The organism is Sorangiineae bacterium MSr11954, from assembly GCA_037157815.1.
In the GTDB taxonomy this organism is placed as follows: Bacteria; Myxococcota_A; Polyangia; order Polyangiales; family Polyangiaceae; genus Pendulispora; species Pendulispora albinea.
In genome coordinates, this window is record CP089984.1 from 6,012,201 (window position 1) to 6,127,543 (window position 115,343).

Below are 115,343 nucleotides of genomic sequence, written 5' to 3' on the forward strand. Positions count from 1 at the left end.
CCCGCCCTCGGGCAGGGCCCGCCCGAGCCAAATGGTGCTGTAGCCGCCGAGCGTGCCCACCTCGAGGATCCTTCGCGCCGAGACCAGCCGCGCGAGCAGCTGCAGGAGCTTGCCTTGGGCCGGCGAAACGGCGATCGCCGGCAGGCCCGCCGCGTGGCTCGCGCGAAGGGTCGCCTCCAGCGCCGCGTCGGACGGCAGCAAGGCGTCCGTAATGTACTGATCGACGGCGGCCCATAGCTTTTCGGACATGTTCTCCGTTCCTCTCTCTCGTTTGTCTCGTTTGTCTCGTTTGTCTCGTTCGTCGTTCGCGTCGGTCGCTTCGAATCGGGGTGATCCCGAGGTTGTCGAGCTTGTCGGGTCGGCCCTCGTTTTATCTGCTTTTCCCCGGTAGGCGGCGGCGGAAACGTAGGGCGGCGGCGCAGCGATGGCCATCCGGTGTCCTCGGCTCTATGACGAGGTGATGCACCCCAACGTCATCGACGATCCCCGAGCGATCGAGGACCTTTTGGCGCGCACGCACCGCATCGCCGTGCTCGGCATCAAGACGGAGGCCCAGCCCGAACAGCCCGCGTTCAACGTCCCCCGGTTCCTCGTGGAGTCGGGCTACGACGTCGTACCCGTCCCCGTTTATTACCCGAAGGTCACCACCATCCTGGGACGCCCCGTGTACCGGAAGGTCGCCGACGTGCCAGGCCCCATCGATATGGTCGACGTCTTCCGGCGCCCCGAAGATCTCATGCCGCACTTGGAGGATCTTCTCGCGGCCAAGCCCGCGAGCGTCTGGCTCCAACAAGGCATCCACGACGACGTCTTCGCCGAGCGCCTCGCCGAACGCGGTATCCTGGTGGTCCAGGACCGCTGCATCATGACCGAGTTGAGACTTCGCGCGGCCCTTCGCCGTCGTGCGCTTCGTGAAGACGCATCGCGCTAGGGCGCGTCCCTGCGGCATATCGCGCCGATGTCAAAAAGATACTCTCAGCTGATGCATGCTCGTCATGACGCACGTCCGATACCGGACGATTTGGCGCAATCCGTTTCTATTTTTGGCCGAAATAGTTCGCCTTCGTCGAACGTCTCACCTTTGGCCGTCCTAGGACCCGGGGTTCGCGGCCCAATCCGAAGAGCGGCCCAAGCGTGCTCAACGAATTGTGACGTTCCGGGTTCAGTGCGAAAGTTTGATTCACTCTGTTCAGCATTTGAGCGTTCGCGACGATGACGTGTTAGCGTAATCCTGTCTTTTTCCCGTACGATCCCTCCGAGGGATCCTTCACACGTAGAACACCACGAACACCATCACACGAAGAACACGAAGCGCACCGCGCGCAGTGGAGAGGCGGCATGGGGGAGCCCAACCGGGCCAGTAACATGGTACTTCCGACAATCGGACGTTACCGCATCATCGCCCAGCTTGGAGCGGGCGGCATGGCCGAGGTCTATCTGGCCGTCATGATGGGGCAACGTGGCTTCAACAAGCTCGTCGTCTTGAAGGTGCCCCGCAGCAATGTCGCGGCCAACCCCGGTTTGCTCGCCATGTTCATCGACGAGGCGCGTGTGGCCGCGCGTCTCAATCATCCGAATGTCGTCCAGACGTACGAGGTCGTTCGCGAAGAAGAGCGCGACATCATCGTCATGGAGTACTTGGACGGCTACCCCCTGAGCAAAATCATCGGCCAGGGGCGAAAGCTCGGCACCCCCCTGCCCTTGTGGATGCACTACGAGGTGCTCATCCACGCCATGACGGGCCTGCACTACGCCCACGAGGCCAAGGACTTCGACGGCTCCCCGCTGAACCTCGTGCACCGCGACATCTCGCCGCACAACATCTTCGTCACCTTCGATCGCCAGGTCAAAATTTTGGACTTCGGCATCGCCAAGGCGCGCACGTCGACCCATCAGACCGAGGTGGGCACCTTCAAGGGCAAGGTGCGGTACATGCCGCCCGAGCAGCTCACGGGCAACTCCATCGATCGGCGCTCGGATATTTTTGCGCTGGGCGTGGCCATTTGGGAGGCCGCCGTGGGCGAGCCCCTCTGGCGCGGCAAGAGCGACATCGAGGTGATGGGCGCCACCTTGGCGGGCGAGGTCCCCATGCCGAGGGACGTGCGACCCGACGTTCCCGAGGCCATCGACGCCATCTGCCGCAAGGCCATGGCGCACCGGAAAGAAGACCGGTACCCGAGCTGTCTCGAGCTGCAGGCCGATCTCGAGGCATATCTCGCCTCGCTCACCGGCACGAAGGGCCTCAAGCCCATCGTCGGCTACATGCAAATGCTCTTCGCCGAGCCGCGCGCCGAGCGGCAGACGCTCATCGACAAGCAGCTCGCCAAGGCCGAGCTGCTCGGCACCGGCGAGTTCGCGACCCTCGGGGCCTCCAGTGGCACCTCGCCTGGCGCATCGATCCCGCTGATTTCCACGGTGGCGCGCGACGCCAGCGATCCGCAGATGCCGGTGGGGCCCTCGCTCTACCCGGATCTGGCGTCGTCCTCGGGCGCCACCATGAGCCGCTCGCGCGTGGTCTTGCAGCAGGGAAAGCCGAACCGAATGTTCGCTTTCCTCTTCTTGGGCGTGCTCCTGTTCGCGGGGCTCGTGGGCGTATGGCTCGTCGCGCTTCGCAAGCCCGAGCCCGTGGCCGACAATGGCACCAAGCCGGTCGCGGCGGGCGTCCAAGAGGCCCCCACCAAGAGCGCCATGGAGGCCATGACCCAGGAGCCCTCGGCGCAAAAGGTCACCATCTTCGTTCGCGGGGAGCCGAGCAGCGCCAAGCTGTTTTTGGACGATAGCCCCACCCCGCTGGAGACCAACGCGCGCGCCGTATCGCTCACCCGCAACTCGGTGCACACCGTGCGCGGCGAGGCCAAAGGCTATGTGACCAGGGCGGTGACCGTCACCCTCGACGCCGACAAAGAGGTGCTGGTCATCCTCGAAAAAGAGAAGCCCGACACGCCCTGGCGCCCGCCGCCGCAACCCGCACGAGGCGGCAAGACCTTGGCGGCCCCCGCGCCCAAAGAGACGGCCGCCGTCGAACCGCGCCCCTCGACGACCGAGCCCAATGGCTATCTGACGATCGACACCTATCCGTGGACCCTCGTCTCCGAAAATGGAAAGAGCCTGGGCCAGACCCCCATCGTGCGCCTCCCGCTTCCGCCCGGCGACCATGTGCTGGTGCTCGAAAATCCAGAGCAGGGCTTGAAACAGACGTACCCGGTCACCATCAAAAGCAACGAAACGCTCAATCGACGTCTCGGCTTGAAATAGCGGATGCCCCCACGTCACGCCCGCGCGCTCGCGGCGCCGTCCTCCCCGATGGCGCGGGCAAGGGCCGCGATGGCCGCGCTCACCGCGCTCCAGGTCCTGCTCGCGCTCCTCACGGGCTGCGCCGACGACGCCGCACCAACCGCGGGCCGCGGCGATCTGGGTTTGCCCAGCGCCGACGCGGGTGACGCGGGTGACGCACGTGATGCAAGCGATGTGGATCCGAACGGCACGGGGCCCGAGGGTGGTCCCGGTGCTCCGAACGTCCCGCCCATCGTGCCCGAGGACGACGACGAATTTGCCATCGTCGATGTGGCGCCAGCCACCATGGACATCCCCACATCGCCCAACGACGGCGATCTGTGGCCCTCGTGTTGGTCCGACGACGATGCACTCTACGCGGCGTGCGGCGATGGACGCGGCTTCGATCCGCACCGGCCGAAGGCCGACATCGTGATGAACCGCATCACCGGCTCGCCGCTCGATCCCTCGCCCCATATGACGGGCGCGTGGCTCGGGGCATCGGATCAGATCACGCAGCTGCATACGTCCGGTCCCTTCTATCGCAAGCCGACGGGGATGGCGTGTCTCGACGGCGACATCTTCGTCGCAGTTCAAAGCCTGAGCAGGGTCGACTATGCGCGCGCCCCCGCGGCCACCCTCGTCCGATCGCGCGATCACGGCGCCACGTGGATGGAAGCACCGTCGGTGCCGATGTTCGACGATCACGTCTTCACGACGATGATGTTCCTCGACTTCGGTAAGAACGGGGAACACGCCATCGACGACCAGCTGTACGTATACGGTCTCGACAACAACTGGCGCTTCTCCCACAGCGTGCCCAGCCCCACACGGTTGTACCTTGCACGCGTTCCGAGGGACGCCATCCTGATGCGCGAGCGCTGGGAGTTCTTCACCGGCATCGGACCGAGCGGCCCCATGTTCGAACGGTCCATCGGCGCGCGAAAGCCCGTGCTGATCGACGAGTCGCGGGCGTACGCCGTTCTCGCCGATGGTTCGCGTCAGCCCGGGATGACCAAGATCGCGCAAGGGAGCATCGTCTACGATGCGCCCTTGCAACGGTACGTGTACGCGTCGTGGACCGAGTGGACCTTCGAGCTGTACATCGCGCCCGCGCCGTGGGGTCCGTGGAAGAAGCTCGCCACCTTCGACTTCGGCATGGCGCCCTGGACGGAGAGCAAGCACGGAGGCTACGCCACGACCCTTCCGTCCAAGTTCATCTCCGCCGACGGGCGAACGCTCCACATGCAAGCCAATTCCTGGAGCGCCGGCATCGACCGCAACCGCTTTTCCCTCCGCCCGATGCGGCTGGTCCCGCGCTCGAGGCTCCCTGCGACCAATGTCAAAGGGACGACCGCGCTTGCCAGGACCGGTCTCGGGGTCACGCCCATGGCGCGCGCCATCCACCAAGGCACCCTGGCGCAGATGAACGATGGCATCGCCTCGGGGCAAAGCGAAGATAGCGCCACAGGCGAAGCAAGGGTGCTCGACCATTGGGGCTATACCTTCGAAGCCCGATACCGGATGAACAAAGTCGTTTACACCACGGGGATCATCGGCGCCGACGGGGGTTGGTTCGACAACCTGGCCGTGCAAGTCCGGGTCGATGGAAAGTGGGTAAATGCGACTGGCCTTAATGTCCTACCGCGTTATCCCGCCAATCCGACCACGCCTTCGCACGCGACATATACGCTCACGTTCGACCCGCTCGAGGGCGACGGCGTGCGAATCATCGGAAAACCCGGCGGATCGAGGGTGTATACATCGATTTCCGAGATGGCCGTCGGCTACGAGTGAGCTCGAAACACGCGAAACACGTACAAACGGCGACGAACGCGAATCCGACGCGGTGCGCATTCCAATGCGTCGCAGCTGGAGCGGCTCATCAAAATCCGAAAGAACCCGAAAGGCGCGAAAAAAGCTCGCGCGAACCTTTATGAGCCCGAGCGAGCCCAAATGTGACCATCCGAGATGGCGGCCCAAGCAGGGTTATCGGATCCTGCGATCCTAGCCCTTGGTCGGTTGGTCCCGCGGCCGGCGGTCCTTATTTCTACTGCGTGCAGTTTCCTTCGCAGAACTGCACGAAGCGCGAACATTTGACGCCCTCGACACGCAACTTGAAGTTATCGGGATCGATGGCGGTCAGGGACACGGGCACCTGAAAGTTGCCCGCACCCGTGGTCAGGTGGGTGCAGCCGATCATCACCGCATTTCCATCGTTCCCAAATCCGATGATGGCCACGGCACGCTGGCCAAACGGCACCGGGGGTATCTTGGCGCTGCTCGGGGAGCGCAAAACATCGCAGGTGGACGAGGAGGAGCTCTCCGCGATTGGGGCCACGGGCCACGTGCCTGCGGCCGAAACGCGTTTGGCCACCAGCTCATGACAGAGATTTGGTAAATTGGTCGCGTCGAAGACGTAGGTGGTCATCTTTTGGGTGACCATGGCCGCCTGCGCGGACGGGAAATTCACCGTCAAGTTTCCCTGCTCGGGTGGATCGTCTTTTGCGCTGCATCCTGCGGCGGAAATCACGAAAACAACAGAAACGGCGGCCACCACAAGTGTAGGCACGATGAAGGAAACGAGGGAAGAAGTCACTCGCACGGCGCTCACCTCTTTGCAAAAGCTACCACGAGCTTTTACCTATCATCGCTGAAACTTGCAGCGAGGCCCACCTTTTGAGAGACTCGGTGCAAGGATGTGTCGACTCGGTACGCCCAGACTCGAGGGGACGAGGGGCGGAGCTTCGCGCAAGCGTGGCTGTCATCCCGGTGCGGAAGGTTCGGAACGACCATGAAGTGCTTATCGATCCCAAGAAAATTCAGGACCAGGACTTTCGCCATTTTGCTCACGTGCGCCGCGCAGATCGCGGCCCCCGTGACCTTTGCGCAGACGTCGGTCAGCGCCAGCAACAGCGTCGACGACGAACTCGCCGAGGCGGAGAAGCTGGTCGCCAACGTCGACTTCGAAGGCGCCATTCCGGTGCTCGAGCGCATCGCCAAACGAAACGGGCTCTCGCACGAGCAGCTCGTTCGCGTTTACAAGAACCTCGCGACCGCCCACGCCGTGGTAGGCCACGCCGGCCCCTCCCGCGACTACTTCGTGAAGCTGATCGGGATCGATCCGGACTTCAAGATCGACCAGAACATGAGCCCTCGGGTCAAGGCGCCCTACTTCGAGGCGCGGGGCTCGTGGAGCGCGCAGTCGATCCGGCCCGGCATCGAGGCCACCGCCAATGTTCACCGAGGCACCGACAGCCGCATCGTGGTCACCCTCCGCGATCCCACGCGGATGGCGAGCAAGGTGGTGGTCGGATACCACTGGGAGGGCAGCGATCCGTTCATCGTCAAGTCGTCGGCCGCGGCCCCCACGACCACGGTGGTCGTGCCGCCCTCCTCCAACGACAAAGCGTCGTACCTCGAGATTTACGCGCAAGGCTTGGACGCCAACGACGGGGTGCTCTTCGAGAGCGGCAGCGCGACGAAGCCCATCGTCATCGAGGCCCCGGCGGCGACGGCGGCGGGCCCTGGCCAGGGGAACGGGGAGAAGGACCGATCCGTGTTCGCGAGCCCGGTCTTCTGGATCGTGGCGGGCGCCGTCATCGTGGGCGGCGCGACGGCCGCTTACTTCCTGGCGCGGCCCAACGATCCGGCGACGTCCCAGCAAATCAATCCGATCCTCAACTGTGGTGGCAAGCCGTGCCAATGAAAGCGGAGACGTACGCCATGAAGACCCGCACATCTCTTTTCCGCGCGGGCGGATTGCTCCTGCTCGCCATCGTCGGACCCGCGCTCGCCCTCGACACCACGGCATGCTCGAAGGAGTCCGTGCCGCCCTCCAGCCAAGAGCCGATCAAGATCGGATTCTCCGTCGCGCTCTCCGGCGGTTACTCGGGGACCGGCACGGGCCTTCTGCAAGGCGCGCAGGTCGCCGTCGACCTGGTGAACGCGCGCGGCGGCGTCCTGGGGAGGCCCATCCAGCTGCTCGTCGAGGACGATCAGAGCAGCAACCCGACCATCGATCAATCGCGCCGCCTCACCCAGGTGATCAAGGGGTTCGTCGATCAAAAGGTCGCGGCCATCCTGGGGCCTGGCGCCACGGTGCAGGTGCGGACCGCGGCCGACATCACATTTCCGCGCGATCCCAGCACGCGGCAGCTCGTCAAGGGCGCGACGCCCACCCTGTTGATCACGCCGTGGGCCACCTCGCCGACCTTGACCAACGATTGGAACCCCTGGCCGGAGCGCTACCTCTATCGGACGCCTCCTTCGGACAAGTACCAGCGGGCCGCGCTCTACAAGCGCATGAAGGATCCGATTCCGACGGGCGGAGATTCGGGCCCGGGCGAGCCGCCGTGCAAGCAGCAGCCCTTCTTGGTGTACGCCAACGATGCGCTGGGCTCCACCTACGAGCAATACTTCAGCGCGCAGCCGGGCGCGGACGCCAAGTACAAGGTAGCCGTGCCCACCGATGACAAGGGCGACGGCAACTACACGGAGGTCATCGCGGCCTACCGAGCCGCCCCTCCCCCGGCGCCGGACTGCGTGGCCTTGGTGACGTACGCCGAGGTCTCCGGCAATGTCGTTCGTCAATTCCGCCAGGCGGTGCCGGCCATCAACCCCATGCCGAAATTCTTCGGCACCGACGCCATCTTCGACCCGGGCTTCGTGACCACCGTGCGAAACAACGCGTGGGTCGAGGGGATCTCGGGGGTGGAGCCGGACACCGCGCCGCTCACCAACGACTACCAAGATTTCAAGAACATCTTCCAAGCCCAAACGGCGACCAGCGGCGGGGCCTTGGTCGAGCCGCCGCCCTACTCCTCCAACGCCTTCGACGCGGTGATCCTCCTGGCGTTTGCCATCCAGAAAGCCGAAACGGCGACCGATCCCAAGAAGATCCGCGATGCGATGGTGGAGGTCTCGCGCGGCTACCCGGCGGACCTCACGGAGCCGCCCGCGGAGCTGGGCGCCAAGCTCGTGTCCCCTCGGAACATCGACCTCGGGTTCGCGACCCTGGCCAACAAGACCGCCATCAACTACGAGGGCGCCTCCGGCAAGGTCAACTTCGACAGGAACGGCGACGTCGTCGCCGGTTATGTCAAGTGGTTCATCAAGGACGGGCAGTTCCAGCTCCAGGATGGCGCGGGCTCGCGGTACACCGCCGAGGAGCTCGAGAGGGCGCAGCCGAAGTAACGGCTTCTTCGGGCGATCGCGGTGACCGCGCAAAGCACGTGCTCACCGCGGTGACCGCGCAAAGCACGGTGAGCGCGCTGCACGTGCTCACCGCGCGCGCTCTTCCTTGTCGAGCAGCGAGGTCTCTTTCGTATCGGGCATGAGCAGATACGCGATGAGCGAGATGAAGATGCACCCGCTGACGTACCAATAGAAATACGGCTCGTGGCCTTTGTCCTTGAACCAAAGGCCCGCGTACTCGGCCGTGCCGCCGAAGATGGCCACCGTGAGCCCGTACGGCAGCCCCACGCCGAGCGCGCGCACCTCGGTGGGGAACAGCTCGGCCTTCACGATGGCGTTGATCGAGGTGTAGCCGGTGACGATGACCAAGGCGATCATCATCAAGGCGAACGCCGTCCACGGGCTCTTGGTCTCGCTCAATGCGGTGAGCAGCGGCACCGTCCCCAGGGTGCCGCACACGCCGAAGCCGAGGAGCAGCGGGCGGCGGCCGATGCGATCCGAGATGAAGCCGAAGAGCGGCTGCATGAGCATGTAGAGAAAGAGCGAGACGAACGCGAGGAGCGAGGCGGTGTCCTTGGCCATGCCCACCGAGTTCACCAGGAAGTTCTTCATGTACGTGGTGTACGTGTAGAAGGCGACGGTGCCGCCCAGGGTCAAACCCACCACGGTGGCGAGCGCCTTGGGGTGGCGCAGAAGCTCGCCCAAGGTTCCGCGCTCGGCCTTCGTCGCTTGCTTCTTCGTGGCGCTGGCGAAGGCCTCCGTCTCCTCCAAGCTTCGCCGCAGGTAGAGCGCCACCATCGCCAGGATCGCCCCGATGACGAAGGGGATGCGCCATCCCCACTGCGCGAGCTGGGCGGGTGTGAGCACGAAGCGCTGCAGAATGATTTGCACACCCAGCGCGGCGAGGTGCCCGCCCACCAAGGTGACGTATTGAAAGCTGGAGTAAAAGCCGCGCCGATCGCGGGTGGCGACCTCGCTCAAGTACGTGGCCGACGTGCCGTACTCGCCGCCCACGCTCAGACCTTGCAAGAGGCGCGCGATGACCAAGACCGCGGGCGCGACGAAGCCAATGGTAGCGTAGGCCGGGGTGAGCGCGATCATGAGCGATCCGAACGACATGAGCATGACCGATGACGTGAGCGCGGCCTTGCGCCCCACCCGGTCGGCGTAGCGGCCGAACACCCAGCCGCCCAACGGTCGCATCAAAAAGCCGACGGCGAAGATGGCCGCCGTGTTCAAGAGCTGCGCGGTCTGGCTCCCCTTCGGGAAGAACGCCGGCGCAAAGTAGAGGGAGAACGCCGAGTACGCGTACCAGTCGTACCACTCGACGAGGTTGCCGATCGATCCGCCGAAGATCGCGCGCAGGCGCCAACCGGTGTCACTCACGATGCCCTCACGCTTCTTCCTGGTAGGCGGCCGGGGTCTCGAGCGCGGCCTTCGCGCCGGGCGGGCCGAGGGGACCCGACGGGGGTTCCTGCTCGCGACCGCTCTCGTCGAGCATCCCGGGATCGCTCTTCAATTTCTCGGCGAGCCGCTTGCGATCGAGCTCGTTCTCCCAGCGCGCGACCACCACGGTGGCCACGCTGTTGCCGATGATGTTGGTGAGCGCGCGCGCCTCGCTCATGAAGCGATCGATCCCGAGGATGAGCGCCATGCCCGCGACGGGGATGGACGGCACCACGGCCAAGGTCGAGGCCAGGGTGACGAAGCCCGCGCCGGTGATGCCCGAGGCGCCCTTGGAGGTGAGCATGGCCACGACCAGGATCGTGAGCTGTTGCCCCAGGGTGAGCGGCGTATTCGTTGCCTGGGCAATGAACAGCGCGGCCATGGTCATGTAGATGTTGGTGCCGTCCAAGTTGAAGGAGTACCCGGCGGGCACCACCAAGCCGACGACCGACTTGGAACAGCCGAGGTACTCGAGCTTGGTCATCAACTTGGGCAGCGCGCTCTCCGACGAGCTGGTGCCCAGGACGATGAGCAGCTCCTCGCGGATGAACACGATGAGCCGCACCACGCTGAAGCCAGCCACCCGGGCGACGGCGCCCAGCACGACCAAAATGAAGAGGAGGCAGGTCGCATAGACGGAGCCCATCAACTTCGCCATCGGCAAGAGCGACGCGATGCCGTACTTGCCGATGGTGAAGGCCATGGCGCCGAACGCCCCGATGGGCGCCACCTTCATGATGATGTTGACCACCCCGAAGATGGCTTTGGCGGCGAGCTCGATGAAGTGCAAAATAGGCCGTCCGCGCTCGCCCAGCGCGCTCACGGCGAAGCCGAACAGGATCGCCAGGAGCAAGACTTGGAGGATCTCGCCCTTGGCGAAGGCGTCGACCAAGGTGGTAGGGATGATGTTCAGCAGAAAATCGACGGTGTTCTGGCCCTTGGCGCGGGCGGTGAGCTCGGCGATTTCCTTGGTGTCGAGGGACGAAACCGAGGCGTTGAAGCCGGCACCGGGCTTGACCAGATTGGCGACGACGAGGCCGATCGCGAGGGCAAAGGTGGAGACGATCTCGAAGTAGAGGAGCGCCTTTCCGCCGATGCGCCCGATCTTCTTCATGTCCTGCATGCCGCCGATGCCGGCGACGATGGTGCAGAAGATCACCGGGGCGATGATCATCTTGATCAACTTGATGAAGCCGTCCCCCAAGGGGCGCATCTCGGTGGCGAGGGAGGGGCGCGCATACCCGAGCACCACGCCGCAGGCGATGGCGAAGAGTACTTGCACGTACAACACTTGATGGAGCGGCTTCTTCATGGCCTTGCGATGGAGCTTCTCATCGCGCGGCGGTGCGCTACTACCTCCAATTTCGCAATTTTTTCTGTTCCGACGGGTCGGGTGTAAACACCGTCAGCTCGAAGATCCAGACGTCACGCTGGCCGACATGCCCTTCGAAGACGTGAAGCTCGGTCTGCAACCCACGGCGTGAGGCGATGCCCTCGATTTGATCGGCGAGCGTTCCCACCGGGGCGGGACATTGGGTGCGCGGGAGGGCTCGCGCCTCCTCGGCGAGGGTGCGCAAGTCGCGTACGGCGTTCTCGATTTCGCCGGCGATTCGGGTGAGCAAAGGCGGCCAGTACCTGCGAGGCAACATGGGTAGCAGTATACTGAACACGCGCGCAGCTATCAAGGAAATGGCGGGTTTTTACGGGATTTGAAGCGGTGCGCGGCGGGCTCGAGCTGTGTCGCGGTGGGTTGAGGTCGAACGCCGAGGTCGAGGTCGAGATCGCGCCGGCGCGGAGCCGAGGGCGCACGCTGGCGCGGAGCCGAGGGCGCACGCCGGTGCGAAGCCGAAGAGCGATTCCGATTCGGATCGAACACGTCAGAACAAGGTGCGCTGCGGGTTCGACTTCGTGACGCGCGGGCCGTGCGCGAGGACGTACGGGTCTTCGGGGAACGGCTCCAAGGCGTCGGCGAGCTGGGGTGCTTCGGCGCGCACGAGGGTGAGCGCGGCGTCGGTCTTCGCTTCGGGATCGAGCCAGGTGCCGAAGTGGGCGGGCGGGACGAGGACCGGCATGCGGTCGTGGATTTCGACGAGCGGGCCGAGGGCGGGCTGCGTGATGATGGTGCAGCTCTCGAGCACCTCGCCTTGGTCGGTGACCGTGCGTTTGCAGAGCGCGGCCAGGGCGAGGAGGCGGCGATCGAGGGCCGCCACCGCGTACGGTCTGCGCTTCTGGCCTTTCTCGCCTTGCCACTCGTAGAATTTACTGAAGACGACGAGGCCGCGCGCGCGGCTGGCCAGCGAGCCATGCTCCACCGACTCCGCGCGCACCAAGGTCACGGGGCGCTTGGCGTTGGACTTGGGATCGCGCACACCCCACGGCACCGCGTCCAACGTGAGGTGCGCGCCCTCGCGGCGAACGACGGGGACGGGGTCGGTGGGCGAGACATTGTGCCGCGGGGCGGCGAGCTCGAAGTGAACCTCGAGCTCGCCCAGGTTGGCAAACGCCTCTCGGATTTTCTTTGCGCTGTAATCGACATCGCCGCGTCCGCACATGAGGATCGTTGTGCCATCGCACGGTGGGCGTGCAAGTTGGCTCGAGCATCGTGCGGCCGCGACGCGACGGCAGCGCGAGGACGAGGCGCGGTGCGACGGCAGCGCGAGGACGAGACGCGGCGCGAGGACGAGGCGCGACGCGACGGCAGCGCGAGGACGAGGCGCGACGCGATGAGCAGCGGTGCTTCCGTCGGGAGACCCTCTCCCGCGTGAGCAGAAACTAGGGGTAGCTGGGCAGCCGAACGGAGCGCGCGAGGCGGCGCCGGGTGGTGGGGGGTCGCCCTCGGCGACTCATGAATTCGCAGGTGGGACAGCCGCTGCCCACGCCGGTGCGGTGCGCGATGCGCGTGCGCCAGGAGTGGCCGCGCTCGCAGCGCCACCAGACGACCTTGCCGGAGCCGCAGGTCACGTCGCGGGGGGTGAGCTTGCCGTTTTTGCTGGGGTGCCACTCCCCTGCCATTTGAGGATCGAGCGTCTCGAGGGAGTTGGTCACCGAGACGCGCTTGTTCATGCAGAAGGGACACTCGGTGCCGGCGGAGCGATTGGCGATCGCACACTGCCACTCGTGATCGATGCCCTCCGGACACTTCCACCAAACGCGCCGGCCCGAGCCCCAGGTCACGCGGTGGGGCGTGAGGCGGCCGTTCTTGGTGGGGTGCCAGAGGCGCGCGATCTCCGGGGCGGTGTGGGCGAGCGAGTTGGTGGTGGAGACGCGCCGCCCGTAGCAGAAGGGACAGCCCGCGTTTTGCTCGACCCGGCTGTAGACGTGATCGCGCCACATGTGATCGGAGCCCTTGGGACACTGCCACCATCGCAGCTGCCAGGCGGTGGCGATCTGCGACGCGGGGGTGAGCCGGCCATTTTTGGTGGGGTGCCACTGCCTGGCGATTTTGGGGGCGCAGCGCGCGAGCGTGTTGGTCTCCGAGAGGCGGCGGCCCGCGCAAAAGGGACAGCGCGTGCCCTGCTTGCAGCGCGACGCGACCGTCGCCTCCCACTCGTGATCGCGGCCCGCGGCGCATCGCCACCATACGCGCTTGGTGGACGCGGGGCGCACGTCCTGCGGCTTCAACGCGCCATTTTTCGAGGGGTGCCACTGGCGCGCCACCTCGGGGAACAACGCGGCGACATTTTCCTGGGCGGTGGCGCGCCTCCCGGAGCAGTAGGGACAGCCGCTGCCCTTGGCGCGGATGATGGGGACCGCCTGCCACTCGTGCGCTCCGTCCTTCGAACAGCGCCACCAAATGCGGCGCTCGGAGCCGGCGCTCACGTCCCCGGGCGTGAGCTCGCCGTTTCGAGTTGGATGCCATTCGCGAACCAGCTTCGGAAACTTCGAGATCGGCGGTTTCACGCCTTATGGAGATACACGATTGTCTGGGTCGATTACAGACTCACGCGGCGCAATCGCAGTGCATTCGCAATGACGGAAACGGAGCTGAAGGTCATGGCCAAGCTCGCGAGCATGGGCGAGAGCAGAAGTCCCAATGCGGGATAAAGGAGTCCAGCAGCAATTGGAATGCCAAGTACGTTGTAGAGGAATGCAAAGAACAGGTTCTGGCGAATATTGGCCATGGTGGCCTCACTCAAGGCCCGCGCCTTGACGATACCGCCCAGATCCCCGCGAACCAGGGTGATGCCGGCGCTCTCCATGGCCACGTCGGTGCCCGTCCCCATGGCGATGCCCACATCGGCGCGGGCCAGCGCCGGGGCGTCGTTGATGCCATCGCCGGCCATGGCCACCACCCGTCCCGCGTCTTTGAGCTTTCGGACGTGGGCCTCCTTTTGCTCGGGCAACACCTCGGCGTCGATGTCTTCGATACCGACAGATCGCGCCACCGCTTCGGCCGTCGCACGCGTATCGCCTGTCAGCATGACAACGTGGAGCCCTTTTTGGCGCAATGCGGCCACGGCACCGCGCGCCGACTCTTTGATGGGATCCGCAATGACCAAGAGTCCCGCGGCCTTGTCGTCGATGGCCACGAAGACCACGGTCTCCCCCTGGGCGCCTAGGGATTTGGCGCGCGCGGCCAACTCGGAGACATCCGCGCCAAGCTCCTCGAGGAGCGCCCGATTGCCCACGGCCACCCGATGGCCGGAGGCGGTTCCCACCACCCCCCTGCCCGTCTTGGACGCAAAGTCCGATGCGGTCGGAATGGACACCTTGCGCGCTCGAGCTTCGTGGACGATGGACGCGGCCAAGGGGTGCTCGCTCGCCTGCTCCAGCGCGGCGGCCAGCGCCACCAACGTCGCCTCGTCGATGCTGCCGAGGGTCACGATCTGGGTGACCCGGGGCTTTCCCTCGGTGAGGGTGCCTGTCTTGTCGACGACGACCGTGTCGACCTTGCTCAGGAGCTCGAGCGCCTCGGCGTTCTTGAAGAGAACACCGGCGGTGGCGCCGCGGCCGGTGCCCACCATGATGGACATGGGGGTGGCGAGTCCGAGCGCGCAGGGGCACGCGATGATCAAGACGGCGACGGCCGCCAGGAGCGCGTGCGTGAAGCGCGGCTCGGGGCCGAACGCCATCCACGCGGCAAAGGCTGCGATGGCGGCCGCGATCACGGCGGGAACGAAGTAGGACGCGGTGACGTCGGCGATGCGCTGGATGCGGGTGCGGGTGCGCTGGGCTTCGCCGACCATCTGCACGATGCGGGCGAGCAGGGTGTCACGCCCGACGTGCTCGGCCTCGATGACCAGGCTGCCCGTGGTATTGACCGTGCCGCCCACCACGCGATCGCCGGGGCGCTTGGGTACGGGGACGGGTTCGCCGGTCACCATCGACTCGTCGATATGGCTGCTTCCTTCGCGGCAAACGCCGTCGACGGGCGCCTTTTCGCCCGGGCGTACGCGCAGGCGATCGCCCGGGTGGACGTGCTCGAGCGGTACGTCGACCTCACCATGGTCGGTGATTTTGCGCGCCGTCTTGGGCGCGAGCTCGAGGAGCGCGCGGATGGCTTGGCCGGTGCGGCTGCGTGCTCCGAGCTCGAGGACCTGTCCGAGCAGGACCAGGGCGACGATGACGGAGGCGGCCTCGAAGTAAACCGGCACGCCGTGGTGGGTGCGCATGGACTCCGGAAAGGCGCCCGGCGCGAGGGTGGCGATGACGCTATAGACGAAGGCGGTGCCCGTACCCAGCGCGATCAACGTGAACATGTTCAAGCTGCGATGAACCACCGAGGCCCATGCGCGCTGGAAGAAGGGCCAGCCGCCCCAGAGCACCACCGGCGCGGCGAGCACCAGCTGAATCCACGCCAGCACCGACGACGGCACGGCGTGCTGCAGGGGCTCACCCGGGATGAGATCCGACATGCCAATGAGAAAAACGGGGAGCGCGCCGAGCGCCGCCACGACGAGCCTCCGTCGCATGTCGCGCCACTCGGGGTCTTCGCCGCCATCCGCGTCGAGCTGCACCATCGTCGGCTCCAGCGCCATGCCGCACTTGGGGCACGATCCGGGGCCGATCTGCACCACTTCGGGGTGCATCGGGCACGTGTATTCGACGTTCGATCCCGCGGGGATCGGTGGCGCGGGGCGGTGGTGTCCGGCGTGCGCGTGGCCTTGGTGGTGGTGCTGGTGGTGCTGGTGACCGTGCGCATGCGTTCCGCCGTGACCATGGCAATGGCCGCCATCCTCGCGCGTTCCGCCGTGACCGCCGCGATGGCTGTCGCCGTGCTCGTGCTTGCGTTCCTCGGCTTGGTGCTTTCCATGGCAACACGATCCACCTGCGGGCTCCGGCTCGTGCCGGTGCGCAGGCGCGGACGGCTCGTGCCGGTGCGCGGGCGCGGACGGCTCGTGCCGGTGTGCAGGCTCCGACTTGCGCGCGGTCCCCTTCGACTCGCCGTGGCAACACGATCCACCTGCGGGCTCCGGCTCGTGCCGGTGCGCAGGCGCGGACGGCTCGTGCCGGTGCGCGGGCTCCGACTTGCGCGCGGTCCCCTTCGACTCGCCGTGGCAACACGATCCACCTGCGGGCTCCGGCTCGTGCCGGTGCGCAGGCGCGGACGGCTCGTGCCGGTGCGCGGGCGCGGACGGCTCGTGCCGGTGCGCGGGCTCCGGAGGTTCGTGCATGTGTGGAGACTCCGGCTTGCGCAAGGTCGACGCTTTCGGCGTCCCGCCATGGCAGCATGAGCCTCCCCCGCCCTTTTTATCCAAGTCCGTCATCGTCATGCCCACGCAGACGCAGTTGCTGCCAACCCATTACACCTTCGAGTTCTTTTTGCACCCACAGTCCAGACAGGCATGCTCGGCGCAAGCTCCGCAGGTGCTGCGCAGCCTTTGTCCCAACGCTTGACGAGCCCGGTGCAGCCGGACGGCGGCATTTCCGGCGCTGATTCCTGTTGCGGCGGCGAGCTGCCCCACCGTTCCCCCCTCCAGATCGACCGAGCGAATGGCGGTCTCGTACTCGGGTTTGAGCGTCCCGATCAGCTCGGACATGCACGAGCAGATTTCGCCGCGCTCGGCGTCGCTCTCGAGACGGCCGGCGCCGAACGCGTCGTGTTCGGCGGCGAGCGCGGTCGTGGCGCGGGTGTTGGCGGCGGTTCGGCGGCGGCGGTCGATGATGGAGTTGCGTAGCAGCCGGTAGAACCAGGCGAGCACCGACTCGTCGGCGCGGACCTCGCTGGCTTTTTCGACGCCGCGCACGAAGGCGTCCTGAAGAATCTCTTCGGCGAGCTCGCGCGAACCGACCCGCCTTTCCACGAAGGCAAGGAGGCGCGCGCGCTCACCCAGCAACGTGCGAAGCCGCTCCTCACCCGATCCCGCCGTGGCACCTTCCGACATGGACCAAGGTGTAGCATGCGGTTGCACGAAGCGATGGCGCTCACTAAGCTGCGCCTTGGTGAGAGTGGCGTACCGGCGATTGAACACGTTGACGCGCTCCATCGCACGCGCTGCCGCCTTCGTGCTCGCGTTCGCGATGGTCTTCGCCGTCGCTCGCGCCGGAACGCCGTACTTCTTTTGCGCGCCCATGGGCACCGTCGCCCCCCACGCCTGTTGCGCAGCCCTGAAGGCGCAGCACGCGCGCTCCGCCGCGATCGCATCGGGCGCGTCCATGGCATCGGGCGCGTTTGGCGCAGCCGAAGCCGGCGAGTGCCCCACGCCAAGCCCCTTCTTCGTGGATGGCGCCACGTGCTGCAAAGCCATCACGCCAAGTGATCTCCGCATGGTGCACGCCTCCCCCGCGCCCGACGTCGCCGCCGCCCCCTGGCTCGGCGTCTTGCCCGAGGTGCACCCTTTTTCACGCGATGACACGAACACGCGCACGCACGCGGCCATGGCCCGCGCTCGGGCAAGGCTCGAACGCGCACGGCCGCCAAGGCGCCCGCCCACGCCCTCGTTCCTCCGAGTTTATTTGATCTGATCGCACACGGGTCGCGCCGCCTCTCCCGTCGATTGGATCAGCACCGCCCCGCACGTGGATCGTGCGGAGCCGGAGGAATTTCATGTTTCGCTGTTTGCTTCGTCGCATCGCCGCGACCTTGGTGTTTGCGGCTGCCATTCCCAACCTCGCGGCGTGTGCCTCCACGTCGCCCAAACCCGCCTTCAAGGAGGTCTCCGCCCTGGTCGAGCAGCGCACCGGGGGAAGACGGCTCTATTGGAACAACGGCACCCTGGAGGACACGGAGGTCGCCAAGGCCATCGCCCGCATGCTCGAGCACGAGATGAGCGAGGACGTCGCCGTGCAGATCGCCCTGCTCAACAACCGAAAGCTCCTCGGCACCTACGAGGAGCTCGGCATCGCGCAAGCCGACGTGGTGCAAGCGGGCCTCTTGCGCAACCCCACCTTCGGCGCGAGCGTCCGACTCGGCGATCGGCAAGGGCCGCTGCCCACCGAAACCCTGGGCGTCACCCAGGACTTTCTGAGCGTGCTCACCCTCGCCGCCCGCAAGAAGATCGCCAATCGAAGGCTCGAGGCCACCAAGCTGCGCGTGGCCGACGCCGTCCTCGAGACCGCCCGCAACACCAAGGTGGCCTATGTCCACGCGCAAGCGGCGGAGCAAATGGTCGCCATGCGCCGCACCATTTTGGAGGCGGCCGAGGCCAGCATCGAGCTCGCGCGCGGCCAGCACGAAGCCGGGAACCTGAACGACTTCGAGCTCGCCACGCAAGAAGGTCAGTACGAAGCCGTTCGCCTGGAGCTCACGCGCGCGGAGACCGAGGCCATCGAAGCGCGCGAGGAGCTCAATCGCGAGCTGGGGCTCTGGGGCAAGCAGCTCGGGTGGCGGATCCGCGGGCGGGTCGCGGAGATCCCCACCTCCGAGCCGCCGTTGGAGTCGCTGGAGACGCTGGCCATCGATCAGCGGCTCGACCTCGCCGCCGCAAAGCTGGAGAGCTCCGCCCTCGAAAAGTCCTTGGCCATGACCCGAGGGTTTCGCTGGTTGGGCGGCCTCGACGTGGGCCTCACCGCCGATCGCCACGGCGGCGAAGGTGGGGGCTGGGACTTCGAGCCCAACGCATCCATCGAGCTGCCCATCTTCGATCAGCGCCAGGCGGTCATCGCGCGGCTGGAGGCGGAGGTGCGGCAAAGCCACTTTCGCATCCGGGCGATCGCCGTCGACATTCGCTCCGAGGTGCGGGCCCTGCGCGCGCGGCTGACATTGAGCCGCGGGGTGCTCGAGCGCTACCAGAAGGTGCTCGTTCCGCTCCAAGAGCGCATCGTGACCCTGGCGCAGGAGCAGTACAATGCGATGCTGCTCGGCGTCTTTCAGCTGCTGCAAGCCAAGCAAGCCGAGATCAACGCCTACAGCGCCTTCATCGACGCTGCGCGCAGCTACTGGGTCGCCCGCGCCGATCTGGAGCGCGCCGTCGGCGGAAGGCTCCCCCCACCGCAAGGCCATCCGCCCGCGCCTTCCGCGCCATCCGGATCCCCCGCGCCGCAGAAGCCCTCGTCACCGCAGCAACCGCAGTCCCCTTCTTCCCACGAACATCACCACGGTGCCTCATGATTTCCCGACGCGATATCCTCTCGAGCGCCGCCCTCCTCGGCGGCGCCGTCCTGGCTGCCCCGGTGAAACGTGCGGACGCCGCCCTTCCCCCGGGCCTCTCCCAACCGACCGCGACACCACGCGGCCCGCTCCCCTACACCCCGGTGATCACCCCCAACGGAGGATCGCTTCCGTGGATCATGGATGGGAACGTCAAAGTGTTTCACTTGGTGGCGGAGGAAGTGAAGCGCGAGTTCGCACCGGGCATGATTGTCAATGCCTGGGGCTACAACGGATTGACGCCAGGCCCAACCATCGAAGCGGTGGAGGGCGATCGGGTTCGCATCTTTCTCACCAATCGCCTCCCGGAACGGACGAGCGCGCACTGGCATGGGATCATTCTTCCCAACGGCATGGATGGTGTTGCCGGGTTGCTCCAGCCGCACATCGAACCAGGGGAGACGTATGTCTATGAGTTCGTGGTGCGAAAGCCGGGGACCTTCATGTACCACCCTCACTCCGATGAGATGGTGCAGATGGCGCTGGGCATGATGGGCTTTTTCATCGTCCACCCCCGTGTGCACGAACGTGTCGACCGCGACTTTGCGATCATGCTCATGGAGTGGGCCATTGCCCCGGGCACGGCGCGCCCCAACCCGGCGGTCATGACCGACTTCAACATTTTTACCTTCAACAGCCGCGTGTGGCCGGGGACCGCGCCCCTGGTGGTGAAGAAAAACGACCGCGTGCGCATCCGACTCGGCAATCTGAGCATGGACAATCATCCGATTCATATCCACGGCCACAATTTCGAGATCACGGGGACCGACGGCGGCCGGATCCGCGAGAGCGCACGTTGGCCCGAGACCACAGTGGACGTGCCGGTCGGGACCACCCGCGACATCGAATTCCTTGCGGACAATCCGGGCGATTGGCCCTTCCATTGTCACAAATCGCATCACACCATGAACGCCATGAGCCACGAAATTCCGAATCTGATCGGCGTGAAGCAAGGTAGCGTCGAGCAAAAGGTGCGGAAGATTCTTCCCGGCTATATGGCGATGGGCGAAAATGGAATGGGCAACATGATGGACATGGGCCGCCCCAAGAACACCTTGCCCATGATGGCAGGGGACGGTCCGTTCGGTCCGATCGAGATGGGCGGAATGTTCACCGTCATCAAGATCCGCGAGGGGCTCACCGATTACAGCCAGGATCCCGGCTGGTACAAGCACCCCGAGGGCACGGTCGCGCACAAAGTCGACCCGAGCAAGGTACCGCCGATCGCGCCAATCGCGATGGCCGCCCCGGCGTCGGCTACGGCGACGTCGAGCGCACCGGCAGCAGGTACACCGGCAGCAGGTACACCGGCTGGGCGCGCATCCGGAGAACCTCCACCTCCACCTCGCAGATGAGTAGCTCTTCCGAGTACACTCGTCACGTGCGTCGTTCGCATGGGACCGCTCCGCTCTTCGCCGATCGCTTTGCGATCGAGGAAGAAGCGGGGGTCGGAGCCCTTGGGATCGTGTACCGCGCGGTCGATCGGGTGACCTCGGGGCAGGTCGCGCTCAAAGTGATCCACCCGCACCGGGCGCCCGAAATCGGGCGCTTCGTGACGGAGATCAGTGTGCTGGCGGGGATCCATCACCCCGCGATCATCCGCTACCTCTCGCACGGGATCAGCATCGACGACGAGCGCTTCCTCGTCATGGAGTGGCTCCCCGGCGAGACGCTCGCCAAGCGGCTCGTCCACGGGCCGCTCTCCTTCGTGCAGGTGCTGACCCTCGCGCACCGCCTGGCCGAAGGGCTGGACGCGCTTCACACCTCGGGGATCGCGCACGGGGATCTCAAGCCGTCGAACGTCTATTTGCCGAGCGCTCCGAGCAGCAGCGGCGCCGCCAGCGGCAGTGGCAGTAGTGGCGGCGGCGAGGGCGACCGCGATCGCATGATGCGAAGGGCCGTCGCCCAGGCGAAGCTGCTCGACTTCGGGCTCCCCGTTCGCGATCACACCGCGCGGGCGCCCGACTTCAAACGCGCCGTGCGGGTGGACTTGTTTGCGCTCGGCTCCGTGATTGTCCACGCGCTCACGGGCAAGCCCTCGCCGGCGCCGGAGACCATGCCGTCGCCTTCCTCCGAGCTGGCTCCCCTCCTCGGCCGGCTTTTGCATCCCAACCCCGAGGAGCGACCGGAGAGCGCCGCCGACGTTCGCGACGAGCTCGAACGGATCCTCGAGGCGCAGCCGGCGGCCCTGCGCGAACCGAGCTGGCGAAGCCGGCGCGCACCGCTCGGCGTAGGGGATGCGCTCGGATTCGAGCACGAGCCGATGGCTTCGATGCCGCCGGTGGTCAAGACGCTGTCCTCGGCCCCGAGCGCGCCGACCACCGGATCGCGCGCGCGCCACGAGGGGCCGCGGGTGAGCGTGGCGCCCAACATGGAAGTCGATCCCAAGAGCGCGGAGGCGGAGGCGCTCGCCGCCACCGAGCGCGCCGTGCTGCCCCCGCACGCCCACGAGAAAGACGGCGCGGCCAGCAGCGCGCCCTCGTCGCGAATCAGCCAAGAGTCGGAGCGGGGGCTGCGCGCGGGCATGACGTTCGCCGGGCGCTACCTGCTCCAAGCGCGGGTCGGCGTGGGCGGCATGGGCGAGCTCTTTCGCGCCTTCGATACGCGGCTGCGGCGCTCGGTGGCGCTCAAGGTGCTGCACCGGGAGCGGGCGCTCCACGCGCCGACCGAGTCGTCTGCCCGCATCTTGCGCGAGGCGCGCGCGGCGGCGGCGCTCAGCCACGCCAACGTGGTGGCCATCCACGACGTGGGCGAGCACGAAGGCGTGCCGTTCATCGCGATGGAGTACGTCGAGGGGCAATCGCTCCGCGCGTTCGTCGGCACCTCGTACCCGCCCTTCGAGACGCGCCTGGGGTGGATGATCGACGTCGCGCGCGCCCTGGCGGCCGCCCACGAGAAGGGGCTCGTGCACCGCGACATCAAGCCGGACAACGTGATGATCCGCGACGACGGCACCGTCAAGGTGCTGGACTTCGGCATCGCGCGCTACCGCGAAGGACCGGCGGACATCGAGCTCCCGCACGCCGGGAGCGACGACGAGACGTCGGACCTGGCCATGACGAACACGCGTGTGGTCGGTACGCCGGGGTATATGGCCCCGGAGCAGACACGCGGCGATCGCATCGACGGACGGGCGGATCAGTTCTCATGGGGCGTGGTCGCCTTCGAGGTGTTCAGCGGCTCGCTCCCGTGGGTGCTGCGGCGCGGTGGGCTGAGCGTGGCCGCGGTGGCGCTCTCGGAGGATCCGAAGCCGCTCGGCGACGCCGTCCCCGCGCATGTCGCGAACGTGATCCTGCGGACCCTCGCCAAGGCCGAGGGCGAACGCTTTCCGACCATGCGCGACGTGGTCTCCGCGCTGGGCGCCTCACCCGATGTGACGGGCAACCAACCTGCGATCTCGCGGAGCCTCGGCGGCGCGGGCGCGCCCGATGCGTCGTCGCGCGAGCCTCAGACCACCCCGCCCTCGTTGCGAAGCGTCGCCGAGGGCGAGCTCGCGCGCTCGGCCACCACCGGAAAGAAGCACGCCGGCGGATCGCGCTCGTGGCTCTCGGGCCGGCGCTCGACCTTGCTGGTGGTCGCCCTCTGCGCGCTGATGATCGCCACCGTGGTCGTGGGCCGGCTTCGCAACAAGACACCGCCCAAGCACGACGCGCACGAAGCCGCCGCCTTGCCGGCGGGCACCTTCATCATCGCGCACCCGGCCTCGCCCAAGTGCAGCCCCTCGGCGGTGGCGCACTACCGCGATGGTCTGGCCGCCTTGCGCGAGGCCAACTGGGAGCTGGCGGCGGTCGCCTTCGAGCGCGCGGCGGCGGCGGATCCCTCGTGCCCGGAGGCGCAGCTGCGGCGGCTCATGAGCACCATGTGGTACGACCCCATCGGCCGGCAGCGCGAGCACTTTCGCCTGGCCGCCGAGCTGCGCGACGCCTTGAGCGATCGCGATCGGGTGCTCTTCGATTCGATGCTGCCGCTCGTGATCATGGACCCGCCCGATCGCGAGCTCGCGTGGCGCATCGTCGAGGTGGGGCTCGAGCGCTTCCCGCGCGACGCCGAGCTTTTGCTCACCGCCGGCACCATCCGCCTGCAGCTGCCCTTGGACGAGGCGGCGCTGGAGCACGGGCTCGAGCTGGCCAAGCGGGCGACGGACATCGACCCCAAGTACGCCGACGCCTGGCAGGCGCAAGGCCGCATCTTGGCGCGCTTGGGGAGGCTCGACGACGAGCTCTCGGCGCTGGAGGAGTGCCTTCGCACCTCGCCTGGCGCGGCCGATTGCATGCACGACCGCGTCTTGATCCTGCGCTGGCGCGGGCGCTGCTCGGAGCTCGCGCAAGAGACGCGGCGCTGGATCGCGCGCGCGCCCAACAGCGGCTCGGCGTACTGGCAATTGGCGCTGGCGCTCGCGCAAGACGGCGCGCCGGACGAGACCATCGAGGAGGCGGTCCGCCAGCAATTGAGCCACGCCGTCGAGCATCACTCCGCGCGATGGCTCAACGCCATGGCGCACCTGGCGGCCTTCCGCGGCGATTTCGACAAGGCCGAGCGCCTCGCCACCCAGCTCGCCAAGGAGACGTCCGGCGATCCCTCGCTCCTCTGGCACCTGCGCCCGGCGATGATGCTCATCGACACCGCGGAGGAGACGGGGCACTTCGAGCGCGCCAGCGCCGTCGCCGAGCAGTTCCTCAAGCGCAAGGCGGTGTGGACCATCGGCGATCCGACACCGGAGCTCATGTCGTACGAGCCTTCCATGTTCGGCTCTTTGCTCCGCCATGGCCGCATCACGGCCGCCGATTGGCTGGCGCGCGGGAACCTGTGGGAGGCCAGCGTGGCGGGCCGGCTGGGGAAGCTCGATTCGTGGGCCTTTCTCTGGGGTCCCGTGAGCGAGACGCGCGACTTTGCCGCCCGAGGCTGGCGCCAGATGCCTCCGCTTTCGGAGCGCACGCCCAGCGTGGGGTTCAATGGCTTCGATCTGCGCCTCGCGGGCATGCACCACGGGCGGGTGGCGCTCGGCGCCGGCGACTATGCGCGGGCCATCGAGTGGCTCGAGCCGGCGGCCAAGAGTTGTATGAGCTTCGAGCAGCCCTTCGCCAACACCCGCTCGCACCTCTGGCTGGGGGACGCCAAAGAGCGCTCCGGCGACAAGGCAGGCGCGTGCGAAGCGTACCGCGTGGTCGTGCAGCGGTGGGGCAACGCCAAGCCGAGCTCCAAGACCGCCGAAGAGGCGCGGCGCCGCGCCCGCGCCATGGGGTGCTCGATTCGGTAGGCGCGCCGGCCCGTTCGCCGTGCGACCCCGCGAACGCCCGCGCGCCCGTGCAACCCGAGAACGCCCTCGCGCCGCGCGAACCCGCCGGCCCGTGCGCCGTGCAACCCGCGAACGCCCGCGCGCCGCGCGAACCCGCCGGCCTGTGCGCCGTTTCGCAGGCCTTTCGCCGGGCGGGCGCCGTCGGTGAGCCGTTTTCGACCCGGGCGGCTACTATGGGGCTGTCATGGGCCCGTCGTCCGTCAAGTCGCGCGCGCGCTCCGGCTCTCCGCCGGACGGTGAGCCCGAACGAAGCGACGCCGAGCTCGTTGCGCTCGCGCGCGCTCGGGATCCGCGGGCGGCCACATGGCTTTGGGACCGGCACTTCCCCGCGGTGCGCGCGCTGCTCTATCGCACGCTCGGCCCGGGCTGGGACGTGGACGATCTCGTACAAGAGGTGTTCGTCGGGTTCTTTCGCAACATCGACGGACTGCGCGATCCGTCCGCCGTGCGCTCGTTTCTCTTCGGCATTGCGCTGCGCGTGGCGCGCTCGGCGCTGCGCAAACGGCGCGTTCGGCGCTGGCTCCGGCTGACGGGCGACGGCCACGTGCCCGACGTGGCCTCGGCGGCGCACGATCCCTCGTCGCGCGCGGCGCTGCTTCGCCTCTATGCCGTGCTCGGGGAGCTCGCCGACCGCGATCGCCTGGCGTTCGCCTTGCGGCACGGCGAGGGCTACGAGCTGACCGAAGTGGCCGGCGCCCTCGGTTGCTCGCTGGCCACCGCCAAGCGCTGCCTCGCGCGCGCGGACGAACACGTGCTCCGCCGCGCCCGCGAAGAACCCCTTTTGCAGTCGTACATCACCACCCGCACTGCGAGCGAGGTCGCGCCGGCACCACGGCCCGAAGAGGATCCCCATGCCGAACCGTGAAAGCCCCGAGCACGACGAGATGGCGCGCCTCGCGAAGCTCGAAGCGCTTCGCGAGCTCCAAGGGCTCGAAGGGCTCATGCAAAGCGCCAGCCCGCCCGTCACCCGCCGCGAGCACCTCGAGGGCCGCGCGCGGCTGATTGCCTCGGTCGAAAAAATGCGCCGCCCGACCAAGGTGCGGCTCTACGCGCTGGCGGCCGCGGGAACGGTGGCGACCCTCGCGGTGGTGGCCACCGCCGCCACGCGGTACTGGACGCGCACGCCGCAAGACCCGACCCGGCTCGCGCCGCACGCGCAGGAAAAGGCGCCGTCCGCGGCGGGGATCGCAAAAGGCTCGGCGGCGGCCACCGCGCCAAAGGCCGACACGGCGCCGGAGGACTCGGGCGTCGCCGAAAGCGCCGTCACGGAAAACGCCGTCGCCGAAAGCGCCGTCACGGAAAGCGCCATCGCCGAGGGCACGGAGACGGCGGCCGCCGCGAAGCCCGACAAGCCTGCGGCGGCAGCCATCGCAAAGGTGTCCTGGCGGGAGCTGGTAGGTCGGGGCGACTTCCAGCGCGTCCTTCGCGAGGCCAGAGCCGCCGGCTTCGGACACGTGCTTCGAACGCGCCCCGTCTCGGATCTGCGCGCGCTCGGCGACGCCGTACGCTACTCGGGCGACGAAGATTTGCAGGCGCGCGCCGTTTACGAGGCCATTCGCGACCGCTTCCCCGCGAGCGACGACGCGCGCATCGCGGCCTTCGTCTTGGGGCGCCTGAGCGAAGAGCACGCCAACCGGCCCGACGACGCCATCACCTGGTACTCGACCTACCTTCGCGAGGCCCCCGCGGGCACCTTCGCGGGCGATGCGCTGGGGCGAAAGATGGTGCTGGTGGCGCGCCAATCGGGCAAGCAGGAAGCGCGCGCGCTGGCCATCGATTATCTGCGACGTTACCCCCATGGCCCTTACGAGAAGCCGGCGCTGGAGATCGCGCAACCCCGTGAGACCAAGGGTCACTGAACACAGCGCCCTCGTTGCCATCGTCCTCGGGCTCGCCCTGCTTTGCTCCACCGGCGCGCAGGCCCGCGAGCCCTCGCACGTGCTCATCGTCCGCGAGGGCCCGAGCAAGCGCGATCCTCTCCTCGCCGAGACCTACCTGCGCGTGGCCTCCGAGCTTCGCAGCGCGGGCTTCGACGTGGGCGAGCGCACCGCCCGCCGCGACGACGATCCCCGCGCCGAGGTCGAAGCCGAGGCCCCCTCGCCTCGCCCGAGCGCCGCCGCAGGCGAGCGGAGAACGCCGCGCGCCTTCGTGGCGACCATCTTGATCCGCCGCACGCCCCTCGGAACGGATATTTGGATCGCCGATCACGTCACCCACAAGACGGTGCTCCGCAAAATCGAAGGCCAAGACGATCCCGCCACCCTGGCGATGCGGGTGCTCGAGCTGATGCGCGCCAGCCTGATCGAGCCGTTCGCCATGGAGTCGCAGTCCGCCGATCCACCGCCCGACGACGTCGCGCACTTCGTCCAGTCGGCCCCCATTCCGCCCACCGCACCCGAAGGCGACACGAACGCCAGCGTCGACGAGCGGCCCGCGCCCCGCGTGTTTCTCGACGTCGGCCTCGGCCTCCTCTGGTCCGGCCCCGATCTCGGCCTTGCCGTGGCCCCCACCGTGTCGCTCGCCTTTCCCATCGCGGGCCCCTTTCGCCTCGGCGTCTTCGCCATGGCCCCCGCGTTCGGCGCCACCGTACGCGCCGCACAAGGCGTTGCCCACCTGCGCCAGGAGCTTGGCCTGGCGGAGCTCACATGGTCTCCCCGCCTTGGTGCGGTCGCATGGCTCCAACCGCGCGCGGCAGCCGGCCTCGGCGTCTACCATCTTCGCGTCGACGGCGACGCGCGCGAACCCTACCGCGACGGACACGATGCCACCTGGGCGTTTCTCACCTCGCTCTCCGCCGGCGGCTCCCTCGCACTTTCGCGCACCGCGCGCATCGCCCTCGATGGGCGCCTTTTAATGGGCTTTCCACGCCCGGTGGTGCGCTTCGTGTCGGAGGACGTCGGCTCGGCGCTCCGCCCCAGCCTTGCCATCACCACCGCCCTGGAGGTCGATCTGTAAAATGCATTTTGCGTGAGCCGTTCTCGACACGGGCCGCGACTACCCCACGAGCGCGCGCATCGTTGGGTGCGCGCCGCCCGATTCGCCCGACCATCGACGCAACGACCTCACGACGACCGAGAAAGAAGGATTGCTCATGCGCATGTCGCCCCTCGCTGGATGCATCGCCACGTTCTTCATCGCAGCGACATGGGGCGCAGGGTGCGGAAGTTCCTCGGTCGACGCCATCAACGGCCCCCCCAGCGGCAACGGCAACGACGGCGGCAACGGAGGAAACAACGGCGGCGACTCCCCAGGCGGCGGCTTCTCCGACGGCGGCCGCGCCGATGGCTCCCGCCCCGGCGACCGCGACTCGGGCACGAACCCGGGCGATTTCTGCCGGGGAACCGGCGCGGCCATCCCCCTCCCGGGCGGCTCCCTTTGCACCGGCGACCTCGGGCGCAAGCTGTTCAAAATGGCGGCTTGCTCCTGCAGCAACATGGATATCTCCGGCGACATCCTCACCGACTCGTTCAACTCGAGCACGGGCTCGTCCAACCGCAGCGGCGGCTCGCTCGGCACCAACGAGAAGCTCGTCGTCAATGGCCGCTTCAATATCGGCGGCTCCGGCTATGCGGCCAATGTCCGCAAGGATACGGGCACCGTCCTCACCTTGGGCGCGGACGGCACCCTCAAGAACGACACCTGGGCCGGTGGCGAGACACGCGCCCAAGGAACGGTCACCGTCGGCGGCGACGTGCACGCCAAGGGTGACGTCAACGGCACGAACGAATCCGTCACCAAGGCCAACGGCAAGGTCCACATCCCGGATACCAAGAGCGTAACCGGCTTTGGCAGCACCGGTGTGGTCACCGCGCCCGACGCCAACGTGGTCATTCCCACGCCGTGCGACTGTACGAACAAACTCGATATCGCCAATATCGTCTCGCCGTTCAAGACCGCCAACGACAACGCCGTTGCGGGCATTACCGAGGACGTTTTGGTCCAGGGAGGAGCGGTTACGCTGCCATGCGGCAAGTACTATCTCTCCAAAATCGGCGGCGCCGCCATCACCCTGAACATTCAGGGGCGGGTCGCCGTGTTCGTCGCCGGCGATCTCGACACCGCGGGCAAGTTCGACATCAATCTTGCGCCGGGCGCCGAAATCGATCTCTTCGTCGCCGGCAAATTCCGAATGGCGGGAGACTCCGGCTTCGGATCCGTCGCCGCACCCTCCAAGGTGCGCGTCTACGTTGGTGGTCCCACCTTCGAGATCGCCGGCAGGGCCAATGTCGGCGGCAATTTCTACGCCCCCAACGCCCCCGTGATCCCCTCGGGCAAATTCGAAATCTCCGGCGCCATCTTCGCGGAGAGCCTTCGCTTCGCCGGAGGCCTCACGATCCACTACGACGAGGCCATCCTCGACGTTCCCGGCTGCCGTCCGCCCACCCAAACGTGCAACTCCTGCAACGACTGCGCAAACGCCTGCAAAGGCGGCCAATGCGGCGGCTGCGAGAAAAATTCCGATTGCTGCGCCCCCCTCGTGTGCAGCTCCGGCCGGTGCGTTCCTGATATCCGCTGATCCGCGTTCGGCGGATAACTCCCCTCCCCACAGAGGGAGGGGGAGCCGCCGCTCATCGCGCGCGCAGCAGCAGATTCCGTTAGCGCGATGAGAAAATCTGCACCACCTGCTGGAACGTCGGCCGGTTCACCCAATGAATCGGCTTGACGGTGAGGAAGCTCATCGCCGTGTGCTCGACCGCATCGTAGTCCTCGACGACCGCCCCCGACTTGCCCTTGGCGTTGGAGAGCGCGCTGCCATCCCAATTGGCGCTGTTGGCGACCCCGCCCAGATCGGCCAACGCCGAGGTCAACGCATCGAGGGCCGCTCGGCGGCAGCTCGCGGCGCTGCCGTCGCCGGCGCACCTCAATCGACGGTAGTCATGGTGGCCCGGGGTGCCCTGCGCCATTTGCAGAACGCGTTTCATATGCTGAAACCAGCCTTGCTGATACGCCGAGCCCTTGGCGTTCGGCGCGTCGTCGCGGCCCTGAAGGACGGGGACGTGCGCCTTGTCGAGCGCGTCGAGCTCGGGCAAGAGCTTCTCGATCAACCGCGGGTACCAGGCGTCCATGAGGACGACCTGCGCGCGGTGATCGTATTTGCCATCTTTGTTGCGATCGCGCCGGAAGGCGCCGAGCCCGGGGCCGCCGGTGATCCAGCGGTTCGAGCCCTCGTCGACCCAAGCTTGCATCATGTCGACGACCTTCGCCTGATCGGCGGTCAATGCCCCCGCGCGCAAGAGCGGGAGGAGCAGCGGCACGAGCTCCTGCCCGCGCAGATCGGTGTAGGCCGCGTCGGCCATCACCTCGATCATGCTCGCGATATCGTGCTTCCTCCCGGAGAGCTGAAACGCATCGAGCCGTTTTTGCAGCATATCCACCCGGTGGGTGGCGCCGTAGCTGCCATTGGCGTCGGCCGCCCACCAGCCTCGGGCCGGGCTGTTGTTCCAGCTCGCGATCGTTCCGCTCGCCGGATTGATGGCGTGAGGGTGCGCGGCCAGCGGCAAAAAGTCCCTCCACTCGAAGTAGCCTTGGAGCGGATCGCCTTGCGCGACGGGGGTGGCCGTGTTGGTCACGAACAGCTTGTTGCCACCAAAGCTCGAAAAGTAACTCGACGGCAAGTCGCGCATGTTTTGCCACTCGAAGCGCCCGTCGCCCCAGACGGGGAGCTCCGGGTGCTGGGCCGGATCGCGCAGCGGAAACAGGCCGCTATGAATGTAGCCAATGTCGTTCTTGTCGACATAGAGCCAATTGAATGTCCCGGTGCTGCCGTTGAAGAGGCGCTGAAAGCTGGCCGCGTCCTTCACCACCCTCGTGCCCACCAGCGCATAGGGGGTCGCCGTTTCGAGCTCGCCAAAGAACGTGGCGCGCTGAAGCGAAATGGCCACCGGCACCCCGGACACCAACGCCGTGGCGAAGACCGGGCCGTAGTGGGTCCGCAGGACGTACCGCGATGCCACGTGCGGCAATTGGACGACGCCGCCGCTGGTGGCCAGGCTGGCGGGGGTGGGGATCACGTTCCATCGATCGGTGCGTTTGTAGAACCGGTGGCAGGTGGGACCGCGGCCGTCGCCTTCGTCGAAGAGGTAGCCGTCGGCGTCGGGGAAACCGTCACGGTTGGCGTCCTCGCGCGAAGGTGCGCTCCCCGAGAGATTGCAGAGCTTGGAGACGCGAATATCCACTTGGTCCGAGCCGCCCGACGTGGCGCTCCACGCGAAGTCCACCCCGCGCCCGATGTTGATGTAGGGCAGATCACCGAACACCACGCCGCGCCCTTCGAAATCCTGCGGTGTGCCGCCGTGCGAGCGAATCGACACCTCCCAGAGCAGCTGCGGCAGAAAATACGACGATTGCGGCCCCATCACCGCGATGGGATGCCCCGCCTTGGTCTGATCGGCGGTCACGCCAATGAAGTTCGACATCGTATTGGGCAGCGGCATCCCCGCGCGCCGCAAGGCATCGCGCGAGCCCTGAAACGGATCGAGCGCCGCATCGAAATGCCGCTCCTCCGATTTCGCGCTCGCTGCATTCGAAGCCCGCGAAGCGCCCGCCGCCCCGGACCCGACCCCCGGCTGCGACTTGGCCGCGCCCGCACCGAGGCCTAACAGGATGCCCAGGTTCGTCTGAAAGATCGACCGCGTCCGAAAGCTCCCCGGATCCCAGAGCGCCACCCCCGGTGGAAGCGCCTGCGGGCACGCTTCGCTCACCGCGGGCGGGGACTGCGTGGGGAACGCGCTGGCGATGGTGCGCGTCGCGTCGGGATCGTCGCCGTGACGGAGATCGCGCCAGAGCTCACAGGCCGGCCCCGCGAGCGAGGTCGCACCCGGTTTGACATTGCCGTCGAGGTATTGAAGCAACAAGGCATTCAGGTGCTCCCCTCCCCCGCCGGTGGCAAAGAGCGATTGGATCAACGTTGCCGAAGCAACGATATCGTTTCGGGTCCATTTGGCGGGCGGATATCCGAACGGGCGCAAGAACGTATATTCGGGCGGGATCTTGAGCAAATTGGGCCCGGCCAGCGAGTCGATGTACGCGTTGATCCCGCTCACCATGCTGTCGAGATCGCGGACGATGAGCTCACCGAGGGGCCCGGCCTTCGTGCGCGTGCTCTCCACCATGGCCGTGAGCTCCTCCTCGCTGTAGCCGGCCAAGGTGGCGAAGTTGGCGTCGAAGTCGTAAAAGAATTGCGCGGGCCCCAGGTACTCCGAGAGACGGCCGCGCCCGATGTGCCGGAGCACGTCGTGCAGCCACAATCGATCCTGGGCGGACGCGTAGCCGAAACCGTACATGGCGGCCTGCCGATCGGGCGCGTCGATGAAGGGCACGCCCCACCCGTCGCGCTGGAGGGTGACCTGCTTTCCATCTGGCGTTCGCAAGGTCGACGTGGATTTCACCACGTCCGGCACGAGCGCTTCGCGCTTGAAGTAATTGCACGCCAGATCGGAGGAGGCCGTGTGCTCCGACGCGTCTTTGGGCGGAGCACAGGTCTCCGATTTCAAACCTCGTTTGGCATATGCCAAATCGCCATAAAGCGGCAGTGCGTCCGTGAAATTGGGCGGATAAAGGGTCGGTATCAATGGCTCGATACCCCGCAACCCCCCCGCCGAATTGCCATTCGAGCCAGGCGGCATGGCATTGAGGTAAATGTCGGACGCCAAAAGCTGCTCGCGATTCGAATGTTCGGGATCGACATCAACGAGTCCGTCTCCGCTGCTGCAGCCGCCCGCGAGCATGGCAATGCCGATGATCCAACCAAACCGATTCGTCATGGTGGGCCCCCGTCGTACGTTTATGGCTGAAGGCGGAGCATACCGTCGAAGAGCCGTCACCCGCCCCGCGAATCGATCGGTCGCGCTTCAATTCGGGTATGCTGCGCGTATGCGTTCCTCCGAATCGTTGGCCGTCTCGCTGTCGATCGCACTCGCTCTCGTGGCATGCCAATCGCCGCGCACCGAGCCGGCCCCGCAAGGATCGTCGCCGGGGGCACAAGCTTCCGCGCCCGCGTCGCCCGCTCCGCCGCCGCCTTCGCCCGCGTCATCCTCTGCGTCTTCGCCTTTGCCAAAGGCACCCGAGTCGCCGGCGGGAACGCCTTCGTCGCCAGCACAGCCGCCCGCCGCGCAAACGCCGTCCTCGATGGCGGAAGGATCCCGCGCCCCGGGCTCCTCGCCGGGCGGTGCGGCCGCGCTTGCGCCGGGCCGCGCACGCGACGCCGGTACGGCTGCGCCATCCGGCGGCGAGTGCGCGACCAACGCGGATTGCCGCTCATGGTCCGACACGTGCGGCGGTTGCAAGTGCCGCGTGCTCGTGCGAAACGCCGCGCCGCCCAAGTGCAAGGGCGATCAGGTCGCGTGCTTCGCCGATCCGTGCGGCCACAAGCGTGCACAATGCACGAACGGCGCATGCACGATCATCGACGAAAGCGCGATGTGATCGACGGGACGCGTCAACCGCGGCGGCGGCGCCGCAGAAGCATCGCCAGACCGCCCAGAACGAAGGCCAACGGCCCGCTGCCTGCCCCTGCGCCGGGCGAGGTCACGCATCCGCAACCGCCTCCGTCGTCGGAGCCGGAAGGTGTCGAGGGATTGCCGCCCGCGTCCGCGGCGCCTGGATCGTTCCAGCCGCCACCCCCGCCGCCTCCACCCGCGCCGGGACCGCCGCCCGCGTCGGTGCGCACCCCGGCATCGGCGCGCGGCCCTGCGTCGGTTGCGCCGGAGCCACCATCGCGCGGAGGCGGTGGCGGCGGCGCCGTGGTGCACGCGCGTCGGTCGTCGACGATGGTGGGGAACGGCAGGTTGGTAATTCCGCCGAACGTGATGTTGTCGACGTCCCAGCCGGGCGCGCCCGCCGACTCGTCGCTGGCCACGCGGAAGCGCACCTTGATGGTCTTGCCCGCGAGCGCCTTTCCGAAGCTCAACGAGACGTAATCGAAGTTGGGGTACGCCGGCGAAATCCCCGCCCACGCCTTGCGCCCGCGCAGCACGTTGCTGTTGTCCTCCACAGGGTAGATCGTTTGCGGGTAATTGGGATCGGTGTACGTGGACACGTCCTTCCACGTGGTGCCGCCGTCTTCGGAGACCTCGAAGACGCCGCCGTCGAAGAAGACCTCCGGCCCCCCGGGGACGGCCGCGCCGCTCTCGAATTGGTAACGATGGCGGAAGGAGATCGCAAAGTCGCCGTCGCCCACGTTGATGGGCGGCGAGACGAAGCTCTCGTCGCTGGCCGTCCCGAGATCGGCGCCGTGCCACGCGTGGTTGGTCGAGTCCCCCCGGCGCGTCCACGCCTCGAGCGGGCGCCCGCCGTGGGCGAACGTCCATACGTTGTTCGAGCTCTCCGCGTTCTCGGTGACCGATGAATCGGGCACGTCGTCGTAGTTGTAATTGATGCCGACCGTGGTGGTGACGGCCTTGCTGAACGCCGCGTCGTTGGCGAGCGCGATGCGGATGGGGATCTCCGTTCGCGAGAGGCGCGTCTTGTCGGCCTTGATGCCGATGGTCACGCGCGCCACGTCGAACGGCTCCATGGCCCGCTCCAAGGTCGCCGTCGCGCCCTCGGTGAACTGAATGCTCGGCTCCGTGGTGCTGACCGTGACCTTGGTGCCCGAGAGCGCCGCCCAACCCGAGTTGCGCACGCGCACGATGAGCGTGCCCGTCTCGCCCGAGTCCAGCACCCCGTCGTGGTCGCACGAGCTCGCCGAGTCGTCGAGGGTGGCGTCCACGAAGGCGAAATCGGCCCCGGTGGAGAAGCTCTCCTTCACCTCCTCGAACGAATACGAGTCGACGGGCGGCGCGATGGCGCCCACGCCCAGACCGCGCTTGGCGAACCCCTGCGCGAGCGCCATGAAGTCGTCTCTTCGCCCCATGGCCCAGACGATCCCGAGGAGCGCGTCGCGCTGCTCGGCGAACGTGGGCTCGATGGGCGTGGCCTTCATCCCCGCCACGATGTAATCGGCCATACGCCGTTTGCTCTCCTGGAACGAGCGCGGCGGGTTGGCGGCCGCCCCCGCCTTCTGGAGATTGACATAGGCGTCGAAGAGCATCTGCGCCCAGATCTCGCCCACGTTGTGCACCTCGGACATATCGGCCGACGTGGGCTGGAGCGGAGCGCCGGTCGGGAGCGCCTCGCTCCACTTGATGTGCTTGAACGTAAATGGATTCTTGGTCGGATCGGTCGAATAAGGCGCCCGCCGAATACCGAAGTACGCCGCGTTGGCGAACAACCCGGCCGAGGCATACTGCGCCAGCGGGAACACGCCGCCCTCGAGCCGGTCCCCCTCGCGGGCCGACATGAAGAGCGCCGCGAAATCGGCCCACCCCTCGCTCATCCCGCGGCACGAGGCCGAGCCGCAGGTGACCAGGCGATGGTGCATGTAGTGCCCCCACTCGTGCGCCACCACCGTGCTGTCGATGGTGCCGTCGTGGAGCACCTCGGGCCCGCGAAAGAGGTGGACCTTCACGGCGCCTTGCCCCACGGCGTCTTTGAGCTTCTGGCCGTCTTCCTTGCTCAAGCCGAGGAGCGGAATGGTGATGGTCGGATCGGAGGTCCCCGGGTTCGGCGCGATGTGCCCCTCCAGGTGATTGACCAAGATGATCCCGGTGGCCCCGGCCGCCTGCGCGTTCTTCGCCTTGGTGACGAAGTCGCACGTGCCGCGATCGACCAGGGCGATGCGTCCGCTCACATTGGTCGGCTGCTGGCACGCGTCCGCGGGGGTCCCCGGCGTGGCGGCGCCATCGTCGGAGAGGACCACGGTGCCGTCGACATCGAACTGCTGCGGCCCGTAGGCGGCGGCGCCGTAGCCGTCTTCGAAGGTGAGCGCCGGCGTCGCCTCGATGCGGCGATTGGGCGCGCCGTTCCAGACGAACATTTGCATGCGCGGCGATGTGCCCTCGGCAAAGGTCGCCATATTGGCGTTGTTGGCAAATCCGGTGTCGGCGCCGTCCTGCGCCTCGGCCTTCAGCGGATCGCCCTCCACCCCGCCGCGCCCGTAATTGACGAGCTGCGCGACCCCGGAGGCCTCGTCGAACCCGGAGTCGTACCAATAGTCGTGCAGCCAGTTGGTCACGTAAAACATCTGCGTGATGGCCGCCTTGACCTGATCGGGGCTGGCGTTCGGCTCGCCCTGCACGTCGTAGGTGCGGTCGAAGGTGAACGGCGCCGTCACCTCGGCGCGCAGATCGACCCCCTCGTCGTAGCCGTCGCCCTCGATCTTGCCCCCGTCATTCAGCTCGTGCGTATCGCTTCGATCGGAGTAGGCGCGCACGTTGTTGCCGAATGTCACCGTATCGGTGGGGCCGAGCCATGGATCCGGACGGCCCTGCGGGTTCTTGTTGAACCCCTCCATGGAAACGAGGTTCGGCGCGCGGTACGCGGGGGAAGCGCGATCCGGCGTCCCCGTGGGGTGCGGCGAATAGTCGATCATCGGCCCATCCATGGGCGCATGATCGCCGTCGGCCTCGGCCCATACGCGATACTGAAACGCTTCATTTTGAATCAGCGAAGTCCGATAAAGGACACGAGAGTCCCCGGCGCTGACCACGTACGCATACGCCTCGTTCTCCCGCGACCCGCGCGCGCGCGCCAAGAGCTCCACGTAAAATGCAGGCGTGAGGCCGCCGTTCTCGGCGAAGAGCACCCGCTTGATCGACGCCTCCAAGATGCGCGGCGCCCCCTTGGGCGTGGCCACGGAGTACGTGCGAACGCCGTCGTCGCGCACGCCTTGGGCCGATCCCGCGCGAATCCCGCGATCGCGCACGGCCCCCGCGGCGAGCGGGCGATGAAACTGCTCCTCGTAGACCTTGGCAAAGGCGATCTCCGCCGTCGCGGGGAAGCTCTTCGCCTTGGCCGAGCGCCCCTGCGCGGCGGCCGCCACGGCCTTTGCCGCGCTATCGACGCCGGACGGCTTCAGGGTCGAGCCGATGGACACCAGGTTCTTCGTCGGATCGAGCACCACGTTGGCGCGCGATCGAAACACCTCGATCCCCTCCACCCGCTGCGCGAACTGAACCACGCTGGCCCCGCCCGGCAGCGCATGCGTCGACGTCACGTTGGCGTCGTGCACCTCGGCCTCGCTCAGCCCCAAGAGCCCCGCGTGCCGCGAGAGATGCAGGCGGGCCGCCGCCTCCGCGCGAACGCGAACCTCGGGCCGCTCGCTCTGCGCGCCGCCGAGAATGAGCCTCGCCCTTCCCTGCGCATCGCGGGAGACCACGCGCCCCAGCGCCGTTCCAGCGAGCGCGTCGCGCGCTGCGGCTTCGTCTTCGGGAGCCGCAGCGGGCGATGGCGATGGCGACGGCGGCGTCTTCTCGTGCGCGCATCGGGTGAGCGCAAAGAGCAACGTGCCCGTCGCCGCGAGCGCCCCGATTCGGGAATACTGAGATCGCATCATCGGTCCCCCCTACCCTCCTCCATGTCCGATGATGTAACCGAGCGCTGCACCGCATCCCTTGGTGCGCTTCTCGTGTTGTTTCGTTGTCGAAATGAGGATGCACGCATGTGCACCCTTCCGCGGCAGACCTGGGCCTGGAGCTCGACCCATCGCGCCCGGCGGCCACCCGAAGGCGGCCGCGCGGAGGCACATCACGACTCAGCGGGCCGAGCGACGGCGGCGGCGAAGCAGCAGGGCCAGACCGCCGATGAGACCGAGACCCCATGCATTGCGGGTGCTGTGGCCGGGGGCCGGTGACACGGCGCATCCATCATCCGGCATGGTGTAGCGCGCCTCGTTGTTGCCGGTGCCTGCGTCGGCGCCGGGGGTGGGCGCGCCGCACGCGGCTTTGTCGTCGACTTGACTGGCGAACGGCAGGCTCGCGGTGCCCGCGAAGCCGATGTCGTCGATATCCCATCCCGGCGCGCCCGTATTGTCGTCGCTGCCGACGCGGAAACGCACTTTGATGGTCTTGCCGCTCAACTTTTTACCGAGGTTGAGCGAGACGGGATCGTAATCAGGATACGAGGGCGAGGTGGCGCCCCACGCCGCGCGCTCGGAGAGTGGATTGGACGCCGACTTGGCCAAGGTGCCCGTGTACTCGGGGTTCACGTACGTGCTCACGTCCTTCCACGTGCTCCCGTTGTCCTCCGAAATTTCGAGCACGCCGCCGTCGAAGAGGAGATCGGGGCCCACGCCGTACTCGAAAATGTACCGATGCCGGAACGAGATGACGAAATCGTCCGTTCCGACGATCACCGAAGGCGACGTGAGGGTCCCTTCGCCCGAGACGTTGAGGTTGTCGCCGTGCCAAACGTGGTTCGACGGATCCCCCTTGCGCGAGAAGGCCTCCAAGGTGGTGCCGGCGTGCGCGGTCACCCAGGTCGATGTCGCCGCCTCCACGTTGTCCACCGCCGCGGTGCGCGGTGCATCGTCGGAGTTGAACGCAACCGCGAACGTCTGGGTCAGGCTCGGCGTGTGGGCGTCGGGGTTGCTCACGGTCACGCGAACCGGGAGCACCGAGTGACCGATGGGCGACTTGGAGGCCGTGATGGGGATGGTCACCTTGGCCGTCCCGAAGGGATCCACCGAGGCCACCGTGCCCGCGCCGCCGTTGCCGATGGCGATGCTCGGATCGATCGTGGTGACCGACACCTTGGTGTTGGCGAGGGTGGACCAGCCGGCGTTGCGCACGGTGACGGTCACCGTCCCTTTTTCGCCCGCGTCGATGATGCCGTCGTGATCGCACGAGTCGGCCGCCTCTTCGACCTTGGCCTCGAGGATGGCCAGATCGCCCTTCGTGTCGTCCAAGCTCTCGACCGCGCCCTCGAGCCCGTCGATGACCGAGTCCACCGCCACCGCAGGAGCCACCGCGCCCACGCCGAGACCCCGCTTGGCAAACCCCTTGGCCAGCGCGACGAAGTCGTCCTTTCGCCCCGTGGCCCACACGGTGGCGAGGATGGCGTCGCGCTGCTCGGTGAAGGTCGGCTCGATGCCCGTCGCCTTCATGCCCGCCACGATGTAGTCGGCCATCTGGCGCTTGCTCTGCTTGAAGTTGCGGCCCGCTTTGGGCCCCACGTTCAGCAGGTTGACGTATCCATCGAACAGGGTCTGCGCCCAGATCTCACCGACGTTGTGCACCTCGCTCATGTCGGCGGAGCCTGGCGACAGAGGAGCCGTCGTCGGCAGGGCCGCGCCGCGCCTCACGTGCTTGAACGTAAAGGGGTTCTTCTTGAGATCGGTGCTGTAGGGCGCGCGGCGGATTCCAAAGTACGCCGACTCCTCGAGCGTGCCCGACGTTCCATATTGCGTCAGCGCGTACGCCTTGTCCGCGTAGGGCGCGTCCGCCTCGCGGACCACCATGTGCAGCGCCGTGAAGTCCGCCCACCCTTCGCTCATACCGCTGCACGACTTGGAGCCGCAGAGCACGAGCCGGTGGTGCAGGTAGTGCCCCCACTCGTGCGCCACCACGGCGTTGTCGATGGTGCCATCGTGCTTCGGCCCCTCGGCCCCGCGGTGGAGCGTGACCCGGGTGGCGGTGCCGCCCGCGATGGCCTGTCGCAAGAGGGCGCCGTCCTCCAGGCTCAAGGCGAGCAGCGGAATGGTGATGTCTTTGTTGTTCAGCCCCGGGTTCGGCGCCGCGTGACCGGCCGCGTTGTTGATCAAGATGACGCCGATCGCGCCCCCCTGCTGCGCGTTGAGCGCCTTGGCGGTGAAGTCGCAGGTGCCGCGCGTGACGACCGCGATCTTCCCCGAGACATTCGTCGGCGGCGTGCACGCGAGCGGAACGTCGGCCACCGCGAGATCGCCGGCCGTGTCGAACGCCTGCGGACCGAAGACCGCGCTCCCCAGCCAATCGCCGAAGGGCACGGCGGTGGGGGTGGTCACCAAGCTGCGGTTGTTCGGCAAGGCCGACCACACGTACATCTGCATCTTCGGCGAACGACCGTCCGCCGGCGTCGACATGTTCGCGTTGTTGCCGAGGCCGAAGTCCGCCCCGTCCTGGGCCTCGACGTTCATCGGATCCTTGTCCACGCCGCCGCGCCCGTAGTTGTCGACCTGGGCCACACCCGACTTCTCGTCGAAGCCCGAGTCGTACCAATAGTCGTGCAGCCAGTTGGTCGTATAGAAGATCTGCGTCACCGCCGCCTTGATCTGGTCGGGGCTCGCGTTGGGCTCCAGCGCGGGGTTGTACTTGCGGTCGAACGTCTTGTCCGACGTGACCTCGGCCTCGTAGTCGCCCGGGCCGAACCCATCGCCCTCGCCCGTCGGGGCCCCGGCGTCGTCCTCGCCGTGGGTGTCGGTGCGATCGCTGTACGCGTGGACGTTGTTTCCGAAGGTCGTGGTTTTGTTGGCGGCGAGCCAGGGGTCCTTGTTCTTGTTGAGCCCATCGATGGCGATGAGCGGCATCGTGTTGATGTCGCGGTAGCCGAGCTGGATCTTGTTCGGCGCGCCGGTGGGGTGCGGCGTGTAGTCGACGAACGGACCGTCCATCGGAATGTAATCCAGCGCTTCGTTCTCCGCCCAAACGCGGTAGTTGAACGTCTCGTTCTGGGTGAGCGACGCCTTGTAGAGCACGCGCCCGTCCTTGGCGCTGATGACATAGCCGTACGCATGGTCCTCGCGCGAGCCGGGCGCCCGCGAGAAAAACTCCACGTAGTAGGCGGGCGTGAGCCCGTGCTCGCTCGGAAAGAGGACGCGCTTGGACGTGGCGTCGTAGACGCGATGGGCGTCCCTCGGGGTGGCCACCGAAAGCCCGCGCAGCTCGCCGCCGTTCACCGTCCCCAGATCGCGCACCGCGCCGGCGTCCAAGGTCCGGCCGAAGTGCTCGGAGTAGATGTTCGCCATCGCCTTCTCGGCCGGGAGGGCGAAGGTCAGCTTGGTGAGCTTGGCCCCCGCGCCGGCCTGACCGAGGTTCGAGCCAATGGACACCAGGTTCTTGGACGCATCGAGGACCACGCTCGCGCGGGAGTGAAACACCTCGAGCCCCTCCACCCGCTGCTCGAACTGCACCACGCTCGCGCCGTTGCCACCCTGGATGGGGTGCGTGTTCGCCACCACGGCGCTGCGAACGGTGCTCTCGGAGATCCCGAGCGGCTCGGTGTGCCGCAAAAGGTGAACGCGCGCGGCCGTCTCCGCGGTCACCTTCAAGTCGGCCGCGTTCTCGTCGCGCCCCGCCAAGATCACCCGCGCCCGGCCGACCGAATCCCGCGAAACAACCTGTCCCAATGGAGTCCGTGAAAGCGCTTCCCGCGCGGCAGCTTCGTCGCCATTGCCGGATTGTGCCGAGATTGGATCGTTTGGCGAGGTATCCCTCGCACACATGGTCAGGGCGGAAAGCAACACGCCAGCCGCCGGCAGCACCCCGAATCGGGCCAGGTAAGATCGCATGATTCGTCTTCTCCTAGGTCTAACGACCGATCGAAATATCGAAATGGAACTTCATCTACCGAAACAAAACGGAAATCGCGCACCCGTATCGCGCATCGCGCCGCGGCGCATCGTCACCGATGCACCGCGTCTCCTCGGCGACGGCGCACGAACGCGAGCAAACCCAAAGCCAATCCAAGTCTCACAGCCGCGCGCGAAGTCCCCTCGGCGCGCGCCCCCGAAGAAGCCACCGAGCACCCCGAGTCGTCGTGGGTGCTGCCGAGCCCCTTCCCTCCGCCCGCATCCCCGCCGGTGCCCGCGTCCGGGATCGGTTGGACGCACGGCGTCACGTCGTCGACCAAGGCGGCGAACGGCTTGTTCGTGATTCCGCCGAACGCGATATCGTCGATATCCCATCCCGGCGCGCCCACGCCGCCGTCGGTCACCACGCGGAAGCGCACCTTGACCGTCTTACCGGCCAGTGAGCTCCCCAGGTTGAGCGACACGCCCTTGAACGCAGGATAATTCTCCGACGATGCCGCCCACGCTCTTCGCGCGGGCAGCGGATTGTCCGATTCCAAATCTCCGACATACCCCGGATTCACTCCGTTGTAAGTCGAAATATCCTTCCAGGTGGCGCCGCCGTCCTCCGACAGCTCGAGCACCCCGCCATCGAAGTACACGGCCGGCTTCGAGCTGGTCGCCGCGGTAAATTCGAATCGGTAACGGTGCTTGAAGGCGATGGTGAAATCCCCCGCGCTCCCCACGACCAAATCGGGGGAGACGAGCCGCTCGTCCGTGGTGATCCCCATGTCCTCTGCGTGCCAGACATGGTTGTCCGGCGCGCCCGCGCGCCCCCACACGTTGAACAATTTTTCACCGGTGCCGGCGAACATCCAGGCCACCCGCTCGCTCTCCACGTCGTCGGTGGCCGAGACCTTCAGGGCGTCATCGTAGTTGGCGAGGGTCTCGTATTTGTATTCCCTGCTTGGAATCGCCGAGTCGGGGTTCTCCACCTTCACCGTAATGGGAAGCACGGTACGCGGCCTCGCGCTCTCCTTCACGGTGACGGCAAAACTGAGCTTGGCGACCTGCCAGAGCGGGGACAGCTCCGGCACCGACTCGGTGGTGTGATCGAATACGATGTTCGGGTCGGACGATCGGACCGTCACTTTGGTGTTGGCCAGAGGGGTCCACCCCAGGTTCTTCACTTCCACCGTAAACTTCCCCGTTTCACCCGCGTCGAGGTGCCCGTCGCTGTCGCAGCCCAAGGTCGCCTCCAGGCCCGTCGACTGCACGGCGATGTTCCCCTTGGCGGTGAAATCTTCGACGACCTCCTCCAAGGTCTCCGATCCCGTGGGGGGTGCGATGGCGCCGGTGCCGAGGCCGCGCTTTCGGAAGCCTCCGGCGACGGCTTCGAACTCGCTCGGGCTCCCGCCGGCGAGCACCGCGGTGAGGATGGCGTCGCGCTGCTCGGTGAAGGTGGGCTCCACCGGCGTGAGCTTCATGCCCGCCACGATGTACTTGGAAAAGCGGCGCTTCTTCTCCTCGAAGGTGCCGGTGGCGGCCTGCAAAAATCCGGCGTAGGCCTCGAAGAGCGTCTCCGCCCAAACTTCGCCCACGTTGTGCAACTCGCTCATATCGACCGAGGTGATGGCCAAGGGCGCCGTGGCCGGCAGCGCGGCCTTTTTGCTCACGTGCTTGAAGGTGAAAGGGTTCTTGGCGAAGCTCGTGGAATAGGGCGCGCGCCGGATCCCGTAGTAGTTCGAGCCCTCGGGCGCCGATCCGGCCGTCGCATACTGGGCGGCCGGAAACGCGGCCTCCTCGAGCGCGTCATTGGCGCGCACCGACATGAACAGGGCGTTGAAGTCGCCCCACCCCTCGCTCATGCCGCCGCACGAAGGCGATCCACAGACGACCAGGCGATGATGGAAGTAGTGGCCCCACTCGTGCGCCACGATGGAGTTGTCGATGGTGCCGTCGTGCTTGGGCGACTCCACGTCACGGAACATGCGCGCGGCGGTCACCGTGCCCTGCGCCAGCTTGGCTTTGAGCTCGGCCCCGTTCTTCTGGCTCAGGGTGAGGATGGGAAATCCCGCCAGATCGGCCTTCTCGGCGTCGGTCGGCATGGACGAGAGCACCTGCGCACCGGTGAGGGTGTCGTTGACGAACAGCGCGCCGAGGGCCCCGCCGAGCTTGGCGTTCTGGAGCTTCTTGGGGATGCTGCACGTCGCCTCGGCGCCGCCGCGATCGATGACGGCGATCTTGCCCGCCACGTTCGTGGGACGGCCGCACGCCCACGTCGGGTTGGCGCTTCCATCGTTGGCGAGGACGATCTCGCGGCCCGCGGGTTGCACGTCGAAGGACTGCGCCCCGAACGAGCGCGCCGCGCCCCACCCCTCGTCGAAGGCAATGGGCGGGTTGGTCGTCAGGTTGCGCTTGATGGCCGGGTTCCACACGTACATCTGCATGCGAGGCGACTTGCCGTCGGTCCGCGTGGACATGTTCGCGTTGTTCGCCAGGCCGAACTGGGCGCCGTCTTGCGCCTCGGCGAGCATCGGATCGCCGGCGACGCCGCCGCGACCGAAGTTGTCCATTTGCGCGACGCCCGCCGCCTCGTCGAAGCCGGAGTCGTACCAGTAGTCGTGCAGCCAGTTGGTGACATAAAAGAGCTGCGTCACCGCCGCCTTGATCTGATTGGCGCTCGACTCGGGCTCCGCCGCCGGATCGTAGGTGCGGTCGAAGGCGCGCTGCGCCACGTCGGTGAGATCCGCCTCGATATCGACCCCGGGCTCGAAGCCATCGCCGACCGCCACGCCGGCGTCCGACTCGTGCGTGTCATTGCGATCGCTGTACGCGTGCACATTGTTGCCCGAGGTGACGGTGGCCCCGGCCGGCAGCCATGGATCGGCGCGACCATCTCGGTTCGTGTTGAACCCCTCCATGGTGACGAGCTCCATGTCGGCGTAGGCCGGCTCGGGGTTGCTCGGCACGGGGGGATCGCGGTAGGGCACCGCGCGTTTGTACGGGCCATCGGCAGGCGTATGGATGCCGTCGCGATCGGCCCAAACGCGGTACTTGAACGCCTCGCTGGCGGTGATCGACGCTTTGTAGAGGAGCGCGCCGGAGACGGCGTCGAGGACATACGCGTAGCCGTCGTCCTCCACGGAGCCGGGGGCGCGGCCGATGAACTCGATGTGGTACGCGGGCACGAGCTCGTCGCCGCGCGGGAAGAGCACGCGCTGGGCCGTCGCGTCGAGCAGGCGCGGGGCATCCGCCGGGGTGCTCACGGCGTAGTCGCGCGCATCGCCGCCGCCCTCGATGCCGCGATCGCGGATCGCAGACGGCGGCAGCGCGACACCAAAATGCGCCGCGTACACATGGGCCAGCGCCGACTCGGCCGTGGTGGGGAACGCCACGGCCTTCGTCCCCACGGCGGCCGGGTGCAGGTTCGATGTAAGGGAGACCAGGTTCTGGTTCGCGTCGAGCAGAACGCTCGCGCGGGTATGAAACACCGGCACCCCATCCACCCGCTGCTCGAACTGCACGATGCGGCCGCCTCCTTGGAGCGCGTGCGTGCTCGTCACCACCGCGGCCCGCACCGCAGGTTCATTCAGGCCGAGCATCTCCGCATGTCGTGAAAGGTGGATACGCGATGCCAGCTCCGAGCCGACTTTCCATGCGGGGGCGCGCGCGGTGCCCGAGCCGGACGTAAGCCGTGCGCCGCCCCCGATGCCCTGCGCCGAGGCCGGACCCATTTCGGCGCTACCGATCACGAAGCGCGCTTTTCCAACCGCGTTGGTCGAAACCACATGGCCAAGTGGGGTATGGGCCAGCGCCGCGCGGGCTTCGGCTTCTTCGGGGGTGATCTCATTTTCGGGAATGGACGCGGTGGGTGAGCCGTCTCCGGCACACATCGGAAAAGCGACCAACATGGCGCTGGCCGCCGCGAGAGCCCCCATTCGGGTCCTCAACATAGGATCGCATCGCATCGTGACTCCTAGGACGCAGGATCATCTATTGAGTGCATAAAGCTTCGCCGAGAGGCCCCCTGCCCCTTGCTCCCCGGCTCGAATTTTGTGGGCTCGTCGCAATAGCTCGATGCGCTGGGTCAATCACCGAATCGAGCCGCCCTAACACCGGTTTCAGATGCAGACCGGATTGGGCCCATACTGAACCGTAGGTCGTATCACAAAGTTCATGCAGCGTTAAGCGCCAGTGACGTTCGTGTGACCAAAAAAGAGCAACTTCACCAAATTAAGGCCGACGCGGAGTGAATCGGGTGCGCGGGTGGCGGATGCGGGTGAGTCCAGCCTTCGCGCGGCGGCATCGTTATGGAAGGGGAGGACGGCTTGGGGCCGTGCGAAAGAAGTGGTCTAATGGAATCCTCGGTCGCGAGGCGAGCCGTCACAAGGCGACCGGGAGAACGAGTCGAATGCTCAGCGCGGACTTCGAGGATCCTTTCGATCTCGTCGGGGACGTGCTCGACGGCCAGTTTCGCGTCGATCGCTTCGCCGGCGAAGGTGATTTCACGGTCGTGTATCGAGGACATCACCTCGGTGTGGACGCGCCCGTGGCCATCAAATGTCTGAACGTCCCACCTACATTGGATGCGGCGCTCTTGGAGCCCTTCCTGGAGAGCTTCCGCGATGGGGCCCGGCTGCACTACCGACTTGCGCTCGGCAACTTGCATATCGCGCGGAGCATCGCGTTTGGGACCACGATGGCCCCGCGTACCGGTCAATCGGTTCCCTACCTGGTCCGTGAGTGGTTGGAGGGGTGTTCGCTCGCCACCGACTTCGAGGAGCGCGCCAAAGAGGGGTTACGTTCTCGCACCTTGCGTGAGGTTATCGCACTCCTCGATTCAGCCGCCGAAGCCTTGGCGTATGCGCACGCGCAAGGGGTGGTGCACCACTCGATCAACCCGCGGAACCTGTTCGTGGTGCCGACCCTCGAGGGGCGGGTCGTCAAGGTGCTGGACTTCGGCGTCGCCAAGTTGCTCAACGAGCACTCCGTCGGCACGGTCAGCGCGACGAGCGGCGTGACGCACGCGCATGCGTTCGAGGGTGCCGGCCTTCGCGTGATGTTTCCGAGCTACTCGGCGCCCGAGCAGATCGATCGGCGCTTTGGCACGCCGGGTGCGGCCACCGATGTGTACGCGCTCGCGCTGGTGATCTACGAGGCGCTCGCCGGCGCGCCGGTGGTGCCGCACAATATGCTGTTCGCCGACGTGCTCCAGACCTTTCAGCCGAATCAGCGGCCTACGGCGCGGGGGCTCGGTGTGTCGATCTCCGGCCAGGCGGAGGCGGTGCTCGCGCAGGCACTGGCGCTCGAGCCGAGCGTGCGGCATGGCAACGCGGCGGAATTTTGGCGCGAGTTGAAGAATGCGCTGCGCGAAGAGTCGAGCGGGAAGGTGCGACTTCGGGCGTCGTATGTGTCGGGGCCGCGCTCGGCGCGGGCGCTACGCAAGGGGCATGAGGGGCATGGGGCGGGCGTGGAGGTGGCTGCTGGGCGCGGCGTGGAGGCGCTTGGCGCGGGCGGGCGTGAGGCGCTTGCCGGGCGTGGCGCAGAGGCGCTTGGCGCGGGCGGGCGTGAGGCGCTTGCCGGGCGTGGCGTGGAGGCGCTGGGCGCGGGCGGGCGTGAGGCGCTTGCCGGGCGTGGCGTGGAGGCGCTGGGCGCGGGCGGGCGTGAGGCGCTTGCCGGGCGCGGCGCAGAGGCGCTTGGCGTGGGCGGGCGTGAGACACTTGCCGGGCGCGGCGTGGAGGCGCTGGGCGCAGGCGGGCGTGAGGCGCTTGCCGGGCGCGGCGTGGAGGCGCTTGGCGCGGGCGGGCGTGGCGCAGAGGCGCTTGGCGCGGGCGGGCGTGAGACACTTGCCGTGCACGGGGCGGACGCGCATGGCGCAGGCGGGCGTGAGGCGCTTGCCGGGCGCGGCGCGGAGGCGCGTGAGGGGCATAGGGCGGAGGAGCATGTGGCGTACGGAGCCACGGCGCCGCGGGCGGGCTTGCAGGGGGCAGCCGGCGTGCATGGAGCCTCGGCGCCGCGGGCGGGCTTGCAGGGGGCGGCCGACGTGCGTGGAGCCTCGGCGCCGCGGGCGGGCTTGCAGGGGGCGGCCGGCGTGCACGGGTCCGGCGAGTCGGAGGCGGGGTGGCGTGAGGAACGGACCGCTCCGCGCGCGCGGGTCCCAACGCCGTCCGGGATGTCGGCGGCGCTGACGGATCCTTCACCGAGGGAGCGGCGCATCTGGCTTTTGCCGGTGGTCGCGGGTACGGCGATCGCGGTATCGGCGCTTCTTTGGGCTGCGGTTCTCTTCTGGCGCGGCGCCCCCGCGCGACCGAGGCTCGTCGCGGCCCTATCGGCATCGGCGTCCTTCGCGACACGAGCGCCCCTTTCCTCGGCGGCCGCCTCGTTGGCGGCGGCGCCCCCGGCGCTGCCATCGGCGACGGCTGCGACGGCCGCGCCTGCCGTGCGTCCGGCAGAGCCACCGGTTTCCGCGGCTGCCGCCACGCCGGCACTGGCGAGCGCTCCGCGCCCGCGTCCTGTGCGCCGGCGTGAGACGTTCCCACGCGAGGAGGCTGCGCGCGCCTTCGAGCGCGTGGCGGCCGATTTCGCGAGCTGCGCGATGCCTGGCGGACCGCATGGCCCGGGGAGCGTCCGCGCGCGCTTCAACAGCGACGGCACCCTTCTGCACGTGACCCTGGCCCCGCCTTACGCGGGAACGCCCACGGGTACGTGCATTGTACAACGATTCGAGACGATCACCGTGAGCCCCTTCGCGACCCCATCGGTGGCGTTCAACTACGTCTTTACGACCATCCCCTGATCGGGATCGTCACGGCTGTTTCGGTGCATCCGCCGAATCGGTGGTCGTGTAGAACCACGTGCACTCACCGGCCGCATCCCAGTAGAACTCGACGTAGCTGTCGGAGTGAACGGCGGCCGCGGCCTGCACCACCACGGGGTTGCTCGTCAGACAGGTCCCCTTGCGGCCCGCCGCATCCATCGCCGTGCACGACATTTCGATGCTGCCGGTGCCTTTGGAGCCTCCGACCGTGCAGAAGATGCGGCTCACGCCGTCGGCACCATTGCGCGCGGCACCGAAGCTGCCAAGGGCATGACGACCGGCGAGATCGACGGTAACAGGCCGACTCACCTTGGCGCCGGCATGTGCAACGGCAGCAACACCAAGACCGATCAGGGCGCCAACGGGTGCGAGCACGGAGAGCAAACGAACGAATTTCATCGAATCGGCATACCACGCACCACGCGCGCGCGACGAGGAGCGTCCGCGCGCGCGACGAGCAACGTCCGGCGCGCGCGACAAGGAGCGTCACTCGTCCACGACGACGAGCATCACTCATGCACGGCCCGAGGCGCCCAGCGCGCACGACAAGAAGCGTCACTCGTCCACGACGACGAGCATCACTCATGCACGGCCCGAGGCGTCCAGCGCGCACGACGAGAAGCGTCTCTCATCCACGACGACGAGCATCACTCATGCACGACCAGGAGCGTCCCTTCGCGATCGCCCGAGGAGAACACGCCGTGCCATCCCTCGGGGAGCTTGGGTTCGACCCAGTTGAAGACGGTGCGGGCATCGGCCGGCGCCATGTTGATGCAGCCGTGGCTATGCTGATGGCCAAACTGCCCGTGCCAAAAGGCTCCGTGGAGCGCGTAGCTCCCTTGGTAGTACATGACCCAGGGCACGTCCTCGATCGAGTACGGCCCCACGCCTGCGACGTCGCCGTCCATGGTGGCCGTGACGTGCTTCTCGCGAATGCGGAAGGTGCCGGACGGGGTCGCGTAGTCGTGCTCTTTGTCGTACGCGTTGTGACGGCCCGAGGAGATGTAGGTCGCGAACACGGGCATGTCGCCTTCGAGCGCGATCAGGAGCTGCTGCGTGAGGTTTACGTCGAGCCATTTTTCGTTGGGACCGACTTCGGCGGGCCTGGGCGATGGCCTCACCTCGGTGACATCGGGCGTGCGGATCCAGAAGCCCTCGGTGGTCTCGCGCATCGCGACCCCGCCGTACACGAACGATGCACCCGTGAGCCCCGCGGCGCGGCGGCGCGGGAGCGCTTCGCCCCACGTCACCTTCTTCTTCTCGGGGTCGACCGTGTATTTGCGGGCGCCGTCGAAGCGCACGATCACCACGGTCCCCCGCGCAAAGGGCGCGCCGGCATCGCCTGCGGCAGGTGCGGGCGCCGCGGGAGCACCGCGATCCACGGTGGCCCCCGCGTCCGTTTCGGCGCCGGCATCGGCGTCGCTGCCGGGGGCGGGTCCGCTTCCAAACCACGTGCCGTGGTACTCGGTGAGCGGCTGCTGGAGCATGATGCGATCGAAGGGAACGGCCAGCCCACCGGTGGTGCGCCACCAATGCGCGTTGGCGGCTTTGAAATCCTTGTCGAGGGCCAGGTAGAAGCCGCGCACCATCCGGCGCACGAGAACACCGCGGCCGCGCAGCTCGTCGAGCGCCACCTTCGGCTTTCCGCCATCGGTCTGGCGCATGAACCAGGGCGTTGCCGAGGCCGCGGCCGAAGGGCCCGTACTCTTGCGCGCGGGCGGCGCCGGAACGGGGAGCGACTCGCCCTCCTCGCTCGCGCCCGAGGAGCCACCGCTCGATGCCCCCTCGCCCGACGACTCGTCGGCGCTCGGCGGCGGCGGCGGTGCGGCCACGAGCCACGGCTCGTACTTCTTTCGATCGTCGAGCGAAAGAACGCGGCGGTAGAGGGGCGTTCCGTTGGTCAAGTTGTAGCCATACCGGTATGGGAGCCCCGAGCTCAAATCCGGACCGTTTGGCGCGAGCCGCACGCGCGGGTTCTTGAGATCGAGGGTCGCCGCGCGCCCGCAGACGAAGCCTCCCTGTACGAGCTCGTACCAGCCATCGGTGCACGACTCATTGACGATGGGCGGCAGCGCCAGCACGGGCACCTTGGCACCATGGCGCAGATACCCGAAACGAATGCTCGGTTTGATGTCGCCGCGCACCCCCGCGTCGGTCTCCGGCCAGGCGGGCCCGCTCAGCACCGACGTGACCATGTTCATCGCACCGATGCGCGGACCATCGTAGGTGCCGGCCGCATAGGCTGCGCGCGCCGCCTGGGCGATCTCTTCACGGCGCACGGTGCCCGCATCGGCGAGGGTGGTCGGGGTCAGCTCCCCGCTCGCATCGGCATTGTCGGTGGTGGTGGTGTTCGATGGGGTCTTCTGGGCGCACCCGGCGCCGTTGAGGAGCGACGCGAGCGCGCCAGCTTGCGCGAGCAGCGCAATCCCAACGGAAAATCGCGCAATGGTACGATTCGAAGGCCGGGGCGGCATGGTGGGCGGATGCATAGCAAATGAGCGCGAGAAACCAAGCTCGCTTGGGCTGCATCGGAACGCCCCATGAGTCACCCCTCTTCCCGCCCGCCATTCGCAGGGGATCTACCCGCGCTCGATGTCGGAAGAGGTCGCCTGGTACTCCACGTCGATGACGATCGGGACCAGCAGCAACTCTACACCACCTACCTCCGTCGCGCCGGCTTCCGCGTCGCACAAGCGAACACCGGCATACAAGGCGTGGAGCGCGCCATCGAGCTGCACCCCCACCTCATCGTGATGGACCTGCTCATGCCATTCACCGACGGCTTCGAGGCCACCCGCCGGCTCAAACGCCTGCGCGAGACGCACGACATCCCCATTCTCGTCATCACCGCCCACGCCAACCAGGCCCCCGTCCGCCTCGCCGAAGAAGCGGGCGCGAACGCCCTGCTCGTCAAACCCGTATTACGCGAAGAGCTGCTCGGTAAAATTCAGGCGATGCTGGGTTAGGGACGTCGCTCGCGGTTTGCACCGCAGCTCGAGACGCTCCCGTCGAGGCGCGCGCCCTTCAATGACCATTCGCCCACTGCGGGACGGGTGCCTCCGATGGGCGAGGACGTTCGCTCACTGCGGGGCCCGCACCTCTGATTTCGCTCACCGCGAGGCCGCGCCTCCCGATTTCGCTCACTGCGACGCACACGCCTCCGATGACGGTTCGCTCACTGCGACGCCCGCGCCTTCGCTCGCTGCGAGGCCCGCGCCTTCGCTCGCTGCGAGGACGGCGCCTCCGATTTCGCTCACTGCGACGCGCGCGCCTCGGATGATATTTCGCTCACTGCGAGGGCCCGCGCCTCGGATGACGTTTCACTTACTGCGAGGCCCGCGTCTCCGATTTTCGCTCACTGCGAGGCCGTGCCTCCGACTTCGCTTACTGCGGGGCGGGTGCCTCCGATGGGCGAGGAAGGTTCGCTCATTGCGACGCACGCGCCCTCCGAGGACGGTTTCGCTCACTGCGACGCACGCGCCTTCGCTCACTGCGAGGCACGCGCCTTCGCTCACTGCGAGGCCCACGCCTTCGCTCGCTGCGAGAACGGCGCCTCCGATTTCGCTCACTGCGACGCACGCGCCTTCGCTCACTGCGACGCACGCGCCTTCGCTAGCTGCGACGCACGCACCTTCGCTCACTGCGACGCACGCACCTTCGCTCACTGCGACGCACGCGCCTTCGCTCACTGCGACGCACGCGACTTCGCTCACTGCGACGCCCACGCCTTCGCTCGCTGCGACGCACGCGCCTTCGCTCACTGCGACGCCCACGCCTTTCGCTCGCTGCGAGAACGGCGCCTCCGATTTCGCTCACTGCGACGCACGCACCTCCGATGACGGTTCGCTCACTGCGAGGCCCGCGCCTTCGCTCGCTGCGAGAACGGCGCCTCCGATTTCGCTCACTGCGACGCACGCACCTCCGATGACGGTTCGCTCACTGCGAGGCCCGCGCCTCCAATGACGAGGACGTTTCGCTCACTGCGAGGCCGGCGCCTCCGACGATGGCGAGGACGAGGACGACGAAGGCGGCGACGATTCGGATACCCGTTCGCGCACGCGGGTTGGATACATCGACGGTGAGAACCGCTTTGCGATCTCGGCGTAGCGTTCCGCGGCGGCGGGGTGGTCGCCGGAGTCCCAGAGCGTGTCGGCGAGGCCGAGCATGGCCGGATAGAAGGCGGGATTTTCGGCCAGCGCGCGGCGGTATGCGAGGATCGCCGCCGTTTTGTCGCCTTGGGCGCGCTCGGCATCGCCTAGCCCCGTCTGCGCCTCGAAGTTGTGCGGGGCTTTTTCGACGACGCCGCGGAAGAGCGTGCGCGCGCGCGCCGAATCGCCCGAGCGTTGTGCATTGACCGCGCGCTCGTAGGGGTTCTTCCCTTCGTCGCGTGCCGGTTTTTCCGCGGCCGGCGCGGCGCCTTCTTGCCCCGCGGCGCTGGCCGCCCGCTCGGCCTTCGAAGCACCACGCTCACCGGCGCCCGAGCTCGTGTCTGCGCGCGCGCCGGTGTCGCCACGTGAGCCGGTGTCGCCACGTGAGCCGGTGTCGCCACGTGAGCCGGTGTCGCTTCGGCGCTCGTTCACCGCCACCGGTGCCGGAGCGCTCGTCCCGATCGGCGTCGGTGCGATCGGCGTCGGTGCGATCGGGGTGGGCGCCGGTGCAACGGGCGCGACCTGGGTCGGCGCGGCGGGCGCGATCGGTGCGGCGGTGTGCTCGGCGACGGGGACCGGATCGCGTCCGTGCTCGGCATTGGCCGGCGTGGGCGGCGGCGGCGCCTTCGACTCGCCCGCCTTTTGGGCTGTTTGCGCAGACGCCTCGGCGTGGCTCGCCGGAGGACCCTCGCGGCCCACGACGATGAGGACACCGACGCCAAAGCCGGCCGCCGCGATCAGCGGGAACCACCAACGCGGAAAGCGTCGATCGGGCGGCTGCGTCAGCTGCATGCTCGCGGAGCTCGGCGTATCGCGATCGTCGTCGTAGGACGGGATCGAATAGCGCGGCGTCATCAGCCTCGGCTCTTGCTCGCGCATCGCCTCGGAAAGGTCAGGCCCTCCGTGCCCGCGACCGCGCACCGGATCGCTCGGCGCCGGCATCTCCGCGTCGGGGATCTGTCCGAACCCATCGATGTCGTAGCTGCTGGCGCCCGGCGGGTCCGGGAGCGGATAAGGCAGCGGCGGCGGCAGCGATCCCTGCGGCGAGATCTGGCCATACAGCGCAGGCGGCGTCGTCGACGGCACCCAGTTGGATGGCTGCTTCGGGATCTGCGGAATCGCGTGATGCGGGATCGCTTGGTGCACCATCGCCTGCTGCGGGTGCGCCTGATGCACCATCGCCTGCTGCGCAAATCCCTGCTGCGGGGTCGCCGAGGGATGCGGAAACGCTTGATGCGACGGCACCTCGGGCGCCATGCCCTGCGGGGTCGCGCGATGCCGCATGTCGTACGCGTCGGCGCGACGGCCTCGATCGTTTCGCTCCACGAAATCGTGGCCGCCTGGCCCGCCCACGTTCTGCGGCATGTGCCCGATATTTTGCGGCATCTGCCCCATGGCCTGCGGCGTGTGCCCGATATTTTGCGGCATGTGCCCGATATTTTGCGGCATCTGCCCCATGTTCGGCTTCGGCGTCTCGCGCATCGGCCCCACGTTCTGCGGCATCTGCGCGGCCACCGGCACCTGCGCCGCGACCGGCATGTGCGCGGCCACCGGAAGCGCCGCGGCCACCGCCTCCCACGCAGGCGTCTCGGGCTGCGCCGGAATGCCGGCCGCCACCGCCTCCCATTCGTCGTCGGCCACGTGATCTTCGGCCGCCAGCATGGCACCGCTCGGCGCACCCGCCTTGTACCCGGGCGAGGGCGACGCCCGCTTCGGAATCGGCAGCACGAACTTCGACGTGGACTGAAGCATCGCCGCCCACATCTCGTCCACGGAGTCCAACGTCGGATCGCCCGACGGCGAGGGCGTCGCGCGCACCCGCCCCATCGGCGCAACCGCCGACGGCATCGGCGGAAGCACCGGCGGCAGCTCCCGAACCGCATCGTACTTCACGGGCGCCGCCTGCGCGTGCGCCACCGAAGAAACCGGCGCTTGCGCGACCGGAACCATCGCCGCTTGCGCCACCGGAGCCGCCGCTGCGTGCCCCGACGGCGCGACCACGGCTTGCGCCGTCGCTTGCACGACCGGCGCCGACGGCGCCACCTTGTGCAACCCCGGCGCCGTCCGCGGCGCCGACGACGGATACAGCCCCGGACACGTCGGCGACATCGACGCAAAGCGCGGCTTTCGACCAGCCTCCGCCACCTTCGGAATCTCCGCCACCACCTTCGGACCCTCCGCCACCTTTCGAACCGCCACCGGCGCAGACGCCATGGCCGCAGACGTCATCGGCGCAGACGCCATGGCCGCAGCCGTCATCGGCGCGGACGCCATCGGCGCAGGCGCCGGCGGCAACCCCGGCGACGTACGATTCGTCCTCACGCCCTGCGCAACCGATGCAACCTGCGCAACCGGCGCGACCATCCCCGGAACCGTCCCCTCCGGCCCCATCCTCCGCGAGCCCGCCGCCCCCGCACCGGCGGCCCCCGCGCCCGCTGCACGCCCACCGGCGGCCCCCGCGCCCGCTGCACCCGCGCCGGCGGCCCCCGCACCCACCGCCCCCGCAGGCCCACGCGCCGTCGCCGGCGCCGCATCGTTGGCCGCAAACGTCGGCACCCGCGCATTGACGGGCAGCGCAAACACCCCCCCCGGTGTGATATGCCGCGCCCGCGCCCTCCCACGCGGCCCCGAAGGCGGAACGGGCGTCTGCCGCAGCAGCGCGCTCGCGCTGGCCGTTGCCTTGGGTTGCGTGCCGAATCCGCCCACGTTGGTGGTCCTTCCTCCATGCCCCCCCGTGATGTGCCCCGGCAAAGGGATCCCCGACAGGGTCGTCTCACGCGTTGGCGCTGCGGCAGCAGCGGCCGCCGCACGACCGGCGAGGATCTGCTTTTGTGCGGCGGCGAACGCCGCGCTCGGCTCGAGATCGCAGGTCGAGACGCGCATCGGCTCCTCGCTTTCGCCCGAGAGCACTGCATCTTGCAGCTCGTTGAGGGACTCGAAAACGAGTTGATCCCCCGTGGGCGTCACGACCAGCCAGCGACTCTTCGGCTCTGCCATGTTGGGTGCACGTCGAGAGTTCACTTCACAACGGCGTCCTTGCAGCCTTGCAGAATGTCGATAGTGCCGGCTGCGTCGGCTTTGATCGAGTCACACGACGTGGGGCACAGCTGCACCTTGGCCGGCGTGCCGCCCGCCGGGTCCACGTCGTAGTGCCATCCGCCTGCGGCGTCGCATGCGGCCTCGTTGGCCACATAGGGGAAGAGCCGTTGATCGCCTCCCCCGCCGGTGAACTGCACGTTCACCTTCCCGTAGTCGGGCACGCCGGTCGAAGGCAGCGGCAGCGCGAACTCGCACGGAAGCGCGTTGCCGCGGATGGCGCTCAGCGCCTTCAAGAGCTCCAAGGATGCGTTCTGATCGGTGTTGACGATGAACGCCGTCCCCGTCCCGCCCGCGTTGGCGATCAAATCCAAGTTGGGTTTGGCTTGCGGCTCCTCGGATTGAGCGAACACACCAATGACGTACGTCTTGATGCCCGCCTCCAGCGCGCCCGCGGCGATGCTGGCGATGTTGGGCATGCTCTGATCGCACTTGGTCGGGAGCCCGTCGGTCACGAATACGCCCACGACTTTGTGCTCGGGGTGCGCCTGCATCTGCGCCTGCGCCATGTTTTCGAGCCCTTTGAGCGCGGCCGACGTGGGCGTATACCCATTGGGGAAGTGCGTGGCGAGCGAGTCGGTGACCGCCCCCGCCGCGCCCGGCAGCTCCGCAAACGCAATTTCGGGCTGCGAGTAGTCCGGGATGTTGCAGCTGTCCTGCCCGCCGGCGCAGTAGCTCGCGATCATCGGATCGCAGGTGCCGTAGTCGCCGTACGACGTCTTGCAGTCGGCGTCGGTCCGGCACTTGAACTCGCCTTCTTCGTGGCACTGCCCGAGCGTGATGCTGCAGGTCGCGCCCTGGGCGCAGTCCGTATCGGCGGTGCAGTGGTCGCCGCGCGCGTCGTTGCACGCCTTGAGCACGCACGGCCCCGCGCTTCCACACTGGGCGCTCTCCGTGCAGCGGTTGGGCATATTGTTCTGGAAGCGGGGAAAGTACTGCAGCCCGATCCCGATGCCGGATGACTTGGGATCGTTGATGAAGGAGCCCAGCGCCTTCTTCAGCACCTCCCATTTGAACTCGCCCGACTGCGTCCGGAGCCACATCGATCCCGACGAGTCGAGCATCATGGCCATGGAGAGCGGCACCGGTTTGCCCCGCTGCGAGTCGGCGGCGCACGCGTTGAACCCGCCCGAGTCGCCGCCGCCCCCGCCGTCCCTTCGCGAGTTGAACCCGCCACCACCGGGGTCGATGACGTTACCGCCTCCGCCGCTATCTGCCGTGCTCGGATCGCCTCCCGGATCCGTACTCCCCGATCCTTCTTCCGATGACCCGCACGAGGCAGCGACGCCGCCCGCCAACAACATGGCGACGACCGCCACCTTCCCTTTTTCCGAGCGCTCTGCCATCCGTCAATCCCCCACCATGAGGCGCTGCACGCGCCTCGCTGGCTCCTGGCCACGTTTCGCCGGGCCTTCGCCCCCTGTTCACAGCCGCGCCGCGACGCGGACTCCACTCCATCGTCCGATGCAGCGTCTCCTATGTAGGACGCGGCATTAACCGAATAGGTGTCGCTGGGCTTCGGACGATTTGCGTGTGGCTAGGAATCGAGGGATGGTGGGAGCGCGCGCGACGCGCGTTTTTCCGCGCGTCAGGGGGCTTGAACGGAGAGCAGCTGCGCGATCTCGTGGAGCACGATGTCGACCCGTTTTTCGGGCCTCTTCAGTTCCGCCTCGAACTCGTGCAGCGCTTTACTGAGCATGAAAACATCCAGCAGGAGCGCCACCTCCTCGATATCGGCGTGCAGGAACGAAGCGGCCGCCGTGTGTTCGAGGTACGCGCGCATGAACGTCGCCGAAATCCACGTGTACCACTGAATGGCCCACGGAAAGACCAGCGCGCGATCGGCCTCGCGCACCATCGTCACGTCGAACAACGTGGTGAACGCCGCGTGGTGGAAGGAGTGCACCATGCTCGCCACGTCCCGCAAAGGGGTTCGCTTGCGGCGCCGCTCGGCGAGCGCGCGCGAGCGCTCGCCCTCGAAGTCGAGAATCACCACGTCCCGGCCCGTATTGAGCACTTGCTCGAGGTGGTAATCGCCGTGGCAGCGCAGTCGCAGGCTGGTGAGCTTGCGCGACAGAAGCGGTTCGAAGCGCTTCAAAATGTCCGATTCGTGCGCCAGGATCGTCCGCGCCGTCTCCGCCTGCGACATGGTCAGTTGGGAAATTTCTGCGCGCATCGTACGCAGGACCGTCCCCGTGAGGTTGCGCAAACTTTGATAAACCGAGCGACGATCAAAGGATGAAAACGGCTCCGGGGCGAACGCCGGATCATCCGGCGCCGACGCCAGCGTGAGGTGCAACTCCGCCGTACGTTGCCCTAGAAGTGCACCTACATCCTTGTACGCTCCAATGAGATCTCCTACCTCCAACGGCGGGCTCTCGAACGCCATCTGGAGCAGCGGCCTCGTCGGCGCGGCCGGCGGCGCGAGCTCGCGTCCCTTGGTGAGCGCGCGCTCGTAGTAGCGGCGTAGCTCCTCGCGCGCGTGCGTCCACATCGTCCCTTCGTGCTGCACGAAGTGCTGCACCACGGCCAAGGTGGTTCGCTCGGCGCGGCCCGCGCGGTACTCGAGATCCCCCGCCACCCGCGGCACCAACTCGCTCGCGCGCGCGCCGATGAAGCGCCCCACCTCGATCTCGGGGCTCACGCCTTCCTCCAGGCGCCGGGAGAACTTGAGCACGAACCGATCGGCGAACTTCAACGTCGCGTTCAAGCTCTCCAAGGTGACCGCCCGCGGCTCGCCCACGTCGATGCCCGGCTCGGTGAACGACGCGGTGATCTCCCCCAGGCGCCCCTTCTTTCGTTCGCCCTTGGCGATGGCCTCCACCAGGGCGCGCGCCGGCTGCGGCGCCTCGAGCGCGTCCACCAGCAAGGTGCGCACGCCCTCGGACGACGAGAGGCGCATGTTGGCGATGACCGCGTGATGCGGCACGCGCGCATCGGCGGTGTTCGAGAGCGCGTCGGCCCACGTGGCGATGGGCAGCACGTAGGTCTCGGGATCGCCCTCCGCGTACTCGATGCGCAAGAACACGATGCCGACCCCGCCCTGCAGAACGAGCCGCTCGGTGAGCTGGCACGACGAGATGATCCGCCCCCGCCCGCCATACCACGGGCGCGTCTCGAGGAAGCCGAGCAGCACCTCCTCCAGGGCGTCGGGCTCGCGCTCGAACATCTCCTCCAGGGTGAGGCTCTCGAGCTGCGGGATCTCGTAGAGCGACATGCGCACCTCGTGCACGTCGGTCTTGGTCCGCTCGAGCGAGAACCAATAAAAATCGTAGCCGCCCAAGGTGAGCATGTACGGGTTGTCGCCCACGGCGGGGAACTTGGTGCGGCCGAAGAGCTCCACCGGCACCGCGCCGCGGTAGCGGGAGAGATCGAGCTCCACGTACTGCACGAAGCGCGACAAGTTGGCCACCACCAGGATGGTCTCCTCGCCGTACTCGCGGAAGAAGGCGAGGACGCGCGGGTTCTCGGGGCTCAAAAAGTCGATGGTGCCGCGCCCGAACGCGAAGAAGCGCTTTCGCAGCGCGATGAGCCGCTTGGTCCACCACAGGAGCGAGTTGGGGTTGTTCTGCTGCGCCTCGACGTTCAGCGACTCGTAGTGGTACTCGGGATCGATGATGATCGGCAAAATGAGCTTTTGCGGGTTGGCCCGCGAGAAGCCCGCGTTGCGATCCATGCTCCACTGCATGGGCGTGCGCACGCCGTTGCGATCGCCCAAATAGACGTTGTCCCCCATCCCCATTTCGTCGCCGTAATAGAGGACGGGCGTGCCCGGCAGCGAGAAGAGCAGGCCGTTGAGCAGCTCCATCTTGCGCCTGTCGTTCCCGACCAGCGGCGCCAGGCGGCGGCGGATGCCGAGGTTGATGCGCATGGCGCTGTCGTGCGCGTAGGCGCGATACATGTAATCGCGCTCCTCGTCGGTGACCATTTCGAGGGTCAGCTCGTCGTGGTTGCGCAAGAACATGGCCCACTGACAGCTCGCGTGGAGCTGCGGCGTCTGCGCCAGGATGTCGATGATCGGGAACCGATCCTCCATGTGAATCGACATGAACATCCGAGGCATGATCGGAAAGTGGAAGTTCATGTGGCACTCGTCGCCATCGCCGAAGTAGGCCGCGGCGTCCTCGGGCCACTGGTTGGCCTCGGCCAGGAGCATGCGCGCCTCGAACTTCGAATCGATGTGGCGCCGGAGCTTCTTCAGAAAGGCGTGCGTCTGCGGGAGGTTCTCACAGTTGGTGCCCTCCGCCTCGTACAAGTACGGCACCGCGTCGAGCCGCACGCCGTCGACCCCCATGCCGAGCCAGAAGTCGACCACCTGAAACAGCGCCTCCTGCACCGCCGGGTTCTCGAAATTGAGATCGGGCTGATGGGCAAAGAAGCGGTGCCAGTAATACGCCTTGGCGACCGGATCCCACGTCCAGTTGGAGGGCTCGAAGTCTTTGAAGATGATGCGCGCTTCCTGGTAGCGCTGGGGCGTCTCGCTCCACACGTAAAAGTCGCGCTCGACCGAGCCGGGCGCCGCTTTTCGCGCGCGCTGGAACCACGCGTGCTGGTCCGAGGTGTGGTTGAGAACCAGCTCGGTGATGATGTGCAGACCGCGCTTGTGCGCCTCCTCCACGAAGTGCTGGAAGTCGGCGATGGTGCCCACGTCGGGGTGCACCTCGAAGTAGTCGGAGATATCGTATCCATCGTCGCGCCCGGGGGAGGCGCAAATAGGGAGGAGCCAGAGGGCGGTGACCCCGAGGTCCTGCAAGTAATCGAGCTTCTCCGTCAGGCCGGCGAGGTCACCAATGCCGTCGCCGTTGCTATCGTAAAACGAACGCGTGCGTACTTCATAGATGACCGCGTCTTTGTACCATTGGGGATCGACGGCTTGCGGTCGGTCCGAACCGTTTCTCGCCTTGCTCTTCGCGCTCATCGGCACGACTCCGGAATTGGCTGGAAGACTTGTCTAGTAGAGGTTCAACTGCGCCCGTAGGTACGCGTCAACGAGCCCAATCGGTCGGCGAGCTCGTGGGTGAGGTCGGATTTTTGAAAGCGCCATTCCCAATTGCCCGTCGCCTGCCCCGGCCGATTCATGCGCGACTCGGAGCCCAAGCCGAGCAGATCCTGCATGGGGACGATGGCCGTGTTGGCCACGGACAATTGAACCATTCGGATCATGTCCCAATGGATGTTCGTGCCATCGGCGGCGCCGAGATAGCCAAGCGCGGCGCGGCGCTCCTTCTCGACCTGCTCCGGGGGGCGCGTGCTCTCGCCGCCGCCGGCCTCGTTGAACCAGCCGACGGTGGTGTCGTTGTCGTGGGTGCCCGTGTAGACCACCGCGCGGCGCGGATAGACGTGCGGCAAGAAGGTGGAGGCCTGGGGATCGATGCCGAACGCGAATTGAAGAACGCGGCTGCCCGGCAGCCCGAAGCTGTCGCGGAGCGCGCGCACCTTCGGGGTGGCACAGCCCAGATCCTCGGCGATGAGCGGCAGCGCGCCGAGCTCTCCCAACTTTTTCTTCACGTGCGTGAAGAACGGCGCGCCAGGCCCCTTCATCCAGCGGCCGCGTACGGCGGTCGGCTCGGTGGCGGGGATTTCCCAATATCGTTGAAAGCCGATGAAGTGATCGAGCCGCACGGCATCGAAGCGCGCCAAGGTGGTTTTGAAGCGCGCCGTCCACCAGTCGTACACATCGCGCCGGCGCGAGCGCCATCGGTAGAGGGGATTGCCCCAACGCTGGCCCGTCGCGCTGAAATAATCCGGCGGCACACCGGAGACGACCGTAGGCATGCCATTTTCGTCGAGCGCGAAGAGGTGGCGCTTTTGCCAAACATCGGCGCTGTCGTGCGACACGAAAATGGGCAAGTCGCCAATCAGCCCCACGCCGCGCTCGTGCGCATACGCACGCAACCGTCGCCAATCGCGGTTGAATCGATACTGCAAAAATCGGTGCAGCTCGATCTCGTCGCGGAGCTCCGCGCGCAGCGCCTCGAGCGCCACCGGCTCGCGCAAACGCGCCACCGCCGGCCACACCGCCCACGACGTCTCGCGGTGGGCGCTCTTGATGGCCGCGTACAAGGCGAAGTCGTCGAGCCAGTGCCGCTCTTCTTCGCAAAATGCCTCGAAGGCGTCGCGCGCTTCACCGCCGCCGCGCGTGGAGGCCGAGAATGCGGCGAACGCCGCGCGCAGATGGGCCATGCGGTACTGCGCCGAGCGCGCATAGTCCACGCGATCGTGCGGAAAGTTGGTGGCCGGGCCGCTGGGGTCGGGGCGGTCATCCCGCAAGGAGCTGCGCTCGATCAGGCCTTCCTCCGCCAAGCGATCGAGGCAGATGAGAAAGGGGTTGCCGGCGAAGGCCGATAGCGCGCTGTAGGGCGAGTTGCCGTACCCGACGGGTCCGATCGGCAGCATCTGCCACCAGCGCTGTCGGGCGGCGACCAGAAAGTCGATGAAGTGGCGCGCCGCGGCACCGAGGTCTCCCGATCCATAAGGACCCGGGAGGCTCGTCGGGTGCAGAAGGACGCCGCTCGTGCGTTCGCTAAGCTTTGGGACGTGTCGGGTCTCGTCCAAGTTCGTTCCTGGGGGGCCCGCGTGGAGCGGGGTCAATCCAGAAGACCTAGGTGCTCCAATGGGCATGCCGAGTCAATGAGGAAGTAACGCCGATTCCGCAAAAGATGCTTGTCCCACGTCGGATGCGGCCGCAATCTCGCCGACCATGAGTTTGTCTCGATTTAAGATGGCGGCGGTGGCGTTGGGTCTTGCATGGGGGGCGCCGGCGTGCGGCGGCCCCACCGAAACCGTGGGTCCCCCTGCGGCGCCCCCGCCCGGCCCGGCCGACAAAAACCCTGCCGACACCGCATCGACGGCGCCCGCCGCAAGAACGGCACCAAACTATGCCGCGCTCGGGCGCGACGAGGTGAATCGACTCGCCGTCCGGCACAACCTGCCCCTCTACTGGGTGGCGGACAAGAATCAGAACCGCGCGATGGATCCCGACGAGGTCGTGTCGCTTCTCTTTTACAGTGGTACGCCCATCGCCAAAACGCCTCGGTGGGTGGAGAATGGCAAGTTCACACCGGCGTTCGACACAGCCTTCGCCAAGCTCCTTCAAGGCGAGCCTCCGGCGCCGTCCGGCGCGGCCGCGGGTGAGTTGGAGCGCCGCAAGCTCGTGGCCGAAGATCTGGACCAAGGCTACGTGTCGCTCGTGCAGACCGATCTCACGGGCCTCTCGGCCGAGGAAAAGACGTTCGCGCGCCACATCTTCGCAGCGTCGGACCTGATCGACACCTTGTACCTCACGCAAAAAGGCGTGCTCGGGCTGAGCAAGGATCTGCCGGCCGACGATCCGGCGAGCGCGGCGCTCTTCTACCGCAATCGCGGGCCGAAGTGCGCGGGCCCGAAGACCGAGAAGAACCCGGCCTGCAGCGCCATCCCCGGCGCCGCCCCGCTGGTCGATGTGTACCCGCGCGCGCTGCAGAGCCAGGCGAAGTTCTGCGACACCTTGGAGAAGAACCCCAACTCCAAGAAGCTGCTCGATCCCTTCACCGTCGTGCGCGACAACGGCGGGAAGCTGGAGCCGGTACCGTACAGCCAAGCGTACAAGGACACGATGGCGGCGATCGCGGGCGAGCTTCGCGCGGCGGCCGCGGCGCTGGTCGATCCCAAAGAGGCGGCGCTCAAAGCGTACACCGCGGCGGCGGCGCAGGCGTTCCTCGACAACGATTGGTTCCGGGCCGACGAAGCCTGGGCCAAGATGTCGGCGCAAAACTCGAAGTACTACCTGCGCATCGGCGCCGACGAGACCTACTGGGAGCCCTGCTCGCACAAGGCGGGCTTTCACGTGTCGTTCGCGCTCATCAACCGCGACTCCCTGGCGTGGCAGGCGAAGCTGGCGCCCGTGCAGCAAGAGATGGAAAAGTCGCTGGCCGCGCGCATCGGTGGCCCATACAAGGAGCGCAAGGTCAGCTTCCACTTGCCGGACTTCATCGACATCGTGATCAACGCCGGCGACGATCGCCAGCCCATCGGCGGCACCGCGGGGCAAAGCTTGCCCAACTTCGGACCGGTGGCGGGCGAGAGCCGGGGGCGCACGATGGTGATGTCCAACCTGTTCTCGGATCCGGATTCGCTCCGCTTCCGCCGCAAGCAAGCCGAGTCGCTCTTGAGCAAGGAGACGATGGCCATCTACCAAGACGACTCCAAAGCGAGCTTGCTCACCGTCATCCTGCACGAGGCTACGCACAACCTGGGGCCCGCCGCCAAGTACAGCTACAAAGGCCAAACGACGCAGCAGGCGTTCGGCGGCGGCCTGGCATCCATGATGGAGGAGCTCAAGGCCGAGACCGGGGCCTTCTACTTCGCCGAGCTCCTCAAGAAGCGCTCCATCATCGCCGCCGATGCCGCGCATCGCGCCCATCTCCAAGGCGTCATTTGGGCCTTCGGCCAGATCTCACGCGGCATGTACGCGCCCACCGGCGAGCGAAAGCCCTACGGCCAACTCGCCGCCATCCAGCTCGGCTTCCTGATGGACGAAGGCGCCATCTCCTTCGACCCCGCCGCCCTCGCCGCCAACGGCGAAGACAAAGGCGCCTTCACGCTTCACCCGGACAAATTCGGCGCCGCCGCCGACAAGCTGATGAAGGTCGTGGGCCAAGCCATGGCCACCGGCGACAAGAACGCCGTCCTCGCCCTGACGAAGAAATACGTCGACGGCAAGCTGGTCCCCATGGACGCCATCACGGAGCGCGTGACGCGTCAGCCCAAGGCGAGCTTGGTGTATGCGGTCGATCTGTAGTCGGCCCGGAAGGTGACATCGTCCGAGCGCGCGGAAAGCTCCGTCCGGAAGCGCGCTCGGAACGCTCCGTCTGGAGCCGCGCTCGGAGAGGTCCGTGCGCTTGGGAACGCCGTTCCGTAAGCGATTCGATAAGCGTGCTCCCGGGGAGACGTTGGGTGGCGACCGTCCGCTTACTTCTTCTCGAGAAACGCCTTGAAGTAACCCTTGCTGTACGCCACGTACGCGGCCGCCGCGAGCACCAGAAGCACCACCAGCGCGCGCACCATCGCGCCGGCGCTGCTGCCCTTGCTCTCCTTTTGCGGTCGAAGGTTGCTCAAGAACGCCGGCTGATTCTCGACCTCACGCGGCACCACCATGGCGCGCGGGCTCGCAGGCTCGGAGGCGGGTGCCGGCGGCGCCGAAGACACCTCGCGCGACGGCGGATAGGCATCGAAGGGAATGGTCGCCGGACGCGTCTTGGGCGAGCTCTCCGCGGCCGCCTTGTCGGCGGCCGCCTTGTCGGCCGCGAGCTGCTGCGCAGGCTTCGATGCCCCGGTGCGCGGCGGCTGCATGAGCGGCCGGGTCGGCTCCTCGATGTCCTCGAGGTAGACGTCCTTGGTGCCGTTGCCATCGGCCGCCAAATCGAACTTGGGCCGCGGCGGCTCGGACACTTCGACCGACGGGGTCGCCGACGCCGAAACCGCGGGCGCCTTGGCGGCCGCGCTATCGGTCGCCGGCCAGGAGTCCGGAAACGTCGGAACGCGGTTCATGGCGGCCGCTGCCGCCGCGACCTCTTCGGCCGAGACGGGCGCGGTCATCTCGGGGGAGACGTGGATGCGCGGCGGCGGCTGCTGTTGCTGCTCCGCGGCCAGCGGGTTGATGGCCGTGGCCGTCGGCGTCAGGATCACCTCGCGCGGCGTTCCCAGCGCAGGCAACGTGGGCGCAGCCGCAACGGGCAACGGCGCAGGCTCGGTGGCCACCGGCTGACGGCGCGGCGAGAGCGGAGGCGTCTGGCTGATCCGCCCTGCATCGCTCGCCCGACCCGCGTCGCTCACCCGACCCGCGTCGCTCACCCGACCCGCGTCGCTCACCCGACCCGCGTCGCTCACCCGCGCAGCCTCGCTGATCCGCCCCGCTTCGCTGATCCGCGCAGCCTCACTGATCCGCCCGACATCGCTCACCCGACCCACGTCTTCGGCGACCGCCCGCGGCGGCGCAGCGGCCGCAAGCGGCGTACGCCGCGGAGACGGCGTGGACATGGGCGGCACGGGACGCGTGGGCAGCGTATGCGGCGTATGCTGCGGCGGGGGAACCTCCACGGGAACGGGACGCCTTCGCGTCGCGGGCGACTCGTCGGCACGAGGTGCCGCGATGGTCACGGCCCCCGATTCATGTGCACGTGGTTGCGATGCTCTTCGTTGAACACGCTCGAGCAAAGCCTCGAGCTTCGCCACTTTTTCTGCCCGACCCATAGCGCCCCAAGGTACGGGGCCCGCGACAACGCTGTCAAACGTCCAGGACCTATTCTTGCTCAATCTTACTCAACGCGACGCAAGACCAGGTGTTTTCCCGGGCGGCGCGCGCACCACGAACGCCACCAGATCCCCCTCCTCGATGCGCTCGAAGCGTACTCCGGCGAGCTCCAACCGCTCCCGAATGGTCACTTCCGACTCCTCCGAACGCCATCGGTCCACCAGGTACGCATATTCCCCTCCCCGCGCGAACACCTCCCGGTACGGCCGATACCGATCCTGCGCCAGGTGCGAGGGCACCACGATGGGGTCCTCCCGAAAGACGAACGTCTCCCGATACGCCACCCAATAGTCGGCCATGGCCACGTGCACCCCCAGCCCCCGCAGCCGCGCGCCCATCGCCTCGTCGTCGCGCGAGAGGTTCGTGCGAACGGCAAACCCCTCGGTGGCCGGCGCATAGGCCACCCATCCCCCCACGGCCGCCGACACCAGGTACGGGGCCACGCACCAGGCAAACCGTCGGGTGGTCAGCGCATACGCCGCCGGCGCCAGCGCAAACGGCAGCAAAAGCATCATGGCTACCAAGTAGCGCGCGGAAAAATGGTCCATGACCATGGGCGAAAGCAGAAAGCCCCCCACGGTGAGCGGCACCGCCACCAGCCCCACGAGGCCAATCCGCCGCACCGCCCAGGGCACCCGTGGCGCGAAGGCGGCCACCACCAACAACCCCCCCAGCGCCACCACCCCGAGCCACTGCACGGCCACCACCGCCGGAGGCGCCACCCACGGCACGTAATCCATCTCGTGAAGCGGCGCGTAAACCTTGGTCCCGAGCACCCACGGCAGACACGCCTCGCGCAAAATGGCGAAGTTGTGCGCGAGCACGTCCATCGTCAGCTTGGTCTCCCCATGCCGCGATCCGGGGCTCGAAAGCAGCAGCGCCAGCGGCATGGTCCCTACGACCATCCCCACCACCCCCGCACCGACCCGGGCCGCCGTTGCGCCCAGCGCGCGCGTCCCCCCCCACGCCGCGAACACCAGGTGCAGCCCGATCAGCGGCAGAAAGATCAACGCGTAAGGATCGGCGAAGCAGGCCACGACGGAGAGCACCCCACCCGCCGCGGCGCGCGTCCGAGCCCCGCGCGCGCGGTCGGCGCCATCGAGCACGAACAACGCCGCGAACACCAAGGTCAGCGCCGCTTGCCGCGGCGGGTACAGCGCATTGCCATGCACCGCCGCCGGGCAGAAGATCAGCGGCAACACCAACCACGCCGCGCACGCCTTCGACACATAGCGCGCCAGGGTGCCGTAGGCCAACAAGGTCAGCACCACATGCCCGACCAGCGCCGACAGCATCAGCGCGAACGGCGTCGGGCCGAGCACGGCGAACCAGGCGGCCGCCACCAGCGAGTCGACCGACGTCTGGTACGTGCTCCCAAAGAGCAGCCACGCAAACTCGCCCCGCAGGATGTGCATCGCCTGCAGGCCCACGATGGCCGCGTCCGAGTTCGTATCCGCCGCCTCGAGCAGCGGCGGCAACCGATACACGAACGAGAGCACCACCACGACCCACGCCGCGCGATGCTCCCGAACCCAGCGCCCGAGCGCCTCTTTTGCTTCTACGAGTCGAATCCGGCTCTTCTAATCGTCGAAATAAAAGTGGTCTACTCCATACGCGATCGCGCGCACCGTCTTGGCGTAGTCGACGCGACGGTCGCGCTCGCGTCGGGGGATGGGCGGTGGAACACGGCGCAGGCCGCCGCGCAGGATATGGCGGGCGATCGCGTTCAGGCGAAAGGAGACGCCCAGGCAGCGACCGCGGTCGCCTGCGCGCCGGCCCTCGAGGATGCGGGCGACCCGCCCTTGGGCCGCGAATAGAATTCCGAAATCGCTCGCGCGAAATGAGACCATCAGCTCGTCGCCGAGGCTCACGTCGGACTCGGAGGGAACCAGGATGCCCTCGGGTGAAAGATCGATCGAGCGCCGGGCCACCAGCTTCATGTCCCGCTCGCGCACGATCTGGCAGGGCACCTCGATCGCGTGGCGCATCACCGAGCGTTGCTGGAGCAACGCCATCGAAAGGCCGGCGGTCTTCACGCCGCGCCCATCATGATGCGGGCCACCGACTCCGCGTAGTCCATGCGCGGCTCGCGCCCGGGCAAGGTCGGCGGGTACCGGTAGAGGCCCGCCTTCACATAGCTCGAGTCGATCCGCCCGAAGCGCGAGAAGCGCAGCCCCAGCGCGCCGCGACCGCGATCCCCCGGCCTTCGCCCGTGCACCACGCGCGCGACCGTGGCCTCCGCATCGAACCACGCGCGCAGGTTGGGCACGCGAAAGCTCACCAGCACCTCCTCCCCCGTGAGAACGCGCTGGTCCGTCAGCACCAGCATCCCGTCCGCCGAGAGATCGATGGCCTGCTCGCCGAGCAGCTTGAAGTCGCGCTCGCGCACCACTTGGCAATCGAAGCGCACCGCATGCCTCGGAGTCTTCCGCTCACGCACCGGGACCAAAAAACCGCCCATGCCGATGACCTCCACGGGCCAACCCTATCCCCCCGGCATGGGCTCGGTCTAATTTGCTGACATCGACCTACCGTCGGAAGCCGCCGCCGCCCCCGCTCGCAGGCGAATTCTTCTCGACCATCGTAAAGACCGCGGTCTGATCCTCGTCTTCCTCACTGAGCTTTCGCAGCAGATCCCCTCGGTCACTGCGCGGAACCCCCAGGCGCGAGGCCGGCGCCTCGTACTTGCCCGAGCCCCCAAGGCTCGACTCCGGACCGGAGCTCGAGACCCCCGGCAACGGAGGGAGCGGAGGAATGGCCACGCCATGCAACGTGGTGCCGCTGGTGCCACCGGACGCCAAGGTGCCGGGTTGGGACGACGTGCTGGACGCCGAAGGCTCCTCGTCCGACGAGGGATCGTCGTCGATGATGACGACCATGCCGTCGTCGGTCAACGTGCCCACCTCGGTCTCGCCCACCAGGACCTCGGGCGTGTCGGTGAGGCGCTTGCGCGGCGTGGCCTCCGCCCCGCCGGCCTCGGACGTCGGCCCGGAGCTCAACGGATCCAGCGATAGATTGGAGAGGCTTCGCTCGATGTCCGAGTCGGCGATGTGGACCAAGCCGACCTTGAGCGCCAGCGCGTCGAGGGCCCCGATGAGCACATCGTTCGGCGTCTGCGACACCAGCTTGTCCCAGCCCACGGCGGCCAAGATCCCGCGCGGCGAGCCGTCGCCCGATTGATGGATCTTCTTGAGCCACTCGGTCAAATCGGCCTTGGTGAGGCCCTCGGCGATGACATCGGTGCCCCGTAGCTTGCCGCCGCGACCCTCCACGGTGTCGAGGAACCATCGCGCATCGAAGAGGCCAAGCTCGTAGCCGGTCTCCAGCGCCTTGTGGATGGCTTTCTTGGAGAGCTTTCCCCCGCGCCAGAACGTCCACCAGGAGGAGAGCGGGACCCAGCGCACCACCACGTCGGGCGGCAAACCCAGCTCGAACGCCCCGTGATCGACGTCACCCGCCACCAGCGCGTCGTGCACGACGGATTCGACCTTCTCGTCGGTGTCACGCACGGCCGCCTTGAGCCCGCGAATGCCCCAGTGGGCGAGGATGGGACCGCGCACGTCGTTCGGCAGATAGCGAAAGAGTTGGTCTTTCGCCTTCTCGTCGTCGTACGCGAAGAAGTGGTTCAAAAACTCCTGGCTGGTACGAACCCGTCCCTCGGGGGTTCGTCGATGTTCTTCGACCGCTAAGCAGAACTTCGGAACAGCGGCGTTGAGATCGTTCTTCGTCTGAGGCTTGTCCAAGGAGACCTCCGGCGCGCGGGGCGTGCGAAAAAGGATCCTAACTGTTGCGTCGCGACTTGTCTCTACGCGCATGTTACCGACCTCTCGCACTTCCACCCCGCCCGCCGCCGTCCTCCCGCGCACGTGACCGTGACCGCGCCCGCCCACGTGCTCGATCGGAGCTCCGGTGACCCCACCGAGGCCAACGAAGCGAACGTAAGCAGCCTTCGAAAATTTACAGCCGGTTGATCAGCGCATCGCCCAGGGAGGGCTGGTCGATTTTTCCGAACCAGATCCGCCAGGTCGCCTTCATGAAATCGATGCCCGCCACCGTCGCGCTCGCGCCACCTTGCACGGCGAGCGTGGTCGTCTTCTTGTCCGCGTCGTAGGTGATGGTGACGATTTGGTTTTCTTTGAGCTCCTTCTGGAAGACGCCCAAGAACGGCCCAATCTTCGCTTGGTCGTTGAAGCCGTTCATCGCATAGGCCTCGGTGAGGGCGTTGCGGATCTTCTCGGAGTCCACGTCGCGCTTCATCTTCCAGATGAAACGCTTGCTGATGTCGGCGTCGATGACCGCCTGCTTCGTCTTGGCCGGCGGCAGCTCTTTCATCTCGTGGCCGATGGCATAGACATCCACGCTGGCGAACAGGATTTTCTTTTGCCGAACGCCGTCCCCCGTGTGGTAGTAACCGTTCGAAAGTCGCTCGAGCGCGAAGGCGTTCGCGACACAACAAGCTAGACAGGCCAGAGCTAAAACGAGCGTCAGACAGAGGCGACGTTTGGCGATTTTCATGATTCTCCTCGTGAGGGCTTCCTCCCCACACTACACCAACGGCTCGGTCGCTACCCAGCCGTACTGTGCAGCTAGGACCGCAGCCGTATAGACGGTGAAGTCGCGCGAGGCTTCATTCCAGACGAAACAAAAATCCGCGTAAAGTGATCCGGCACATGGGCTCTGGAGCACAACGGTCAATCCTGGTTGTCGACGACGACGCCGACATCCGCGAAACCTTGAGCATGATCCTCGAGGACGAGGGCTACACGGTCGCGTGCGCTTCCAATGGACGTGAAGCGCTCACTTACCTGCGTGAGCTATGTGCGCGGGGCGACAATCCCCCGCCCAACCTCATTTTGCTCGACCTCATGATGCCCGTCATGGACGGGGCGGAGTTCTGCCTTCACCAGCGCCAAGATCCGCGGCTAGCAGAAATTCCCGTTGTCATCGTTACGGCATCCGGCCAAGCCAAGGAACACGCCTCCGCACTTCATGCGAAGGCGTTCATCTACAAACCGCTCGCGCTCGATACGCTGCTCGAAAAAGTCGAGCAATGTTGCTCGGCTCCGCGACCGTAGCGCCTATCGTGTTGGCCGCGTTGGCCGCACTCGCAGCGGCTATCGCGTTTGACGCGTTTTGCGCGCTCGCAGCGGCTAACGCGTTGGCCGCGTTTTGCGCGTTGGTCGCAGCGATCAGCTGGCCGGCTTCGCCTTGGCTTCGGCGGCGAGCTTGGCCTCGTTCTTCACGCGCCACTCGGCGAGCTGCTTGGTGCGACGGGCCTTCTTCTTGTTACGACGGGGGGAATCTTGGGGTGTGCTCATGGGCGCGACCGTATAGCACCAAATCGGCTATCTCGCCCACGTCGGCCACTGGGCCGACTCGGAGCCGAGGCGGCTCTCCCGGGACATGGAGTCGAGCCATAGGTCGATGGCGGCCGTGGCGGGCTCCTCCCAGCGCATACGCGCAAAGCGCGCGAGGAGCTGCGGCGCATGGTCGCCCGTGCGCGTGCGCTCACCGTACGCGGTGCGTGCCAGCTCGATGTCCTGCGCGGCCTCGACCCAGCGCCCTTCGCTCTGCGCCAGCCAGGCGCGCGTGAGGTGGCGGTGCTGGCGCGGCTCCGCCTCGTCCAGCACGATGGCGTCGCACGCCGCGAGCAGCGCGGAAGCACCCGGCTCGCCGCGGGCCAGCGCGACCTGCGCCAGGAGCAGCTTGGCCTCCACGTCGCCCCACGGATCCTTGAGCGTGTCGTAGAGGCGGCCGGCGACCTTCGCGTGCGAGGCGCCCGCGGTGTAGTCCTCGGTGTCGATGGCGATCATCGCCAGGAGGCGCTCGCACGCCGCCTCGCCGCGCGGGTTTTGCAGCTCGCGGAACGAGGAGCGGGCCGAGAGCGCCCGGGCGCGCGCGCGCTCGAAGTCGAAGGCGCGGTGATCGGCGTGGCCGAGCACCACGTCGCACTGCGCGAGGCCGAGGCGATAGCCCATGGCGTCGAACTCCGCGCGGGCCTCGATGAGGAGCTCGCGCGAGAGATCGTAGCCGCCGACGGCGGTGGAGATCATGGCCATCAAGATGAGGCACTGCGCGCGCCCCAGCGCATCGCCCACGGCGCTGCAGCGCACGCTCGCTTGATGCAGCACGTCGCGCGCCCGCGCGTGCTCGCCGAGCAGGTAGTCGATCTCGCCGAGCACCACCTGCGCTTGCGCGTACCCGGCTTCGTCGCCCTCGCGCTCGAAGTGCGAGAGGGCTTGCACCACTTGGAGCCGCCCGTGCGCCGGGTGACCAAGGTCCGAGGCGATGTGCCCGAGCAAGCGCAAGGTGTGCGCTTCTCGGCCCAAATCGCCCGCCTCGGCGAAGGCCCGGCGCGCCGTCTCGGCTTGATCGCGGGCCTCCTCGAGCTTGCCCGTGTGCCGCAGCGCCTCGGCGCGCCAATAGGCGTATTCGGCGGCGGTGGTTCCGCTCACATGGCCGGCGAGCAGCTCCAGATCGCGCAAGGTCGCGGCGGTGTCGCGTCCGCGGCGCCAGGAGCCTTGGATGAACTTGAACATCAAGTTGGCCGCGACGTCGTCGTCGCCCGCCTTGAGCAGGTTGGCCACGCGGTGCTTCATGATGCGCCGCGAGCCCACCGCCGGGTGCTTGCCCAGCGCATTGGCGGCCAAGCGGAAGATGGCCGGTGCGTCCTTGCGCTCGTGCAGCCGCACCAAGAGGTGCTCGAGCAAGAGCGCGTGCGGCCAGCGGAATTGGTCGTTGCCCGACGCGAGCAGGATCTGGGCGCGCGTGAGCCCCACCAGCGCGTCGCGCGGGTCCATCCCCAAGGAGGCGACCAAGGTCTTCAACACTTCACCGCGGATGTCTTCGCCCAAGGCCGCGGCGGCATACGCGGCGAGCCGCAGCTCGGTGGGCACCGCGCGCAGGCGCTCGTCCCAGAGCTCGGCGGTGGTGATGGCGCGGCCCAAGAGCGCGCTGTCGGGGACGCGGTACTTCCCCTTCTCCAATTTGAGGTAGCCGCCGCCCGCCCACGCGTGCAGGAGCTGCAGCGCAAACAGCGGGTTGCCGCGGCTCTGGGCGCGCGCGCGCTCCACGGCGGCGTCGTCGAGCGGCAAGGTGGAGCGCAGCAAGGCGTCGGTTTCGTCGCTGGCGAGCGGCTTGAGCTCGAGCACGCGCCCGTTCCACTCGGCGCGCGCGGACTCCATGCGAAGCGCGGCGTCGAGATCGCTCGCCAACGTTTCGCTTCGGGCGGTGGCGATGGCCATCAGCTTGACCTCGCGCCCGCCCGGCCGGCCGATCGACTGGTGCATGCGCCGCAGCACCTCGAAGGTGTTGGGCGAGGCCTGGTGCAGATCGTCGGACCACAGAAGAATGGGGCGATCGCGGCCGATGCGCTCGAAGACTTTGCGGATGACCACCCAGCGGAGCTCGGGGGTGTCGAGCACGAAGCGCTTGCCCGAAGGCCCCAGCGGCGTGACGGTGCCCGGCGGCGTGGGCCGGAGCCACTCGGCGGTGGCGGCCACCCAGGTGAGCTCTTCGTCGTTGTCGGCGGCGACCTCCCAGCGGTTGATCAGGGTCTGCTCGACCAGCGCGCGATCGGCTCCCTCGAGGCCGAAGTGCGCGTTGACCGCGCCCGTCACGCCGTCGAGCGGCGTGGGGATGCGGCCGTAGCGCGCGCGGAGCGGCACCATCATTCCGTGCTCGTGCACCGTCTCGCACAGCCACGAGGCCAGGCGGCTCTTGCCCACGCCCGCTTCCCCGAGCAGCGCCACCAGCGCGCGCGAGGGGCCGCCCGGCGCGGCCATCTGCTCGACGATATCCCACAAAAGCCGTCGCTCTTCCTCGCGCGCCACCAGCGGCGAGGGGCGAAGGCCGAGCAGCCCCGGCGCCAGGGAGCGCGCGGCGGCCACCGCGCGCCCCAGCGCAGGACGCGACGAGGGTGCGACGGGCGGCGCGGGCCCCGCGGCCACCACTTCTTCGAGGGTGGCCGACTCGTTCGGCTTGAAGCGGGCCCACGCGCGCCGGGCGTCGGCCGCGTACTCGTAGCGATGCCACGGGCGCTTCGCGAGCAGCTTCTGCACGTACGGGCTCACGCCCGAGGGGACGCCGGCCGCGAGGGTGAGCGGGGGCACCGGAGTTCGTTTGTGCGCGCGCAGGACCTCCTGCGCCGTCCCCTCGAAGACCTCTTTGCCGACCAAGATGCGGTAGACGATGCAACCGAGCGCGTAGAGATCCGTGGGCGGGCCCACCAAGGTGGCCGCCTTGCGAATCTGCTCGGGCGCGACCCACCCCACGGTGCCGGCGCCCGCGTGCGTGGCCAGCTCGGGCTGCGGCGCACCATCGAGCCGTGGGTCGTGGCGCTGCTGACGAAGCCAGGCGAGGCCGAGATCGAGGATGTACGCGCGCGGCCCCCGCCCCGAGGTCGCCAGATCGAGCATCACGTTGGACGGCTTGAGATCGCCATGGATGACGCCACGTGCATGCGCGTGCGCGAGGCCGGCGAGCACTTGATCGACCAGCGCCCAGATGACCGGCCACGGCAAGGTGGTGGTGTGCATCCACTCGTGCACGCTGCGGCCCGGGAGCGCCTCCATGACCAAGTACGGCGAGCCGTCGGCCAAGGTGCCGAAGTCGCGGGCGCGCACCAACGTGGGGTGCTCGAGGGCGGCCACGGCGCGCGCCTCTTGATGAAACCACCACGTCTCCTCGGGTCGGGTTTGGCCCTTTGCTTCATCCGGCGTGCGCAGCCGTTTGAGCGCGACCCGTTCGCCGCTCACGAGATCGCGACAGAGGTACACGACCCCCATGCCGCCGCGACCGAGCTCGCGAATCACCTCATAGCGCTGCGCAAGCAGCGTCCCAGACTCAGGAGGAATCGATGCCGGTTTGTCGCCCTGCGACATGGTGGGAGCTTAGCTTAAGTCCTCGCGTCGATTCACAGCAGGAATTCGACGCAAATCATGGAAATCGAATCGAACGAAACGAGACCAACACGGGAGCGATCCCGCGGCAACAAAGACGACATCGACCATCGTACAAAAAGATGAACGAACGATGAACGTGGGGGTAAGGCGAGCGCGCGTTCGCTCCTTCGAGAACCGATATGGGACGGAAACCTTCCAGTACGGCCAGCAAAAGACGACCAGGCTGAGTCCAACGTAGGTCAATTCCCCAAAAGCTGCGACAAAATCGCGCCGGTTCGGTTGAACCCGCTCGCCATCCCGGTAAGGTTAGAGGGCTTCACTCTTTCTGACGCGCGGCATTGCCGCGAGGCACCAACCACCAGAGGAGGCACTTCATGTCCAAGTCGAGGTTGCGCCGGTCGCTTGCCATGGGGGCATTTGGAATCATCGGATCCGCGCTTGCCTTTGCGGTCGGAGCTCGATTGGGTTCGAGCTTGGATCACCACACGAAGTCGGTTTCCGTCGCCCGCGTCTCGGTGCAGAGCATGCAGTCGGTGGCGCAGAGGTAGCTGGCCGTACTTCGCCGGAACCCGGGAGCGCAGCCCCCCAACGGGCTTGCGCTCCTGGCGGTTCCCTTTCCATGCTCAGCTCGACATGGGCCGAGCTTGGAGCTCACTCTTCACGTCGGGCTCTCACGTCGCGTTCACGTGGAGACGGGCGTCTCGGTCGACGCCTTGCGCTTCTGCGGCTGCGGCATGGTGTTGAAGACCAGGTCCCAGAGCGGCGACGAGACACCGAAGCCGCCGTCGTGGTCGGCGTGGTGGTGCATCATGTGATGGCGCCGCAGGAACTTGCCGATGCGCGTGGTTTGCTTGAAGTGGTGCACGGCGTAATGGGTGCCGTCGTAAAGGAGGTAGCCGATGACGAAACCGGCAAAGAACGGCTCACCGAGGCGAGGGCCCATGGTGAAGTAGTAGAGCGCGTAGAAGATCACGCCGAGCGGGATGCTCGCGCCCAGCGGCATCACCAACCGATCCTTGTCGTTCGGGAAGTCGTGGTGAACGCCGTGCACCAAGAAGTGGATGCGCCGGCCCAGCGGGGTGTCCTTCGTCCAGTGGAACACGTAGCGGTGGAGCACGTATTCGGCGAGGGTCCACGCGAAGACCCCGAGCAGGAACAAGCCTGCGATGCCCAAACCGGACAGATCGCCGCGCGATGCGCTTCGGTAAACCACGTACGATGAAACGGGAATCCAGGCGATGAAGGGGGTGGCCGGGTGGATGCGCGAGAACCACTCGAGAAAATCGCTCTCGAACATGCGCGTCGTTTCGGGACGCCTCAAATTTGCCTTCGCGGCATTCATCGGAATCGATCCTCGACGCACGAGACCATGTTTCGTCGTTACGCTAGAGAACCATAAGGGCGACGGCAAGCCGAAAAAAGCCCTTTGCCCGGTCGAAAACGACGTGCGCCCCAGGCGGCGCGCCCGGTCTGCTGCTCTGCTCCCCGCCCCGGTCTGGCCTTTCGTGCTGCGTGCGCCGTGCAGGCGTGCGGTGGCTGCAGAAGAACTTCCGTCACCGCGAAATCGAGTTTGCAGCGCCCGTTCGCATGGGACCGCGTGGGCCGCGTCGACGTTAGTTGACGGCCTTGGTGCGGAACTTGGTCTTGTACGACTCTTTGTACTTGTCGTGGCAGGACTTGCACGAGGCCTTGGCGCCCGCCAAGTCCCCTTTGCGGGCGGCATCGCCCCCCGCCTTGGCGATGGCGGCCCACTCCCACGAGGGATCGGGCGAGAGGCCGCCGGACTTGTCGAGGACCTTCGCGAGCGCGGGAAGGTCGTTTGCGGCCAGCGCGGGCCCCATGTTCACGCGCATCCACTTTTGAAGCGGACAGGGGTTGTCCTTCGAGCCGCACGCGGGCGCGTCGCCGGCTCGCGCGGTGGAGGGGAAAACAAGAGAGCCGGCGCCCCACGCGACGGTGCCCATCATCACGGCCGCCACCAGGCCAAGAACCGTCTTGTTCGTCTTCGTCATGCTCGCCTCTCGTTCGAACTCTAGTCGCTCGCGGGCCGTGCACGCCAGTGGGACCCCGATGCCCCACCCCCGGAGCTCCCGCGCTTCCGTGCCCCCGCCGACGCAAACAAGAAACAAGACCGACACGAGCAGTGGAAACCTACGAGCCCGAAGGACGGAGGTGGCCTGTCGTGAATTCAATCAGCCAGGATTGTCGTGTCGTGGTCGCGACAACCGCGATGGCAGAAATCGTCTGCGGGGCGCGACGATTTTTCCCGAAGGATTTCCGAAGAGGGCATGATGGGGAACTTCGCGCCGCTTGACGTCGCCACCAAACTTGTAGGATGCAGGTCCCCCCCATGGCCGACCAGGAGAGGTTCGTGCACGCCGTTCATATCGTTGCCCGTGCTCTCGGCCGTATCAGCAGGGAGCGTGCGCGGGCGGTGGATGTTACGCCCCAGCAGGCGGAGACGTTGCAGCTCATTTTCGAGCGCGGTGCCGTCTCCACGTCGTCGTTGGCCGAGCAACTCGGCATCGATCCATCGACGGCCAGCCGCAACCTGTCCGGTCTCGAGCGCAGTGGCCTTATTTCACGAAAAAAAGGCGCGGACGATGCCCGCCAGACCGACGTGCGCCTTACGCCCCGCGGTAAGCGTATCGCCGAGTCGGTGGCCGCCGGATCGAGCACGTCCTTCGCCGCGGTCCTCGAGCAGCTCCCGCGCGCCGATCGCCAACGGGTGACCGACGCGCTGGAGCTCCTCGCCCGAGCGATTGGCCCCGCGGACGAAGTGTCGCGTTGACGTTTTTGTCAACCCCGCGCTGTTATCGGGTGACCGGGTGCAGTTGGTGCGCCGGGTGCATTTCGATGCAACTGCACCCGCTCGACCTACCTGGTAGTCCTTTGCGACTTGCGCGTGCAGCCGTGAACGCGCTCATCGCGCCGCGTGCTCGTTTCGCGTATTGCGTCTAGCCGCGTGCGGCGTATGCGTCCCCTCGTTGACGTGGGCTCGTAAACATGGTTGGGCGCGTGTCAAGCGCGCCTTCGTGAGGCGCGGGCGATGCTCAATTCAGATAGCGGCCCGAGATGTAGCGAACGGCTTCCGCAGAGGCCGCAGCGATCTGGGCCTGAACATCCGATGGTGAGGCGTCTCCGTCGACCAGGATGCCGTATTGCCCCGCCTCGTCGCTGAAGAAGCCGCCCGGCGGGATCGATGAACGGTCCCGGTCGAACTTCACCGCCTGTACGGGAAGGGCAAAAATACGAGCGCCCACATGGACCTGGACGAACCCGATCAACTTCGCGCCTTGTCCTATTTCTTTCATTACGAGCTCCTCATCCCCGCACCACCCGGAAACTAAGCATCACGCGGGCCAGTGCAATGCGGGCCCCCTCGTGCTGGCGAGATCGGACGGGACGCTTTCGCTGCGTGCCCCATAGGTGTGGGGCATGGCAATCGAGTATCCTTGCGCAGCCTCACGGATGCGCTCGCCCCTCGCTTGGACGTTGGCAGCGGCGATCGTGCACGAAGGGGGTGCCGCTCTCGCTCCATCGATCCTATCGCGTTAAGGCGGTAGCTCCGAGCACCGCGGCTCACTCAATGGCAGGAGGACGACGACGATGCAGATTGCAATCATTGGCCTGGGCAAAATGGGCGGAAACATGGTCAAGCGGCTGCTCCGCGGCGGTCATCAGGTCGTGGCGTACGACCGCGATTCGGCCGCCGTGGATCGCCTGGCCAACGAGGGCGCGACGGGGGCCCGCTCGCTGGAGGACGTCGTCGCGAAGCTGAGTGCACCGCGCGCGGTATGGGTGATGGTGCCCTCGGGCGCGCCGACCGAGAAGACGATCGAGGAGCTCGCGACCTTGCTCTCGCCGAACGACATCGTCATCGACGGCGGCAACTCGAACTTCCGCGACTCCATCCGCCACGCGGCGGCGCTCGCCGAGAAGAAGCTGCGCTTCCTCGACGCGGGCACCTCGGGCGGCATCTGGGGCCTCGAGAACGGCTATTGCCTGATGGTCGGCGGCGACCCTACGGCCTATGCGCACGTGGAGCCGGCTCTTCTCACGCTCGCACCGAAGGACGGCGTCGCCTACCTCGGCAAGGCGGGCGCGGGTCACTTCGCCAAGATGGTGCACAACGGGATCGAGTACGCGATGATGCAAGCCTACGCCGAGGGGTTCGAGCTCCTTCGCGCGAGCGAGTTCGGATACGATCTCGGCAACTTGTCCAACGTGTGGAACCAGGGGAGCGTGGTGCGCTCGTGGCTCCTCGAGCTCGCCGCCAGCGCGTTCCAGAAGAACCCGAACCTCGATGGTCTCAAGGCCTACGTGGAAGACTCGGGCGAAGGACGCTGGACCGTGAACGAAGCGGTCGCGCACGCCGTGCCCGTTCCCACCATCGCCGCCTCCCTGTTCGCGCGCTTCGCCTCGCGGCAGGACAACGCGTTCTCGCTGCGCGTCCTCGCCGCCCTCCGGAACGAATTCGGCGGCCACGCGGTCAAAAAGGCGTAGACGCATCTTTCTCCCTCCCCTCCCCGGACCTGGAGCTCCCTCGATATGACGAACCCGCTTCGCGACAACTCCACCTTCGAACGCCACGCCGATGCCTGCGCCGTCGTCATCTTCGGCGCCTCGGGCGATCTCACGCGGCGCAAGCTGATGCCTGCACTCTACAACCTCGCGTTGGGGCGCTACCTGGCAGGCTCGTTCGCCGTCGTCGGCGTGGCACGGCGCGAGAAATCGCATCAGGAATTTCGCACCGAGATGAAAGAGGCCGTCGGCAAATTTTCCCGGCGGAAACCGGTTGACGAGGCGGTGTGGGGGGATTTCGAGAAGGGCATCAGTTACGTCCCGGGGACCTTCGAGGACAAGGCCACCTACCAGAAGCTGCGCGAGCACCTGGAGACGCTCGACCAGGAGCGCGGGACGCGCAAAAACCGCCTCTTCTACCTGGCCGTCCCGCCGGCCGACTTCGGCGTCATCGCGCAAGGCTTGAAGGAAGCCGGGCTGGTGGCGCCGAGCAACGGCAAAGGCGGTTCGCGCGCGGCGCCCGACGTGCAGCGCAACGGTGCACCGTGGACCCGCGTGGTCATCGAGAAGCCCTTCGGCCACGATCTGGCGAGCGCGCGCGAGCTGAACGCCACCGTGGGCAAGGTGTTCAGCGAGGACCAGGTGTTCCGCATCGACCACTACCTGGGCAAGGAGACGGTGCAGAACCTGCTCGTCTTCCGCTTCGCCAACAGCCTCTTCGAGCCGGTGTGGACGCGCGAGCACGTCGACCACGTGCAGATCACGGTGGCGGAGGAGATCGGCGTCGAGGGCCGCGGCAAATTCTACGAGCAGACCGGGGTCACGCGCGACATCGTCGAGAACCACTTGATGCAGCTGCTCTGCCTCACGGCCATGGAGCCGCCCATCTCGCTCGAGGCCGACGCCGTGCGCGACGAGAAGGTCAAGGTGCTGCGATCGCTCCGGCCCATCGAGCGCTCCTTGGTGACCGAGAACGTGGTGCGCGGGCAGTACGGGCGCGGCTTCGTGCGCGCCGAAGAGGTGCCTGCGTACCGCGAGGAGCCCGATGTCGCGTCCGATAGCGCGGTGGAGACGTACGTGGCCATGCGCATCTTCGTCGACAACTGGCGCTGGGGCGGGGTCCCCTTCTATGTGCGCGCCGGAAAGCGGCTCCTTCGCCGGGTGACCGAGATCGCCGTGCAGTTCAAGAAGGTGCCGCACACGCTCTTCCGACCGGCCGACGGCGGCATCACGCCGAACGTGCTCTCCTTGCGCATCCAGCCCGACGAGGGCATCTCCATCCGCTTCACCAGCAAGGAGCCGGGGCAGACGACCATCCTGCGCGACGTGGCCATGGACTTCCGCTACGGCGCCGCCTTCGGCTCCAACACGCCGGAGGCTTACGAGCGCCTTCTGCTCGACGCCATCCGCGGCGACGCCACCTTGTTCACGCGCTCCGATGAAGTGGAGCACCAGTGGGCCTTCATGGACCGCGTGTTCGAAGGCTGGAACGGCGGCGGCGGCGCGCCCCCGCCCATCTACCCCGCCGGTTCGTGGGGACCGGAGCAAGCCGACGATCTTCTCGCGCGCGACGGGCGCCGCTGGAGGAAACCATGACGCAAGAGGCGCACGACGGGCAAAACGGGCAAAACGGGCAAAACGAGACGGCAGCACGCGAGCCCGCGCGGCCGCGCCCCACGGAGGTCCTCTCGCGGCTCGAGCGCGAGCTGCGCGAAATCTGGAAGCCGCAGCCGGGCGAGCCGGTGAAATCGCGGGTGTGCGCGATGAACCTGGTGGTGGCGTGCAGCTCGCCCAAGCTGGTCGAAAAGTACACGCCCATCGTGGACGAGGTGACTCGGAACATTCCGGCGCGGGCCATCCTCGTGACCATCGATCCGGAGGCGCCGAGCGGCCTCGATGGAGACGCGACCGCCGTCTGCTCGGTGAACGACGGCGCCACCACCACCTGCTCGGAGCGGCTACGCCTGACGGCATCGGGCGCGCTGGCGGCGCGGGCGGGGAGCGCGGTCGAGGCGCTCTTGGTGCCGGACATCCCCACGTCGCTCGTGTGGCTGGGGCGCGTTCACGTGGAGGATCCGGTGTTCCTCCAGCTGGCGCGCGAATCGGAGCGCATCGTGCTCGACACCGAGTACACGTCCCTGACGAGCCTCCTCGCCTTGGCGCGCTGGGGCCGCGAAAAACCGGGGCGCGCGTCGATCGCCGACATGGCGTGGACGCGCGTGGGGCCGTGGCAAGAGATGTTCGCGCGCTTCTTCGACGAGCCAAAGCTTTACGGCCACGCCAAGAAGCTGACCAGCTTGACCATCGCGCAAGCGTCGGAGCCGGGCGCGCGGCTTGGGTCCGAGGGGACGTTGGTGCTCGGCTGGTTGGCGAGCCGCCTGGGGTGGAAGGTGCAGCGGGTGGGCGGGCGCTCGCGCCTTTTGCGGGAGGACGGCGAGGTGGTGAACATCAAGCTGCACGCGGTGCCGCGGCCAATGGGGGTGGCGCCGGCGGCGCTGGCGGGGATGACCTTTGCGGCGGAGGCGGATGGTCTGGTGGCCACGGGCTCCATCGAGCGCACCTTGCGGAGCGGGCTCGAAGGAGCGACCCCCGACGCCGATGTGCTCATCTGGAAGCTATCGGTCGATCTGCCCAGCGCCACCGAGCAAACGGTTCGTTTGAGCACCAACCGCGGCGCGCGGGTGCTCGAGCGCACATTGCACCGTCCGGCCATCGATTTAACCTTGGATGAATCGGCGCGATTCTCCGAGAAGATCGAAGAGGAAGGGTGGATCTGCACATGACGACCAAGGTGGTGCCGGGCATGCTGATCGCCGTCCCCGACGGCATCGCGGTGGCGCGCGAGGCGGCGAGCCGGCTGGCCAAGCTGATCCTCGATGCGCTGGACGCGCAGGGCCAAGCCAGCGTCGCCCTCTCCGGCGGCGGGACCCCCGGCCCCGCCTATGCGCTGCTCCGCGAGGACGCGCGCATCGATTGGTCCAAGGTCGACGTCTTCTTCGTGGACGAGCGCGCGGTGCCACCCGACAGCCCCCGCAGCAACTTCCGGATGGTCCAAGAGGCGCTGCTCGATCACGTGAGCATCCCGCCCGATCGCATCCACCGCATGCGCGGCGAGGCGGCCGATCGCGGCGCCGCCGCCCGCGAGTACGCGTCCCAAATCCGCGCGCGCGTCCGCCACGCCGAAACCGGGATCCCCGAGTTCGACGTGGCCGTCTACGGGGTGGGCGACGACGGCCACACCGCGTCCCTCTTCCCCGGCGAGCCCTCCGTCGACGTAACGGATCGCTTGGTCATCGACGTCCCCTCCGCCGCCAAACGCGAAGCGCGCCTCTCGATCACCGTGCCGCTCATCGAGCACACGCGCGCCGCCCTCATCGTGGCCGTGGGCAAGGGAAAACAAGAGGCGCTCGAGCGCATCTGGTCCACCAGCGGCGACGTGCACCACACGCCGGGGCGGGTGCTCCGCGGGGTGCGCGGCTCGATCACCTGGGTGATCGACAAGGCGGCCGGCGGATTGGGCTGACCATCATCGGCTCACGCCCGACATGACGTCTTCCCGGAGCGCAGTCGCTCACGCCAATACCCGGGTCGTCTCTTTGCATGCGCCACGGCGACAATCACGATTTCGCCCGCACTTCGAAAATGCTGACCGCGCCCGTCGTTACGTCTTCCCGGAGCGCAGTCGCTCGCGCCAATACCCGGGTCGTCTCTTTGCATGCGCCACGGCGACAATCACGATTTCGCCCGCACTTCGACGTGCTGACCGCGCCCCACGTTACGTCTTCCCGGAGCGCAGTCGCTCGCGCCAATACCCGGGTCGTCGCTTTGCATGCGCCACGGCGACAATCACGATTTCGCTCGCACTTCGAAGCATGAAGACGATGAAATAGGGAAATCGATACAGCCGAACGCGCCGCGCACGCGGATCGTCGGGGCTGACGGTGCCGGGGTTTCGCGCATCGGCAATCGCGTGAATCGTGTCTTCGACCGTGACGAAAAAGTCGTCACCGAGGCCGGGCTGTCGCTCCTCGTACCAGCGCGCCGCCGCCTCTGCCTCGAGCCGCGCCGCGAGGTGGAAGCGTACGCGCGCCTTCACGGCCGGCGCACAGCAGTCGCAGCTCGAAGACGGTCGCGAACTTCTTCCCAGTCTTCGAGCTCGGCGGTTCCAGCCTCGATGTCGTCGACACGGCGAGCGATTTCGCGTTTCCAGAGCTCGGGCGCGTCGGGATCGGCGGCCGCGCCTTCGAGGCTCTGAATGAGCTCGAACGTCCGAGCGTCTTTGAGATCTCTGGAGTCGCTCATGCAAAAAACGCTAGCCGAGATTCACCGGATCACCAGAAAATTCTACTACTTCTGGTGAACCCGGCGATTCTCTTATCTTTTTTTTGCGCGCTAGAGCCAGCGCTGGATCGTCTCCGTAACGCTGTCGATCGTCAGCCCGAATTTTTGGGCGAGCACCTTGTCCGGGGCGCTCGCTCCGAAGCGGTCGATGCCCAAGTTGAGGCTGTCCTCGCCCAGGATCGCGCGCCACGGTTCGCTGCGGCCGGCCTCGATGGATACCTTCTTCACGCCGCGCGGGAGGATCGATTCGCGGTAGGACGCGTCTTGCTTCTCGAACTGTTCGAGGCTGAAGGCGCTGACGACGCGGACCTTGCGGCCCGCCTTTTCGAGGCGCTCGCGCGCGCCGGTGGCGAGGTGCAGCTCGCTGCCGCTGGCGACCAAGATGAGATCCGGCTTGCCGCCGGTGGCCTCTTGCACGGTGTAGAGACCGCGCAGCACGCTCTTGGGATCGAAGTCGGCATCGCGCGCGATTTTCGGCAGCTTCTGGCGGCTCAAAGCGAACGCCGTGGGGCCGTGACGGCGGTCCATCGCGAGGGCCCAGGCGGCGGCGGTTTCGAGGGCGTCGGCCGGGCGCACGAAGACGAGGTTCGGAATGAGGCGGAGGGCGAAGTATTGCTCGACGGGTTGGTGCGTCGGGCCGTCTTCACCGAGGAGCACGGAGTCGTGCGTGAAGATCCAGATGCACTGCTGCTCCATCAACGCCGAGAGACGGACGCTCGGGCGCATGTAGTCGCTGAAGATGAGGAACGTGGCGCCGTAGGGGATGATGCCGCCGAAGAGCGCCATGCCGTTGGCCACCGCGCCCATGCCGTGCTCGCGGATGCCGAAGTGCAGGTTGCGACCCGTGAAGTCGCCGCGCGAGACGCCGGCGCTGCCTTTGATGAGCGTCTTGGTCGAGGGCGCGAGGTCGGCCGAGCCGCCGATGAGCGATGGCACCAGCTTGGCCACCGTCTGCTGGATCGCGTTGGAGATGTTGCGGGTCGCGTCTTCCTTCTCCGGCAGCGCCTTCAGCAGCTGCTCGTAGAGATCGGCCGGCACCGCCTTGGCGAGGAAGGCGTCGAGCTCCTTGGCGCGCGCGTCGTTCTCCTTGCGCCAGGATGCATAGCGGGCATCCCACGCCTGGCGCTCCTTGGTGTTGTCGCCCGCGCGCTGCGCGAAGAGGGCGCGCACCTCGTCGGGCACCGTGAACTTCGGGTAGTCCCAGCCGAGCGCCTTCTTGGTCGCCGCGATCTCTTCTTCGCCCAGCGGAGCGCCGTGGGCCTCCGCCGTGTCGTGGGCCGTCGGTGCGCCATTGGCGATGTGCGTGCGCGCCACGATGAACGAGGGGCGCTCTTTTTCGGCGCGGGCGCGCTCGAGCGCCGCGCGGATCTGGCCGCGGTCGTGGCCGTCGATGTGCTGCACGAACCAGCCGTACGCCTCGTAGCGCTTGCCCGCGTCCTCCGAGTAGGCCAGCGAGGTCTCGCCTTCGATGGTGATGCGGTTGTCGTCGTAGAAGAGGACGAGGTTGTTCAGCCCCAGGTGCCCCGCCAAGCTGGAGGCTTCGCCGCTGACGCCCTCCATCAAGTCGCCGTCGCCCGCGATGGCGTACACGTGCACGTCCTTGAACGGCTCGCCGAAGCGCGCCTCCATGAGCTTGGCCGCCAGCGCAAAGCCCACCGCGTTGCCCACCCCCTGACCCAGAGGGCCGGTCGTCGTCTCCACGCCCGCCGTGATGTGGCTCTCGGGGTGCCCCGGGGTCTTCGAGTCCCACTGACGGAAGTTCTCGAGCTCGGACATGGGCAGGTCGAAGCCCGCGAGGTGCAGCATCGAATAGAGGAGCATCGACGCGTGCCCGTTCGACAAGACGAACCGGTCGCGCCCCGCCCAGTGCGGATCCTTGGGATCGTAGCGGAGGTAGCCGGTCCAAATTTCGAACGCAATTTCGGCGAGCCCCATGGGGGTTCCGGGGTGGCCGCTGTTGGCCTTCTGCACGGCGTCCATCGCCAGGGTCTTGATCGTGTTGATCGAGAGGAGGGCGGCTTTGGGATCGTAATCGCGGGGCATCGTCCTTCTTCTTTCCTTCGTTCCGTCGCTTCTTGGTTTAGCGTCTCCCGACGAGAGCGGGCTCTAAGTCCGGAGGCCGGACAGGCTGGCGGCCGCATGACGGGCGCTGCCCGAGAGGCCGATGGTCGAATCCGGCACGAGGGCGATGGGGGTCTTCTCCAGCAGCTGCCGCATGCGCCCCTTGTCCAGGAACGAATCGACGAATCCCTTGGGCCCCAGCTGCGCGGAGAGGTTGACGGCGATCTTCCCCATCACGAACACCCCGCCGACGGCCAGCGACTTGAGGACCAAGTTGCCGGCCTCGGCCCCGTAGAGGCTGATGAACAGCTTGAGCGCGCGCGCCGCCGCCGTGCTCTCCCCGCTGATGCCGAGCTTGGTAATGGTGGCGTTGCGGTCGGCGGAGGAAGCGATGGCCGCCTCCACCACCTCGTCCTCCGGGATGGCCTTTGCCTCGCGGAAGAAGTCGTACACATTGCCGATGCCCGGACCGGACAGGATGCGCTCGTAGCTCACGCGTCGCTTCACCCGCTTGATGAGGTAGCGGAGAAGATCGATCTCCAGCTCGTTGCGCGGGGCAAAGTCGACGTGTCCACCCTCGGTGGCGCAGACCACGTGCTTCTGCCCATCCCACACCAGCGAAGCCTCGCCCAGACCGGTGCCCGCGGCGATCACCGCCAAGTTGGCGCCCTGGGTGCGAGGGAGCGAGCTGCCGTGGAGCAGCACCAGATCCTCGGGGCGCGCGTGAAGGGCTCCGAGCGAGAGGGCCACCAGGTCGTTGATCAGCGAAACCTTCGGAATGTCCAAGGCTTGCGCGATGATCCGCTCATCGAGGATCCACGGGACGTTGGTGGCTTCCACCCGCCCGTCGACCACGGGCCCGGCCACGCCGACGCAGGCCGCGAGCGGCTTCTCCCCTCCGGCGGCCAAGAAGGCCCGCGCGACCTCTTCGAAGCTCTTGTGTGTATGGCTGGGGTAGGTCTCCCGCCGGATCAGCTTTTCGCCGTCCGCCGAGTAGATTGCCAACCGCGCATTCGTGCCCCCAACATCCGCCGCCAGAATCACGGTCCCGATGTACTACGACACCGTGGCGCGGTCACGAGCTATGCAGGCTTAAGCGGCCGACAATCGGCAAGCTCCGGTGGGGCCCGCCGCGCTTTGTCGTTGCGCTCGGGTCGGGCTTGGTCATTTGTTCGCGTTGGCGTTCCCGTCGATGGCGGCCGTGTGGCCCGCGTAGGTCTCGGAGAAGTGGTGCCTGCCCCCGCCCTTGGCCACGAAGTAGAAAAAGCGGGTGGCGCTCGCATCCATCGCCGCCTCGATCGATTTGGCGCCGGGGTTGGAGATGGGGCCGGGCGGGAGCCCCTCGTGCTTGTACGTGTTGTACGGATTGGTTGGATCGGCCACGATATCGTGCGTGATTTTGCCGGTGTAGGCCGCGCACGCCGGCGAGCGGGTGGGGTCGACCAGGCAGCCGTAGCCGGCGGTGGGGTCGCACTGCAAAAGCTTGGGGGTGAACTTGGGATCGCGCAGCCGGTTCAGGAACACGCTGGCGATGGTGCGGCGCTCGTCGTCGACCACCGCCTCTTTTTCGATCATGGAGGCCAGAATGACGATCTGGCGCGTTCCCCAGTGGAGGGTCTGCGCAAGGTCCAAGGTACCCGAAGCGTGGCGCTCCTCGAGGGTGGCAAAGCGCCGGTCGAACTCGCTCTTCATCCGGCGCACCACGTCCTCGGGGGCGGAGTCCTGCGCGAGCTCGTAGGTGGCGGGAAAAAGGAAGCCCTCGGCCGAATCCCCCTCGATGCGAAGCTCGCCGAGAAGGCGCGGATCCCGCGTGGCCTCGAGAAAGGGGCCCTTGGAGCAGACGCGCAGGGTGTGCAGCCGCTTGGCGATGTCGAAGCGGGTCCACCCCTCGGGCACCGCGACCTTGACCCGCGTGGCGGCGCCGCGCTTTTCGACGCGGGTGAGGAGCTCGCTCGGCGAGAGATCGTCTGTGAGGAAGTGCGAGCCCTTGGCGACCTTTCCACTGGCACCGCTGGCGCGCACGAACCAGGCAAAGATGCGCGGATCCTCGATGAGGCCCGCGCCCGCGAGCTTGCCGGCCAACGCCTCGGGCGACTCGTCGCCCATGAGCACCAGGTCCACTTCGCGACCGCCGCCCGCGCCTTTTCGCGCGGGGTAGATCATCACCAGCGCCCCGAAGAGAAGCGCGGCGATGGCCACCATGATGACGGCGATCCACTTGGCGATGGCCATGCCGCCGCTGCTGCCACCACCGCCACCGCCACCTGCACCGGGCGCCCGAGGCTTGACCGACGTGCGGGAGGTGCGCTTTTTGGGGCCCGCCGGGGAGCGCGGGCGCGGCGGCTTTTTCTTCTCCGTCATGCATGCCTCGCGTCGAGCCATGCTTGCAGCACGGTGACGGCCGACGCCTCGTCGATGCGCGCGCGCGCCTTCTTGCCGTGGACCTCGCTGGCGGCGAGGGCGCGCCGCGCCTGGACTGTGCTGAGGCGCTCATCGACCAGCTCCACGTCGCGACCGGTCGCGTCGGCGATGCGCTGCGCGAGGGCGCGCGCTTTGCGGGCGGCGTCCCCTTCCCCGCCCTTCATATCGAGCGGCAAGCCGACCAGAAACCGGCCGATGCCCTCTTCTTTCGCCAGCGCGACCAGATTTCGCAAGAGGGCGGGAATATCTCGGCCATCGAGCACGCCTCGGGGGTGCGCGTAGAGGCCGAGCTCGTCGTCGATGGCCACCCCCACACGAACGGCGCCCAAATCGAGCGCGCAGGTGCGCGTGGCTTGGGCTTTCGGGGACTTGGGGCGGCGACGAGGATGAGAAGGATCCACGGGCAACGTCTACTTTCAACGCACAGCTCGGACAAGGACAGTGTAAGGTCCCCGCGCTGGATGACCCATCTTCGCGCTGTTAAGGGGATGAATGACGTGCTTCCGGACGAAATGGCCCGGTGGCACCTTATCGAGCGGCTCTTTGCCGAGGCCGCCCGCAGCTACGGCTTTCGCGAGATCCGCACCCCCATCGTGGAGCCCACCGGACTGTTCGTCCGCACCATCGGCGAGGCGACCGACGTCGTGGAAAAGGAGATGTACTCCTTTACCCATCGCGACGAGGCGCTCACCCTTCGCCCCGAGGCCACGGCAGGCGTCGCCCGCGCGTACGTGGAGCACCGCGTTCACACCTTGGAGCCGGTGACCAAGTGGTTCTGCACGGGCCCGATGTTCCGCGCGGAGAAGCCCCAGCGCGGCCGCTACCGCCAATTCTACCAGCTCGATTGCGAAATCTTCGGCGATCCGGGGCCGGGATGCGACGCGGAATTGATCGACATGCTCGTCGGTCTCTTCGACCAATTGAAAATTCCCGATGTGCGCGTCCTGGTAAACTCGATTGGCGGCGCCGAGGCGCGCGCGCGCTACCGCGACGGGCTGGTCGCGTTTCTGGAGCCTCGCCGCGAGGAGCTCAGCGCCGAGTCGCAGCGGCGCCTTCAGACCAACCCGCTCCGCATCCTCGACTCGAAGGATCCGCGCGACAAGGTCGTCGTGGCCGAAGCCCCCACCATCGAGCAATACCTGTCCGACGACGACCGCGCCCACTTCGACGGCCTCGTACGCGCGCTCACGGCGCTGGGCGTTCCCTTCACCATCGACCCCCACCTGGTTCGCGGGCTCGACTACTACACCCGCACCTTGTTCGAGATCAAAGGCGCCAGCGCCAAGCTGGGCGCCGGCGATACGCTCGTGGGCGGCGGGCGATACGACAACATGATCGAAGAGCTGGGCGGGCCCAAGGTCCCCGCCATCGGATTTGCGTCCGGCATCGAACGCCTCATCATCGCGAGCGAAGCGACCGTCCCCGGCGCCATCGTCGATGCGTACATCGCACCGCTCGGCGCGTCCGCCGTGGAGCCGGCGCTGGTCCTGGGGCGCGATTTGCGGCGCGAAGGCGTGGCGGTCGAGGTGGACAGCCGCGGCGGCTCGCTCAAGAGCCAATTGCGCCGCGCCAACGCGCTGAGCTGCGGGATCGCGCTCATTCTCGGTGACAGCGAGGTCGAATCGGGCACCGTGCAGGTCAAGGATCTCGCGGCCCATACGCAAGACTCCATCGCGCGCGCCGAGGTGGTTCGCTTCGTGAGCGATCGTTTGAAGGCGAGGAGCCGGTGATCGCTGCCCGCGCGTGCTCGAGCGCCCTCGGATTGGTTCTCGCGTTGCTCTCGCTGCCCGTGGCGGCGCAATCCCGGGGTGGCAACCCGTCGGTTCCGCCCTCGGGAAAGCCCTCGCCCTCGTCCGCCCCCGATGGCGACACGCCGGGGAGCGATCCCGCGGGGGACGACAAATCGGGAAAGGCGAACGACGACGATGCCAAGGCCCCGAAGGTCCGCACCCCGCCGCGCGGTGAGCCCCAGGTCGCGACCCCCGCCGATCCGCTCGAGATCAACCCCGAGATCAAGGAGCGCATCGGCTCCGACTCGGACCGCGATCCCCCGGCGGCCACCGGGGAGGTGCAGCGCAAGTTCTTTCCTTATTACGAAGAGCGAAAAGGCGATTTGCGCATCCGCCTGGTGCCGCCGCTCTACCTCGAGCACACCCGCGGCCTGCCCGATCTCTCCAAGCCAGGCCAACCCGGGGCCTCGGGCGCGGAGGACCGCGAGTCGCTCATCGGCCTGCTCTACTACCAGCGCCGCTCGCCGCGCATCGACGCCGACGTGCTCTTTCCGCTCGTGTGGCGCGTTCGCGAGCGGCAAAACAACGTGTTCGTCCTCGGTCCCCTCGCCCACCGCGAGGCCCCCGGAGAGCACGACAACTGGCTGGCGCCGCTCTTCTTCCAAGGCTCGCGCCCCAAGGCAGGCTACTTCCACGCGCCGCTGCTCTTGACCACGTCGCACTACAACGAAGATGGCGCCTTTACCCTGGTGGGCCCCTTCTTCCGCGACCGAACGAAGACCGACGTGGACATGGGCCTCGTGCCCTTCTTCTTCCACGGGGACAATGGATCCATCGACGGGATGCGCAAGACGTATACGTTGATCCCGCCGCTGCTCTTCTACAATCGCTACCGCGAGGTGGAGCAGAGCCATTTTACGGTGGCCGGCCCGCTGATCCTGCAATCCGATCCCAAGCGCAGCGTCTTCGACATCGCGCCGCTGTTCTTTCATATTCAAGGAAGGCCGGAGTCGGGCGGCATCCGCGAGCACCACACCACGTTGCTCCCGCTCTTCCACTACGGCCGAAGCGAGACGGAGTCGCTGTTCGTCGTCCCTGGCTACCTGCGCCGGGTGACCCTCACGGCCGACACCATGCTCACGCCGTTCTACAGCGTGGCCACCACCCGCAACAACGCCACGCGCTTCCAGGCGGCGGGCCCCGTCCTCCCGCTCTTCTTCGATTACCGCGACCGCGATATCGGACTTCACGCGTGGGCCATGGCCCCGTTCTACTACCAATCCGACAGCCCGCGCGGTCACGACTTCCTGACGCCGCTCTTTGGAAAATTCGAGACCTACGGGCAATCGCGCACGTGGTGGGCATTCCCCACCCTGACCGTCTCGACCGACCAGCACGGCTGGGAAGCGGATCTTCACCCCATCCTCTATTTCGGCCGCAACGATCGCTCCACGCACTCGGTGGTGGCGCCCTTCTTCTGGGATTTCGCGAGCCCCAAGGGCCGCACCACCGTCGGCTTCCCGCTCTATTGGCGCTTCGCCGACACCTCGGACGACTCCGTGGTTCAGGTGGCCGCCAATACGCTTTACATGCAAAAGAAAGCGGTGGGCGGAACCGATTGGCAATTCCATTTGCTGCCGCTCTTCTCCTACGGCGAAGATCCGACGGGCTATTTCTGGAACATTCTGTTCGGCCTCGCCGGATATCAACGTTCCGGCAGCTACGCGCGGGTGCGGGCGTTCTGGATTCCCATTCAAGTGGCCGGTCCATCGCCTTCATCTCCCAATCAGACGGCGCGCGTGAACTTCTAAGACACTTCCCGCGTCGATCGTTCGTGGCTATGTCCCAGCACTTGGGACCGCCGGGGTGTGGCGTGCGTCCGACATCGCGCGCGACGCTCCTGCGGTACCCATGTGGAGGGTACATGCGCATGCGAACGATCGTCTTTGCCGTCATTCCATTCGTCGTCTCGGCCATCGGCTGCGGTAGTACGGATACGCCGTCGCCCGGCCCCGCAGGTGGCCGCGAGAACGATCCGATCACGGAGGATCAGAAATCCAAGCCACCCTCGGAACCAGGCGACCAATCGGGCAGCGATCCGGCGGAGCTCGCGGCGGCGGCGGCGCCCAATGGCTATTACGTCGATCCCAACTCCAATCCGGCCACGTGGGTGCGCGATCACGGCAGCGATTCGCGCGCCGCGACGATCCGCTCGAACATCGCCAGCAAACCCGGCGCGCGCTGGTTCGGAAATTGGAACGGGAATATTTCGACCGACGTATCGAGCTTCGTCGGCGCGGCGGCCACGGCGAACAAGTGGCCCATCCTGGTCGCGTACAACATCCCCGGACGCGACTGCAACGGTGCGTCCAGCGGCGGCGCCGGCAGCCCGGCCGCGTACCGCACGTGGATCTCGGCCTTTGCAGCGGCCATCGGCAGCCGCCCGGCCATCGTGGTGATCGAGCCCGATGCGGTCGCGCAGCTCGATTGCATGCCGAACGCCGGTGAAAAGCAGACCCGCCTCGAGCTGCTCCGCTACGCCACCGAACAGCTCCGCGACAAGGCGAAGAACGCGCGCGCGTACCTCGACGGCGGCAATGCCAAATGGATCGCGGCGCCCGAAATGGCCACACGCCTCGATTCGGCGGGCGTGCGCAATGTGCGCGGATTTGCCGTCAACGTCTCGAATTTCTATACGACCGACGAATCGCTCTCGTACGCATCGAACGTCAATACGTCGCTCTCCAGCAAATTCGCCTACACGAAGAAGTTCGTGATCGACACCAGCCGAAACGGCAAAGGCTCCAAGAACGGCGAGTGGTGCAACCCCGCGGAGCGCAAGCTGGGCACGGCGACGCAGGCAGGTGGTGGTGGCGCCGGCAGCAACGCCGATGCGCTCTTGTGGGTCAAGGTCCCGGGCGACTCCGATGGTCCCTGCGGCACCGCGCCAAGCACCCCGGCGGGCACGTTCAGCCCTGAGCTGGCGGTTCGTTTGATCAACGGGACATGAACGAGCGCGTGCACCGCGCGGCGGGGAGCGTAGACTCGCCCGCACCATGACCGATCTCGAACGCTACCTGGCCGAGGAAGTCGCCATCGATCACGCCGATGGGTTCATCACCCGGCGCGAGGCGTTGCATCGCCTCGCGCTGATGGGGTGGACCGCAGGCTCCGCATCGTCGCTGCTCGCCGCGTGCGCGAGCGAAGGCAAAACCGCGCCCGCGCCCGCGCCTCCTCCCGGCGCGAGTGCCGCGGACGCGGCCGCGGCGGCGTCGGCCGTCACCTTTGCTGGCCCCGAGGGCCGCACATTGCAAGGGGGTTGGGCCGGCGCCGAAAAGCCGCGCGGCGCCGTTTTGGTGATTCACGAGAACAAGGGGCTCCTCGAGCACTTCCGCGTGCTGGCGGGCCGCTTTGCCCGAGCGGGCTACTCGGCGCTCGCCATCGATTTGCTCTCGGAAGAAGGCGGCACCGCCGCCTTGGGCGATCCCGCCAATGCCACGGCGGCGCTCAGCAAGGTCGCGCCCGAGCGCTTCGTGGCCGATATGAAGGCCGGCCTCGACGAGCTCGCGCGCCGCGCGCCCGGGGTCAAGCTGGGCGCCATTGGCTTTTGCTTCGGCGGGGGCATGACCTGGCGGCTCATCGCCTCGAAGGACCCGAGGCTGGCCGCCGCCGCGCCCTTTTACGGCCCGCTGCCCGACGGGGCGGACTTCACGGGCTCGCGGGCCGCCGTGCTGGGCGTGTACGCGGAGGCGGATGCGCGGGTGAACGCGTCGCGCGAGACGGCCAAGGCGGCCCTGGAGAAGGCCGGCCTGGTCCATGAAATCGTCACCTATGCCGGCGCCGATCACGCGTTCTTCAACGACACGGGCCCGCGCTACCAGGCGGAGGCGGCCGCCCAGGCGTGGACCAAGGTCCTCGCCTGGTTTGGCCACTATTTGGGTTAGCGACGCGGATCGCGGCGCTGCGACGGCGCCGCGATCCGCGAACGCATTTACTGCCGGTAGCCGACCTTGAAGATGCGGCCGCCGTCGTCGTCGGAGTAGTAGACGGCGCCGTCGGCGCCCTGGCGGACGTCCACCGGGCGCGGTGCGCCGGCTTGACCTTGACCGAGGCCGCCCGAGGCGTTCTTTTCGCCCACGATGGGGGTGACGGCCACGATTTCGCCGTTCTGGTACGTCGCACGTGCCAGGAGCTTGCCGGTGGCCGGCGACCGGTTCCACGAGCCATGGATGGCGATGATGAAGTCGTTGGTGTACGGCAGCGAGCTGCCCGTGTACTGAGCGAGGCCGAGCGGCGCCCAGTGCGCTTGCATCACGAACTTGGGGCGGCGCACGTTGTTCGTGTCGCGGCACCAGGTGTCGGTCTTGCGAATCGACGTCGCGAGCGTCTGATCCGCCCACTGCGTGCCCGCGCCACCGCCGCCGTTGATTTTGTACTCGCTGTAGCAGAATGGATATCCGTAAAACCGATTTCCGCCGTCCTCGAGCAGGTTGATCTCCTCGCCCGGATTGTCGTTGTGGATATCACCCGTATCCGGATCGGTGAGGTTGTCGCGCCCGTTCTCGACGCCCCAGAGGCGATCCTGCGCGTCGACGAAGAGGCCATTTTCATTGCGCAGGCCTTTGGCGACCACCTCGCCGCTCGTATAGTTGATCCCGCCCGACGGGATGGTCGACGGGATGGCGAACCGCCGCACCTGCGCGCGCGTATCCCAGAGCTGCTGCGTGGTATCCACATTGCCGGAGGAGCCCACGTTGACATAGAGGCGGCCGCGCGAGTCGAAGACGAGGGTGCGCGCGGAGTGGCCGCCGGAGGGAATGCCCCTTACGACGACCTGCGCGGGACCCGTGGCCGTGCGTGATCCCGTGTAGGCCCAACGATAAATGGTGGTCGCGCTCGAGGCATACAGGAACTTGAAATCGGGCGAAAACGCCAGGCCATGATTGAGCCCCGAGGCCGTCGCGAACGTGCCCTGCTCGTTGCTGTCGCTGGTGCCGTTCTTGTTGTCGTCCCAAAGAACGGTGACTTTGCCGTTGCTGACGAACAAATCCCCGTTGGGCGCAAATGCGATTTGCCTCGCTGCGCCCAGTCCACTCGCGTAGACATAGACACACAATTTGGGATCGGCGACCCATGCTGTGGTGTACGGCGTCGTGCCCGTACAATTGCCGGCTGCCAGTTCATTGCCTTGGATGTCTTCGTCACCCCCGGGATCGGTGCCGGAGTCCGACGACGTGCTGCTGCATCCTAGAAGCGCCAACAATCCGCTCGCGGACAAAACAAGCCATCTCATTGGGGTTCTCCCTTTGCTTGGATATGCTGCTTTGCGTAAGAGCGACTCGATCAGCTGCCGCCCTGCGCGGGTGAGCTTCGGTTACGGCTCGTGCAAACGCCGGGATACTCCTCAGCACACGATTCCCATCTTTGCAATCGCGGTAACGCGCGGTATCCAAAAAGCTAGGTCAATGTCCGATGAATTTCGGATTGACGAGCACCTGCACGCACCGTGTCCACCTTATGACGAACCACACGTCCGTGCGGATGGTGGTCGCGCTCGCCCATTTCAGAAGAGCGCGCCGCACCGAATCGCATTCGCAGAGCACGTCACGGTGCGCGCGCGGCGCGCGCGGTCCGGCTCACGCCATGTGCGATCGCGCAAAGACGCGGTCGATCGCGACCAGCGCGGCCTCGATCGATTCGGAGGTCGTGCCCTCGCCGAGCGAGAAGCGCACCGAGCGGCGCGCGCGCGCTTCGTCGTGCATGGCGGTGATCACCGGCGAGGGCTCGATGGTGCCCGCGCTGCACGCGCTGCCGCTGGAGATGCTCACCCCCTCCAGATCGAGCGCGGCCACCAGCTCGGGGCCGCTCCACGCGGAGAAGGCGACGTTGGTCACGTGCGGTGCGCGCAGACGCACATCGCCGTTGATCGCCAGGCGCGGGTCGATCCGCAAGAGGCCCGCCTCCAAGCGATCGCGCAGCTCCGCCACGTGCGCGTAGCGCTCCTGGCCCGAGCGCGCATGCCGCGCGGCCACGGCAAACCCCGCCGCCGCCACCGGATCGAGGGTGCCCGGGCGGATGCCGCGCTCTTGGGCGCCGCCGCGCAGCACCGGCTCGAGGAGCACATCGGCGCGGGTCACCAGCGCGCCGATGCCCTTGGGGCCCCGCATCTTGTGCGCCGCCATGCTTCGCGTGACCCGAACGCCATCACCGCCTGCAACCTGGCATGAAACCTGGCCGGGGCTGATCCCGCCCACATCGATGCGGCCAAACGCCTGCACGGCATCCACGTGCACCCACACGCCACGGGTCGAGGCGAGCGCGATGGCCTCCGCCGTCGGCTGAACGACGCCCGTCTCGTGATTCACGGCTTGCAGCGCCAAAAGGCGCACGTCCGGCTCGGTAGCGAGCGCGCGCTCCAGATCGTCCACGTCGATGGCGCCCGAAGGTTGCACGCGCAACCATCGAACGCGCGCCTTGCCCTCCGCCTCGAGGGCCTCGGCCACGCGCGTGATCGACGGGTGCTCGATGCGGCTGGTGACGAGGGTCCCCGCGGTGCGCGCGAAGGCCGAGCGCAGCGCCAAGTTGTTCGCCTCGGTGCCGCCCGAGGTGAGCACGATGTCCCGCGGATCGACCCCCGCGAGCTCCGCCACGGCCGCGCGCGCGCCCTCCACGTGCGACCGGGCGCCGCGGCCCTCGAGGTGGATGCTCGACGGGTTGGCCCACGCGGTGCGAAGGACCGCGTGCATGGCGTCGATCACCTCGTCGAGCGGCGGCGTGGTGGCGTTCCAATCGAGGTAGACGCGCGCGGTCACGATCCGATCCGGGCGTCGGCGACCACGGTGGGCGCGTGGCGGGCCACCGAGAGGACGAAGGCGGCACCCGGAAAGACCGTGTGCCCCAGCTGTGCCCCCGGTTGCACCCGCACGTCGCCGCCGAGACCGCGCGCGACCCGGCGCACGATGGCGAGGCCGACCCCCACCCCGCCGTGGGCGCGCGTGGGCGAGCCATCGACCTGGAAGAACGGCTCGAAGATGCGCTCCACGCGGTCCTGCGGAACACCGGGGCCCGTGTCGGCGATCAGCACCTCGCAGGTCGACTCGGTCTCCCACACGGCGATGCCGATGCTCCCTTCCTCGGGGCAATACTTCACGGCGTTGTCGAGGAGCTGCAGGATGGCGCGGTGAAGCCGGTCGGAGTCGCCGTAGGCGGGGATGGGCCCGTGCGGGAGCTCCTCCACCAAGGTGATGTGCCGCTCGGCGATGGCGTCGGCGTGCTGCGCGATGGCGCGGCGCACGGTGTCCAAGAAGTCGTAGTCGCGGTTGAAGAACCGCATTTTACCGGTCTCGAGGCCGGTCACGTCGACCAGGTTGTCGAGGCTCGCGCGGAGCCTTCGCACGCAGTCATCCATGGCGCGGAGGGCTTTTTTCTGCGGGGTTTGCACCTCCCCCAGCTCACCGTCGATGAGCATGCGCAGGTAGCCCACGATGGGGGTGAGCGGCGTGGCCAGCTCGTGCGACACATTCCGATAGAAGGCCGTGCGCAGGCGATCCATGTCGCGCAGGCGCTCGTTGGCGGCCGAAAGCTCGGCCACCTTCGTCTCGAGGTGCGCCACGATGCGGCCGCTCTGCATGCGCAAGCGCTCCCCCGTGTCGGTGCCGGCGGTGTTCTCCCGGCGGCCCTCCAGGTAGTCGCGGATTTGACGGGCGAAGCTGCGCGCGTCGATGGGCTTCTGCAAAAATCCGTCGCACCCGACGGCGAAGCTGGTCTCGCGCTCGCCTTCCGCGGTGATGGCCACGATGGGCACCCCGCGCAAACCCGCTTCGTTGCGCAGGCGCAGGGTGACTTCGTATCCGTCCAGACCGGGAATGTTGATGTCCACGAGAACCAGGTCCGGGCGCTGCGCCAAGGCCAGGCGAACGCCTTCGAGGCCGTCGGGCGCGTCGATGACCTCCAGGCCATCGGCGGTCAGGAGCTTGCGAACCAGCAGCCGGTTTCGCGGATCGTCTTCGATATGGAGGACGCGCGGCATAAGTCTTTACTTCCAGTGTAGCCCGACTACGTTTTCGCCGCGCATGAAGCCGTCTGAGCTCACCAAACCAGGTCGTTGTCGTTCCATGCTATCCGTTTTTTCCGCCTTTTCTCGGTCTCACACTCACGCCCGGCGAAGCTCGATGGTTTGGCGGGTGGTTCCCATCTTGGTTCTACCGGTTCTGCCGGCGTGCTCCAAGCTGACCGAGCCTCCCAGCCCAGAACCGATCTCGACGGATACCACGGTGACCGCGGCTTCCGCAGCCAAAGGTGCCGCCCAGCCGCAACGCGAGGCCGCGCCTCAGCCCTCCGCGGCACCGCTACCCGCCGCCGCACCGCCGGCCGTCCCCAACGGAAAGCTCGAGATCAAGGATCTCGCCGCGGGCAATGGCAAGGAGGCCAAATCCGGCGATCGGGTGAGCGTGCACTACACGGGCACCCTCACCGACGGGAAAAAGTTCGACAGCTCGCGCGATCGCGGCCAGCCGTTCGACTTCCAGCTGGGCGCGGGGATGGTCATCAAGGGCTGGGACCAGGGCGTGGCGGGCATGAAGGTGGGCGGAAAGCGCAAGCTCACCATCCCCTACGAGCTGGCCTACGGTGAGCGGGGAATGCCGCCGGCTATCCCACCGCGCGCCACATTGGTGTTCGAGGTCGAGCTCCTCGCCATCAAATAGCGGCCCTCTTCCGGGCCTGCACGACGCGCCGGTACAAGCGTGAACGCGCTTCAGCCGCTATGTTTTTCATGTGAGCTCGACGGCAGCGCGCAAAACCATCCTGGTGGTCGAAGATGACACCTCGGTGCGCACACTTCTAGCTCGCGCGCTTGGGATTCAATACACGGTGGTGGTCGCGCAAGATGGGCTCGAGGCGATGGACCTTTTGAGGCGCTCCCCCGCCGCGCCGGATCTCATCATCACCGACGTGATGATGCCGAAAATGAACGGATATGCCTTGAGCCGCCTGCTCAAAGCCGATAGACGCTGGGACACCGTTCCCATCGTGTTCCTCACCGCGCGCGCTTCGGCCAAAGACGTTGCACAAGGGCTCGGAGCGGGCGCGCGGCACTACATTTCCAAGCCGTTCAGCGTCCGCGACATCCTCGACAAAGTGGGTCGCATCCTCACAGCATGAAGATCCCGCTCCCCGTTCTGCCCGCGCTGGGGCTCTCGGCCCTCTCGGGATTCCTCTATTTTCTAGCCTTCGCAGGCATGGACATCTGGCCGCTGGCCTTCGTCGCCTTCGTGCCGCTCTGGATCGCCCTGCGCGGTCAGCGTCCGCGTTTTGCCACCTGGCTCGGCCTCTGCACCGGCACGACGATGAACGTGTTCGGCTTCTACTGGCTCCTGAACATGCTCAAGACGTTCAGCGGCTTCCCCACGCCGCTGTGCATGCTCTTCGTGCTGATCATCTGCTCGTACCAGGGCGGCCGCTTGGCCTTCATGGGTTGGCTCTACGCGCGCGCCGCGCTGCGCGGCTGGCCGGCGGCGCTGGTGTTCGTCGGTGCTTTCGCGGTGAGCGAGCTCCTCTTCCCGCTGCTCTTCCCCTGGTATTACGCGGCCACCGTGCACGGTCAGCCGGCGCTCACGCAAATCGCGGATCTGGGCGGGCCGATCCTGATCGGGGTGGTGCTGGTGCTGGTGAACCTGGCGATCGCGGAGCCGCTGCTGGCGCGCATCGAGAAGCGGCCGTGGGACAAGCGGCTGGTGCAGCTCGGCGGCGGGGCGCTGCTGGTGACGCTCGTCTATGGCTACGTGCGCATCCGCATGGTCGACGCCAAGGCGGCGGAGAGCGAGCGGCTCAACGTGGGGCTCGTGCAGGCGAACATGGGGCTGATGCAAAAGCGCGAGGACCCGGGTGAGGGTCTGCGCCGGCATCTGAAGCTCTCGCGCGAGCTCCGGGAACATGGCGCGGATCTGTTGGTGTGGAGCGAGTCGTCGGTCACGGCACCGGTGCTCGAGCATCGCGCGGACAAGGTCATGTACGAGCGGGTCGGCTCGCAGCTGGGGTTGCCGGCGATTTTTGGCGCGGTCCTCTACCGCTTCGATTCGGACCGCGACCGCTGGTTCAACACGGCGCTCTCCACGGACACGCAAGGCCACGTGACCGCCCGCTACGACAAAGAGTTTTTGCTGGCCTTCGGCGAGTACCTGCCGTTCGGCGACACCTTTCCGATTCTGTACCAATGGTCGCCGAACAGCGGGAAGTTCACCCCGGGGACGAAGCTCGATCCACTGCTGATTCGCACCCAAAGCGGCGAGCACAAGGTCACGGCGCTCATCTGCTACGAGGACATTCTGCCGGGCTTCACCAACCGCGCCGTAGGCCACGCCGATCCGGAGCTCTTGGTGAACATCACCAACGACGCATGGTTCGGGGACACGAGCGAGCCCTGGGAGCACTTGGGGCTCGCGCAGTTCCGGGCCATCGAGCACCACCGTTACCTGGTCCGGAGCACCAACAGCGGGGTGAGCGCGGTGGTCGATCCGGTAGGCCGCGTGATCGCCCACTCCGGAACCTTCCGGGCGGAGACGGTTCAAGCGAGCGTGCGCTGGATGCGCGGGCTCACCGTGTACGAAGTCGTGGGGGATATCCCCTGGTACCTTTTGAGCTTGGCCATGGCGTACGCGGCATTTCGGAAGCGGCCGGTGCGTTCCACGGACTCGGCGAATTTGCAGTCAAGGTGACAGCCCGGTCGGGTCCGACTAGTCTTCGGTGACCGGACCTGAATGACGGCGCCCTTCGCGTCGTCCAAAGAGGTAACCCCATGTCGCGAACTTATCGATGGAAGCTGGCTCTCGGCGCGGTCCTTCTCGGCGGCGTCGCTGTTTTTTCGACCCAGGGCTGTACGGTCACCACCAGCAACGACCCGTTCGACGGCGGGGGCGGGGGCAGAAGGGATAGCGGCGGCGGGGGCGACAATTCCACGGCGTGTGATCGGTGCCTGGCACCGAAGTGCGCGAGCCAGTGGGCTTCATGCCAGCGAAACACGGACTGCCTGAAGATCTACTACTGCGCGATCAACTGCTCCACCGGCAGCAGCTCGTGCGTCGATAACTGCTTCAATAGCTACCCCAACGGGAACGCGGATTACTTCGCGCTCGCCTCCTGCAACGTGTACTACGGCTGCAACGGCGGCACATGCACATCGCAGTGCTCAACGCAGCTGGCATGCGTACCGAACTTCGACGCCGGCCCTGGACCGCAGACCTGCCAGCAGTGCACGGACCAGAAGTGCGCAACCGAGAAGAATCGCTGCGCGGCGGGTTCCGAGTGCGAAAAGTACGGCCTCTGCACGGCCACCTGCACGGATCCGGACATCAACAAAGCGTTGCAGTGCGTCGACGATTGCGGAGCAGCACGCCCGGGTGGCAAGGCCGACTCCGATGCGCTCGCAAATTGCACGAAGAACAGCTGCGGAAACGAGTGCAAGTAAGTCGTAGAGACGGAGACCGGCGGCATCGTGTCGCCGGCCTTCGTGCTTTTGCGCAGGTCGATTGAGCCCTGTCGGTGTGACCATTACGGGCGCGGTAAGGTCATGATCGCGAGGGAGATGCCCGGTTTGCCCATTGTTCCGTCCTCCCCCTTTTGCGCCTGATCCACGTTTGGAACGGCAGCCGTTCCCGTGCCCGCACCTCCGGGTCGACCTCCCGTTGAAGCAACGGTGATCCTTGGGTGTGCGGGCGCATTGCCTGGCATGGGGGCATCGTCGAGTGTCGGCGTTCCTCCGGTCCAGAGAATGCCGACCGAGAGACCACCTGCTCCGCCGCCTCCACCTCCCCCAGAGCCGCCTGCGCCGCCCGCCGCGGCTTGGCAATAGCCTGGCCCCTGCCAAGGACCAGCGGCGCCACCGGCTTGACCCATTTGTCCCTGGGCCCCCTTCGCGCCACTGCCTGCTTCTCGAGCCAGAAACCAACTCGCGCGGATGGCCACGTCGGAATCGACGATGGCCAGGGCGAGGCTCGCCCCTCCCCCGTCCCCTCCGGCGCCTCCCGCTCCACCGCAACCGCCCGCTCCACCGCTTGCCCCCCTTAAATTCGGGAGTGGAGGAGGGCCGCCACCTCCTTGAGCACCACCACCTCCGCCGCCGCCCTGACCAAGGCCGCCGGGGCTGCCCGCGAGGCCACCTTCCGGCTTCCACCCACTTGCCGCAAGCACGCCATAGCGTGAAGCGCCCGCACCACCCGATCCCCCCGGGCCATTGGAGCCAGGAACCCCAGCGCCAACCGCGCCGCCGCCGCAATAACCCCCTCCGGCACCCGTCGACGATTCGGGCCGACGAGGAGTGACGAGCGGTCTTCCACCCGCGGCTTCCATGGTGGGTGCCCCCGGCCCACCGCCTCGGCCACCGACGCTTTCACGACACCACGGGTTTTCTCGTTCCGGTCCCGGAGCTCCACTGGTTGCACCGTTACCAGGCGGCGCTGGCTCGCCATAGGCAAGCGGCCCTTGCTTTGCTTCCTCGGCGCTCTTCGCAACGCCGGCATTGAACCTGGCGCGGCGCACCGTGACCTTGCTGTTCGCGATGAGTCCCGCGATGCTCGAGCCACCGGGCGCAGAGGCGTCGGCCGCCGTCACCTCGAGATCGGCCAGTTCGACATCTTTCGCATCGGCGACGGTGAGCGCAATACTTCCCGGCGCACCGAACAACTTCGCAGGTTTTCCGGTGTACGCCCACGATGTGCAATCAAAGCCGCCGTAGATGCTCACACCGATGCGCAGGGCCGGCTCCACGTAAGCGCCTTCACAAACATACATGCGCGTGCGCCCGCTCATTTTCGTGAGGGCTTTGGCGATCGTTCGAACGGGGCCGGCCTTCGTGCCGGCATTGGCGTCGTCGCCGTTCGAGGAGACGAAGATGGCGATCGCCTCGTTGAGGCACGCCGGAGTGTCTTTGGGCTCGTCGTCGACGGAGCACCCGTACACGATGATCGGTCCGGGCCCCTTAGGCCGTTCGCCTCCGTCTGGGGAGTCGCTCCCGCAGCTCGCGGTTGCCCCGAGCATGAGCGCGAGAAACGTGGGCGTTCCGGCTTGCAGAAATAGGCTCCGGCTCGGCCGATGGCTTCGAGAATGATTCGTTCTTCGCATGCACTCCTTATCGTCCGGCGATGACCGATAGTTGCGTGAAATAAATACCGCGACCGCAAAGATAATTACGACACAAAACCCGTCAGCACCGCGTTACGCAGCTGAGCTTTTTAAACGATGTTGATTAACCATCGTCGTCATTATTCACGATAAAGCATTGCTCCTCGAACCAATTCGTCATTGAATAATCAACTTATTCCCAATGGCGCAAACACATCGATGGAAGCCGGTTTTGAGCGCGGTCCTTTTTGGGAGCGCCTCCGTTCTTGCAACGACACAAGGGTGCACCGTCATCCACAGCACCGAGCCCTCGATGGATGGCGGCGGCGATGTCGGCAATCGAGACAGCGGGAACAACGAGCCGCGCGACGCTGCCAGCGACGGTGACAGCGGGAACAGCGACGCCGGAGTCGATGACGCGACGCCTTGCGAGCGCTGCCTCTATCCGAAGTGCGCGAGCCAGTGGGCCCGCTGTTCGCAAAACGCGGAATGCCTCCGAATTTACTACTGCGCGATCGCTTGTTCGACGAGCGAGTGCGTCAATGATTGCTTCTACAGCCACCCCGCAGGCCAACGCGCCTACTTCGCGCTCGCCAAATGTGACGACTATTTCGGCTGCAACTCCGGTCCGTGCGCCCCCGAGTGCCGCACCCAGCTCGCGTGTGCTCCCAACTCCGATGCGGGCAGCACCCCCCAAACATGTGCACAATGCACGAATCAAAGGTGCGCGACGGAGAAGGCGCGATGCGGTTCGGGAACGGAGTGCGAAAAGTACGGACTGTGCACGTCGACTTGCGTCGATCCGGACATCGAAAAGGCGTTGCAATGCGTCGACGACTGCGGAAGGGCCCGCCCTTCGGGCAAGAGCGACTCCGATGCGCTGGCGGCTTGTACGAGGAACGAGTGCGCGAATGAATGCCAATGACGAAGGCGCTTCTACCTGATTGACCCACGGGAGAGCGTGGCCATGTTCGTTGGCGAGGTCGAGAAAACCGGACCACGCGGGTTCGGCCGCGAACCATTCTTTCCAGGAGCGGCGCAGCGCGTTTTGCGAACCATTCTTTCCAGGAGCGGCGCAGCGCGTTTTGCATGGCTAGGTTCAAATTGTGGCCGGAGGAGGGGCAAGGTCCTATTCGTTGGCCTGGTCGAGAAAACCGGACCACGCGGGTTCGGCGGCGAACCATCCTTTCCAGGAGCGGCGCAGCGCGTTTTGCATGGCCAGGTTCAAGTTGTGTCCGGAGGAGGCGTCGCCTCCGACGAAGACGGTGAGCTTTGCGCGTTCTAGAATGGGCCGGGCGCGGGCGGCGTTGGCGAAGCAGTGGGCGGTGCCGCAAACGAGGATGATGGTGCGCGCACCGTGGTTGGCCAGACTGCGGGCGAAGTCGGCGGAGGTGGTGGAGGCGTAGGCGCCTTCGGCGAGGATGATGGGGTGAAAGTCGGAGGCGTGTCGGAGTAAGAGGGGGGCTGCGGCGGTGGCGCCTTGGGAGAATCCGGCGTAGGCGACGGGGCCCTCGGCGATGTACGCGCCAAAGCGGCGACGCACGTGGTCGAGGGCCGATAAGGCGATGCGTTCGATTTGCTGCCAGCTGCTCCAGGCATAGCTGTTCGAGCCGAGGGGCGTGCCGCGCGGGCAGACGATGAAGGGGTATGCGTTCGTTCCCAATCGCCAGCCGCCGCACGCCCACTCGGGGCGATCGCCCGCGCCATGCACCGCGAGCATCAGCGGGCGCGGCTCGGTGGCGCCGAGAGGCACCGTGACCACGGCGAAGTCGCCATTTCCGAGGTCCAACGGCTCGATCCATGCCGCGTCGCCCAATGGCGCGAGGCGCGCAGGCGATGCGTCCCGCACCGATGCGGAATTCGGCGGCGCAGCGTTCGGCGGCGCATCGGCCCGCGCAGCGTTCGGCGGCGCATCGGCCCGCGCAGCGTTCGGCGGCGCATCGGCCCGCGCAGCGTTCGGCGGCGACGCATCATTTGCGTTCTTTGCGTGCTGCTCCAGCCACGCAAACGCGTCGTTCATCACCTTTTCGCCGTCGAGGAGCTGCCCGTGATGCGCCTTTGGTATTTCGATGAACGTGGCGGGTACGCCGGCGCGCTTCAACGCATCGGCGCTCTCTTTCATCACGGCGCGGTTGTCGAAGGTGCCCGCCATCATCACGGCGCCATCGAGGTGCGCGAGCGCACGTGCGTCCACCGCGCGCGGCGAGCCGATGAGAACGATGCGCCGGTACTTGGCCGGGTACTTCGCGGCAAGGCCCGCAGCCACCAACGCTCCCTGCGAGTAGCCGATGGCGACGACGGGGGCGTCGGGAGCACGATCGCCTGCGGCGCGGAATGCGGCGTCGATGCGCGCGTCGGTTCGCTCGGGACCACCGGTCCAACTGCGGTAACCACCGCCGCAGGCGTGCTCTCCTTGAAGCGCCATCAACGGCCCGCGCTCGCTGGCCGTAAATTGAAACGCCTGAATGTAACCAAGACCATGCGTGCACGCGCCATGAAGGAAGACCATGCGCGCAGGCGATCGCACCGCACGACGAGCCGGCACATAGAACGCTTCGAGATCACCCGGAACCGGCACCGTTCGGGCGGCAATCGGAGGCTCGGGCCCGGCACTCCGAGGCTCGGGCGAGGCAATGGAAAGCGCGCGTGCCCCCACGATCTCCGTCGCCGCGATCGTCGCCGCGCCATCCTCCACGCCGGATTGCGGACGAGTGAGCGGCGCCCCTTCACCATCGCGGCAGCCGCCCGCCCCAACGCTGGCCACTCCGACCTCGAGCGCCATCGCAAGCACATACCAAGAGGTGCCCATGGCCCGGCAAGCACGCATCGTCCATACCGAACGCCGCCGACGCCGCTACCCTTCCCCACGCCATCACGCCTGGGGCGTATCGTTCATCTTTCCGCCAACGCCGCGCGCGAATCGCATAGCGCGCCCCGAAGCCGTCGAACGTGAGCGACGCGATACCGTCATCGCCACCTCGACGCGAATGGAATCGTGCGCGCGGTGCGTCATCGTCACCCACGATACCGAGCACGGCCCGCAGCGCCAGCCGCCCGAAGAGCATCTGTGCCATAGTCGAAGGATTCCGACACGGAGGAGCCGAGGACGATGAGGAACCGAACGATCTGGACGTACTACAACAAGGGTTGGCACTCGGGCGACGTTCGCATTCTGGGGGCGGCCTCCCATGCGACTTGGCTCGCCTCGCTCGTGTTCGACGGGGCGCGGGCGTTCGAAGGCGTGGTGCCCGATCTCGATCGCCACTGTGCGAGGGTCAACGATAGCGCACGGGCGTTGGGCTTGGAGCCCACCCTCTCCACCGAGGCCATCGTGGAGCTCACCCGCGAAGGGTTGAAGAAGTTTGCGCCCGACACCGCGGTGTACGTGCGGCCGATGTATTGGGCCGAGGAAGGCGAAGCGGGGGTGATCCTGCCGATGGCGTCGTCGACCGACTTCGCGTTGTGCCTCGAGGAGATGCCCATGTCCCCGCCGAACGGCATCACCATCACCACCACCCGCTTCCGCCGCCCCACCATCGAGACCATGCCGGTCAACGCCAAGGCCTCCTGCCTTTACCCGAACAACGCGCGCATGCTCCGCGAGGCCAAGGCCAAGGGGTTTCACAACGCGCTCTCGTGCGACACCCTGGGCAACGTGGCCGAGCTCGCGACCGCCAATGTCTTCATGGTCCGCGGCGGCGAGGTGTTCACGCCCGTGCCCAACCGCACCTTCCTCGCCGGCATCACCCGCGAACGCGTGATCGGCCTGCTCCGCCACACCGGGATCACCGTTCACGAGACCACCTTGACGGTGGAGGACTTCCACCAGGCCGACGAAATCTTCGCCACCGGCAATGTCTCCAAGGTGTATCCCATCGTGGCCTTCGAGGACCGCAAGCTCGAATATGGCCCCATCGCCCGAAAGGCGCGCCAGCTCTATTGGGATTGGGCGCACTCGTAACGAACGAGCGCGCTCATCGTGGCTTGTGCGCCTTCACCAGGCGCATGGGGAACGCGGGCATCATCGTGTCGAAGCGCTGGAACGCGCGAACGTCGTCGACCCAGAAGCCGGCCTCGGAGAGCGCCGCGAGGGGATCGCGGTTCCAGTTGCACCCCTGTTTGTTGATGCGCAGCCAGAGCGGGTTGCCGAGATCCATCAGGAGCCCCGCGACCGCTCCCCCGCTGCGCACGTGCTCGAGCGCGCGAAGCTGCCCGCCGCCGCGCAGCACGCGAAACGCCTCCGCGAGCACGCGCGAGGTCGACGCAACGCTGCACAAGACCAGGCAGATGACCACCGTGTCGAACGACCCATTCGAGAACGGCAGGTTCATGCCATCGCCTGCCATCGCGTGGATCTTTCCAGACGTCCTCTGCGCTTTGGCGACGGCGCGCTCGAGAAAATCTTCCTCGGGCTCGATGGCGTCCACGCGGGCGCGCTCGCCGTAGTAGCGAAACATCGAGCCGGTGCCGCACCCAATCTCGAGGATGCTCCCCGCGAGATCGCCGACCAGCTCGCGCCGGACGTCGGCGTAGCCCTGGGCGTCGGCTTTTTCGTTGAACAGGTCCAGAAACTCCGCCCGCGAGTGCTGTTTCTGCATCCGCAAAACCTCCGGGCCGTTCCGAACGAAGTGGGCAATCGCTTTGAGCATGTGCGGCATTCTACCGGAGCCCGCCGCGCGAAAAGGAGCAAGATCGGTCAAGCACGGCGGAAGCGGATGGCGTACGAAAAGGGCTCCAACCCACCATGAAGCTCGATACCTCGAAGACGTACCGCGAGCGGATTCTACGGGTGTTGGTCCATATCCAAGCGCACTTGGACGGGCCTCTGAACCTCGAGGATCTGGCAAAGCTGAGTCACTTTTCACCGTACCATTTCCACCGCGTCTTTCGGGCGCTGGTCGGGGAGTCCGTGCATCGATACGTACGGCGGCTGCGACTCGAGGGCGCTGCGCTGAAACTCAAGCAGACGGATCAGAGCGTGCTGGAGATCGCGCTCGGCGCGGGCTACGAGACCCACGAGGCCTTCACGCGCGCGTTCCGAGCCATGTTCCGCGTTGCGCCTTCGGCCTTTCGCGCGCGCCACGCGCTGATTCGGTCGGAGCGAGGACCGGCGCTCGGGCTTGGTGGTGGGTTTGCCAACGACGAGGAGAGCATCATGAACGTGACCATCCAACGAATCGAACCCCTGCGCATCGCCTTCATCCGCCACGTCGGCCCGTACGACCGGGTCGGCGAGACCTTCCAGCGCTTGCTCGCGTGGGCCGCGCCCCTCGGCCTGCTCGGCCCCAAGGTGACCATCTTGGGCGTCTCCCACGACGATCCCAGCATCACCCCGGAGGACAAACTCCGCTTCGACGCCGCCTTGGTCGTGGACGCGAGCGTGCAGGCGGACGGCGAGGTGGGCGTCGGCGAGCTCGCCGGCGGAGAGCACGCCGTGGCGTGCCACCGCGGCAGCTACCAGGAGCTCGGCAAGACGTACAATGCCCTCTACGGCGAGTGGCTCCCCACCAGCGGACGCGAGCCGGCCGACCATCCACCCTTCGAAATTTATCTGAACGATCCGGAGACCACGGAGCCCGACGAGCTGCTCACGGACATCTACATTCCGCTGAAGGAGCGCGCCGTATGACGAGCCCGAGCAAGACGAACAAGACCGATTTGTACAGCGACTTCAAACACGAATACGTCTCCCCGCGTCGCCCCGCCTTCATCGATGTATCGCCCGCGCGCTATTTGTCGGTGGGCGGGCGGGGCAAGCCGGGGGGCGGCGCGTTCGAGGACGCGACGGGCGCCCTCTACTCCGCGGCCTTCACGACGAAAATGATGCTGAAGGCCAAAGGTCGCGATTATACCGTTTGCAAGCTCGAGGCGCTCTGGTGGATCGACGGCGGCGCGCCGTTCGAGAAGGCGGCGGACGACCAAGTCCATTATACGCTCCTGATTCGCACGCCTGACTTCGTGGACGACGGCGCCCTCGGTGAGGCGAAAGAGGCGTTGCGTCGAAAGGGCAAAAGCACGGAGCACACCGAAAAGGTCGAAATCGAGACCCTCCAGGAGGGGCGCTGCGTGCAAATGCTCCACGTGGGCCCCTACGCCACCGAACGCGCGACCCTCGACGAAATGACCTCCGCGTCGCGCAAAAATCGCCTCGAGCTGTGCGGGCGGCACCACGAGATCTATTTGTCCGATCCCCGCCGCGTGCCGCCCGAGAGCCTAAAGACCATTCTGCGCCATCCCGTGCGGGCGATGATCTGACCTCCGCGGCGCCCGGCGATCCGACGGCCATGGCGCGCGCCGCGCGATCGCGCGTCAAGGGTGCGCGCGTGAAAAGTCCATAACCCAGTTGGTCTCCCACGTCTGGCCATCGTCCGAGGAGAAAGCTTGCTCCCAACGTGGATGATCGGTGCTCGTGCGCGACCAGATGAAGCGAACGCGAATGGGCTTCCCCTCGAAGGTATCTCGCCCCTCGAAGGTGCCTCGATCCCCGGAAAATGCCCCGACCACCGGCGGCTCGAGGACACCTGTGCGGCTGTTCGCCCAATAGAGGGCCCACGCTTTCGTGGTGCGATTGAAGAAACGGAACGTCATTCCGACGAAGCCTCCATCGAAGTCCGTTCGAAACTCGTCTTCGTTCCCGAAACCATCCAGAATCGGCCGCGTCACATGGGTCGCGGAGAATTCGTCCCAAATGTCCGAGCCCTTGAGCCGCTCGCGCAACCGGCGGTTCTCGACCGTCCAGCTGCCCATCAGAAAATCGAAATCACGCGCGCCGTCTTCGCGCGGTTGCCCCATCGTGGCTCGATCCATCGCCGTGCTTCCTTTCGTGTTCGTCCGGTATGCGATGGGTAGCTGCGATCTAGGTCACGACCGATCCTAATTCGAACGAGGGGTGCGCGGATTTACCTCCAAGAGCATGCCGATTCGAATCTTCCGCGTTTTCTTCGAACGCGTGGCGTTCGCGAATACGAGCTCTCCGACCGCCTCGAGCCCCGCGCGCCGGTTAGATCTTCAACGCCTTCTTCAAACGCTTGGCGTCGGCGAACATATCGACATTGGTGAAGACGTAGGTCGCATCGAGGTGCTCGGCGGTGCGCGCCAGATCGGCGAGGCGCTCGATGGCCGGATCTTCGTAGCGGCTTTTGTGGCCTGCGGGGCCGGGGAGACGGTAGTAGGCGACCTTGCCTTGGGCGAGGCCTTGTGTGAGGGGATCGCGGGCGGCGATGGCGCCGGCGTCGTCGGCGAGGGTGGCGGCGTCGTCGGGGTTCCAGCTGGGCGGCGCCTCCCAGACGATGCGGTCGAACTTCTTTCGCACGCTGCCGAGGAACTCTTTGATCATCGCCTTGTTCGTCCGGCCGCTGGAGAAATCGGGCGGCGCGATGAACACGGCGGTGGTGGCGACGAGCTCCTTGCTCACCTCGCGCAGCGCCTTGAGCGCGCTCTCGGTCACCTTGCCGCTGCGAAAACCCTCCTGACCAATTTCGCGCGGCGCCTGCACGCTAAAGACGAAGCCCTCGGGCGCCTCGCGCCGCCAGCGGCGGATGGTGCCGGTGCCGGGTTGGGCCACGTGCGTCTCCTGCACCTCGACGAATAGAAACTCCTTGAAGTACCGCGTGGCCGGGACTGGAAAGCCCGCGCACCCTAAGGTGATCGCTCTGTCCTTGGTGCGCTTTTCCATGTGCGCGGCGAGAGGCTACCACAGTTCCTCCGCCGACTCGTCGCGGGCCACCGGATGCCCCAGGACGCGCAATGCCAGACGTTGCCCTACACGTCGCGCAACCGCGCGAAGGGCGTCATCGTGACGGATGCCCTCGGAGACCAAACCCGATGCGCGCGCGCCGCCCGCAGGATCGAGGGCGCCCTCGCCCTGCGCCGGCGCGCTTTGCACGACATTGAAGGCGCGAACATCGCCGGTGTCGGCCTCGTGCGCGCCGCCTTTGACGCGAACGATCCAGGCGCGTGCCAAAATGCCGACTTGGGTAGCGCGCGCACGCGGGACGTGCCCGCCCGGTGATTCGGCGGAGGCGATGCCCTCGCTCACCTCGTCGGCGCGAAGCACCTCGACCTCGACGCGCGGATAACCCGTGCCCGCGGCCAGCGCGCCCTCGCGCGCGAGCGTGGCGCGAAGGCCCGCCACCACCTCGTCGTTGGCCACCGCATCGGCCACGCGCGCCGATGCGAGGACCACGGCATAGCGAGCCTCGCCCGGTTCGGCGTAGAGCGCGCGGTAGCCGCACCCCAGCGCGCCCGCCGCGGCCGCGACGCCCAGGGCGAAGGACGCGATGAACGCGACCGAGACGGTGCGGCGCGCGCGGGTGCTCATCCCACGATCAGGTTGATGATCTTCCCCTTCACATAGACGAGCTTCCGCAAGGTCTTGCCCTCCAGCTGCGCGGCCACCCGAGGCGCGGCGAGGGCCGCGGCGCGGGCGGTCGCCTCGTCGGCGTCGACGGCCAGCTCCACGGTGCCGCGAAGCTTGCCGTTCACTTGAACGCCGATCTCCACGACGTCGTCCTTGACCAGCTCCGGATCGAAGACCGGCCACGGCTCGTTCGCCAAGGAGGCCGATCCGCCGAGGCGCTTCCACAGCTCCTCGCCGATGTGCGGCGCGAAGGGCGAGACCAAGAGCGCGAGCTGCTGCGCCGCCTCGTGCGGCACCTTGGGCAGGCCGCCGAGGTGCTTGGTCAGGATCATCATGGCGCTGATGGCGGTGTTGAAGCGAAGGCTCTCGATGTCCTCGGACACCTTCTTGATCGTTTTGTGGACCTGCCGCTTCGTCTCCAGCGCGTAATCGGCCGGATCGCGCGATAGAGGCGCCGCGGCGCCCGTGCACACGTTCCAGGTGCGCTCGAGGAAGCGGCGCACGCCGTCGATGCCGCTGGTCTGCCAGGGCTTCATATGCTCGAGCGGCCCCATGAACATTTCGTACAGGCGGAGCGCGTCGGCGCCGTGCTCGCGGACGATGTCGTCGGGGTTGACCACGTTGCCGCGAGCCTTGCTCATCTTTTCGGCGACGAGGGTCACCTCCACGTCCAGGGTCTTGTGAACGGTGCGCCCGTCCTTTACCTGCACGTCGTTCTCGGTGGCCCAGCGCTCCTCGAGGATGTCGCCGGTCTTGCTCCCGAGATGGATCTCGCCCGTGTCCTCGTCCTTCACGATGGCCGCGCCGCCGGGGTGCACCTGCGTGGGATCGGCCTTGCTCGTGTAATAGCGGTACGAGGTGCCCAAGATGATCCCTTGGTGCACCAGCCGGGTAAACGGCTCGCTATGCTTCACCAGGCCGATGTCGTAGAGCACTTTGTGCCAGAAGCGCGCGTAGAGCAGGTGCAGCACCGCGTGCTCGGCGCCGCCGATGTACAGGTCCACCGGCATCCATGCGTCGTAGGCCTCTTGGCTGAAAATGCGCTCCGTGTTCTTCGGATCGGGGAAGCGCAGGTAGTACCAACACGAGCCAGCCCACTGCGGCATGGTGTTCGTCTCGCGGGCGTACCACTTGCCGTCTCTTTGAAAGAAGCGCCACTCGGGGATGCGCGCCAAGGGCCCCAAGGGATCGTTGCCGGGGCGGAAGTCCTCGAGCTCGGGGAGGCGCAGCGGCAGCTCGCTCTCCTCGACCGCGATGGGCTGATCGTAGCGAATGGTGTACAAGGCCCCGGGCTCGCGGGGGTTGCCGCTGGTCTCCACCGGGAAATAAATGGGAATCGGCTCACCCCAATAGCGCTGGCGCGAGAAGACCCAGTCGCGCAATCGGTACGTGACGCGCGCGCTTCCCTTGCCGTTGGCCGCGAGCCACTCGGTGACCATGCGGCGCACGTCCTCGCTGGGGGTGCCGTCCGGCACGTTCAGATGGGCGCGGACCTTGTACGCGACGCCGTCCTCCACATAGGCCGCCCGCTGCACGTCGACCACGTCGTTGCTCCCCGGCTTGGCGGCGACGACTTGGATGATCGGCAGTTGGTACGTCCGCGCAAACTCGTGATCGCGCTCGTCGTGGGCGGGGACCGCCATGACGGCGCCGGTGCCGTAGGTGCCAATCACGTAATCCGCGACCCAAATGGGCAGTCGATTGTCGTTGAGCGGGTTGTTGGCGTAGGCGCCCAAGAACACGCCCGTCTTCTTCTTGGTGAGATCCGTGCGGTCGATGTCGCTCTTCTTCTTGGCGGCTTGCACGTACGCCGTCACCGCATCGCGCTGCTCGGCGGATACGAGCTCCGCCACCAGCGGGTGCTCGGGCGCCAGCACCACGTAGGTGGCGGCCGAGAGCGTGTCGACCCGCGTGGTAAAGACAGTGATCTTGGCGCTCTTGCCCTCCACCGTGAAATCGGCGAGCGCGCCCTCGCTGCGGCCGATCCAGTTGTGTTGCTTGGCCTTGGTCTCGGGCCAGTCGAGCGCGGCCAGATCCTCGTCGAGGCGGTCGGCGTACTCGGTGATGCGCAAGAGCCATTGGCGCAGCGGCAGGCGCTCGACCGGGTGATTACCACGCTCGCTGCGCCCGTCGATCACCTCTTCGTTCGCGAGCACGGTGCCGAGGGCCGCGCACCAATTGACGGCGATCTTCTCCTGAAACGCCAATCCGCGCTTGAAGAGCTGGAGGAAGATCCACTGCGTCCAGCGCACGTATTCGGGCGAGGTGGTGTCGATTTCGCGCGACCAATCGAAGGAGAAGCCCAGGCTCTTCAGCTGGCGCTTGAAGTTCGCGATGTTGGCCTGCGTGGTGTCGCGCGGATGGGTGCCGGTGGCGATGGCGTGCTGCTCGGCGGGCAGGCCGAAGGCGTCCCAGCCCATGGGGTGCAGCACGTCGAAGCCGCGCATCCGCTTGTAGCGCGACACGATATCCGTGGCCGTATAGCCCTCGGGGTGACCGACGTGAAGCCCCGCGCCCGACGGGTAAGGAAACATATCGAGGATGTAGAGCTTGGGCTTTCCGGGGTGGCGTTCCGCACGGAAGGTGCCGTGATCGTCCCAATAACGCTGCCAGACGGGCTCGATGCTGGCCGGATCGTAACTGTCGGTCATACGGTGGATTTATCATCGAACATGTAGCGTTGCGCCACATATTCCGCGCCCGCGGAGCGCGTCTCCTTGGCCTTTTCGGCCTTTCGGGCGAGGCGCGCGGCCCGGTGCTGGCGCGCCGGCTCCGATTCACCCGTGCCCTGCGCCACCAGGGCGAGCGCTCGCGCCGGCTCCTTGACGTAGTGTTCGTAAAGCTTGGCAAGCTCGAGCCGCACCCGGTCGCAGTCGATCTTCTCGGACAGCGCCGCATAGTCGAGCAGGGCGCGCGCCCGATCGCCGCGCGCCTTGGCAATCTCCGCGCGGACGCGCATCGACTCATGGCCCGCGCCGCGATCGATGGCGGTTTGGGCGGCGGCCATGGCCCCATCCATGGCGCCGGCGCGCTTGAGCGTTCGCGCCACACCCACCAGATCCTCGGGGTCGAGCTGGCTGCCCTCGAGCGGCTCGCCGTAGAGGCCAACCAGCGACGCCATGGTGACCACGTCCCACGCGTTGTGCTCGACCACGCGCATCAGGGCGCTCGTATCGCCCGTGCGCTGAAAATGCCAATAGCAGGCGCTCACGTCGGCCGAGTCCACGTCGTTCGCGCGCTCGAAGCCGAGGATGTCGCGCTCGATGGTGGTGAGGCGGCAGGCGATGCCCCGCGGGCGATGGAGGCGGCGGGCCACGTGGAGCAGATCGAGGTGCGGGGTGGCGCCGGCCTCGGGGACCTCGGCCCGCGACAGGACGAAGCGGGTGCGCAGCAGCGGCATGTCGAAGGCTTTGCCGTTGAAGGTGACCAGCATGGTCGCCTCGCGCAGGCGTGCGGCGACCCGCTCGAGCATGGGCGCCTCCTCGCCGAGCTCGCGCACGAGCAGCTGCTCCACCACCAGGGCGCCATCCTTCCAAAACGCAAGCCCTACGAGAAAGGCCACGGTGCCGGTGCCGCCGCTGAGGCCCGTGGTCTCGGTGTCGAGGTAGAGCGCGCCGCGGGGATCGCACGACTGGAGCGAGGGGTCGAGCGCAAGGAGGGCGAGGAGCTCGGCGCTGGCCTCCCGCGCGGGAAGAAGCGGGGCGCGGCCGGTGCGGTGCGAGGGGGAGAGGCGGAGGGTGCGGACGTGGAGCGGGCCGCGGGGGGTTTCCTGGGTGACGAAGGGAAGATCCTCGGTGTCGACGGCGCGCGGCGGCGGGATGGCTGCGCCGAGGGGGCTGCGCTCGAGGATGGCCGTCATTTTGGCGCGCAGATCGTCGAGAACGGCGGACTTTTTGGGGGCTTGGGGCGCCGGGTCGAGCTCGGGCTCGGGGGAAGCCGGCGCGGGGGACGGGCTCGGGGCGAGCGGGAGCGAGGGCAGAGAAGGGTGCGTTTGGGCGGCGCGCGCAAGCCTCGAACGGAACGACACGGTCGCTACTGTATATCCGTCCAGTTATTTGACCAAGCCTCTTGACGTGCGCATGCGCTTGGACTTAAGGCGGCGCCGGATTGAGGCCGCGCGCTCGAGGGCGGACGCAGCCCAATTCGGCGCTCGATCGGCCGCCTCGTCGCTCGATCGGCCCGCCTTCGGCGCTAAACTGAGAGCCATGAGCGCGGCGGCCATTTCGTATGCCCATCAGCCCCTTCCGATGGGACCGCACACCGAGGGGCGCGTCGTTCTTCACGGTGTACCGTGGTGGATGTATGTCGCGCTTCGGGACTCGCTCGATTCGAGCGGGTCGGGCGTGCGCATGACCTACTTAGATGGAGAGCTCGAGCTGATGAGCCCGTCCAATCTGCATGAGGAAGCAAAGACAATCATTGCCCGCCTCATTGAAATCTGGGCCGTCGAAAAGATGATCGACTTGCGCGGTTTTGGCAGCACCACCTTC

Annotated in this window: 78 protein-coding genes and 5 pseudogenes (2 of these 83 cut by a window edge); 36 read left to right on the forward strand and 47 right to left on the reverse strand. The window is 67.1% G+C overall.

The window, feature by feature from the left end:
• Positions 1 to 249, reverse strand: partial view of an O-methyltransferase gene (locus tag LZC94_23150; protein WXB20107.1) — the 5' end (the start) only. 420 nt of this gene lie to the left of the window's left edge; 249 of the gene's 669 nt are visible here — the first part of the coding sequence; the start codon lies at positions 247 to 249; its stop codon lies beyond the left edge, outside the window.
• A 211-nt stretch (positions 250 to 460) separates the two neighbouring features.
• Here LZC94_23150 and LZC94_23155 point away from each other — a divergent pair, with 211 nt between their 5' ends.
• The 3 genes from LZC94_23155 (at position 461) to LZC94_23165 (ending at position 5,070) form a co-directional block, all read left to right on the forward strand.
• Positions 461 to 931 (forward strand): CoA-binding protein, encoded by a 471-nt coding sequence (locus LZC94_23155; GenBank protein ID WXB20230.1) that lies wholly within the window; start codon positions 461 to 463, stop codon positions 929 to 931.
• Between the two features lie 434 nt (positions 932 to 1,365).
• On the forward strand, positions 1,366 to 3,255 hold the full coding sequence (locus LZC94_23160) for a protein kinase (protein ID WXB20108.1): 1,890 nt from the start codon (positions 1,366 to 1,368) through the stop codon (positions 3,253 to 3,255).
• A 3-nt stretch (positions 3,256 to 3,258) separates the two neighbouring features.
• Positions 3,259 to 5,070, forward strand: coding sequence for a DUF4185 domain-containing protein (locus tag LZC94_23165; protein ID WXB20109.1), 1,812 nt, complete (start codon positions 3,259 to 3,261; stop codon positions 5,068 to 5,070).
• 253 nt (positions 5,071 to 5,323) lie between these two features.
• Here the strand turns inward: LZC94_23165 and LZC94_23170 are convergent, their stop codons facing one another.
• The gene (locus LZC94_23170; GenBank protein WXB20110.1) at positions 5,324 to 5,746 is read right to left on the reverse strand and encodes a hypothetical protein; all 423 of its coding nucleotides are present in this window, start codon (positions 5,744 to 5,746) and stop codon (positions 5,324 to 5,326) included.
• A gap of 321 nt (positions 5,747 to 6,067) precedes the next feature.
• Between LZC94_23170 and LZC94_23175 the strand changes: the two genes are divergently transcribed.
• Together LZC94_23175 and LZC94_23180 are read left to right on the forward strand one after the other, a co-directional pair.
• Positions 6,068 to 6,982 carry a hypothetical protein gene (locus tag LZC94_23175; protein ID WXB20111.1) on the forward strand — a complete coding sequence of 305 codons (915 nt, stop codon included), beginning with the start codon at positions 6,068 to 6,070 and terminating at the stop codon, positions 6,980 to 6,982.
• A 17-nt stretch (positions 6,983 to 6,999) separates the two neighbouring features.
• Positions 7,000 to 8,469 (forward strand): ABC transporter substrate-binding protein, encoded by a 1,470-nt coding sequence (locus LZC94_23180; protein ID WXB20112.1) that lies wholly within the window; start codon positions 7,000 to 7,002, stop codon positions 8,467 to 8,469.
• Between the two features lie 87 nt (positions 8,470 to 8,556).
• Here the strand turns inward: LZC94_23180 and LZC94_23185 are convergent, their stop codons facing one another.
• The 7 genes and pseudogenes from LZC94_23185 to LZC94_23215 all read right to left on the reverse strand — a co-directional run bounded on the left by LZC94_23185 (position 8,557) and on the right by LZC94_23215 (position 17,240).
• Positions 8,557 to 9,855 carry an MFS transporter gene (locus LZC94_23185; GenBank protein ID WXB20113.1) on the reverse strand — a complete coding sequence of 433 codons (1,299 nt, stop codon included), beginning with the start codon at positions 9,853 to 9,855 and terminating at the stop codon, positions 8,557 to 8,559.
• Between the two features lie 154 nt (positions 9,856 to 10,009).
• Positions 10,010 to 11,227: pseudogene (locus LZC94_23190) on the reverse strand (dicarboxylate/amino acid:cation symporter).
• A gap of 40 nt (positions 11,228 to 11,267) precedes the next feature.
• Positions 11,268 to 11,564 (reverse strand): hypothetical protein, encoded by a 297-nt coding sequence (locus LZC94_23195; GenBank protein WXB20114.1) that lies wholly within the window; start codon positions 11,562 to 11,564, stop codon positions 11,268 to 11,270.
• 228 nt (positions 11,565 to 11,792) lie between these two features.
• Positions 11,793 to 12,467: an SOS response-associated peptidase gene (locus LZC94_23200; protein WXB20115.1), complete on the reverse strand. Its 675-nt coding sequence runs from the start codon at positions 12,465 to 12,467 to the stop codon at positions 11,793 to 11,795.
• A 220-nt stretch (positions 12,468 to 12,687) separates the two neighbouring features.
• Positions 12,688 to 13,815, reverse strand: a complete 1,128-nt coding sequence (locus LZC94_23205) for a zinc-ribbon domain-containing protein (GenBank protein ID WXB20116.1) — start codon at positions 13,813 to 13,815, stop codon at positions 12,688 to 12,690.
• A gap of 32 nt (positions 13,816 to 13,847) precedes the next feature.
• Positions 13,848 to 16,529, reverse strand: a complete 2,682-nt coding sequence (locus tag LZC94_23210; protein WXB20117.1) for a heavy metal translocating P-type ATPase — start codon at positions 16,527 to 16,529, stop codon at positions 13,848 to 13,850.
• Between the two features lie 129 nt (positions 16,530 to 16,658).
• Positions 16,659 to 17,240 carry a sigma-70 family RNA polymerase sigma factor gene (locus LZC94_23215; protein ID WXB20118.1) on the reverse strand — a complete coding sequence of 194 codons (582 nt, stop codon included), beginning with the start codon at positions 17,238 to 17,240 and terminating at the stop codon, positions 16,659 to 16,661.
• 88 nt (positions 17,241 to 17,328) lie between these two features.
• On the opposite strand from LZC94_23215, the gene LZC94_23220 reads away from it, so the two are divergent.
• From LZC94_23220 to LZC94_23255, 8 genes are all read left to right on the forward strand, one after another.
• A complete protein-coding gene (locus LZC94_23220; protein WXB20119.1) occupies positions 17,329 to 17,820 on the forward strand; it encodes a hypothetical protein in 492 nt (163 codons plus the stop codon).
• Between the two features lie 82 nt (positions 17,821 to 17,902).
• A complete protein-coding gene (locus LZC94_23225; GenBank protein ID WXB20120.1) occupies positions 17,903 to 19,405 on the forward strand; it encodes a TolC family protein in 1,503 nt (500 codons plus the stop codon).
• Positions 19,402 to 20,799: a copper oxidase gene (locus tag LZC94_23230; GenBank protein WXB20121.1), complete on the forward strand. Its 1,398-nt coding sequence runs from the start codon at positions 19,402 to 19,404 to the stop codon at positions 20,797 to 20,799. Before LZC94_23225 ends, LZC94_23230 begins: the two co-directional genes overlap by 4 nt.
• Before the next feature lie 26 nt (positions 20,800 to 20,825).
• On the forward strand, positions 20,826 to 24,701 hold the full coding sequence (locus LZC94_23235) for a protein kinase (protein WXB20122.1): 3,876 nt from the start codon (positions 20,826 to 20,828) through the stop codon (positions 24,699 to 24,701).
• Positions 24,702 to 24,924: 223 nt separating this feature from the next.
• The gene (locus LZC94_23240; protein ID WXB20123.1) at positions 24,925 to 25,605 is read left to right on the forward strand and encodes an RNA polymerase sigma factor; all 681 of its coding nucleotides are present in this window, start codon (positions 24,925 to 24,927) and stop codon (positions 25,603 to 25,605) included.
• Positions 25,592 to 26,599, forward strand: a complete 1,008-nt coding sequence (locus tag LZC94_23245; protein WXB20124.1) for a hypothetical protein — start codon at positions 25,592 to 25,594, stop codon at positions 26,597 to 26,599. Before LZC94_23240 ends, LZC94_23245 begins: the two co-directional genes overlap by 14 nt.
• Positions 26,580 to 27,695 carry a hypothetical protein gene (locus LZC94_23250; protein WXB20125.1) on the forward strand — a complete coding sequence of 372 codons (1,116 nt, stop codon included), beginning with the start codon at positions 26,580 to 26,582 and terminating at the stop codon, positions 27,693 to 27,695. Before LZC94_23245 ends, LZC94_23250 begins: the two co-directional genes overlap by 20 nt.
• A gap of 136 nt (positions 27,696 to 27,831) precedes the next feature.
• Positions 27,832 to 29,256, forward strand: coding sequence for a hypothetical protein (locus LZC94_23255; GenBank protein ID WXB20126.1), 1,425 nt, complete (start codon positions 27,832 to 27,834; stop codon positions 29,254 to 29,256).
• 79 nt (positions 29,257 to 29,335) lie between these two features.
• Here the strand turns inward: LZC94_23255 and LZC94_23260 are convergent, their stop codons facing one another.
• The gene (locus tag LZC94_23260) at positions 29,336 to 32,503 is read right to left on the reverse strand and encodes a penicillin acylase family protein (protein WXB20127.1); all 3,168 of its coding nucleotides are present in this window, start codon (positions 32,501 to 32,503) and stop codon (positions 29,336 to 29,338) included.
• Between the two features lie 364 nt (positions 32,504 to 32,867).
• Between LZC94_23260 and LZC94_23265 the strand changes: the two genes are divergently transcribed.
• Entirely contained in the window at positions 32,868 to 33,164 is a 297-nt protein-coding gene (locus LZC94_23265; GenBank protein ID WXB20128.1) for a hypothetical protein, read from the forward strand.
• A 13-nt stretch (positions 33,165 to 33,177) separates the two neighbouring features.
• Here the strand turns inward: LZC94_23265 and LZC94_23270 are convergent, their stop codons facing one another.
• The 5 genes and pseudogenes from LZC94_23270 to LZC94_23290 form a co-directional block, all read right to left on the reverse strand.
• On the reverse strand, positions 33,178 to 34,254 hold the full coding sequence (locus LZC94_23270; protein WXB20231.1) for an MYXO-CTERM sorting domain-containing protein: 1,077 nt from the start codon (positions 34,252 to 34,254) through the stop codon (positions 33,178 to 33,180).
• Between the two features lie 330 nt (positions 34,255 to 34,584).
• Positions 34,585 to 36,072 (reverse strand): annotated as a pseudogene (locus tag LZC94_23275) (M36 family metallopeptidase).
• A gap of 624 nt (positions 36,073 to 36,696) precedes the next feature.
• Positions 36,697 to 37,110, reverse strand: a pseudogene (locus tag LZC94_23280) (hypothetical protein).
• A gap of 201 nt (positions 37,111 to 37,311) precedes the next feature.
• Complete coding sequence (locus tag LZC94_23285) at positions 37,312 to 40,881, reverse strand: M36 family metallopeptidase (GenBank protein ID WXB20129.1); 3,570 nt, start codon at positions 40,879 to 40,881, stop codon at positions 37,312 to 37,314.
• A gap of 275 nt (positions 40,882 to 41,156) precedes the next feature.
• Positions 41,157 to 44,984, reverse strand: a complete 3,828-nt coding sequence (locus LZC94_23290) for a M36 family metallopeptidase (protein WXB20130.1) — start codon at positions 44,982 to 44,984, stop codon at positions 41,157 to 41,159.
• A 473-nt stretch (positions 44,985 to 45,457) separates the two neighbouring features.
• Here LZC94_23290 and LZC94_23295 point away from each other — a divergent pair, with 473 nt between their 5' ends.
• Positions 45,458 to 47,842, forward strand: coding sequence for a protein kinase (locus LZC94_23295; protein ID WXB20131.1), 2,385 nt, complete (start codon positions 45,458 to 45,460; stop codon positions 47,840 to 47,842).
• Positions 47,843 to 47,851: 9 nt separating this feature from the next.
• On the opposite strand, the gene LZC94_23300 is transcribed toward LZC94_23295, so the two are convergent.
• Both LZC94_23300 and LZC94_23305 read right to left on the reverse strand, forming a co-directional pair.
• Positions 47,852 to 48,262 (reverse strand): hypothetical protein, encoded by a 411-nt coding sequence (locus LZC94_23300; protein WXB20132.1) that lies wholly within the window; start codon positions 48,260 to 48,262, stop codon positions 47,852 to 47,854.
• A 248-nt stretch (positions 48,263 to 48,510) separates the two neighbouring features.
• The gene (locus tag LZC94_23305) at positions 48,511 to 50,337 is read right to left on the reverse strand and encodes a L,D-transpeptidase (GenBank protein ID WXB20133.1); all 1,827 of its coding nucleotides are present in this window, start codon (positions 50,335 to 50,337) and stop codon (positions 48,511 to 48,513) included.
• A 66-nt stretch (positions 50,338 to 50,403) separates the two neighbouring features.
• Between LZC94_23305 and LZC94_23310 the strand changes: the two genes are divergently transcribed.
• Entirely contained in the window at positions 50,404 to 50,829 is a 426-nt protein-coding gene (locus LZC94_23310; protein ID WXB20134.1) for a response regulator, read from the forward strand.
• Positions 50,830 to 51,840: 1,011 nt separating this feature from the next.
• Here LZC94_23310 and LZC94_23315 read toward each other — a convergent pair.
• The 4 genes from LZC94_23315 to malQ form a co-directional block, all read right to left on the reverse strand.
• Positions 51,841 to 55,008, reverse strand: coding sequence for a tetratricopeptide repeat protein (locus tag LZC94_23315; GenBank protein WXB20135.1), 3,168 nt, complete (start codon positions 55,006 to 55,008; stop codon positions 51,841 to 51,843).
• 20 nt (positions 55,009 to 55,028) lie between these two features.
• Entirely contained in the window at positions 55,029 to 56,453 is a 1,425-nt protein-coding gene (locus tag LZC94_23320; protein WXB20136.1) for a VWA domain-containing protein, read from the reverse strand.
• 242 nt (positions 56,454 to 56,695) lie between these two features.
• Positions 56,696 to 60,025: a maltose alpha-D-glucosyltransferase gene (treS, locus tag LZC94_23325; GenBank protein WXB20137.1), complete on the reverse strand. Its 3,330-nt coding sequence runs from the start codon at positions 60,023 to 60,025 to the stop codon at positions 56,696 to 56,698.
• A gap of 44 nt (positions 60,026 to 60,069) precedes the next feature.
• The gene (gene malQ / locus LZC94_23330; protein WXB20138.1) at positions 60,070 to 61,698 is read right to left on the reverse strand and encodes a 4-alpha-glucanotransferase; all 1,629 of its coding nucleotides are present in this window, start codon (positions 61,696 to 61,698) and stop codon (positions 60,070 to 60,072) included.
• A 139-nt stretch (positions 61,699 to 61,837) separates the two neighbouring features.
• On the opposite strand from malQ, the gene LZC94_23335 reads away from it, so the two are divergent.
• Entirely contained in the window at positions 61,838 to 63,886 is a 2,049-nt protein-coding gene (locus tag LZC94_23335; protein WXB20139.1) for a hypothetical protein, read from the forward strand.
• 170 nt (positions 63,887 to 64,056) lie between these two features.
• On the opposite strand, the gene LZC94_23340 is transcribed toward LZC94_23335, so the two are convergent.
• The 6 genes from LZC94_23340 to LZC94_23365 all read right to left on the reverse strand — a co-directional run bounded on the left by LZC94_23340 (position 64,057) and on the right by LZC94_23365 (position 69,913).
• Positions 64,057 to 65,124: a hypothetical protein gene (locus tag LZC94_23340; protein ID WXB20140.1), complete on the reverse strand. Its 1,068-nt coding sequence runs from the start codon at positions 65,122 to 65,124 to the stop codon at positions 64,057 to 64,059.
• 282 nt (positions 65,125 to 65,406) lie between these two features.
• Positions 65,407 to 66,903: a hypothetical protein gene (locus LZC94_23345; GenBank protein ID WXB20141.1), complete on the reverse strand. Its 1,497-nt coding sequence runs from the start codon at positions 66,901 to 66,903 to the stop codon at positions 65,407 to 65,409.
• A gap of 75 nt (positions 66,904 to 66,978) precedes the next feature.
• Positions 66,979 to 67,434, reverse strand: a complete 456-nt coding sequence (locus LZC94_23350; GenBank protein ID WXB20142.1) for a PilZ domain-containing protein — start codon at positions 67,432 to 67,434, stop codon at positions 66,979 to 66,981.
• On the reverse strand, positions 67,431 to 67,874 hold the full coding sequence (locus tag LZC94_23355) for a PilZ domain-containing protein (GenBank protein ID WXB20143.1): 444 nt from the start codon (positions 67,872 to 67,874) through the stop codon (positions 67,431 to 67,433). The genes LZC94_23350 and LZC94_23355 overlap by 4 nt, the downstream gene beginning before the upstream one ends.
• Positions 67,875 to 67,926: 52 nt before the next feature.
• Positions 67,927 to 69,141 carry a hypothetical protein gene (locus LZC94_23360; GenBank protein WXB20144.1) on the reverse strand — a complete coding sequence of 405 codons (1,215 nt, stop codon included), beginning with the start codon at positions 69,139 to 69,141 and terminating at the stop codon, positions 67,927 to 67,929.
• 214 nt (positions 69,142 to 69,355) lie between these two features.
• Positions 69,356 to 69,913: a chalcone isomerase family protein gene (locus LZC94_23365; protein ID WXB20145.1), complete on the reverse strand. Its 558-nt coding sequence runs from the start codon at positions 69,911 to 69,913 to the stop codon at positions 69,356 to 69,358.
• 155 nt (positions 69,914 to 70,068) lie between these two features.
• Here LZC94_23365 and LZC94_23370 point away from each other — a divergent pair, with 155 nt between their 5' ends.
• A complete protein-coding gene (locus LZC94_23370) occupies positions 70,069 to 70,473 on the forward strand; it encodes a response regulator (GenBank protein ID WXB20232.1) in 405 nt (134 codons plus the stop codon).
• A 270-nt stretch (positions 70,474 to 70,743) separates the two neighbouring features.
• Here the strand turns inward: LZC94_23370 and LZC94_23375 are convergent, their stop codons facing one another.
• From LZC94_23375 to LZC94_23385, 3 genes are all read right to left on the reverse strand, one after another.
• On the reverse strand, positions 70,744 to 74,280 hold the full coding sequence (locus tag LZC94_23375; protein ID WXB20146.1) for a protein kinase: 3,537 nt from the start codon (positions 74,278 to 74,280) through the stop codon (positions 70,744 to 70,746).
• Between the two features lie 703 nt (positions 74,281 to 74,983).
• Positions 74,984 to 75,643, reverse strand: coding sequence for a sterol desaturase family protein (locus LZC94_23380; GenBank protein ID WXB20147.1), 660 nt, complete (start codon positions 75,641 to 75,643; stop codon positions 74,984 to 74,986).
• Between the two features lie 271 nt (positions 75,644 to 75,914).
• A complete protein-coding gene (locus LZC94_23385) occupies positions 75,915 to 76,313 on the reverse strand; it encodes a cytochrome c (protein WXB20148.1) in 399 nt (132 codons plus the stop codon).
• A gap of 422 nt (positions 76,314 to 76,735) precedes the next feature.
• On the opposite strand from LZC94_23385, the gene LZC94_23390 reads away from it, so the two are divergent.
• Positions 76,736 to 77,092 carry a MarR family transcriptional regulator gene (locus LZC94_23390; GenBank protein WXB20149.1) on the forward strand — a complete coding sequence of 119 codons (357 nt, stop codon included), beginning with the start codon at positions 76,736 to 76,738 and terminating at the stop codon, positions 77,090 to 77,092.
• Positions 77,093 to 77,354: 262 nt separating this feature from the next.
• Here LZC94_23390 and LZC94_23395 read toward each other — a convergent pair whose 3' ends face one another.
• Complete coding sequence (locus LZC94_23395; GenBank protein ID WXB20150.1) at positions 77,355 to 77,588, reverse strand: hypothetical protein; 234 nt, start codon at positions 77,586 to 77,588, stop codon at positions 77,355 to 77,357.
• 322 nt (positions 77,589 to 77,910) lie between these two features.
• Here LZC94_23395 and gnd point away from each other — a divergent pair, with 322 nt between their 5' ends.
• From gnd to pgl, 4 genes are read left to right on the forward strand one after another with little or no spacing between them, the layout of a single operon-like run.
• Positions 77,911 to 78,807 (forward strand): decarboxylating 6-phosphogluconate dehydrogenase, encoded by an 897-nt coding sequence (gene gnd, locus LZC94_23400; GenBank protein WXB20151.1) that lies wholly within the window; start codon positions 77,911 to 77,913, stop codon positions 78,805 to 78,807.
• A gap of 45 nt (positions 78,808 to 78,852) precedes the next feature.
• Positions 78,853 to 80,421, forward strand: a complete 1,569-nt coding sequence (gene zwf / locus LZC94_23405; GenBank protein ID WXB20152.1) for a glucose-6-phosphate dehydrogenase — start codon at positions 78,853 to 78,855, stop codon at positions 80,419 to 80,421.
• The gene (locus LZC94_23410; GenBank protein ID WXB20153.1) at positions 80,418 to 81,608 is read left to right on the forward strand and encodes a glucose-6-phosphate dehydrogenase assembly protein OpcA; all 1,191 of its coding nucleotides are present in this window, start codon (positions 80,418 to 80,420) and stop codon (positions 81,606 to 81,608) included. Before zwf ends, LZC94_23410 begins: the two co-directional genes overlap by 4 nt.
• Positions 81,605 to 82,348: a 6-phosphogluconolactonase gene (gene pgl, locus LZC94_23415; protein ID WXB20154.1), complete on the forward strand. Its 744-nt coding sequence runs from the start codon at positions 81,605 to 81,607 to the stop codon at positions 82,346 to 82,348. The genes LZC94_23410 and pgl overlap by 4 nt, the downstream gene beginning before the upstream one ends.
• A gap of 252 nt (positions 82,349 to 82,600) precedes the next feature.
• Here the strand turns inward: pgl and LZC94_23420 are convergent, their stop codons facing one another.
• From LZC94_23420 to ruvX, 6 genes are all read right to left on the reverse strand, one after another.
• The gene (locus tag LZC94_23420; protein ID WXB20155.1) at positions 82,601 to 82,921 is read right to left on the reverse strand and encodes a type II toxin-antitoxin system RelE/ParE family toxin; all 321 of its coding nucleotides are present in this window, start codon (positions 82,919 to 82,921) and stop codon (positions 82,601 to 82,603) included.
• Entirely contained in the window at positions 82,918 to 83,127 is a 210-nt protein-coding gene (locus LZC94_23425) for an addiction module protein (GenBank protein ID WXB20156.1), read from the reverse strand. Before LZC94_23425 ends, LZC94_23420 begins: the two co-directional genes overlap by 4 nt.
• A gap of 90 nt (positions 83,128 to 83,217) precedes the next feature.
• Entirely contained in the window at positions 83,218 to 85,209 is a 1,992-nt protein-coding gene (tkt, locus tag LZC94_23430) for a transketolase (GenBank protein ID WXB20157.1), read from the reverse strand.
• Positions 85,210 to 85,272: 63 nt separating this feature from the next.
• Positions 85,273 to 86,271, reverse strand: coding sequence for a glucokinase (gene glk / locus LZC94_23435; protein ID WXB20158.1), 999 nt, complete (start codon positions 86,269 to 86,271; stop codon positions 85,273 to 85,275).
• A gap of 120 nt (positions 86,272 to 86,391) precedes the next feature.
• Positions 86,392 to 87,588, reverse strand: a complete 1,197-nt coding sequence (gene mltG, locus LZC94_23440) for an endolytic transglycosylase MltG (GenBank protein ID WXB20159.1) — start codon at positions 87,586 to 87,588, stop codon at positions 86,392 to 86,394.
• Positions 87,585 to 88,049: a Holliday junction resolvase RuvX gene (ruvX, locus tag LZC94_23445; protein WXB20160.1), complete on the reverse strand. Its 465-nt coding sequence runs from the start codon at positions 88,047 to 88,049 to the stop codon at positions 87,585 to 87,587. The genes mltG and ruvX overlap by 4 nt, the downstream gene beginning before the upstream one ends.
• 87 nt (positions 88,050 to 88,136) lie before the next feature.
• Here ruvX and hisS point away from each other — a divergent pair, with 87 nt between their 5' ends.
• The 4 genes and pseudogenes from hisS to LZC94_23465 all read left to right on the forward strand — a co-directional run bounded on the left by hisS (position 88,137) and on the right by LZC94_23465 (position 93,322).
• The gene (hisS, locus tag LZC94_23450) at positions 88,137 to 89,378 is read left to right on the forward strand and encodes a histidine--tRNA ligase (GenBank protein ID WXB20161.1); all 1,242 of its coding nucleotides are present in this window, start codon (positions 88,137 to 88,139) and stop codon (positions 89,376 to 89,378) included.
• Positions 89,375 to 91,189, forward strand: coding sequence for a hypothetical protein (locus LZC94_23455; protein ID WXB20162.1), 1,815 nt, complete (start codon positions 89,375 to 89,377; stop codon positions 91,187 to 91,189). The genes hisS and LZC94_23455 overlap by 4 nt, the downstream gene beginning before the upstream one ends.
• Positions 91,190 to 91,506: 317 nt before the next feature.
• Positions 91,507 to 92,388: pseudogene (locus tag LZC94_23460) on the forward strand (glycoside hydrolase family 6 protein).
• A gap of 46 nt (positions 92,389 to 92,434) precedes the next feature.
• Positions 92,435 to 93,322: a dienelactone hydrolase family protein gene (locus LZC94_23465; GenBank protein ID WXB20163.1), complete on the forward strand. Its 888-nt coding sequence runs from the start codon at positions 92,435 to 92,437 to the stop codon at positions 93,320 to 93,322.
• 47 nt (positions 93,323 to 93,369) lie between these two features.
• On the opposite strand, the gene LZC94_23470 is transcribed toward LZC94_23465, so the two are convergent.
• The 3 genes from LZC94_23470 to LZC94_23480 all read right to left on the reverse strand — a co-directional run bounded on the left by LZC94_23470 (position 93,370) and on the right by LZC94_23480 (position 97,407).
• Positions 93,370 to 94,671, reverse strand: a complete 1,302-nt coding sequence (locus LZC94_23470; protein ID WXB20164.1) for a PQQ-dependent sugar dehydrogenase — start codon at positions 94,669 to 94,671, stop codon at positions 93,370 to 93,372.
• Positions 94,672 to 95,014: 343 nt separating this feature from the next.
• Positions 95,015 to 96,190: a cysteine desulfurase gene (locus LZC94_23475; GenBank protein WXB20165.1), complete on the reverse strand. Its 1,176-nt coding sequence runs from the start codon at positions 96,188 to 96,190 to the stop codon at positions 95,015 to 95,017.
• On the reverse strand, positions 96,187 to 97,407 hold the full coding sequence (locus LZC94_23480) for a hybrid sensor histidine kinase/response regulator (protein ID WXB20166.1): 1,221 nt from the start codon (positions 97,405 to 97,407) through the stop codon (positions 96,187 to 96,189). The genes LZC94_23475 and LZC94_23480 overlap by 4 nt, the downstream gene beginning before the upstream one ends.
• Positions 97,408 to 97,771: 364 nt before the next feature.
• On the opposite strand from LZC94_23480, the gene LZC94_23485 reads away from it, so the two are divergent.
• The 5 genes and pseudogenes from LZC94_23485 to LZC94_23505 all read left to right on the forward strand — a co-directional run bounded on the left by LZC94_23485 (position 97,772) and on the right by LZC94_23505 (position 101,436).
• Entirely contained in the window at positions 97,772 to 98,083 is a 312-nt protein-coding gene (locus tag LZC94_23485; GenBank protein ID WXB20233.1) for an FKBP-type peptidyl-prolyl cis-trans isomerase, read from the forward strand.
• A 70-nt stretch (positions 98,084 to 98,153) separates the two neighbouring features.
• Entirely contained in the window at positions 98,154 to 98,540 is a 387-nt protein-coding gene (locus LZC94_23490) for a response regulator (GenBank protein WXB20167.1), read from the forward strand.
• Entirely contained in the window at positions 98,537 to 100,093 is a 1,557-nt protein-coding gene (gene lnt, locus LZC94_23495; protein ID WXB20168.1) for an apolipoprotein N-acyltransferase, read from the forward strand. Before LZC94_23490 ends, lnt begins: the two co-directional genes overlap by 4 nt.
• An 80-nt stretch (positions 100,094 to 100,173) precedes the next feature.
• The gene (locus LZC94_23500; GenBank protein WXB20169.1) at positions 100,174 to 100,842 is read left to right on the forward strand and encodes a hypothetical protein; all 669 of its coding nucleotides are present in this window, start codon (positions 100,174 to 100,176) and stop codon (positions 100,840 to 100,842) included.
• 285 nt (positions 100,843 to 101,127) lie between these two features.
• Positions 101,128 to 101,436: pseudogene (locus LZC94_23505) on the forward strand (hypothetical protein).
• A 2,187-nt stretch (positions 101,437 to 103,623) separates the two neighbouring features.
• On the opposite strand, the gene LZC94_23510 reads toward LZC94_23505, so the two are convergent.
• A complete protein-coding gene (locus LZC94_23510; GenBank protein ID WXB20170.1) occupies positions 103,624 to 105,303 on the reverse strand; it encodes a hypothetical protein in 1,680 nt (559 codons plus the stop codon).
• Between the two features lie 300 nt (positions 105,304 to 105,603).
• Between LZC94_23510 and LZC94_23515 the strand changes: the two genes are divergently transcribed.
• On the forward strand, positions 105,604 to 106,455 hold the full coding sequence (locus LZC94_23515) for a branched-chain amino acid aminotransferase (GenBank protein WXB20171.1): 852 nt from the start codon (positions 105,604 to 105,606) through the stop codon (positions 106,453 to 106,455).
• A 13-nt stretch (positions 106,456 to 106,468) separates the two neighbouring features.
• Here the strand turns inward: LZC94_23515 and LZC94_23520 are convergent, their stop codons facing one another.
• Positions 106,469 to 107,143, reverse strand: a complete 675-nt coding sequence (locus LZC94_23520) for a class I SAM-dependent methyltransferase (protein WXB20172.1) — start codon at positions 107,141 to 107,143, stop codon at positions 106,469 to 106,471.
• Between the two features lie 95 nt (positions 107,144 to 107,238).
• On the opposite strand from LZC94_23520, the gene LZC94_23525 reads away from it, so the two are divergent.
• Entirely contained in the window at positions 107,239 to 108,123 is an 885-nt protein-coding gene (locus tag LZC94_23525; GenBank protein WXB20173.1) for an AraC family transcriptional regulator, read from the forward strand.
• On the forward strand, positions 108,120 to 108,749 hold the full coding sequence (locus LZC94_23530; GenBank protein ID WXB20174.1) for a GyrI-like domain-containing protein: 630 nt from the start codon (positions 108,120 to 108,122) through the stop codon (positions 108,747 to 108,749). The genes LZC94_23525 and LZC94_23530 overlap by 4 nt, the downstream gene beginning before the upstream one ends.
• Positions 108,750 to 108,803: 54 nt before the next feature.
• Here the strand turns inward: LZC94_23530 and LZC94_23535 are convergent, their stop codons facing one another.
• From LZC94_23535 to LZC94_23555, 5 genes are all read right to left on the reverse strand, one after another.
• Positions 108,804 to 109,301, reverse strand: coding sequence for a hypothetical protein (locus LZC94_23535; GenBank protein WXB20175.1), 498 nt, complete (start codon positions 109,299 to 109,301; stop codon positions 108,804 to 108,806).
• A 193-nt stretch (positions 109,302 to 109,494) separates the two neighbouring features.
• Positions 109,495 to 110,169: a DUF72 domain-containing protein gene (locus LZC94_23540; protein ID WXB10849.1), complete on the reverse strand. Its 675-nt coding sequence runs from the start codon at positions 110,167 to 110,169 to the stop codon at positions 109,495 to 109,497.
• Positions 110,170 to 110,184: 15 nt separating this feature from the next.
• Positions 110,185 to 110,814, reverse strand: coding sequence for a hypothetical protein (locus tag LZC94_23545; protein ID WXB10850.1), 630 nt, complete (start codon positions 110,812 to 110,814; stop codon positions 110,185 to 110,187).
• Positions 110,811 to 113,504: a leucine--tRNA ligase gene (gene leuS / locus LZC94_23550; GenBank protein WXB10851.1), complete on the reverse strand. Its 2,694-nt coding sequence runs from the start codon at positions 113,502 to 113,504 to the stop codon at positions 110,811 to 110,813. The genes LZC94_23545 and leuS overlap by 4 nt, the downstream gene beginning before the upstream one ends.
• A complete protein-coding gene (locus LZC94_23555) occupies positions 113,501 to 114,880 on the reverse strand; it encodes a ribonuclease H-like domain-containing protein (GenBank protein ID WXB10852.1) in 1,380 nt (459 codons plus the stop codon). Before LZC94_23555 ends, leuS begins: the two co-directional genes overlap by 4 nt.
• Before the next feature lie 178 nt (positions 114,881 to 115,058).
• On the opposite strand from LZC94_23555, the gene LZC94_23560 reads away from it, so the two are divergent.
• Positions 115,059 to 115,343, forward strand: partial view of a Uma2 family endonuclease gene (locus tag LZC94_23560; protein WXB10853.1) — the beginning only. It continues 345 nt past the right edge of the window; only the first 285 of its 630 coding nucleotides appear in the window; the start codon lies at positions 115,059 to 115,061; its stop codon lies beyond the right edge, outside the window.

Coding starts and splice junctions, on each gene's coding strand:
- LZC94_23155 (WXB20230.1), top strand. CDS start 461: ATGCACCCCAACGTCATCGACGATCCCCGAGCGATCGAGGACCTTTTG.
- LZC94_23160 (WXB20108.1), top strand. CDS start 1,366: ATGGTACTTCCGACAATCGGACGTTACCGCATCATCGCCCAGCTTGGA.
- LZC94_23165 (WXB20109.1), top strand. CDS start 3,259: ATGCCCCCACGTCACGCCCGCGCGCTCGCGGCGCCGTCCTCCCCGATG.
- LZC94_23175 (WXB20111.1), top strand. CDS start 6,068: ATGAAGTGCTTATCGATCCCAAGAAAATTCAGGACCAGGACTTTCGCC.
- LZC94_23180 (WXB20112.1), top strand. CDS start 7,000: ATGAAGACCCGCACATCTCTTTTCCGCGCGGGCGGATTGCTCCTGCTC.
- LZC94_23195 (WXB20114.1), bottom strand. CDS start 11,564: ATGTTGCCTCGCAGGTACTGGCCGCCTTTGCTCACCCGAATCGCCGGC.
- LZC94_23200 (WXB20115.1), bottom strand. CDS start 12,467: ATGTGCGGACGCGGCGATGTCGATTACAGCGCAAAGAAAATCCGAGAG.
- LZC94_23210 (WXB20117.1), bottom strand. CDS start 16,529: ATGCACGAACCTCCGGAGCCCGCGCACCGGCACGAGCCGTCCGCGCCC.
- LZC94_23215 (WXB20118.1), bottom strand. CDS start 17,240: ATGTCGGAAGGTGCCACGGCGGGATCGGGTGAGGAGCGGCTTCGCACG.
- LZC94_23225 (WXB20120.1), top strand. CDS start 17,903: ATGTTTCGCTGTTTGCTTCGTCGCATCGCCGCGACCTTGGTGTTTGCG.
- LZC94_23230 (WXB20121.1), top strand. CDS start 19,402: ATGATTTCCCGACGCGATATCCTCTCGAGCGCCGCCCTCCTCGGCGGC.
- LZC94_23240 (WXB20123.1), top strand. CDS start 24,925: ATGGGCCCGTCGTCCGTCAAGTCGCGCGCGCGCTCCGGCTCTCCGCCG.
- LZC94_23245 (WXB20124.1), top strand. CDS start 25,592: ATGCCGAACCGTGAAAGCCCCGAGCACGACGAGATGGCGCGCCTCGCG.
- LZC94_23255 (WXB20126.1), top strand. CDS start 27,832: ATGCGCATGTCGCCCCTCGCTGGATGCATCGCCACGTTCTTCATCGCA.
- LZC94_23260 (WXB20127.1), bottom strand. CDS start 32,503: ATGACGAATCGGTTTGGTTGGATCATCGGCATTGCCATGCTCGCGGGC.
- LZC94_23265 (WXB20128.1), top strand. CDS start 32,868: ATGGCGGAAGGATCCCGCGCCCCGGGCTCCTCGCCGGGCGGTGCGGCC.
- LZC94_23270 (WXB20231.1), bottom strand. CDS start 34,254: ATGGAGCCGTTCGACGTGGCGCGCGTGACCATCGGCATCAAGGCCGAC.
- LZC94_23290 (WXB20130.1), bottom strand. CDS start 44,984: ATGGGGGCTCTCGCGGCGGCCAGCGCCATGTTGGTCGCTTTTCCGATG.
- LZC94_23295 (WXB20131.1), top strand. CDS start 45,458: ATGCTCAGCGCGGACTTCGAGGATCCTTTCGATCTCGTCGGGGACGTG.
- LZC94_23300 (WXB20132.1), bottom strand. CDS start 48,262: ATGAAATTCGTTCGTTTGCTCTCCGTGCTCGCACCCGTTGGCGCCCTG.
- LZC94_23305 (WXB20133.1), bottom strand. CDS start 50,337: ATGCCGCCCCGGCCTTCGAATCGTACCATTGCGCGATTTTCCGTTGGG.
- LZC94_23310 (WXB20134.1), top strand. CDS start 50,404: ATGAGTCACCCCTCTTCCCGCCCGCCATTCGCAGGGGATCTACCCGCG.
- LZC94_23315 (WXB20135.1), bottom strand. CDS start 55,008: ATGGCAGAGCCGAAGAGTCGCTGGCTGGTCGTGACGCCCACGGGGGAT.
- LZC94_23320 (WXB20136.1), bottom strand. CDS start 56,453: ATGGCAGAGCGCTCGGAAAAAGGGAAGGTGGCGGTCGTCGCCATGTTG.
- treS (WXB20137.1), bottom strand. CDS start 60,025: ATGAGCGCGAAGAGCAAGGCGAGAAACGGTTCGGACCGACCGCAAGCC.
- LZC94_23340 (WXB20140.1), bottom strand. CDS start 65,124: ATGTCCACGCCGTCTCCGCGGCGTACGCCGCTTGCGGCCGCTGCGCCG.
- LZC94_23365 (WXB20145.1), bottom strand. CDS start 69,913: ATGAAAATCGCCAAACGTCGCCTCTGTCTGACGCTCGTTTTAGCTCTG.
- LZC94_23370 (WXB20232.1), top strand. CDS start 70,069: ATGGGCTCTGGAGCACAACGGTCAATCCTGGTTGTCGACGACGACGCC.
- LZC94_23375 (WXB20146.1), bottom strand. CDS start 74,280: ATGTCGCAGGGCGACAAACCGGCATCGATTCCTCCTGAGTCTGGGACG.
- LZC94_23380 (WXB20147.1), bottom strand. CDS start 75,643: ATGAATGCCGCGAAGGCAAATTTGAGGCGTCCCGAAACGACGCGCATG.
- LZC94_23385 (WXB20148.1), bottom strand. CDS start 76,313: ATGACGAAGACGAACAAGACGGTTCTTGGCCTGGTGGCGGCCGTGATG.
- gnd (WXB20151.1), top strand. CDS start 77,911: ATGCAGATTGCAATCATTGGCCTGGGCAAAATGGGCGGAAACATGGTC.
- zwf (WXB20152.1), top strand. CDS start 78,853: ATGACGAACCCGCTTCGCGACAACTCCACCTTCGAACGCCACGCCGAT.
- LZC94_23410 (WXB20153.1), top strand. CDS start 80,418: ATGACGCAAGAGGCGCACGACGGGCAAAACGGGCAAAACGGGCAAAAC.
- pgl (WXB20154.1), top strand. CDS start 81,605: ATGACGACCAAGGTGGTGCCGGGCATGCTGATCGCCGTCCCCGACGGC.
- LZC94_23425 (WXB20156.1), bottom strand. CDS start 83,127: ATGAGCGACTCCAGAGATCTCAAAGACGCTCGGACGTTCGAGCTCATT.
- tkt (WXB20157.1), bottom strand. CDS start 85,209: ATGCCCCGCGATTACGATCCCAAAGCCGCCCTCCTCTCGATCAACACG.
- mltG (WXB20159.1), bottom strand. CDS start 87,588: ATGACGGAGAAGAAAAAGCCGCCGCGCCCGCGCTCCCCGGCGGGCCCC.
- hisS (WXB20161.1), top strand. CDS start 88,137: ATGAATGACGTGCTTCCGGACGAAATGGCCCGGTGGCACCTTATCGAG.
- LZC94_23465 (WXB20163.1), top strand. CDS start 92,435: ATGACCGATCTCGAACGCTACCTGGCCGAGGAAGTCGCCATCGATCAC.
- LZC94_23470 (WXB20164.1), bottom strand. CDS start 94,671: ATGAGATGGCTTGTTTTGTCCGCGAGCGGATTGTTGGCGCTTCTAGGA.
- LZC94_23480 (WXB20166.1), bottom strand. CDS start 97,407: ATGCCGCGCGTCCTCCATATCGAAGACGATCCGCGAAACCGGCTGCTG.
- lnt (WXB20168.1), top strand. CDS start 98,537: ATGAAGATCCCGCTCCCCGTTCTGCCCGCGCTGGGGCTCTCGGCCCTC.
- LZC94_23500 (WXB20169.1), top strand. CDS start 100,174: ATGTCGCGAACTTATCGATGGAAGCTGGCTCTCGGCGCGGTCCTTCTC.
- LZC94_23510 (WXB20170.1), bottom strand. CDS start 105,303: ATGGGCACCTCTTGGTATGTGCTTGCGATGGCGCTCGAGGTCGGAGTG.
- LZC94_23515 (WXB20171.1), top strand. CDS start 105,604: ATGAGGAACCGAACGATCTGGACGTACTACAACAAGGGTTGGCACTCG.
- LZC94_23520 (WXB20172.1), bottom strand. CDS start 107,143: ATGCTCAAAGCGATTGCCCACTTCGTTCGGAACGGCCCGGAGGTTTTG.
- LZC94_23525 (WXB20173.1), top strand. CDS start 107,239: ATGAAGCTCGATACCTCGAAGACGTACCGCGAGCGGATTCTACGGGTG.
- LZC94_23530 (WXB20174.1), top strand. CDS start 108,120: ATGACGAGCCCGAGCAAGACGAACAAGACCGATTTGTACAGCGACTTC.
- LZC94_23535 (WXB20175.1), bottom strand. CDS start 109,301: ATGGATCGAGCCACGATGGGGCAACCGCGCGAAGACGGCGCGCGTGAT.
- LZC94_23540 (WXB10849.1), bottom strand. CDS start 110,169: ATGGAAAAGCGCACCAAGGACAGAGCGATCACCTTAGGGTGCGCGGGC.
- LZC94_23545 (WXB10850.1), bottom strand. CDS start 110,814: ATGAGCACCCGCGCGCGCCGCACCGTCTCGGTCGCGTTCATCGCGTCC.
- leuS (WXB10851.1), bottom strand. CDS start 113,504: ATGACCGACAGTTACGATCCGGCCAGCATCGAGCCCGTCTGGCAGCGT.